A 115,343-nucleotide genomic window follows, 5' to 3' on the forward strand; every position below is an offset into this window, starting at 1 on the left:
CACTCACGACATTTGGTAATTTCATAATTTCACTGCTTAGTTCAAGCAAGTTTTTAATTTTATGACCAACAGTAATTAGTGTTACTTGAATTTCTTTAGTGGCTTGAGCTTGACGCACAACTATTGTTTTTAACCCATCAGTGTGGCGGTAAGGGTCTGCAATGGTAACATGCAAGCGCTCAGCTAATTCCTTAATTTGCCGTTCTGTTTTTTGCGTTGCCACGCTTTGAGTAGGCATAACTGGTAAGTCGTATAACTGGTGCGAGTTTGGCGCAAATAAACCCAATTTGGTTTTGCCGTGGTCGCGTTCAATTTGATATTGGGCCTTATTCCGGTAGTGCCAAGCATCAGGCGCTGGTATAGTCTTCTTAACCTTATACTTGCTAAAACCGCGGGGATGATATTTTTTTAGTGCTTCTAGCACGTTGTCACGTTTAAATTCGAGTTGCTTGTCGTAAGATAGGTGAGCCAATTCAAGTCCGCCGATTGCAGGATCAACCCTTTTAGGGTATGCTACTCGGTCGGGACTTTTTTCTTTAATTCGGACAAGCTCCGCTTCAATGTAGTGCGGGTATTCCTTGTTAATTTTGGCTACTACTACTTCTTCAGGTAAAGCACCAGGAATAAAAATAATTTTCTTACGGTAATAGCCAATTCCTTCACCGTTTATTCCTAAGCGTTTAATAGTAATGATAACGTCTTTTTCTTTAGTTTCTTTTTGGTTAAATTTTCGGTACATTCTTTTTCTTTCTACAATTAAAACGTTAAAATGATAACAATTTATTGTACTACCTAAGAAAAGTTTTTAGCAAGAATGAAAGAAATTTGCTAGCATGGACATAGACTAATAGAAAGGTGAACCAACATGCCAATAATTACTAAGGTTAGCAGCCAAAAACGTCCTGGACGCTATAACATTTTTTTGGATGGTAAATATGCATTTTCAGCCAGTGAGCAAACCGTTGCGGAATATGTGCTCTTAAAGGGGCAGGAACTAACTCCGGAAAAAATAGCAGAAGTTAAGCAATATGATGCAGATGCCAAGGCTACTAATTTAGCTTCACGGTATTTAAATTACGAGCCGCGAACGGTCTTTGAGGTTTTGCAATATTTACAGCAACATCAAATTGATGATGAACCTGCACAAAATGCAGTGGCTCAACTGACCGAAATGGGCTTTTTAGATGATCAAAAATATGTCGAATTAACCATCAGGCAAAATCTGCGCATAGGAACCGACGGCCCGCTGAGTTTAACGCAAAAACTGTTGAAAAAGGGAGTGGATCCCGAACTAATTCAGGTAGGGTTAGACGAAATTGCCGATGAAGAGTGGCAAGATGCAGGAATGCGAGTCTTAAAGTCAATGAAAAGCAAGGTGGGGAAGCTGGCTCAGCGCGAACTTGAGCGCAAAATGCGTACGAAACTTATGAGTCATGGTTTTTCTAGTGCATTGGCCGGGGAAATTATTGCCAGTCTTGATCTTGAACAAAATGATGAGGAACAATTAGAAGCGCTAAAAAAGCAAGGCGTGAAAGCTTATAAGCGCTTTCGTCGTTTACCAGAAAGTGAGCGTCAAGCAAAAATGCGGAATTATTTGTTTACACATGGCTTTTCTAGTAGTGAAATTGATGCCTTTTTAGCGGGAGAGATTATTCCGCTTGATGAATTAGCTGAATATTAGGAGTACTTATGCAAAAATTACAAGAAGAAATTACCTTTGTTGGCCGTCCTTTTTCTGATCAAATGATTGATGAGCAAAAGACATATAATAACTGCAACATCGAGCTTGAACAAGATCAGCAGTTTCAACAATTTTTAACGGATAATGAACTAACCAATCGTAGTAGCATGGTAGTTTTTGGACCAGAAAATTTCATGTACTGGTATGGCGTGCTCACATCAGAAGTAACTGAGCTGCCACAAGGATTAATGAAATTTACGCTCCCTAAGGCTCAGGTAGCGGTTGAGGAACGGGAACAGCAAAATCAATCCTTCTTTGCCCAGCCCTTAAACATGGTGATTCCGCAGTTTCTTCAAACTGTGCGCGAACAAGGAATTCAAACATATGAAAACCCTGGGGACAGTTTGACACCTTATTTTGTACAAAAGCTTGATTTAGAAACAAAAAAACTGACCCAGATGCTCTATTTGGAAGTCAGTCAGTAGATATTAATGCTGTTTAGGGTCGATTGACAGATTATCATATTCAACATAAGCGCCCAAGCAGGTTGATAATAGCATGATTAAAAAAACAATGCCCACGGATTTACCAACAATTTGGTCTAGGGTAAGAAAAGCACGCACGACGAAAGTGGCGGCAAAACAAAGAATAAAATCTAAGATAACGTTTGCCATTTGCAAAAGAGGGCGCCTTCTAATACTGAAGAAACGTAAAAGCTGCTTTAAAATACCATCATCAACTTCAACAGCTAATAGGTCAACTGGACGCTGGATTGTGGCTTTAATTGCAAACATAATTAAGGCGCCAACGAAAGCCCCAATAGAAGTTCTAAATAAGTCAGCTGAGTGCAGGACTAAAGCATTATAGCCAATTCCAATTATCGTGAGGCTGCACAAGTAGGGGATTAAAAGTAAAAAGGTAAAAACAAGTAAGACATGACTTTTTTTCATTAAATAAACCTCATTTCTTACGTGCTATTCTAACATATCATGTGAGTACATGATATAATGTTGATATTAAATTTGTTATTTAAAGAAAGAGAGAAATTAATATGGCTAGCGACCCTGACAAGGGGAATTTATTTAATTTGTTAAAAAATAAATTTTCCCCTGCAAGTGATGAAGAAACTAAAGAGCATTTAACAGCGGAAATTAAAAACTTACACGATAATCACAAAGTAAGCGATACAGAATTTTCAATGTTAAACAATGTTTTGGACTTCCAGGGACGAATGGTTCGTGAAGTCATGGTGCCACGAATCGATGCTTTTATGGTAGATTATGGTGACAGCTTGCAAGATAACCTCAAGGAAATCTTGCGCGAGCCTTATTCGCGGATTCCTGTCTATCAACAAGACAAGGATAAAATTATTGGCGTTATTCACATTAGAACTGTTTTACGCAAGGCCTGGGAAAAGGGCTTTGCCAATATTACTTACCAAGATGTAATGAATCCACCGCTCTTTGCGCCAGAAACAACAGACTTAAGTGAATTGTTAGTTGAAATGCAACAAACGCAGCAACAGTTGGCAATTTTAACAGATGAATATGGTGGTGTTGTTGGTATTGCCACAATTGAAGACTTAATTGAAGAGATTGTGGGCAATATTGATGATGAAGTTGATCATACGGAAGTTTTATCTGAAAAGATTGCACCTAATAAGTATGTAATTTATGGTAAAATGCCCCTTGATGACTTTAATGATCAATTTGGAACCGATCTAGAAATGGAAGACGTTGACACGATTGCTGGTTATATGATTACCAAGTTAGGAATTATCCCAGCTAAAGGTGAAAAACTGTCTGTCAAATTAGATAACGGAATGGTATTGACAACACGCAGAATGATGCGGTCAAGACTACTCACTGTCTTATTAACCATACCGGATAAAGGGCAAAAGGAAGAAGAGCAGAAAAATTAATGAGTGAACAACTAACGGATAAAGTTAATAAAAGAAGAACATTTGCTATCATTTCGCACCCTGATGCAGGGAAAACTACGATAACGGAGCAAATGCTTCTTTTTGGTGGTGTAATTCGCAGTGCTGGTACGGTTAAGGCACGTAAAACCGGTCATTATGCGACTAGTGACTGGATGGAAATTGAAAAGCAGCGTGGTATTTCGGTTACGAGTTCTGTTATGCAGTTCGAGTACGACGGTAAAAGAATTAATATTCTTGATACCCCAGGACACGAGGATTTTTCTGAAGACACGTACCGGACATTAATGGCGGTTGATTCTGCCGTAATGGTAATTGACTCTGCCAAGGGTATCGAACCGCAAACAAAGAAACTGTTCAAGGTCGTTAAACAGCGTGGCATTCCCATTTTTACATTTATGAATAAACTTGATCGTGATGGTCGGCCACCGCTAGATCTGATTGCTGAACTTGAAGACCTTCTTGGAATTGAAGGAGTGGCAATGAATTGGCCAATTGGTTCAGGTCAAACACTTCAAGGATTATATGACCTTGCAAACAATCAAGTTGAACTGTATCACAAAGATGGTCCAGATCGTTTTTTGCCTTTAGATCAAGATGGTAATCTTGCAGAAGATGAACCACTTAGTCAAAATCCGCAATTCCAGGATACGCTTGGAGAAGTTGAACTTATCAAAGAAGCAGGTAACACTTTTGACCTTGCTAAAATTATCAAAGGTGATCAAACCCCTGTCTTCTTTGGTTCAGCTTTAACCAATTTTGGGGTTGAAACTTTCCTTAAGAGCTTTGTAAAATTAGCTCCGGCTCCGCAAGAGCACGTTGTTAATGAAGATCAAACGCTTGCGCCAGATGACGAAGAATTTTCTGGTTTTGTTTTCAAAATTCAGGCTAATATGAATCCCAATCACCGGGATCGGATTGCTTTCATTAGAATTGGTAGCGGTGAATTTCAAAAGGGGCTTGATGTCACTTTAGCCAGAACGGGGAAGCCAATCCGGTTGAATAATGCAACTGAATTTATGTCAAGTGAACGTGTCCAAGTCTCTGATGCAGTGGCTGGTGATATCGTCGGCTTATACGATACTGGCAACTTTCAAATTGGAGATAGTATTTATGCTGGCAAGAATAAAATTGTCTATCCTCCTTTGCCAGAATTTACTCCCGAGCTTTTTGTGCGGGTAACTGCTAAGAACGTAATGAAACAAAAGTCATTCCACAAGGGAATGACACAATTGGTTCAAGAGGGGGCAATTCAGCTTTACCGTAATTATCAAACTGACGAGTACATTTTAGGTGCCGTTGGTCAATTGCAGTTTGAAGTATTCAAATTCAGAATGAAAAACGAATATAATTCCGAAGTGGAATTAAATAGTTTAGGCCACCGGGTTGCCCGTTGGATAGATCCAGACCAGCTAGATCCTGCCATGTCGAATAGCCGGAACTTATTGGTTAAAGATCGGTATGATCAACCACTATTCTTATTTGAAAATCAGTTTGCTGAACGCTTTTTCCAAGACAAGTATCCAGATGTAAAACTAACAGAAAAATTGTAAACAAAAAAGAGAGACATTCGTCTCTCTTTTTTACTTGTCAATATGAATTTCGATTAAGTGTTGACTTTTGTCGAAGGTTACCACGTACGAAGGATCTTGCTCTTTGATTAATCGCTTAATTACAAATTCTGCTTCTTCCTTACGTATACGACGATCGTGGTTCTCCAAGGCAATTCCGATCGCATCATTACTTTCGGTATAGATGACAGAAGTATTGCCTAATGAATAAACTTTGACATAATTAACATTAGTCGAATTCAATTGACTGTGAACTAGATCCTTATAACTATTGGTTACATCTATTAAATGCATGGATTTCACCCGTTTCTTCTAGTAGTTCTTAATTTAGTATAACGCTATTTTAAACAATTTTCTCTATTAAAAAATAATATTTATTGTAATTTATCCAAAACTACTAGCTTAAATTAAAGTAATTAATCTTCGTCTGTTGCGCTATGCACAGATTCGGCATTATCTTGTTCACTAATTGTGATTTGCTTATCTGAGACACTGGCCAAAAGATTTTTAGCAGCTGGGTGATCTAGCTTATAATCAGCGACTTTATCTTCGATTTCTTCTTGAATAATTCGCCGTAAAGGACGTGCACCCATAGCAGGATTGTATCCATCTTCAACTAATTTTTCTTTAGCATCATCGGTAACAGTAATTTGCATTCCTTGATTCTTAACCATACTGTTAACTTCATTTAGCATTAAGTTAACAATCTTGATTAAGTCTTCCTTAGATAATTCATTAAATTCAATGACATCATCTAGTCGGTTTAAAAATTCTGGTTTGAAGAATTGGCTCATTGAATTTCTAGCGGAGTCGGGATGTTCACTAGAATTTTCAGCAGCAAATCCGACACTGGTTTGTTTAATTCCTTGACCAGCATTAGACGTCATAATAATGATGGTATCTTTAAAGGAAACCGTCCGTCCTTGTGAATCAGTTAAACGGCCATCATCCAAAATTTGCAAGAATAAGTTCATCACTGAAGGATCGGCTTTTTCAATTTCGTCTAATAAAATTAAACTATAAGGATTGCGCCGAACTCGTTCTGTTAGTTGACCTGCTTCTTCATAACCAACATAGCCAGGTGCTGATCCAATTAATTTTGAAACTGAGTATGATTCCATATATTCCGACATATCAAAACGAATCATAGCGTCTTCTGAACCAAACATTTGCTTGGCGAGTTGCTTAGCAAGCTCAGTTTTACCTACACCCGTTGGACCAACAAAGAGAAATGAACCAATAGGGCGGCCGGACTTGTTAAAGCCAATCCGATTTCTGCGAATTGCGCGGGAAACCTTATCAACCGCCTTATCTTGACCAATTACATGTGCTTTTAGATTTGAAGCAAGATTTTGTAGTTGGCTTTCTTCTTGTTTTTGTAAGTCGCCAACAGGGATGCCTGTTTTTTCTTCGACAATTTTGTTCATGATCTTGCTAGTAATAATTGGTGACTTATCAGGATCGACTTTTTGATCTTTCATCTTATTGTATTTTTCGATTTGATCACGATAATAAGCAGCTTTTTCGTAGTCCTCATTTTTAAGAGAATCCTGCTTTAATTGCTGTGCAGCATCAATTCGTTCCTTCATTTTATCCTTATCAACATAAGGAATTGTCAAATTCATGCGAGAACCAGCTTCATCAAGTAAGTCGATAGCCTTGTCGGGCAAGAATCTATCTTGAATATAGCGCTCAGATAATTCAGCAGCAGCTTTGATTGCATCATCCGTGTAGTGAACATGGTGATAATCTTCGTAGCGCTTTTGAATTCCTTTTAAGATTTGAATAGTCTCCGCTACTGATGGTTCCTTAACATCAACGGGTTGGAACCGCCGAGCTAAAGCGGAATCTTTCTCAATTTCACGGTATTCTTTTAAGGTTGTTGCACCAACAAGCTGCAAGTCACCACGAGCCAGTGCGGGTTTAATAATATTTCCAGCGTCCATTCCACCTTCAGCATTACCAGCACCAACAATTTCATGAATCTCATCAATAAATAAAATGATGTCATCGTGATCTTGCAGTTCCTTGATAAGTTGCTGCATACGCTGTTCAAATTGGCCACGAATTCCGGTGCCTTGAACAAGTGAAACAACATTTAATGAAATGATTCGTTTATCTTGTAATTTGGCTGGCACTGAACCGTCCACAATTTGTTGGGCCAAGCCCTCTACGACAGCAGTCTTACCAACACCAGCCTCACCAATTAAGACCGGGTTATTTTTGGTTCTTCTGTTTAAAATTTCAATGACACGCGCAATTTCTTTATCGCGACCAATGACGGGATCAATTTTACCTTTTTTCGCTAATGCAGTTAAATCAGTACCGTATTGATCAAGTAGTGAGCGTCCATTTCCACCGTTATTTGGATTACCAGGATTACCTGGGTTCATTCCCGGATTGTTAGGATTGCCATTCATTCCGTTATTGCCGTTACTAAAGTTAAATAAATCGTTAAAATCGCCAAAGAAACCATTATTATCATTACTCATATTAATATTTCCTTGTTGTTGAAGTTCTTGATAGCATTGTTGACATAAATTAATTTCGCGGCTTTGCCCATTGACCTTTGCAAAAAGGTGAATTGAGGCAGGTCGCTTTTGACAGTTTTGACAAAGCATTATGTTATACCGCCTTTCTTTTCAATGATTAAATTATATAATTAGCACTCGCAATAATCAAGTGCTAAAACTTAAAACCTTTTCTGTCGACATAGTAAATATGCTAAAATAAGCCTTAGCAATTTTTTTGCTAAGGATGGAATATGTTTTATAGAAACGGTGGTAAAGTTGGATTATCAAGAAATTCTGGAGCAGTTAGCAAATGGTGAATTGGATCATTATGAAGTTAAACCTGAAGAAGCGTTTGATTTTCAAGCTGCTTTAAGATCTTTTGGTAAAAGACAGAATATAACTGGAAAAGCCTTGCGAGGAGGCAAAATAGTTTACACGCAATCAAAGTCTGAACTTTAATGATGTAAACTGTTACATTTATGTTGTCTAATTCACAAAAAAATGATAGTCTAATACAGGAATAGGTATTTACTACCGGTTTGATTTTTTCAATTCAAAGGAGATATTTATAATGGAAAAACGCGATTTTCATGTTATTGCAGAAACAGGTATTCATGCTCGTCCAGCAACTTTGTTAGTTCAAGCTGCTTCAAAGTTTGGTTCAGACATCAACCTTGAATACAATGGTAAGTCAGTTAACTTGAAGTCAATCATGGGTGTTATGTCACTTGGTGTTGGTAAGAATGCCGATGTTACTATTAGTGCTGATGGTGATGACGAAAAAGACGCAATTGCTGCTATTTCTGAAACAATGAAAAAAGAGGGTTTGGCTGAATAATGACCAAGACATTAAAAGGAATTGCTGCAAGTGATGGTATTGCTGTAGCACCAGCCTATCTCTTGGTTGAACCTGATCTTACTTATACAAAGACGACAATTAGCGACGTTGACAGTGAATTGGCTCGTTACAAAAAAGCAATTGAAGTTTCAACTGCAGAAGTTGAGCAAATTCGCGACAGCGCTAAAAAGAGCTTAGGTGAAGATGAAGCCCAAGTCTTTGAAGCACATTTGATGATTTTGAATGACCCTGAATTTACGGGTGCAATTGAAAATGAAATCAAGGAGCAAAAGATCAACAGCGAAGCTGCGTTAGATGAAACTGCTCAAAAATTTATTACAATTTTTGAAGGAATGACTGATAACGCATATATGCAACAACGTGCTGCAGATGTTCGTGATGTTTCTAAGCGAATTATGGCGCACTTGCTTAACAAGGAATTGCCTAATCCTGCTTCAATTGATCATGAAGTTATCGTTGTTGCACACGACTTAACTCCAAGTGATACTGCGCAATTAAACAAAAAGTTTGTCAAAGGTTTTGTAACCGATATTGGTGGTCGGACTGCTCACTCAGCAATCATGGCTCGTTCATTAGAATTACCTGCTGTTGTCGGGACTGATTCAATTACTAAGGACGTGACTAACGGTCAAAACTTAGTTGTTGATGGTTTGAACGGTGACGCTGTAATTGAACCAACTGATGAACAAGTAGCTGATTACAAGAAGAAGAGTGACGCTTTCTTAAAGCAAAAAGCTGAATGGGAAAAATTAAAGAATGAACCTTCAGTAACTGCTGACGGGAAGAAATTCACGATCGCTGCTAACATTGGTACTCCAAATGATATGGCTGGTGTAAATGCCAATGGTGCTGAAGCTGTTGGTTTATACAGAACAGAATTTTTGTACATGGATTCTAAAGATTTTCCAACTGAGGAAGATCAATTCGAAGCCTATAAAGAAGTTATCGAAGGGATGCATGGCAAGCAAGTCATTATCAGAACCATGGATATCGGTGGTGACAAGCACCTCGATTACTGGGACTTACCTGAAGAAATGAACCCATTCTTGGGCGTACGTGCAATTAGACTGTCATTGCAAAATGAGGAAATCTTCCGGACACAGTTACGTGCTTTATTGCGTGCATCAGCATTCGGTAAGCTCGGAATTATGTTCCCAATGATTGGTACTTTAGCTGAATTGCGTAAAGCTAAGTCAATTTTGGCTGAAGAAAAAGATAAATTAACTAAGAAGGGCGTAAAGGTTGGCGAAAATCTTGAAGTAGGAATGATGATCGAAGTTCCTGCTGCTGCAGTTTTAGCTGATCAATTTGCCAAGGAAGTTGATTTCTTCTCAATCGGTACTAATGATTTGATTCAATACACAATGGCTGCTGATCGTGGAAATGATAATGTTTCTTACCTGTATCAACCTGCCAATCCTTCAGTATTACGCTTAATTAAGCACACAATTGATGCTGCTCATGAAAATGGCATTTGGTGTGGCATGTGTGGTGAAGCCGCTGGCGACAACACAATGTTCCCAATCTTGCTTTCAATGGGACTTGATGAGTATTCAATGAGTGCTACTTCGATTCTGCGAATCAGAAGTTTAATGAAGAAACTTAACACTGAGGACATTAAGGAATTAGCTAATAAAGCTTGTTTTGTTTCAGAAACTGCTGAAGAAAACGAGAAATTAGTTGACGAATTAATGAAAAAAGTGAATAATTAACTATGAAGAATGAAAGGGACGCATTAATAAATATTAATGGGCCCTTTTCGTTTTCTTTACCTTTTCTTGAGGAAAAATTCACAGTTTATTCACTTTTACAAGGTAACATGGAATTATAGATAGTATTACAAATATTGCTTACAAAAAGGAAGTAATATGATATAATACGAGTATTGAAACAATGTGTTCAAAGGAGCGTGAATCACATGGTAAATTTATACATATCTCCAAGTTGTACCTCATGTCGTAAAGCCAAGGCTTGGCTAAGAAAGCATAATATTGATTTTAAGGAAAGAAATATATTTTCTGAACCTTTAACCAAAGAGGAACTTATTCAGATTTTACGGATGACTGAGAACGGTACAGAAGAAATTATTTCTACACGTTCCAGAGCATTTCAACAATTAAAAGTTAATTTAGATGACTTATCGATTGATCAGCTACTGGATTTAGTGGAAAAGAATCCAAGCCTTCTAAGACGACCAATTATTATGGATGACCGTCGTCTTCAAGTTGGATACAATGAAGATGAAATTAGACGGTTTTTGCCAAGAAAAGTACGGCGTCTTGAACTCGAAGAGATGCAAAAAATCGCTGACTTATAATAGGTTAAGCAGTGAAGAAAAAAGCGTTGGTTTTTTAAACTAACGCTTTTATTTTATTCGTAAAATACGCTACAATATAACAAAGGATCTGATGGAGGTGAAGAACTCATGCAAGTAGAACATATTAATGAAAATACTATCCGCGTGAGGATTAATAAAGCCGAGTTAGAAAAGCGCGGTTTAAAAGTTCTAGATTTGCTGGGCGATAAAGACAAGATCCAACAATTCTTTTATTCAATTTTGGATGAAATTGATACTGACCATTCGTTTAGTCAAGATGCTCCCGTTACTTTTCAGGTAATGCCGAATAATGGTGGCTTAGATTTATTAATTACTAAGACTACTGAAAAGGATCGTGACAAGCTATCTAAGCTGTTTGAAAACGACTTTGGTGATTTGAAAAAAAGCAAAATTACTGACTCACGGCGCTCATTTCTTGATTTAGAAGATGATGACGCAAATAGTGCTGACACAAACGATTCTAACAAGCCAAAAGTTAAAAAAGATTTTTGGAAGTTGCAGAAAAAACAAGCTTACAGTTTTAATGATTTTAATGAAGTAACGGAACTTGCAGATAGCTTATTAGCCAGTGATCTTTCTTCAAGCCTTTATTTTGAACGTGGGTTGTTTTATCTTGATTTAGCATTTACAGATGAAAATTACGTTGAAATTAAACCAGAAGATGCTTGGATTATTGCTAACGAATACGGTACAAAAGTAAAAGCGACTGATATGGCTCGGGTTAGAACAACGGGTAAGTGTTTAATTGAACGTGATGCCCTTGGACAGTTACGTCATTATTTTAGCCATTTGAAGCACTAATAATTTATTTGAATAAAAAGTAAAAGGCAAGTGAATCTTGCCTTTTTTTGCGTACTTAATAATGGGTGAAAATTATGTATGCAGCTTTTTGGAATAATAAATTAGTGACCGCAATTGATGAAGCAGAAAAAGTGAAAAATGCACTAGTTAAAAAGAAGAAAAATCATTATTTTTGTCCGCATTGCTCTCAAGAAGTGCAGTTAGTGGTAAAGGCTGGTACTGCTTATTTTAGGCATCAACCAGGAGAGGTTAATTTGGCTGGAGAAAAAGATGAGCATGCACGAAGTAAGAACCTACTAAAAATTGCTCTTATGCAGGCAAAATTCAGTGCGCAAACAGAGGTAACTTTGGCTTCTGGTCAACTAAGGGCAGACGTTTTAGCAAGTCCCAGGTTGGCATTTGAAGTCCAATGTGCGCCTTTAAGCGAAGCAGAATTTAATCATCGCCATCTCTTATACAGGCAAAATGGAATTAAAGATATTTGGCTAGTAGGCAAACGGCATTATTTAACGCGAGAAATAAAAAAGTCACAACTTATTTTCTTTCGTGAAAATAAGTTGTGGCATAATTATTATTTTGAAATTAACCCTTATCAAAAAATTTTACGGTTAAAGTTTAACGTCCAACGTGAGCCTTTAACTAACCTTATCCAGTATCAGTCAACGAATTTTGCTTTAAGTAAAAGTGGACTACGGCAATTGTGGCACTTTCAGCCACAATTAATCACTTATAACGTTAACCCGCGAGCACAAAAAAGCTACTTGCAAACACAAATAATGCAAAAAAGCACTAAAGGCTTGCGCATTGCTGCTCAACTTTACCAAAATCACCTGACAATTGATGATCTGCCTAATTGGGTTTATGAACGATTCAGACCAGTAAAGTCACCCGACAACATCACATTATTCTTACATCAAGCGTAAATGTCGTGTTGGATAATAGCTATTTTCTTCTTTTGGTTCGTCAGGAATTTGATTACAAGCACTATTTTTGAAAAGTGCAATTAACTTATCATGAGCTACAATTCCTTCAAGTAAAATTCCGTTATAATTACCACTTTCATTAAAAATAATTGTTGTTGGTATATTCTTAACGTTAAATTTGCGGGCAAGATCTTTGTCTTGCTGAATGGAATCGTCAACGTATTTACTTATTTTAGAACTATTAATGCGATTAAAATCTAACCCTAAATCTAATGCTACCTGTTCAGGTAAATCCTGTGAGTAAACATTAAAATCGCCACTAACAGCTTTTTGTAAGCTAACTAAATAGCAACGTGCTTTTCTATTACCATATTCGAATTTAATTGCATGGTAATTACGTAATGCTTGATAAGAAGCCATTGTGTATTCCGGAATATCATTTATAATTTGTCCGCTAGTTTTTCTTCTAATGATGTCTTCTTTAATGACTTTCGAATTCGTAACGGGAATAAAATGAAAGCAGGAATTTATGTTGAGTTCGTCAATTGCGTCCTTGATTAATACTTCCGTATCATAACAATATAAACCAATGGGATTGACAAAAAGAAATATCTCAAACATGATCAGGCTCCTCCATAACTTGATTAATCTTGATTATTTAATTAAATATAACTCTACCAAATATCTATCCTATAACCAAAAAATATACTTTCACTTACATTTTACCACGATGTTTGAAAGCGCGTGCAATTTTTGCTTGGTTTGTATTAGAAAAGTTTTGCACGATATGATACTTATCTTTTAATTTTGCTAGAACCGCTTTAATTAGCTCAGGATCAGGATTTTCAATTTCTAATTCATAATCCTGATAACCGTCAGGGTATTGGCTTTTGTCAAAAGTTAACTCGCAATCTTGCGGACCAACTGCCAAAATTCGCTTGGTCTTACTGTATGTTTGCAGGTGTAATTGACTAGCAGCAGCGAAATGACTTTGTAAAAAGTGACCGACATTTCCACTGAAAGAAATTTCTTGCCGCTGAGCACTTTGCTTTATAAGATTTTGGGCTTGTTCAAGTGGCAGTGAATCATTAATTTCTGTTGCCTCATGAAATTTTTGTTGGACTGGGTTTTGGTGCGGAACTTTGAGTGTCTGTTCCGCACTATTATCAAAGAGCCGGATCCGGCAGCTGATATTATTATCCTTTAGTAAGCCATTGTTTGTGTCAAAGTAATAATTTTCCTGGGTAAAGCAGGTTTTGATATTAAAATCACCACATAGTTGTTGGTAAACTTGTTCAGGCAAAATTATTTTAGCTTCGATTTCATTATTTTTTGACATCCGACTATCCTTTTCTTTTCATAAATATTGATCAAGGCTTGATTTTACGTTAAAACGTAATTTAGCTTTAACAAAAGATAGGCCCTCATCAAAAAGGTGCATTTTCATGTATCTATTATCAGATTTGAAAAAGTACAGGCGTGTTAAGCATCGTTTAGCTCAGCTTGCATTGTCAAAAACACGTAGTCTGTTTACTCTTATTATAATGCATCAATGCTTACCATTTTGTACCTTTTTTACTTTAATAGTCAAAAAATTGGTTTGAAAAATAATAAAAAGGGACGATTAGGACTAATTTTTTGACACAGATTAATAAATTTATCATAATTTTAGATTATCGTTTATGTCGCGTTGCCTTAGTAGCAAAAAAAACAAAGAATACTGCAATCAAGGCATTTTGGTAAAAGCAAATACTTAACTTTTACATAATTAGCTTGTCTGAATGAAATTGCTATCATTTGTTTTATGTTAAAATGAATGTGCTGTAGAGAAAGGAATTATTTCTATGAATATTGACTGGGATAATTTTTTGTGGCCTTATAACGAGGCTGTTCGTGAATTAAAAGTAAAGTTTCGGTCCTTGCGTCAGAGTTTTTTGACTAAGGGTGAACACTCGCCAATTGAATTTGTGGTTGGACGAGTAAAAACAGTAGATTCAATCAAAGAAAAAATGGAACGTCGTGTGATCAGTCCCGATGTAATTGAGACTGATATGCAGGACATTGCTGGCATTAGAATTGTTTGTCAATTTGTTGATGATATCTATAAAGTAGTTGATTTGATCCATGATCGAGATGACATGGAAGTCTTAGAAGAACGTGATTATGTTAAAAATGCTAAACCTTCAGGCTATCGCTCTTATCACATGGTTATTTCCTACACCGTTTATTTACCCGAAGGATCAAAAAAATTATTAGCAGAAATCCAAATTAGAACTTTAGCAATGAACTTTTGGGCAACCGTTGAACACACCCTAAATTATAAATACCAGGGTTCCTACCCAGAAGACATTTCTAAAAGATTAAAGTCAACTGCAGAAACGGCTTATAAACTTGACGAGGAAATGTCCTTGATTAAAGATGAAGTTCAGGAAGCCCAAAAGATTTTTACCAAAAATAAAGGTAAGGAAAAATAATGAGGATTACAATTGCTCATAATAATAATGCAGAAACGCTTAAGGTTGTGGCGCATTTAAAAAATGCCCTCGAAGTAAAGGAGGGCGTTGTTTTTGATGCTAAATATCCTGATGTTGTAATAACAGTCGGGGGTGATGGTACTCTAATCAATGCTTTCCATCGGTATGAAAATCAAATCAGTTCAATTCGATTTATTGGCATTCATACTGGTCATCTAGGTTTTTATACTGATTGGCAAGCTCAAGACGTTGATAAAATGGTCGATGCCCTTTTTTTGCGTGAACCGGAATCTGCCAAATATCCACTTCTTGAGGTTGAATTAGTCACGGAGGCTAATGAGAAAAAGCATTATTTAGCTCTTAATGAATCTGCGGTTAAGCGTATTTCACATACATTAGAAGCTAATGTTTATATTGATGGGCAGCTGTTTGAAAATTTTCGTGGGGATGGACTTTGCATTTCCACGCCAACTGGTTCCACGGCTTATAATAAATCGCTTGGTGGGGCGGTGATTCATCCTCGGCTCAAGGCTTTGCAGATGGCGGAAATCGCTTCAATCAATAATCGTGTTTTTCGAACGCTTTCTTCACCAATTGTAATTGCCCCCGACCAGTGGATCACAATTGTTCCTAATTCGGCCCATTTTGTAATGACAGTTGACGGAAGCAAGTTGGACCTGCATAATGCTAAGAAGATTAATTATCGTATTTCCAACAAAGAAATTCGCTTTGACCGCTTCGGTCATACTCATTTCTGGTCACGTGTTCAAAGTGCCTTTATAGGTGGTAAAGATGACTTTATTTAAATTGACTGTACAAACAAAGGCTCCCAAACAATTAGGAGCTTTTTTAATGAAAAACGGGTTTTCCAAAAAAGCGGTAACCGATGCTAAAAACAATGGTGGTTTAATTCTAGTTAATCATAAACGGCGCTATACCAATTTTGTACTTCATCCACAAGATGAAGTTATTTTTGTCCCCGGCAAAGAAAAGGTCAATCCTTGGCTGCAGCCATCCTATCAGCCCATTGATATTGTCCAAGAAACTAACGATTATTTAGCTATTAATAAGCCGGCCGGCGTGCTTTCAATTCCTTCACGTTATGATGATAATGCATTAGTAAACCGTGTGCTAGGTTACTTTGACCGGCAAAAAATCCAAGGAAGTAAGCCTCATGTGATTACCCGATTAGATCGCGATACATCGGGAATTGTATTAATGGGCAAGAATGCCATTGCTCATGCGCGTTTTAGCAAGCTCAGTAAAGATGATTTTGTTAAAAAATATCACGCACTTGTTCACGGTAATTTTAAAGCCGATGAAATGTGTGGCATTATTAGGCAACCAATCGGCAGTACTAAAGAAACGGTCAAGCGTTTTATCGACCCTAACGGTAAAAAAGCTGTCACGGCCTACCAGGTTCTTAAGCAAGCTCCTGGAATAAGTTTGGTTGAGTTACGGCTATATACCGGTCGAACACATCAGATTCGGCTTCACATGCAGTCTTTGGGTCATCCTTTATTTGGTGATCCGCTATACGGTATTAAGGATGAGTTTAATCGGCAAGCACTCAATTGCTTTTACGTCTCTTTTCCTGATCCCTTTAGGGCAAATAAACGTGTGCAAATCAGAGTTCCTGATCCGCCGGATATGCAGCAATTATGGCAAAAGAAGCAAAAAGCATAATAATTAAGGCATAATAAAAAGAGTTGCATCAGCAACTCTTTTTTAGTAGCTTGATTTAGTTATTCACTGAATAGAACCCTCGTCCCTTCAGGTACATAGATATCTTTTTGAATTGGGGTTAAGCACCCATCTTTGGCATTACGCTTATACAAAGTTGCGTTGTCGGAGTTTTGGTTAGTGGCAACAACAAACTGTTCACTTTCATCCCAGTTAAAGTCTCTCGGAAATTCGCCAAAAGTCGATACCCGTTGACGTAATTGGAGTGTATGATCATCCTTAACTGCAAAAACAGTAATTGAATCATGACCACGATTAGAAACATAAATAAATTTACCATCGTGGCTAATTTTAATTGCGGCAGCACCATTGTGATCGGTAAAGTCGTCAGGAATAGTTGAATAAGTGGCAATACTTGTAAATGTCCAATCACTCTCAGAAAATTTAACAACGTTAACTTTACTTGAAAGCTCACCGACAACGTAAAAGTAATTACCATCAGGGCTGAAAACGATATGTCTGGTTCCGAAGCCGGGCTCATTTTGGTACTTGGCTAAGTGTTCCAGATGATTGTCTTGGAGACGGTAAAAGTCGACGCAATCATTACCTAAATCACAGCTAACCAGGTTTTTCTTCGGTGTTTGGTCAAAAAAGTGGGGGTGTGGTCCGTCTGCTTGTTCTGGCTTTGGGCCAAGAGTGTCGGCAGTGTGGGTAACGGAATCAATTAAGCTCAATTTGCCTTCGTCAGTATATGAAAAAACAGCTAAGACAGCGGTGTGATAATTGGCTGTATAGAGCAATTTATCTTTGCGATTAATGCCAATATAAGCTGGTGATGATCCAGGTGTTAAGTTTGAATCCTTTTCTTGATATGCGCCGTTAACTAATTGGAAAGCGCTAATGCCGCCTTTATCACCCGCATTATTAATTGTAAAAATTAAATCGCCATCCTGAACAAAATAAGTAGGGCCGCCGACCTTGATAACTTCTCTAGCGTCTCCAAGCTCGACTTCTAATCCTTTTTTAGAATTGTACAGTGGCAATTCATAAATACCAGTAGCTTTCTTTTTAGTATAGCCACCAATTAATAGCTTCATTTATTAAGCCTCCATCTCAAATTTTGTTTTTATTATATAATAAGATTAGTATAGCATGACATTTATTTGTAAAAAATTTGAATGGTTCGATCACCTTAAAAAGTGGTAAAGTATGGTATCGGATTTAACGATAAAAAAGTTTTTAAAATAAGAGGTACGCTGAATGGACGAAAATAAAATTCGAGAGCTTTATGCTAAGAATGATGTTTCTGAAGTTTTTACTAATTTGCAGTCCTCATCAGACGGATTAAGTTCTGAAGAGGCAGCTCGTCGATTACAAAAATATGGTTCTAATGAGATTAAAAAATCGCAGGAAGAATCAGAATGGAAAGCATTTTTCAAGAATTTTATCAGTATGATGGCTATTCTGCTTTGGATTTCCGGTGCGATAGCAATGCTAAGCGGGACAGTCGAACTAGGAATCGCAATTTGGCTAGTTAACATCATTAACGGATTGTTTAGTTTTTGGCAGGAACGAGCAGCTAAAAGGGCAACGGATGCCTTAAATAATATGTTGCCGACCTATGTACAAGTTATCCGTGATGGTAAAAAAGTTCAGATTGATTCCAAGACATTGGTTCCTGGCGACGTTTTTATTTTACAGGCAGGAAATTCAATTCCGGCAGATGCGCGCTTAATCTCTGCCAGTTCGATGCAGGTTGATCAAAGTGCTTTAAATGGTGAATCAGTTCCGGAATCAAAAACAACGGAATATGCCCCTGGTGAGGGTAGTTACGCTGAAACTAACTTGGTTTATTCGGGTACGACTGTTGGAGCAGGTACCGCACGTGCGGTTGCATTTGCTACAGGAATGAATACTGAATTTGGTAAAATTGCGCAGCTGACCCAAAAGCAAAATAAAGTCGATAGTCCGTTAACGCAGGAGCTTAACCGTCTGACTAAGCAATTATCAATTATTGCTGTTTCAATCGGAATCGTCTTTTTATTAGCAGCAATTTTCTTTGTTAAATATCCTTTCGCAAAAGCCTTTATTTTTGCATTAGGGATGATTGTTGCCTTTATTCCAGAAGGACTTTTACCAACTGTTACCTTAAGCTTGGCCCAAGGAGTTAAGCGGATGGCGAAAAAACATGCGCTGGTTAAGGAACTTAATTCAGTCGAAACTTTGGGTGAAACAACCGTTATCTGTTCTGATAAAACGGGGACATTAACCCAAAATCAAATGACTATTCACTACATTTGGACGCCTAAAAATGAATATGAAGTTACCGGTAACGGTTATGAAAATAATGGACAAATTGAGTTAAACAAAAAGCAGTTATGGTATGAAGAAAATCCTGATTTGCATAAATTAGTTCAAATTGCTTCTCTTGATAATGATACTGCTGTTCAGCCAAGTAAAACTAAGGGTGGAAAGCCCAAAATTTTGGGAACGCCGACTGAAGCTTCTTTGATTATCATGGCTGAAAAGGCTGGCTTTGATCGACAAAAGGTATTAGTTAAATATCCACGTTTACGGGAACTGCCTTTTGATTCAGATAGAAAGCGCATGTCAACGATTCATCGTTGGAATGATACCCAAAATATTATCTTTACTAAGGGTTCATTTAGTGATGTCATCAAGCAATGTGATCAGATTCAAGTTGATGGTCAAGTTCGGGCCATGACTAAAGAAGATCAGGATTTAGCCAAAAAGCGTAATGCTGGATATGCAGCTAAGGGATTACGAAGCATGGCAATGGCTTACCGCATCATTGATCAAACAACTGATGTGAATAAATTGACAATTGAAACAGCAGAAAATCATTTGGTATTTGTTGGATTGACCACAATGAGTGACCCACCTCGACCAGAAATATATAATGCTGTTAAACGTTGTCACGAAGCCGGAATTAAAATCATTATGGTCACTGGTGATTCAAAACTTACTGCCAAAACGGTTGCTGTGCAAATTGGCCTTACTTCTGATGCCGCTCGGGTTATTTCGGGTGCCGAGCTAAATACAATGAGTGAAGACGAGCTTCGTGAAGCCCTGAAAGGTGAAGTAATCTTTGCTCGGGTAGCGCCTGAACAGAAGTATAAGGTTGTTAAAACATTACAGGAAAATGGTGAAATCGTTGCTTCTACAGGTGATGGTGTCAATGATGCGCCTGCCTTAAAGCAAGCCGACATTGGTATTGCCATGGGAATGACTGGGACCGATGTTGCAAAAGATGCAGCTAATATCATTTTGACAGATGATAACTTTGCTTCAATTGTAGCCGCAATTGAGGAAGGGCGTGCCGTTTATAGCAACATCAGGAAATTTTTGACATATATTTTAACGTCAAATGTGCCAGAAGCTTTTCCATCAATCCTCTTCTTGTTATCTGGTGGACTAATTCCGCTGCCGATGACAGTTATGCAGATTTTAACTGTTGACTTAGGAACGGATATGTTGCCTGCTTTAGGATTAGGTGGCGAGCCAGTTGATCCCGACGTAATGAAACAGCCACCAAGAAAGAGAAACGAGCATTTGCTTAATCGAAGCGTAATCGTTAAGGCCTTTTTATGGTATGGCCTAATTTCAAGCATCATTTCAGTTAGTGCCTACTTCTTTGTTAATATGCAAAATGGTTGGCCACAAGTTCCTCTAGTTGGTAGCGGCTCAGTCTACATGCGCGCTACCACGATGGTATTAGGAGCAATTATCTTCTCACAGATTGCTAACGTTTTAAATTGCCGGACAAATAAAGTTTCTATCTTTAAGAAGGGGCTGTTTACTAACCGCAGTATCTGGTATGGAATTATTTTTGAAATTCTTTTATTCCTAGTTCTAACGGTTACCCCAGGCTTGCAACAGCTATTTAATACCACAAGATTATTACCAGTTGACTGGCTATTCTTATTCTGTTTGCCAATACCGCTAGTTTTAATCGATGAAATTAAAAAATGGGCTCTATACCACCGAAAATAATTGGAAATAAAGAAAAACCGCTTATATATTAGTTAAGCGGTTTTTGTTATGCTAAAATTAAATCTTAAGGAGCGTAACAAAATGAAGTGGATATCAACAATTACAAAAGTAGGTCAACAAGCCATTGAGCCTGAAGGCAATATGGTGATTTTATTTGGTGAAAACGTCACTAAAGATTTAGTTGACGTTTCGATTATTCAAAAATTTGATACTAAAACTCCTGTTAGTGGCTTTATTTTAAAAAAAGGCGATACAATTACAATTGATGGGCAAACTTATGTTGCTGATTATGTTGGAGCAATGGTTGAAAGTGACATGAAGGCCTTAGGCCATATAACGTTATTTTTCAATCAATCAAAGCCTAAAAATCCATTAGCAAATGCTGTTTACCTCACGTTTAGTGCAAAACAGACTATGCCAGCATTTAATGTTAACGATGACATTATTTATGAACATATTTAATTAGGATGATTTAATGAATTCTCAAGGAAAGCATAAAAAGCAAACTGTTTTTCAAAAATGGTTTCTAAATAATCGTTTTAGTATCGTTTTAGTCAATATTTTATTATTCTTCCTAATTATTTGGGTGTTTAATAAAATTTCATTTGTTCTGAATCCAGCTAAAGTATTTGTTAGTGCTATTTTGCCACCATTAATCTTGGCACTGATTCAGTATTATATTATGAATCCTCTGGTTGATTTACTGGAGCGAAAATTTAAAGTTCCTCGTGTGGCTACAATTATTGGATTATTCTTGTTAGTTGCTGTTTTGCTTGTTTGGACCGTTAATACGTTATTGCCAATAGTACAGGCACAAATTGATTCATTAATTCGTCACTGGCCACATATTTGGAATGATGCAACAATTGCAGTGCAAAACATGCTAAGCGACCCGCATCTGCACAGTGTGAAAAATAATATTAATGATGCAATTACACGTGGCCAGGACATGATTTTTAAATCTGGACAAAATACGATTGATGCGACACTTGATAACATCTCGTCTGCTATTAGCATCGTCACGGTAATCTTTATGACGCTGTTAACCGCACCGTTTATTTTGTTCTTTATGTTAAAAGATGGCCATAATTTACGGCCATACCTGATGCAATTTGCTCCTAAGAGATGGCAAGATGTTTTTGGTCAGCTGCTTTATGACATCAATTTTGCTTTGTCATCTTATATCCGTGGTCAATTAACTGTTGCCTTTTGGGTAGGAATTATGTTCGGTATTGGTTATAGTATTATCGGACTACCGTATGGGATAGCTCTTGCCGTTTTAAGTGCCTTTTTGAACTTAATACCTTATTTTGGAACTTTTATTGCGTTTATTCCTGCAATTGTAATCGGAATTATGATTTCTGTTCCGATGGTCATTAAGGTTTTAGTGGTCTTTTTCGTCGAGCAAACAATTGAGTCCAGATTAATTAGTCCGTTAGTCATGGGCAATAAAATGGAAATGCATCCCGTAACAACAATTCTTTTACTGATTGGTTCCAGTTCAGTTTGGGGACTGTGGGGCGTAATTTTTGGTATTCCAATTTATGCTATTTTGAAGATAATTACCATTCGCGTGTATAATTACTATCGCAAGGTTTCAAAAGTCTTCGAGGAGGATGAGACCACTTCCTTAACTGAGAAGGATAGTAATAAAAATAATGAAGTGACAAAGAAGTAAAAAAAGTGTGGTCACAAAGCCACACTTTTTCAATTAAGGAGAAAAAATTGACTAATCACGTTGTTTTATATGAGCCTTTGATGCCAGCAAACACGGGCAATATCGCCCGTACTTGTGCAGGCACCAATACTGTTCTTGATTTAATTGAACCATTGGGTTTTCAAATTGATAATAAAAAAATGAAACGTGCTGGACTTGATTATTGGGATAAAGTTGATGTGCGTTTACACGATGACTTGAATGCTTTTTTAGCTAGTTTGGGTCCAAATGATGAAATGTATTTGATTTCTAAGTTCTCTGCTAAAAACTACGCTGAAGTAGATTACACTGATTCAAATAAGGATTATTACTTTGTTTTTGGCAAGGAAACTACCGGATTGCCCGAAACCTTTATGCGCGAATATTATGATCGCAACCTGCGAATTCCTATGTCGGACAACATTCGGTGTTATAATTTGGCAAATTCAGTTGCAATTGTTTTACTTGAAGCATTAAGACAGCAAGGATTTCCACAACTTGAGACAAGTCATCACTATGAAAATGACAAGTTAAAGGATAATTACAATCGCCCTGAAAGATATGAGCGTAACCTAAAAGGAGAATAACAATGGAATTTAATAAAGAAACACCTGTTTTGGTAAAGAACTTTCACTATGATTTAAACGAAGATGCTGAGACTAAGGATGAAGTTAACTTCGGCCTGAAAAAAGTTGAAAAGCAAAATGAAGATGGCACAACTGATGCCGGTGAAGACGGTAACTATTTTGATATTACGGTTGTGTTTGACGTTGCTCCAGCGCCTGGCGATTTTTCGGTTAGTGGCATGATTAGTCAAATAGTTCAGATTAAGGATTATTTTGGCGATGGCAGTGACCTTTCCAAAGCTGACTATAAAATCTTAAGTCGTCCGTTAGTTGAATATATTGAGACTTTGACTTATGAAGTTACGCAAATTACGCTGGATGAACCGGTTAATTTGAACTTCCAAGCCAATTTTTAATTCTTAATTTGGTGCCGTTATGCCTAAGAAGAAGAAAAAAACAACAAAAGCGCGAAAAAAGACGCAAAATGCGGGCATTACCTGGGCGGTAGTCGGTCTTGTTGAAATAATTATCGTTTTCTTAGCGGTAGCTAAATTTGGTATTTTAGGTAAACAGATAGCCAACATTTTCCGCTTGTTTTTTGGTGATTCTTATTTGCTGGCTGCTGGATTATGTGCAATTTTTGGCTTAGTGATGTTAATTTATAATAAGCCAATGCACTTCAAGTTTAAACGCAGCTGTGGCTTATTTTTAGCTATTTTGGGCATTTTATTGATTCAAAGCAGTATTTACTTCGAACGTGAACTAGTGAATAACGCTTTTATGAATGTTTTTTGGCATGAAATGTCAGCCGAATTCGGTCGTGCTGCAATCACCAAGTCCGTGGGCGGCGGGGTGATTGGAGCAATGTGTTATCAGCTTTTTTACCCATTGCTCGGCCATATTGGTTTACGCGTTTTTGCCGTTTTATTTATCCCAATTGGCATTTTGATGTTTTTTGACGTGAAGTTTGTTGATGTAATTAATAAATTTCAAAAGTTTAGCCAGCTTTTTATCAGCAAAAATAAGGAAGCGGGAACTAAACTAAAAGATAAATACAGTTCGCTTCGAGAAAAGCAAGCCGAAAAAAAGCAGGAACAGCTGGCAAAGGATTTTCACGATCCGCTTTCTTCTGAATCACCTGTGTTTCCCAATGTTGATGATTTTACCGTCAAAAATGATACTGAAACGCAGGCAGATAATCAGGAACCGGATGAAGATATTTCCCAAACTGATTTTGCACTTGATGAAGTTACACCGCCTGAACCAGAAGAATCCAAAGAACAAGTTCAAATTTCAAGCCATGATGATGAACAACCCTCATTTGCTAATAAGACAAATTTTGAACCAGATGATAATGCTTTACCAAAATCTCATTCATTTGACGACGAAGATGAAAAAATGAAACAAGAACTCGGTAGCGTCGATCATGGTGACCTTGAGCAGAGCGCTACTTCAAGGCCTAAGGTGGAATATAAAAAGCCACCAATAACTTTGCTTGATCCGGTAAAAAACACTGATCAAAGTGCTGATAAAGCTTCAATTAGAAAAAATACACAAAAATTACAAGCTACTTTTAAAAGCTTCGGTGTGAACGTTATTATTAAACGGGCAATTTTAGGGCCAACAATTACGCGCTACGAAGTTCAACCTGCTGTGGGCGTGAAAGTTAGCAGAATCGTCAATTTAGCGGATGATTTAGCGTTAGCTCTTGCTGCCAAGGACATCAGAATTGAAGCGCCAATTCCAGGTAAACCATTTATTGGAATTGAAGTTCCAAATAGGGCAACTTCAGTGGTGGCATTTAAGGATGTTATGCAAAATCAGGATGCTAAAGCAAAAGCTGACCCAATGGAAGTTCCCCTTGGTAAGGACGTAAGTGGGCAAATCATTTCGGCTAATTTGGCCAAAATGCCCCATCTCCTAATTGCCGGCTCGACGGGTTCCGGTAAGTCAGTTGCCATTAATACCATTTTGACAAGTATCTTAATGAAAGCCACGCCAGATCAAGTTAAACTGATTTTAATTGATCCGAAGATGGTTGAACTGTCAGTTTATAATGGTGTTCCTCATTTGCTTATTCCCGTTGTTACCGACCCTAAGCTAGCTGCTAATGCCTTAAGCAAGGCTGTTAAAGAAATGGAACGACGCTATAAGCTCTTTGCTGCTAGTGGTGCTCGTAATATGGGCGAATTTAACGAAAAAGTCCGTATTAATAACCAGGATAAGACTAAACCCGTAATGAAACCATTACCTTACATACTGGTCGTAGTCGATGAGCTGAGTGATCTGATGATGGTTGGTGGTCATGATGTCGAAGGTGCAATTGTGCGGCTAGGCCAAATGGCGCGTGCGGCTGGTATTCACATGATTTTGGCTACTCAACGGCCTAGTGTTGATGTTATCACCGGTTTAATCAAGGCGAATGTACCTTCAAGAATCTCCTTTGCGGTTTCAAGTGGTGTAGATTCAAGAACTATTTTGGATCAAACTGGAGCAGAGAAACTCTTGGGAAGAGGGGATATGCTTTATATGCCTGTAGGAGCATCAAAGCCTGAACGTATTCAGGGTGCCTATATTGCATCTCATGAAGTGGAAAAAGTCATCTCTTGGGTAAGCAACCAGCAAAAACCTGAGTATGATGAAGGAATGATTCCGCAAAAAAATGAGGAAACTGCTGAAAATAATTCCGATGAGCCAGAGGATGAGTTTTACGAGCAAGCAGTTGACCTGGTAAGACGGCAACAGACGGCCAGTGTTTCGATGTTGCAGCGCCGCTTCCGCATTGGTTATAATCGTGCAGCGAGAATTGTTGATGAAATGGAAGCAAAGGGAGTAGTTGGCCCTTCAGAAGGCTCTAAGCCACGACAGGTGTTATTACCACCGTTAAAGGAGGATGACAAAGGCTAAATTTTTAAGAAAGTTTAGCATGTCTAATTTTTGTTCAGTTTTCCGAAAAAATAATGGTAAAATTAAACCGAATATGGACACAAAGTTGAAAATGTAGCGTTGTTTTAGCAATTATTATATAATTGCAGTACTGTTTTTGCTTGCTGGTTCATAAATAAGTAGTAAAAGGGAATGTTGTGATGCGACGAGCGATTGTATTTGGTGCAACCGGCGGAATCGGTCAGGCGATTTGTACTGAACTAGCACAATCTGGCTGGTCTTTATATCTTCATTGTCACACTAAGTGGCAAGAGGCTTGTCAATTGAGCCAAAAGCTAATGCAGCAATATCCAGAGCAGGATTTTATTCCAATTAGACTAAGTTTTTTAGCTGAAAATAGCGACTTATCAAAGTTCGTTCAAGACTTGTTACCGCTTAATGCCGCTGTATTTGCTCAGGGTATTACGGATTATCATTTTGTAAATGGGCAAGAGATGAATCAAGTTGACGATATGATTAAAGTCAACTTAACAACACCGATTAAACTAGCTGGACTTCTAGAGCCGCTTTTAACTAAAAATGATTTTAGTCGGATTGTTTTTCTGGGTTCAGTCTACGGCAAACAGGCTAGTGCGCTTGAAGCTGTTTATAGTGCAACTAAAGCCGGACTTACGGCTTTTAGCCAAGGATATGCACGAGAGGTGGCTTCAGCTAATTTAACGGTCAATGTTGTTGCCCCCGGTGCGGTTGATACGGCAATGAATGCCATGATTTCGGCGGAAGACATGAGCAAAGTAAAAGAAGAAATTCCTGCTGGGCGCCTCGCTAGGGGAAGCGATGTTTCCTACTGGGTCAACGTTTTGCTTGACAAACGTTCTAGTTATTTAACAGGTCAGACAATTTATGTAAGTGGTGGATGGCTTATATAATGGTAAAAGTAATTAGTAGTATATGTTATACTCAAAGTGTAAATTAGAAATTAAAAGAGGTAACTATGGCAGATATCGGAGACAAATTACGCAGTGCCAGAGAGGCAAAGGGACTTTCAATTGAAGATATTGAAAAAGCAACCAAAATTCAAGGTAGATATCTGACGGCAATTGAACAGGATGAATTTGACAAACTCCCTGGTGATTTTTATGTGCGTGCTTTTATTAGGCAATATGCGCAAGTTGTTGGTTTAGATGGCAAACAACTGCTTAGTGAATATCATAATGAAATTCCGCAGGCGGAACCTGAGGAATACGTTGAGGATTCAATTGATAATAAGAGTGAGGAAGTCCGCAAAACAACTAGTAGCAAAAAGAAACTTTGGAAAGAATATCTTCCCCGAATTATCGTTGGGGTAGGTATTATTGTCGTTATTTTGGTTTGTTACGTTGTTTATGCGCATTTTTCAGCTGGCAATAATCAGAGCAATAATAATTCTGCTAATGACGTATCGGTTTCTTCCGATAATACAAACAAGCCAAAAAAGCAGAAGAAAATTAAGAAGAGCTCTGTCAAAATCAAGGAATTGGCCACGGCGCAATACCGTGTTACTGGCTTAAAGAAGAACCGTAATTTGGTTGTTCGTGCTGGTGAGCAGGCTACTAACGTTTCTATTTCAATCAATGGTATCCACCAATTTTCACAGGTTTTGAACCCTAATCAAAAGCATACTTTGAATTTACCAACTACTGCTCAAACAGTAACGGTTACTTTTGGTAATGGTTCTGGAACATCCATTTCTTTTGGTGGCAAAAAAGTACCGTATGATACGCAAACAACTGGCAATACTTTAACCTTCTATATTGGTAAACAACACCGTGTAAACCAATCTAATACGACTAATAATAGTAATTCGACTACTAATAATTCAACTACTGGTCATTCGGGGACAACTACCAACCAGCAACAGAATCAACATCAAAATAGTGGAACTACAAACAACCAGCATACTGGTCAGACTAATAGTCAAACTGGTGGCCAAGGTGGTCAAACCGGCCAACAGACTGGACAAGCAAATAATAATGAACAGAGCGGTGAAACCACTCACTCTGATAGCTCTTCAAGTAATGGTACTGATGGGAGATAAAGAGCTATTCAATTAGGAGGAAAAGTAAAGAATGAATTTACCCAATAAATTAACGGTTTTTAGAATTATTTTAATTCCGGTATTTATGTTAATTATAATTTTTGGCGGTGATGCCAGTACGCAAGTTGCTGGAACAACTGTCTACTGGAAATTAGTTATTGCTGCGATTGTTTTTGCGGTTGCTTCGGCTACCGACTGGTTTGATGGTCACATTGCCCGTTCACGCAATTTGGTAACTAACTTTGGTAAATTTGCCGACCCGTTAGCAGATAAGATGTTAACGATGACAGCATTTATTATGTTGATTTCCTTGAAATTGGCACCAGCTTGGGTTGTTGCCATTATTGTCTGCCGTGAACTAGCAGTAACCGGATTACGGTTAATCTTAGCTGAAAACAAGGGCCAAGTGATGGCAGCAGAAATGCCAGGAAAGATTAAGACCACGTGTCAAATGTTGTCAATCATCTTTTTATTGATCGGTGACTTCTACCATATTGGTACGATTTTACTTTACCTTGCGCTAATCTTTACCATCTATTCAGGATGGGATTACTTCCACAGTTCATGGGATGTATTTAAAGGGTCAATGTAAGTTTATGAGAATTAACTAAAAAACACCAACTTTGTTGGTGTTTTTTGTTTGCTCTGATATCGCCATTTGACGTTCTCATTTGCCAAGCTCAGTTTAACTTGTTAGGATTAAATTAGAAATAAAATTGAAAAAGGGGGAATTTTATGGTAAAGGAAATACCAATGGTTGAATTTAAAAATGTGACTAAGATTTATCCGAAGTCAAAACAACCAGCAGTTGAAAATATTAATTTCAAAATAGATAAGGGTGAATTTTGCTGTTTAATTGGTACCTCTGGCTCAGGAAAAACCACGTTAATGAGAATGATTAACCGGATGAATAGTATTACTAAGGGCGAGGTTTTAGTTAACGGTAAAAACGTGACAGAATTTAACCCGGTAAGTTTACGCCGGCGAATAGGTTATGTCATTCAAAATAATGGCTTAATGCCACACATGACAATTAGGGAAAATATTGTTTTAGTACCTAAATTATTAAAATGGCCTAAAGAAAAATTAGCTGAGGAAGCTAAACGATTAATCAAGATGGCAGAATTACCGGAATCATTTTTGGATCGCTATCCGGTTGAATTGTCAGGTGGACAGCAACAACGAATTGGTGTTGTTCGGGCATTGGCTGCAAATCAAAATTTAATTTTAATGGATGAACCTTTTGGTGCACTTGATCCGATTACTCGTGAAAGTTTGCAAACACTGGTACAAAATTTACAAGTGCAATTGGGCAAAACGATTGTTTTTGTAACGCATGACATGGACGAAGCTCTCAAATTGGCTACTAAAATTGTCGTTTTGCATGATGGACAACTTATTCAGGTAGGAACACCTGAAGAAATTTTGCACCATCCGGCAAATGACTTTGTTAAGAGCTTAATTGGTGAAGAGCGTCTGTCAGAAGCAAAATATGAAACGGTCAAAGTTAAGAATGTGATGACAGCTCCTGTCAAAATTAATTTAGGTGCATCGCTTACTGATGCGTTGACCATGATGAAAGAACACCGCGTTGATACCTTACTGGTAGTTGATGATGATAATCACTTAAAAGGCTATATTTCAATTACTGACTTGCAGCGTAAGTATCCTGAAGTAAGTACTGTAAGTGATATTATGTTGCCAGTTACTGCTACTGTGGAATCGGATGAATATTTGCGGGATAACTTTAGCCGCATTTTAAGTCGCAATGGGCAATATATTCCAGTGGTTGATTCTGCTAATAAATTAGTTGGAATCGTCACTCGCTCTAGTTTGGTAAACGTTGTTTATGAAAAAATTTGGGGCGACAAGAGTACGTTAAAGACGCAGACTGAAAAGAAGGCGAATTAAAATGTCAGCTTTTATGGCTCAGCACGGTTCTGAATTGTTAGTTAAAACCTGGCAGCAAATTTATATTTCTGCAATTTCGCTTGCACTGGGAATAATTGTCGCAGTTCCTTTAAGCGTCATTTTAATGAAATTTCCGCGAACAGCAAAAGTTGTAATTGCGCTTGCCAGCATGTTGCAAACAATTCCGGCACTAGCATTATTAGCAATGATGATACCCTTCTTTGGTGTGGGCCGAGTGCCAGCAATTGTGGCTTTATTTCTTTATAGTTTAATGCCAATTTTACGTAATACTTATGTCGGCTTGATGGATGTCAATGCGGATACGGTCGATTCAGCTCGTGGGCTTGGCATGACAGAAATGCAATTGATTTTAAAAGTAGATATTCCATTGGCAATGCCAGTGATCATGGCTGGAATCCGTTTATCAGCCATTTATGTGATTGCTTGGGCAACTTTGGCTTCATATATTGGTGCAGGAGGCCTAGGTGATTTTATCTTCAATGGCCTTAGCTTGTATCAGCCCGACCTAATTTTTGGTGGTACTATTCCGGTAATTATCCTAGCTCTGTTAACAGATTATTTACTAGGTAAATTGGAAAAAAAGATCACGCCAAAAGGCATATAGGGAGGCTAACATAATGAAAAATTGCTTTAAAAAATTAACATTATTGATTACTGCTTTTTTGGTTATGCTGGCTACCAGTGGCTGCGGTTTACCAGGATTATCTGACAGTCAAGGAAGTAACGAAAATATTAGAATAACTGCTTTAACAACGACTGAATCGCAAATTGTTGCTAATATTGTGGCGCAACTTATTGAACACGAAACGCCATATAAAACTTCGATTGTAAATAATTTGGGTTCGGCACCTATGCAGCACCAAGCGCTTTACCGCCATGATGCCGACATTCAGGCAGCAGCCTATGATGGTGGTGAACTAACTGCCAATTTGTTATTACCGGCAATCAAAGATTCAAAAAAGGCTAATAATACGGTTCGACGCGAAGTAAAGAAGCGGTGGGATCAAACGTATCTTCATACTTATGGCTTTGCCAATAATTATGCATTCATGGTTAGGGCAAAAGATCAGAAGAAATATCACCTGTACAATATTTCAGATCTAAAAAAGGTGCAAAATAAGTTTTCCTTCGGGGTTGCATCTGAATGGGTTAATGCTCCAGGAGTCGGCTATCCGGCTTTTCAGACAGCTTATGGTATCACTTTTGCCAAAGCCCATCCGATGAACATCGGGTTAGTTTATTCAGCTTTAAAAAACGGCAAAATGGACGTTATCTTAGGTTATTCAACCGATGGCCGAATCGATAGTTATAAGCTGCACCTGTTAAAAGATGATAAACACTTCTTTCCACCGTATAATTGCGGCATGTTGATTAATAACTATGTTTTGCGCGAACACCCGGAATTAAAACCACTTTTAGAGCGGTTAGTAGGTAACATTAGTGTTCATGATATTCGTAAAATGAATTATGACGTTGATGATAAGCTGCTTGAACCGTCCACGGTGGCGCACCAATTCTTAGTAAAGCATGATTACTTTAGAAAGGAGAAATAATGGCTAGATTATCTTTATGGCAGCAATTTATTTATTATTATCAACATAATGGCTTTTATGTGCTTGAACAGTTTAATCGAACTTTCCTAATTTCGATTTATGGCGTGTTATTTGCGGCCATTATTGGAATTCCGTTAGGTATTTTTATTTCACGTAATGCCCATTTAGGTGATTTTGTTGTTGAAATTGCTAACTTTATTCAAACTATTCCTTCGCTGGCATTACTGTCAATTGTGATGATCGGCTTGGGATTAGGCGTGATGACGGTCATTTTTACTGTTACGCTATATTCTTTGTTGCCGATTATTAAAAATACATATACTGGGATGCGCAGCGTTGATAAAAATGTAATTGATTCTGGTAAGGGCATGGGGATGACTAAATGGCAGGTATTGCGCATGGTTAGATTGCCTTTGTCAATGTCAGTTATTATTGCTGGCCTAAAAAATGCGTTAGTTATTGCCATCGGGATTACTTCGATTGGTTCCTTTGTTGGTGCAGGGGGATTAGGTGATATCATAATTCGTGGTACCAATGCTACTAATGGTAGTGCAATTATTTTAGCTGGTGCGTTGCCAACGGCACTAATGGCAATATTGGCAGATATCATTTTAAATTTCTTGCAAAAATGGTTACAACCGAAAGGATTAAAAAAATAAAACAGCTTTTTCGCGTATTTAGTAGTGAAGGAACAAATTTAAACATTTGTTCGCTTATTCCTTGCAAATATACACTAAATCAAAGTATAATTAGTACGTACTAAATTGAGGACTATACTAGAGGAGGAAAAATACTTGGCCAAAGATGAGAAACAGGCTGCATTAGAAAATGCACTGAAGAAAATTGAGAAAAATTTTGGTAAAGGTGCTGTTATGCGCATGGGCGATAAGGCAAATACTAAAATTTCGACCATTCCATCTGGTTCGCTTGCACTTGATGCAGCTCTTGGAGTTGGCGGCTATCCGCGCGGAAGAATTGTTGAAATTTATGGGCCTGAATCTTCAGGTAAAACTACCGTAGCTTTGCATGCTGTAGCAGAAGTGCAAAAGCGCGGGGGAACAGCTGCCTATATTGACGCAGAAAACGCAATGGATCCAGCCTATGCAGAAGCACTTGGAGTTGACGTTGACTCACTTATTTTGTCACAACCAAATACAGGTGAGGAAGGCTTGCAGATTGCTGACACGCTGATTACTAGTGGCGCGATTGACATTTTGATAGTTGACTCAGTTGCTGCTTTAGTGCCCCAAGCTGAAATTGATGGTGAAATGGGCGACAGCCACGTCGGACTTCAAGCACGGTTAATGAGTCAGGCTTTGCGTAAGCTTTCTGGGAATATCAATAAAACCAAAACAATTGCTATTTTTATTAACCAGATTCGTGAAAAAGTTGGGATTATGTTTGGTAATCCAGAAACCACACCTGGTGGACGTGCACTGAAGTTTTATTCGACAATTCGGCTAGAAATTAGACGAGCTGAAAAGATTAAGCAGACTGGTGGAGAGATAACCGGTAATCGTGTCAAGATTAAAGTTGTCAAGAATAAGGTTGCGCCGCCATTTAAGGTTGCTGAAGTTGATATGATGTATGGTAAAGGGATTTCACAAAGTGGTGAACTTCTCGATATGGCAGCTGATAAAGATATCATTGCCAAGGCCGGTTCGTGGTACTCGTATAATGAAGAGCGAATTGGTCAAGGACGTGAAAACGCCAAGAAATATCTTGAAGACCACCCAGATATTTATGATGAAGTCCAACAAAAGGTACGTCAGGCATATGGCATTGATGAAGAATCTGTTGCTGAACGCGAAGATCCTGAAAAAATCAAAGCTAAGAAAACAAAAGAGACTGAGAGTAAAGAAAAGGAAGCTTCTGATAAAAAAGAAGCAGATAGCAAAAGTAACTAAAGTCGAAGAGATTAACCTTGACCTGTAAAATAGGTCAAGGTTTTTTTCTACTTAATTGACATCACCACCACGGTTCATTATTATTAATACTGTGTGAATAATCTTAAAAAAATAAAAAAAGGCGATAGTAATCATGACAAATACAATTTTGATTCCCGTCGCAGTTGCTATTATTTCAATTTTATTGGGAACAGGTATTGGATATGCTATTCGCAAGAATGGCTGGGAAAAAAGAGCGCAAAATGCTCAAAACGATGCCGACCATATATTAACCGAGGCAAAAGCACAAGTAGATGCTGCAAAAGCTGAAGTCAACGCACAAAAGCAAGCAGCAGATGCTTTAAAGCAAAGTGCACAAAACACGAAAAAAGAAAAAATTCTTGAAGCTCAAGAAAAGATTCAAGAATATCGACAAAAAGTTGAGGATGAGTTAAACGTCAAGCGCGATGCGATTGCACGTGATAATAACCGTTTACAGCAAAGAGAAGATACTCTTAATCACAAGAATTCTTTGATGGTAGAAAGGGAGGATGAACTCAAGGAAAAGGAAAAGCAGCTAGCTAAAGAGCAAACTGATCTAGATCAAAAAGTTCAGGAAGCTGATGAACTAGTTGAAAAGAGCCAGCAAAAGCTCTATGAAATTGCTCATTTAGATAAGGAGCAGGGTAAGAAACTGGTGCTGAGTCAATTATCAGATGAATTAGTCAAAGAACGAGCAGAAATGATTAGAAACAGTAATGAAGAAGTTCAAGCTAAAGCTGATCATTATGCACACAAAGTTATTATTGACGCAATTCAAAGCAGTTCTGCCGATACTGTGGCAGAAACAACGGTGTCGGTTGTAGATTTGCCAAATGAAGAAATGAAAGGACGAATTATTGGTCGTGAGGGCCGTAATATTCGCTCCTTTGAGGCACTTACTGGAATCGATTTAATAATTGATGATACACCGAAAGTTGTTACTCTAAGCGGTTTTGATGCAATCAGACGAGAAATTGCCAAACGAGCAATGGAACGTTTGATCAAGGATGGCCGGATTCACCCAGCTCGAATTGAAGAGATGGTTGATAAGGCACGTAAAGAAGTTAATGATGATATTTATGAAGCTGGAGAGAGTGCTTTAATGGAATTAGGAATTCATAAAATGAATCCTGAGCTTGTTAAAATTCTTGGTCGGCTAAAATATCGGACTTCTTACGGTCAAAATGTTCTTGGCCATTCGATTGAAGTTGCAAAACTAGCCGGAACAATGGCGGCTGAACTAGGTTTAAATGAGAAATTAGCGGTTCGCGCGGGATTATTACACGATATTGGAAAAGCCATCGATCATGATATTGAAGGGTCACACGTTGAAATTGGTGTGGAATTGACGAGAAAGTATCATGAACCAGATGTTGTTGTTAACGCAATTGCAGCGCATCACGGGGATGTGCCGAAGTTATCGTTTATTGCTGAATTAGTTGTTGCAGCAGATACGATTTCATCGGCTCGCCCAGGTGCCAGGAGTGAAAGTTTAGAAAATTATATTAGAAGATTGACTGAACTGGAAAAGATTGCTAATAGATATGATGGGGTTAAGCAGGCATATGCCATTCAGGCTGGACGTGAAGTTCGGGTAATGGTTGAACCAGAAAAAATTTCTGATGATCGCATCACGGTATTGGCACGTGATATCCGAAATCAAGTTGAAAAAGAGCTTGATTATCCTGGTAATATTAAAATTACAGTTATTCGAGAAAAACGAGTAGTTGCAGTTGCAAAATAAATAAAGGGTTGAACTTTTATAGTTCAACCTTTTTTGTTTGTTCTAAAATAAAACTAAAAGCATAATTGTTGGCGCGTTTAAGCATAAAATTGCACCAAAAAGCATATTTTTAAAAAATGAAAGGGTATACAATACGAACTAGATAGGAGGACAATGATGGATCAAGCAGTCGCTAAAAATCTAAAAGGCTTTTTGCAAGAACTAGGATATCCGTTTGATTCTATTTCAGCTTTGCTAGATTCTGGAAATATGACGCGTTATTTTAATTCAAAGTGGCTAAAAAGTTCACATTCATTTGCCATATTAGATCAAAAAGCAACTGATGAGCAGCTGTTAGCTTGTAGTGATGTAAGTAATATTTACCAATTTGTTCCTCCTTATTTTGCCGCGCTATCTAGTAAAAACGGGTTGCAGGCAATCGAACGGCTTTCATCATACGAGCAATTAATTGGGCCAATTGAGATTGGTACTTTCAAAGAGGGGGAAAAGCTAAGAGTTCATATAAGCTATTTAGATGATTCGCGGAAAAATTCAAGGTTTAGTCTATTGGTGGATCAAATCTCATTGATTAGTTTGCTTAGGACTGGGACCGGTAAGTTAATTAAGCCATTATCAATTGGCAGTAAATTTAATTATGGTAAGAAAATAACTGAATACTTAGGACTTAGTTCCCAAAGCTGCCATGATAATTACTTGGTTTTTAGTAAAAGCAATCTGTTAAAACCATTTTTAACCCAAAATGATATTATGTGGAACTTTATGGAACCAGGATTAAAAAAATATATCAGTGACTTAAAGGTTGATCCACCATTCAAGGCAATAGTGCAGAATACCTTGTTTAAACTAATTGCTGGCGGGAATTTTCAATTAAAAGATGTTGCTAATGCGTTAGAAATATCACCGCGAACTGTTCAACGATGGTTAAAAAATGAGGGAACAAGTTATAAAGAGCAAGTTAATGAAGTCCAAAAAATTTTGGCACTTAATTTATTACAGGATGCGACACTAAATACAGCTGAAGTCAGTTTTTTAGTCGGTTTTAACAATGTGACTACTTTTTACAAAGCATTTAAAAGGTGGACAGGGAAAACTGTTTTGAAATACCGACACCAAATGATTATTAATAAAAATAGTATTAATGCCGCTAGCTAATTATGCAAAAAGAGGATAGAAAAATGTTTTTGCAAGATAATGATTCATGGAATGCAGTTTATGATGTGGTTGTAGTTGGTTTTGGTGGTGCTGGGGCAACAGCAGCACGGTTTGCAGCGGATAACGGGGCCAAGGTTCTTTTAGTCGATAGCGCACCTGAAGGACATGAAGGTGGTAATACCCGTTATTGTGGTCAAATTGTTCAGGCAGGTTATGATTATGATCAATTGAAAAAGTATTACCAACAATTAACTGCCCCGCTTGATTTAGATGAAAAAGTTTTAGATACCTTTATTAAAGGGATGGTGGATTTACCGGCTTATTTTGAAAAATATTTAGGCGGAAAAGCCTTTAGTGTTCGCAAAAATCCGGGAAATAAGAACGTAGCACTTTTAGCATATATGATTGCTGAATACCCCGAATTTGATGGTGCGGAGACAAATGATGATCTCTTAATTCATGACCGAATTTTTGATGCAGCATTGTGGAAGAAACTACGGCAAAATGTACTAGACCGCAGTGATCAGATTTCGGTTTTATATTCAACGCCAGCTAAACACTTAATTCAAAATGAAACTAAAACAATTATTGGTGTTCAAATTGAAAATAATGGTCATTTGTTCAATGTTAAGGCTAAAAATGGTGTGGCTCTGGCATTAGGCGGCTTTGAAAACAATGACCAGATGATTCAAGATTATTTGGGAGAAACGAAACTTTTGCCATACGGCACTCTATATAACAAGGGCGACGGAATTAAGATGGCCATAGAAGTTGGTGCTGATTTGTGGCACATGAATAATTATGAACCAGGCGGTGCCGTTAATATTGCAGCGCTAAAAGGCGAACGTGCTCATAATATCATGGGCTGGAAAGCTTTGTTTGAGGGTTCATTAATTACGGTTGGTGATGACGGTACCCGCTATATTCCTGAAGATGATCCAACCCGTCATGGTCATCGCTATAACCATGGTTTATGGCGAATTCCCCTTGCTCAAATTCATCCGCATTTAATTTTTGATCAAAAGAAATATGACGAATTTTTGGCTGAAGATTTAGATAATTTCCAGCGCGAAGTTTTAAATAAAGTAGTTAAGTCTGACACAATTGCTGATTTAGCAAACGAAATCGGCGTTAAAGAAGAAACCTTACAAAACACACTTGAAACATATAATTTTTTTGTTGACCAAGGTGTTGATTATCAATGTGGTAGAAAGCCAGAAACAATGACTAAACTTTCCCTATCTGGCCCATTTTATTCCTTGAAACAGCAGCACACGATGCTTAATACTCAAGGTGGACCAAGACGAAATGAAAAGGCGGAAGTACTTGATACAGACCAGCAGGTATTACCACATTTGTACGCTGCGGGTGAGCTAGGTCATATTGGCGCTAACCAATATAACGGCGGCGGAGATATTGCCGATTGCTTGATTTTTGGCAAGATTGCCGGTGAAAACGCTGCTAAACCAAAGGAAAACGATACTGTGACTGGGGCAAGCGCGCAAGTAAACGAGCAGGTCGATTCGACTTCGTTTCCAGTTCCTCTTGCAGCTGAAAAAGATTATCCAATCAGTAAAAACCAATATATTGGCAAATCAAGTAGCGGAATGGGTAATGAAATAGTTGTTCGGGTAACCGTTGATGAGCAACAAAAACCGGCTAAAATTGAGGTCCTCAAGGAAAGTGAGTCACCTGATTATGGCGGTCAAGCAATTAAGCAGCTTCAAAAACAAATGGTAAAAGATAAGACTGCAAACGTTGATGTTGTATCTGGTGCTACTTCAACAAGTCGGGCATTTAAGGAAGCCGTCAGTGCTGCTTTAAAGCAGGCTAAATAAAATTAAAAGAGGCAAAAAATGGCTAATTTAAAAGACGGAATTTATCATGGCAGCGGTTCTGGCAATCGTGGCGAAGTCAAGGTATCCGTAACTGTAAAAGATAACCAGATTAAGGCAGTTCATGTTGATGATCAAAATGAAACCGAAGGTATTAGCACAGACGCACTTAAAAAGGCTCCGGAATTGATAGTGGCTAAGCAGTCTTACAATATTGATGCCGTAACGGGTGCTACGATTAGCTTTCAGGCTGTTGAAAAAGCTGTCAAGGACGCTTTGCTTAAAGCGGGAGATCCTAGCGGGCTTGATCAGAAGATTGATTTGCGAACAGCTAAACAAGAAGATAATGAAGATTATCGCTATCTTGATCCAGACAAAATCCACTTTGAAAAAGAAACTGAGGTATTAATAATTGGTGCAGGCGCTGCTGGTCTTGCAGCCGCTATTTCTGCTCGGCAAAAGGGCAAAGCGGTTATTTGCCTTGAGTATGCATCAAGCTACATGTTGTCAGATATGACTTTATCTGGCGGTTATTATAATGCAGGTGGCGGTACAAGTTTGCAAAAGGCCCAAGGAATTAAGGATTCAAAGGAAAATTGGAATAATTACTTAAAGGCAGTTGGTCAAGGGTATGAAGATCCTGATATGCGTGAAGTAATTGTTGAACACGGTGCTGAAGATTATGAGTGGTTAGCTAACGATGTTGGAGTTAACTTTCAGGAAGTTCAGCAAATCGGTAATGAAGAAGCAATGAAAAAGTATGCTGTTCCGGCAGCCCGTTCACACTTGACTGTTGAAAAAAGTGGCTACGGTCTTTCCAAACCTTTATTCAAGCGTGCTCAAAAATTAGGTACTGAGTTTATTTTTAATATAACAGCAGAAAGTTTAATTACCAATCAAAATAACCAAGTTATTGGCGTGCATACCAATAAAGGCAATTACCGCGCTCAAAGCGTGATTGTTGCTACCGCTGGTTTTTCGCGTAATAAGGAAATGCTCAAAAGTTTTGCCCCGGATTTTGCAGTAGGGGAATCATATGGCTCAATTAGGCAAATGGGCGATGGAATTCGAATGGGTGCACAAATAGGTGCCAAGCTAAAAGCTATGTGGATGCCGATTGCTAATTCAATTGGAACGCAATCTGGTGATAATGTTTGTATTGGACCTTTATGTACTGCTTGGACCAAGCCTTATATTTGGGTTGGTACTGATGCTAAAAGACATTTTCGGGAAGACATGTATTTTGAATTTGCTTCTAAAAAAATTGCCAGTCTGGATCAAGGTTTTGTGTGGTTACTTTTTGATGAGGGAATGGCAAATGAAATGCCGACAGCCTTTTCTGCCCCGGCCGCTTCGCCACATTTGAAACGAGAAGTTGAAGATGGCTATTTTAAAAAGGCAGAAACCATTAAGGCTTTAGCTGAACAGATTGGGTTAGATTCGACCGTTTTGCAGGCAACGATTACTAAGTGGAATAATGATGTTCTTAAAGGGCAAGATACGGAATTCGGCCGTGAAAAAGACTTGACGGCTTTTAAACCACCGTATTATGCTGCTAAATTAGCTCCTTCAACTCCAGATATGGCAGGAGGCTTAAGCATCAATCGGAGAGCTGAAGTTTTGGATAATCAAGATAGGCCAATCGCTAATCTATACGCGGCCGGCAGTACTACTGGTGGTTGGCGGGGCATGACTTATCCTGGCTGCGGCATGGGCATTACCAACGCAATTGTTTTTGGTCGTATTGCTGGTGTTAGTGCGGCAAATAATGCAACTAAGAAAGTCGATGCCAGTTCTGGTGCCTCGCAGCACGACTAATAATAAAAGTGGATTCGTCAAGAATCCACTTTTAAGTTAATCATTAATATTTAGTCGGTAAGCTTTTAATCAGCTTTGGTGGGAGTGATTTGTACATTTTTGATCAAGTCTGTATAATTAAAGCAACTAATTTATGAAAGTAGCCGACTATGTATAAAATTATCGTTGAATTATTTTTCTTAGTGATCATTCAAGCAGCAATCACGCCATTTATTCGTAGACTTGCCTTTGTTTTAGGGGCTGTTGATGTTCCTAATAAGCGGCGGGTTAATAAAAAGCCCATGCCCACTCTTGGTGGACTAGGCATTTTTGTTACTTTTAATATCGGGGCGTTTATTTTGCTGCGTGAGCAATTCCCTACACATGAGGCTTTTAGTGTCCTTTTGGGCTCAAGTGTTATTGTGTTGACAGGGATAATTGATGATATTCTCGAACTTAAACCGCGCCAAAAAATGTTTGGTATTTTTATTGGCGCCCTGATTATTTATTTCTTGGCCGGAATTAAGATGAACGTTCTCAATCTCCCGTTTGTAAATAAGCAGATTGATTTAGGCTGGTGGAGTTTACCAATCACGATTTTTTGGATTTTGGCCTTAACTAACGCCGTCGATTTAATTGATGGTCTTGATGGCCTGGCTGATGGTGTATCAATGATTTCGCTTATTACGATGGGGATTGTCGGCTACTTTTTCCTGCATACCAACCAGCTGTATATTCCAATTGGCTGTTTCATGTTAGCTGCCTGTTTACTCGGTTTTTTGCCGTATAACTTTCATCCAGCCAAGATGTTCTTGGGTGATACTGGGGCACTGTATATTGGTTTTATGATTGCTGTTTTTTCACTTAAAGGGTTAAAAAACGTAACTTTTATCTCAATGCTAGTGCCAGTCACGATTTTAGGTGTACCAATTACTGATACTATTTATGCAATGATTAGGCGTAAACTTAATAATCAACCAGTTTCGCAGGCAGATAAGCACCACTTGCATCACCAACTGATGAAAATGGGGTTAACGCACCGGCAGGCCGTTTTAGCAATCTATGCGATTTCGTTAATTTTTTCATTTATTTCCCTGCTGTTTTTATTGTCACCCGTATGGGGAATGTGGCTACTGATAGCAGGATTAGCTTTAGCACTTGAACTATTCGTTGAGTCAATAGGTTTACTGGGAGAAAAATATAAACCTCTGCTAACGTTGATACAAAAAATTATCAGTTCCCGCAGTAAGAAAGATCCAACCGTTGAAGTATGGCATCTGGGGCAGGCTAAACCAGAACAATTAAAGAAGAAAAATAAAAAGGACTAATTTAGTCCTTTTTTTAGTGCTCATGATAATGATGGTCGGTAATTTCGATTTCGTTATACCGCTTTTCACCCTTAGTAAAAGTTACTTTGCCCGCAAGTAAGTTGCTTAACTTTTCTTCTAACTCAGCTTGCTCTTGTTCATTAATAAAAAGATGAATTACAACATCTACGCCATAAGTGATTTTTTCAACGTAAATTTGCTCGTTTGTCAAAAAATGATTTACTTCATCCAAGCGATTATAGGCTACATGAAAACTAAGTTCTTGCTGCAATACGCGCTTGACAACGCCGATTGCCTCAGCTCCCTTAGTAACACTGTTAGAGTATGCGCGGATTAATCCACCTGCACCCAGCTTGATGCCACCAAAATAGCGGGTAACTACTACCGTGACATTTTTGAGTTTCATGAGCTGCAATGCTTTTAATTCTGGGACGCCGGCTGTTCCCGATGGCTCACCATTATCACTGGCTTTCACATGATCGTCGTTTAGTCCGATAGTATATGCAAACGTGTTATGAGTTGCATCGTGGTATTTTTTGCTGACCGCCGCAATTACTTTTTCTGCGTCCTCAACTGTTTCAGTGCGGGCTAATGTTGCGATAAAGCGACTTTTCTTAATCACTATTTCATGCGAACCATTTTCTTTGATGGTTAAATAATTTTCTTCTTTGGTCAAAAAATTTTGCCTCCTTTTTGCGTACTTAATAGCGGAGGAGAAAAATAATGGAAAATTTATCAAATCTCGCTGGCCGCCAATGGATTAGCAGTCACAAGGATTTTAGCATAATTGCGGGATTAACCAAAACCAGTGCAATCAGTGCTGGTCATTGTAACCGTTGTGGAGCAAAAGTTTACGCCCATTTACCTAATAAAAAACGATATTGCCGTGAATGCATTGGAATTGGGCGAATAGTCGAGGGGGATTTTTTAATACGTTATCAAAATGAAGTGAGTTTTCCGACAAGAAAAAATGGTGGCTTAACCTGGGCCGGCAAATTAACTGGGGCACAAGCAAAAATTGCGCATAACTTAGTAACAAATTTTCGGTCAAAACAGGACACCTTAGTTCATGCAGTTACAGGGGCAGGAAAGACCGAAATGCTTTTTCCGGTAATTGCTGAATGTATTGCGCAGAAAAAGCGCTGCTGTATCGCAACGCCACGCATTGATGTTGTCAATGAGCTCTTTCCACGTTTTCAGGCGGCTTTTAGCGAAATTGAGATTGGCAAATATCATGGTCAAGAATTTAAGCAGCCTGGACTAGAGCAATTGACAATTTGTACTACGCATCAACTGCTTAAGTTTTATCATGCTTTTGCTTTATTAGTGATTGATGAGGCAGACTCCTTTCCCTACGTTGAAAATCCCCAGCTTCATTTTGCTGCTAAAAATGCTGTTAAGAACAACGGCATGCGTGTTTATTTGACGGCAACGCCAACTGCAGACTTGTTAAGTGAAGCAAAAGCCGGCAAGATTGACATTTTGCGTTTAAACAGGCGATTTCATGGTGGCCTTTTACCCGTCCCAAGAGAACAGTTATTTTTAAAGCCGTTTTTAGCACATGGCAAAATTCATCCCAAACTGTTAAAAGCAATTATTATTGCGCTTAAAAAGGGCCATCCTTTACTATTATTTGTTCCGCGAATTGACCAGATACCCGATTACATAGCCGCCCTGAAAAAAGTAAAAATAATTAATCAGGTAAAGATGGCGGGCGTCTGGGCCCAAGATAAGAATCGCTTGCGTAAAGTGCAGATGTTTCGAGACGGCGAATTACAACTGCTCGTGACGACAACGATTTTGGAAAGAGGCGTAACGTTTAAACATGTCTGGGTAATTATTGTTCAGGCTGACGATCAAATTTATACTGCGGCTAGTTTGGTTCAAATCGCGGGTCGAGTTGGTCGGGCGCAAGACGATACTACTGGGTTAGTTTTGTTTTGCTACCGCAAATATACCAAAAATATTCGGGAAGCTAAGAACCAAATTGAGGCGATGAATAAATGAGAAGATGTCTGCTTTGTGGGCAAAAGTTTGCCGCCCAGCTTTCTTTGCGTGAGCTTTTCCTATTATCCAAAAAGCCTGAGCAAGTTATTTGCTTTCATTGCCGGAGCAAGTTTGTGCAGCTAAAAAGTTCGCGTTGTCAAATTTGTTCCAAAGAATTAGATTCAGGTCAAATCTGCTCAGATTGCGAAGCTTGGAAGAGAAAATATACAGGAAACTTGCTTAGAAATTATGCCGTTTTTAAATATAATGATGCCTTTCACGAGTTGATGGTGAATTATAAACGTTATGGCGATTATATTTTAAGAAAGGTCTTACAAGAACTATGTTGGCAGGAATTGGGAAAGCACCGAGCAGATTTTTACGTACCAATTCCGACGGCACCAGAACATATACAACAGCGGCAATTTGATACAATCAGTGCAATTTTTGCCGATTTAGTTCCATTGACAACAGTTTTAGGTAAAAAAAGTGGAGTAAAGGCTCAGGGGGAAAAGACGCGTAAGGAGCGCTTATTGAGTAAACAGAGTTTTTTTGTACTAGAAAATACTAATATTAATTTTAATTTTAAAAAAGTTTTACTTTTAGATGATATTTACACAACTGGAAGGACGCTTTATCATGCTCGAAATGCTCTTTTAACGGCTTTCCCTCAAGCTAAAATAGCAAGCTTTTCGATTTGTAGGTAGAATAATGTTGTTCAGCGCTTTCAAGTTTTGTTATAATGTAAATAAGAAAAGACTGCAGGGTGCAGTTGAAAGGAGAATCTCATATGTTAAAGTATAATGTTCGTGGTGAAAATATTGAGGTAACTGATGCTTTAAGAAGTTACGTTGAAAAACGCCTGAAGAAATTAGAAAAGTATTTCGACTTGAATCAAGATATAATCGCCCATGTAAACCTGAAGGTTTATCGTGATCGGACTGCTAAAGTTGAAGTTACTATTCCACTTCCATACTTAGTATTGAGAGCAGAAGAAACAACTGATGATATGTACCGCAGTATCGACTTTGTTTCTGAAAAATTAGAAAGACAAATAAGAAAATATAAGACTCGGGTTAACCGCAAGAGTCGTGAAAAAGGAATTAGTGATTTCTTTGTTGAAAGTTCTGAAGAAGAGACTAAAGATAAAGAAACAAGTGAATTCACGATTGTTCGTAACAAGCAAATTGGTTTGAAACCAATGAGTCCTGAAGAAGCTATTTTACAAATGAACATGCTAGAGCATGATTTCTTCGTATTTCAGGATGCTGAAACAAATGGTACTAGTGTTGTCTATCGCAGAAATGATGGTCGTTACGGCTTAATTGAAACAAAATAAATAACTGCTATTTAAGTGAGGACCTCACATTTAGTGTGAGGTCTTTGTTTTGTTTATTTTTAATTTAGGGTCAATCATGGTAAAATTATCATGTGTTTTTATACTTAAGTACATATAAGGATCGATTAAATGGTAAACATTTTAAAGAAACTATACAATAACGATAAAAGAGAACTAAAAAAATTCGAAAAGATTGCTAATAAGGTAGAAAGTCATGCTGACGAATATGCCAAACTTTCTGACGAAGACTTGCAGGCAAAGACACCTGAATTTCGTGAACGCCTTGAAAAGGGTGAATCATTAGATTCATTAATACCTGAAGCTTTTGCCGTTGCACGTGAAGGGGCAAAACGGGTATTGGGTCTGTATCCATTCCACGTTCAAATTCTGGGTGGGATTGCCTTGCATTATGGTAATATCGCTGAAATGATGACCGGTGAAGGTAAGACTTTAACCGCGACAATGCCCGTTTATTTAAACGCGTTAACTGGTAAGGGTGTTCACGTTGTAACTGTCAACGAATACTTGTCTAGCCGTGATGAAGAAGAAATGGGTCAGTTATATCGCTGGCTTGGTTTAACTACTGGTTTAAACCTTAATGCTATGTCACCTGATGAAAAACGTGAAGCTTATGAATGTGATATTACTTACTCAACTAACTCAGAATTAGGCTTCGACTATTTGCGTGACAACATGGTCGTTTATAAAGAGCAAATGGTTCAGCGTGAACTTAATTACGCTATTATTGATGAGGTCGATTCGATTTTAATTGATGAGGCCAGAACGCCTTTGATTATTTCTGGTGAAGCTGAACAAGCAAATGGCGATTACATTAGAGCTGACAGATTTGTAAAGACACTCCAAGAAGACAAGAGTGATGATGATGTCGAAGACGAAGAAGATCATGGCGATTACAAGATTGATTGGCCGACGAAAACTATTTCTTTGACCAGAACGGGAATTCAAAAAGCTTGTGATCACTTTGGCTTAAGAAACCTTTATGATGTGGAAAACCAAAAATTGGTTCACCATATTGACCAGGCTTTGCGGGCTAACTACATCATGCTTAAGGACATTGATTATGTTGTCCAAGATGGTGAAGTATTGATCGTTGATTCATTTACTGGACGGGTAATGAAGGGACGTCGCTATTCTGATGGACTTCACCAAGCAATTGAAGCTAAAGAAAATGTGAAAATTCAGGAAGAATCAAAGACACAGGCGACGATTACTTACCAGAACCTCTTTAGAATGTATAAAAAGCTTGCCGGAATGACCGGTACCGCTAAGACTGAAGAAGAAGAATTTCGTGAAATCTACAATATGCAGGTAATTACGATTCCAACTAACCGTCCTGTAATCAGAAAGGACCGTTCGGATATTTTATATCCAACTTTATCTTCAAAATTTGCAGCAGTTGTAGATGAAATTAGAGAACGTCATGCAAAAGGCCAACCTGTTTTAGTTGGTACTGTTGCCGTCGAAAGTTCAGAACGTCTAAGTAATCTTTTGGATAAAGAAGGCATTCCACATGCAGTTCTTAATGCCAAAAACCATGCTAAGGAAGCTCAAATTATTATGAATGCCGGACAACGTGGTGCGGTCACAATCGCAACTAACATGGCTGGTCGTGGTACTGATATTAAATTGGGGCCTGGAGTAAAAGAACTGGGTGGACTTGCAGTAATTGGTACTGAAAGACATGAATCGCGAAGAATTGATAATCAGCTGCGTGGCCGGTCCGGTCGACAAGGTGATCCGGGTGAAACCAGATTTTACCTGTCACTTGAAGATGATTTGATGAAACGCTTTGGTGGCGAGCGCGTAAAAGATTTCTTGGACCGCTTATCGGATAATGATGATGATAAAGTGATCGAGAGTCGTTTAATTACTCGTCAGGTTGAGTCTGCTCAAAAACGTGTTGAAGGTAACAACTATGATACGCGTAAGCAAACTTTACAATATGATGATGTTATGCGTATTCAGCGTGAAATTATTTACGGTGAACGGATGCAAGTTATCGAAGAGGAAAACTCGCTTAAAGATGTCCTGATTCCAATGATTCGTCGTACAATTAATAGTCAAGTGGACATGTTTACTCAAGGTGACCGTAGTAAGTGGCGCTTAGATTCATTGCGTGACTTTATTAGCTCAAGTATTCTTTCTGAAGAGCAAACAGAAGAAATTGACTTCAAGACAATTACTGTTCCTGAATTAAAAGAAAAATTATACAATGAAGTTGAAACTAACTATCAGGAAAAGGCCGACGTTTTAGCAGACCAAGCGCAAATGTTGGAATTTGAAAAGGTAGTTATCCTTCGGGTGGTTGATGAACACTGGACTGATCATATTGATGCGATGGATCAATTACGGCAATCGATTAGTTTACGTGGATATGGTCAACTTAATCCTTTGGTTGAATATCAAGATTCTGGCTACAATATGTTTGAAGAAATGGTCTCGAATATTGAGTTTGATGTGACTCGGTTATTCATGAAAGCTGAAATCAGACAAAATCTTAGTCGTTAACAGGTAAGGTTGAAGAGAAAGCAGCTGCTTTCTCTTTTTTTACTTTTGCTTAATTGAGAGATTTAGGAGAGATTTAAAATAAATGGAAATTAGTGAAATTCAAAATCAATTAGATGAATTAAAAAAGCGGTTAGACCACTTTAGGGGGTCTCTTTGACTTAGATTCGATTGACGAAACAATTGCTGTCAATGAAAGCAAGATGCAGGAACCTTCATTTTGGGATAATCAGGACAAGGCGCAGCAGTTAATCAGCGCAACTAACTTATTAAAAGAAAAGCGTGATTCATTTTTAAGCTTGCAGGAAAACTACCAAAATGAAATTACTGCCTTGGAATTATTGCGTGAAGAACCTGATTCTGAATTGCAAAAAGAAGTTGAAACTGACTTGGAATCCCTACAAGAAGATTTTCATAATTATGAAATGGATCTTCTTTTGGCAGGACAATATGATGGTCATAATGCACTGCTTGAAATTCACCCAGGAGCTGGTGGGACAGAAGCAATGGACTGGGGCCAAATGTTATTACGAATGTATCAACGATATGCGGATAGCAGAGGATTTAAATTTGAAATTAATAACTATGAGCCTGGTGAAGAAGCCGGTCTTAAAAGTGTTAGTGTCAGAGTCAGTGGTAAGAATGCCTATGGCTTGCTTAAATCTGAAAACGGGGTTCATCGGCTAGTTCGTATTTCGCCGTTTGATTCTGCTAAGAGAAGACATACGTCTTTTGCATCTGTTGAAGTTATTCCGGAAATTGACGATAGCATTAAAATTGATATTAATCCTAAAGACTTACGGATAGATGTTTATCGGTCTAGCGGTGCAGGTGGTCAGCACATCAATAAAACGTCAAGTGCGGTTCGAATAACACACCTGCCGACCGGATTTGTAACGACTTCGCAGGCACAGCGCTCACAAATTCAAAACCGTGAGACGGCAATGAATGAACTTCGCGCAAAGTTGTTTCATTTAGAAGAAGAGAAAAAACGGCAACATAAGCAAGAACTTAAGGGTGACCAAAAGGAGATTGGCTGGGGCTCACAAATTAGATCCTATGTTTTTCATCCTTATAATTTGGTTAAAGATTTACGAACAGGCTATGAAACTTCGGATACAAGTGGTGTAATGGATGGGAAATTGCAACCATTTGTTTATGCATACTTGCAATGGTTGCTTAGTCAAGATAACCCAGAGTAGGTGAAAAAATGAGTTTTTGGGGAATTGTTGGTATTGTCTTAGTGGCAGTGATAATTCTATGCGTGATTTTTGCTTTCTTTCATCTTTTATTTATCCTTTTGCCTGCAATTATAGTTATTGCGGGAATACTTTGGCTGATTAATCATTTTACGAAAAAAGATGATGACCAGCCTCACGGTCCCGACTTTGATAACTGGAATGATTGGTCTGGCAATTCTCAGCAACCAAATGGCCGGCCTAAAAGAAAAAAGGTCCGCAATGCGCATACTAAAGATGTCGATAAATAAGCTAAGAGGAGTGCAAAATGGCTAATGCAGTTAAGTTAAAGAATTTAATTCGCGATAATAAAATTGCGTATGTTGTTAAAGGAAGTCAATATATTGATGACCGTGCAATTATGGTTTCTGACATTTATCGGCCAGGACTGGAACTGACAGGATATTTTGATTTTTATCCTAAAGAAAGAATCCAACTTTTGGGACGAACTGAAATTTCATATGCTGCAAGGCTTGATCATGAAAGTTTAGTTAATGTCTTTAAGAGGCTATGTACTCCCGAGACGCCGTGTTTCTTTATTTCACGTTCTCTTCCAATTCCGAAAGAATTAATTGAAGCAGCTGATAATGCGGGAATTCCTATTTTATCTTCAACAGAATCAACCACTTATGTTTCAAGCGTGTTAACTGAATATTTGCGTGAGCGGTTGGCAGTTAGAGACACAATTCATGGTGTCTTGGTTGAAGTAAAGGGGTTAGGCGTTTTGCTCACTGGCGATTCAGGCGTTGGAAAGTCTGAAACGGCTTTAGGTTTAATTCACCGCGGGCATCGCCTAATTGCGGATGACCGAGTAGATGTTTACCAAAAAGATGTGGAAACTGTCGTTGGTGAAGCACCCCAAATTTTAAAGCATTTAATGGAAATTCGGGGGATCGGAATTATTGATGTCATGGATTTATTCGGTGTTGGCGCAGTTAAAAATCGTGAAACTATCCAGTTAGTCATCAAGCTCGTTAATTGGGACAATAAGGTCAATTATGATCGTCTTGGCTTTGAGGAAAGCAAACGCGAGATCTGTAATGTTGAGGTACCGCAAATTACGATTCCAGTTAAAGTTGGTCGGAATATGGAAGACATAATTGAAATTGCTACTATGAACTTTCGTGCTAAACGGATTGGCTACAATGCAACAACAACTTTTGACAATAATTTAACTGCTTTAATTGCTCAGAATTCAAAAGATAATTCAACCAAAAAAGCAAAGGATGCGGATAAATGATCGGAACAATCAGCCCGATAGCCTTTAACTTGGGCGGTTTAAGTGTAAAATGGTACGGCGTAATCATGGCAGCAGCGATAATTTTAGCTGTTTCGATGGCCATGATAGAAGGAAAAAAACGGCAGATTGAAAGTGACGATTTCTTAGACCTGCTTTTATGGGCCGTTCCACTTGGCTATGTTGGGGCCCGTTTGTATTACGTAATTTTTGAATGGGGTTATTATGCTAAACACCCTGATCAAATTATTGCGATTTGGAATGGTGGTATTGCAATCTATGGCGGCTTGCTGGCGGGCTTGTTAGTTTTACTGGTTTTTTGCTATAAAAGAATGTTGCCGCCTTTCTTAATGCTTGATGTTATTACTCCTGGCGTGATGGCAGCCCAAATTTTAGGTCGCTGGGGCAACTTTTTTAATCAGGAGGCCCATGGTGGTCCAACAACCTTGCATTTCTTGCAAAGTTTGCACTTACCTAGCTTTATTATTGAACAAATGAAAATTGGCGGAGTTTATTATCAGCCTACCTTTTTATACGAATCGTTTTTCAATTTAATTGGGTTAATCTTGATTTTAGCTTTACGACACAGAAAGCATTTGTTCAAGCAGGGTGAAGTTTTTATGCTTTACCTAAGTTGGTACTCAGTTGTGCGCTTTTTTGTAGAGGGGTTAAGGACAGACAGCCTTTACCTGACGGCAGGAATTAGAGTTTCACAATTGCTTAGCTTGATTTTGCTAATCGTGATTGTTGCACTTTTTATTTATCGGCGCAAAGTTGTTAAGCCAAAGTGGTATCTTGATGGTAGTGGATTGAAATTTCCGTATTCAAGAGATTAATAAAAATATATTTAAAAGAAAGTCTGGAAGAAAAATGACAAAAATTGCAGTTTTAGGTGCTGGTTCATGGGGCACGGTTTTAGGTTCAATGTTAGCTGACAAGGGTAATGATGTAATTCTTTATGGCAACAACGAAGCTGTTAATCAAGAAATTAATGAGCATCATACTAACGAGCACTACATGAAAGACTGGCAGGTTAATGAAACCGTTACTGCTACAGAAGATTTGAATAAAGCCTTAGAAAATGCGGAAGTGGTTCTCTTCGTTTTGCCAACGCAAGCGGTTCGAATCGTGGCTAAACAGGCAGGTCAGATTTTAGCTAAAAGTGGACGTAAGCCACTTATTGTTACTGCTACTAAAGGAATTGAACCAGGCTCTAAAAAATTGATTTCGGAAATTCTAACTGAAGAAATATATCCTGAAGATGAAGACCTTATCGTTGCTATTTCAGGTCCAAGCCATGCCGAAAGCGTAGCTCAAAAAGACTTAACGGCAATTTCATGTGCTTCAACAAGTAAGAAAAATGCTGAAAAAGTCCAAGAAATGTTGTCAAATGATTATTTCCGTTTGTACACTAATAGCGATTTGATTGGTGTTGAAGTTGCTGGGGCCGTTAAGAACGTTATCGCAATCGCTGCTGGAATTTTAGTTGGTAAAAAATACGGTGACGATGCTAAAGCAGCTTTAATGACTAGAGGCTTGGCAGAAATTACCCGTTTGGGAGTTAATTATTTTGGTGCTGATCCGATGACGTTTAGTGGGTTATCCGGAATCGGCGACTTAATTGTTACTTGTACATCTGTTAATTCACGTAATTGGCGCTGCGGTAAACAACTGGGTGAGGGCAAGTCACTTGATTATGTCTTGCGAAATATGGGACAAGTAGTTGAAGGTGCAACGACCGTTAAGGCAGTTCATGAACTTTGTGAAGAAAAACAGATTGATATGCCAATTAGTGAAGCTATTTACCGTGTTTTATATGAAAATTCCAACGTTGATGACGAAATTAAGCAAATGATGGGCAGAAGTCCAAAACAGGAAATTAGACTTTAGTCCATTTCCATTGTAAGATTTACTTACGAAAAATAAGTTTTTTAAGGTGGAAATATGACAAAGAAATATGATGTAATTGTTATTGGAGCAGGTCCTGGCGGATTAACGGCAGCGTTATACGCTTCACGGGCTAATTTATCGGTTTTAATTTTAGATCGCGGCCTTTATGGTGGTCAGATGAATAATACTGATGCGATTGATAATTATCCTGGTTTTAGCGAGGTTAAGGGGCCTGAATTAGGCGAAAAAATGTATAATTCGACGATGAAATTTGGCGCCGAATTTGAATATGGTGATGTTCAATCTGTTACTCTTGAAGGCAATGAAAAGATTGTTAAGACAGATACGGCTGAATATTCAACGCAGGCTTTAATTATTGCTACCGGTGCTGATCATCGTCACTTAAACGTTCCCGGGGAAGAGGAATATTCTGGTAAAGGCGTTTCCTATTGTGCCGTTTGTGATGCCGCCTTTTTCAAAAATGAGGACATTGCAGTTATTGGTGGTGGTGATTCCGCGATTGAAGAGGGAATTTACCTTGCCCAGAGCGCAAAATCTGTTACAGTTATTCATCGTAGAGATCAATTGCGCGCACAACCGACTTTGCAAAAACGCGCTTTTGCCAATGATAAAATTCATTTCATTTGGAATGGCATTACGGAATCGATCGATGGTGATGGCAACCGCGTAACTGGTGTAACTTATCGTGATAAGGTTTCAGGCGAAGAAAAGAAACTAGCAACTCACGGCGTTTTCATTTACGTTGGCGTTATTCCGCAAACAGCACCATTTAAGGATTTGGGCGTGACTGATGAAAATGGTTGGATTCCAACAGATGAACATATGAGAACCAAGGTTGCCGGCATTTTTGCATTAGGTGACGTTAGAGCAAAAGACTTACGCCAAATCGCTAATGCTGTTGGTGATGGTAGTATTGCTGGTCAAGAAGCATACAACTATTTACAGAGTTTAAATGATTAATGTTAAAAAGAAGAATTCAGTTAGTTGGATTCTTTTTTATTTTATGCAGAAAGCATAATTGATAAATGCTAGAATATAGATTATGAAACCGAATTATTAAATCAGATAACTTAAAAAAGAGGTCTATATTTTAAATGAATGCTGAGAAAATTTTTCAAAGCTGGCAAGAGGCTACTAATATGCCTGACTACTTAAAAGAACAATTGGCAGAATTAGGCCAAGATTCAAAGTGGATTGATGATGCTTTTGGTCAAGATATTAATTTTGGAACGGCAGGGATGCGTGGCCGCCTTGAACCGGGAACTAACCGGATTAACATTTTTACCGTTGCGCGGGTAACGGAAGGTCTTGCTCGCTTAATCGATGAAAATGGCGTACAGGCCCAAAAAAGAGGCGTGGTAATTTCATTTGATTCCCGCTATCACTCGCGAGAATTTGCAGAGCACGCTGCCCGTATTTTAGGAACTCATGGGATTCATGTTTATCTTTTTGATGATTTACGCCCCACGCCCGAGCTGTCTTACGCTGTCCGGCACCTCAACACGTTTGCCGGGATCAATATAACCGCTTCGCACAACGCCAAGCAATATAACGGTTATAAGGTTTACGGTGAAGATGGTGCTCAAATGGGTCCAGAAGACGCTGATCGGGTTTTCCATTATGCTCAAAGTGTCAAAGATCTTTTTCAAATTAAAGCACAGCAAGTGGAAGTATTGCGCGCAAAGGGCTTGATAGAACTAATTGGGGAAAATATTGATGAAGATTATTTGGCTGAATTAAAGACAGTCAACGTTAACCGCAAGTTAATTAAAGATAATGCGCAAAAATTAACTATTATCTATACCCCTTTACATGGGACCGGTAAGATGCTTTATGAACGAGCATTTCGGCAAAATGGTTTTACGAATGTTTTTCCAGTTGAAAGCCAATCAATTATTGACCCGGAATTTCCAACTACCAAAAAGCCTAATCCCGAATACCGAGATGTTTTTGATCCCGGAATTAAGTTAGCAAATGAAAAAAATGCCGATTTAATTATTGCAACTGATCCTGATGCTGATCGAATGGGAGCATGTGTTAGAACCAAAAACGGTGATTTCCAAGTTTTGACGGGAAATCAAATTGCAACATTAATGATCTATTACCTTTTAGTAAATATGAAAGATAATAATCAATTAGCGTCAGACTATGAACTAGTTACTTCAATTGTTTCAAGTAGTATGCCGGGCAAAATCGCGCAAGATTTTGGCATCCGAACTAAGGAAGTTTTAACCGGATTTAAATTTATTGGCGAAGAAATAGACCGCATGAAACGTGAACATGATGGTAGATTCTTAATGGGCTTTGAAGAAAGCTACGGCTATTTATTTAAGCCATTTGCTCGTGATAAGGATGCCATGCAGGGTGCAATAATGTTTGCTGAAGTTGCATCTTATTATGCTTCACGTAAGATGACAGTTTTGGATGGCTTAACTGAAATCTGGCAAAAATACGGAACTTCTTTTGAAATCACTCGTGCAATTGAAATGCCAGGAATTGGTGGTCAAAAGAAAATGGCGCAATTAATGACCAAATTAAGGCAAGAGCGTCTGACAGAAATAGCTGGAGTTAAGGTAGAAAAAATTCAGGACTTTTTAGAACAAAAGGAATTTAGTGCTGGACAGGTAAAAGAATTAGCGGATCTGCCAAAATCAAATGTTCTTAAATATTATTTGTCAGATCAAACTTGGCTGGCTTTACGTCCCTCAGGAACAGAGCCGGTTATTAAAGCATATGTGGGTGTAAACAAGCCAACTATTGCTTTAGCAGAAGAAGCGGCAGAAAATTATCAAGCAGCATTAGCACAGCTATTGAAATAAGACAAAAGACGTGCGAAAGTACGTTCGATGTAGTAAAATAGAATACGCAAAATAAAAGTTGGGCTATTTTGTCCAACTTTTTTACGAGGAGCTTTTCTATGATTAAACGACAAGATAACCGTAAATTTGAACTTGTCTCCAAATTTAAGCCGGCTGGTGATCAAGAGCAGGCGATTGATAAACTGACAAGTGGTTTTAAAAAGGGATATAAAGAACAAATTCTTGAAGGTGCTACTGGTACCGGTAAGACGTTTACAATGGCGAATATAATTGCCAATTTAAATAAACCTACTTTGGTTATTTCACATAATAAGACTTTAGTGGGACAGTTGTATGGCGAATTTAAGGAATTCTTTCCTCATAATGCCGTCGACTATTTTGTTTCATACTACGATTATTATCAACCAGAGGCTTACGTTCCGCAATCTGATACTTATATTGAAAAGGATTCATCAATTAATGATGAAATTGACCAATTGCGCCACCAAGCAACTAGTGATTTGATGGAACGAAACGATGTTATTGTAGTTGCCTCAGTTTCATGCATCTACGGGTTGGGTGATCCTAAAGAGTATTCGGCCAGTGTGATTACGGTGCATGAGGGTGATGACTATGGCAGAAATACTTTGCTGCGTAATTTAGTTAACATTCAATATGATCGTAATGATATTGACTTTCAGCGTGGTCGCTTTCGTGTGCGTGGGGATGTAGTTGAAGTCTTTCCGGCCGGTAATTCTAATCATGCTTACCGAATTGAATTTTTTGGTGATGAAATTGATCGAATTGTCGAAATTGATTCTTTAACTGGTGAAATAATTGGTGAACGCGAAAGTATCTCCTTATTTCCGGCCACGCACTTTATGACTAACGAAGAACAGATGCGTCGGGCTCTCAAAGCAATCTCTAAAGAAATGAAACTCCAAGTAAAAGATTTTGAAGGTAAAGGCAAGCTTTTAGAGGCTGAACGAATTAAGCAGCGGACTACCTTTGATATGGAAATGATGGGAGAAGTTGGTTACACAAGCGGTATTGAAAACTATTCTCGTCATATGGAAGGGCGTAAAGAAGGCGAACCGCCTTATACTCTGCTTGACTTCTTTCCTGATGATTTTCTAATTTTAATTGACGAGTCTCATGCCACTATGCCTGAAATTCGGGCAATGTATAACGGTGACCGTAACCGGAAAAAGACTTTGATTGATTATGGTTTTCGTTTACCATCAGCTTTAGATAACCGGCCCTTAAAAATTGATGAATTTGAAAAGCACGTTAATCAGATCCTCTATGTTTCCGCTACTCCCGGTGATTATGAGCTAGAACGTACTGATCACAAGGTCGAACAAATTATCCGGCCAACGGGCTTGCTTGATCCTAAAATTGAAGTTAAACCGGTTGAAGGCCAAATTGATGATCTTGTAGGTGAAATTAACAAACGAATTGACCGTAATGAACGGGTTTTTGTAACCACTCTAACTAAAAAAATGGCAGAAGATTTGACAGACTACTTAAAGGATCTAGGTATTAAAGTTCAATACCTGCACTCGGATGTTAAAACGCTAGAGCGGATGCAAATATTGCGTGATTTACGGTTAGGTAAATATGATGTATTAATCGGGATAAACTTGCTTCGTGAAGGAATTGATGTGCCAGAGGTATCTTTGGTAGCAATTCTTGATGCGGACAAGGAAGGCTTTCTTCGGGCATACCGGCCATTGGTTCAGACTATGGGACGTGCATCACGAAATTCAGATGGTGAAGTAATAATGTATGCTGATACTATCACTGATTCCATGCGAGAAGCCATTGATGCTACGCAAAGAAGACGTAAGCTGCAAATTAAGTTCAACCAAGATCACGGCATAACACCTAAGACCATCGTTAAACCAATTCGTGATGTTATCTCTGCAACTAAGGTGGCTGACGAAGTTAGCGATAGTGACAGCTTTGCTGACTTGAATTTTGATGAACTAACAGCTAAGCAAAAGAAGACTATGATTAAGGATCTGCGTAAGCAGATGCAAGAAGCTGCGAAGAAGCTCGACTTCGAGGGAGCAGCAACTTTAAGGGATGCAATTATGGAACTTGAAAGTTCCACTAGGAAACCAGTTACTAAAAAGGGAAATAAAATAAATGGCAAATGATAAGATTGTAATTCGCGGAGCGCGCGAGCACAATTTAAAAGATATAAATCTATCAATTCCAAAGGATAAAATGGTTGTAATTACTGGCTTGTCGGGTTCAGGTAAGAGTTCACTTGCTTTTGACACCCTCTACGCTGAAGGTCGGCGCCGTTATGTTCAATCATTATCCAGTTATGCTCGCCAATTTTTAGGGCAAATGGATAAACCAGATGTTGATTCAATTGATGGCTTGAATCCAGCTATTTCAATTGATCAGAAAACGACATCGCATAATCCACGTTCTACGGTTGGAACCGTAACTGAAATTAACGATTACCTGCGTCTGTTATGGGCACGTGTTGGTCAACCAATTTGTCCAAATGACGGGACAGTAATTGAACGGCAATCAGTTGAGCAGATGGTTAATCGCATCATGGCTTTGCCAGAACGGACACGAATTCAGCTTTTGGCACCGGTAATCAGATCTAAGCGCGGAGCACATAAAGAAGTGTTTAAACGTGTACAACGAGCTGGTTATGTCCGTGTAATTATTGACGGTGAAATGCATGAAATTGGTGAAGACTTTGACTTGGATAAGAACAAGCGTCACTCAATTGATATTGTGGTTGACCGGTTAATTGTAAAAGAGGGCATTCGCTCACGCCTTTTTGATTCAGTTGAGGCTACTTTGCGCCTATCTGAAGGCTATATGAACGTTGACATAATCGGAGGAGATACGCTTAACTTTTCTGAATATTATGCTTGTCCGAAATGTGGCTTTACGGTCGGCGAAATGGAACCGCGGTTATTCTCATTCAATGCACCATTTGGTGCCTGCCCAGACTGTGATGGGTTAGGTGTTAAGCGGTCAGTTGATGAAGACCTAGTTGTTCCTGATAAAAGTAAAACGCTAGCTGAGGGAGCAATTATACCGTGGAAAAACTCCAAATATTATGGGGGCATGCTTGAACAAGCTTGTCAAGGCTTAAAGATTCCAATGGATAAGCCATATAATAAACTCACTAAAAAGCAAAAAGAAATGCTGATGCATGGTTCTAAAAAAGAAGTTGCTTTTCATTTATCAGGTGAATTTGGCGTTAAAGATACAAAAGCACCTTTTGAAGGCGTAATGGAAAACGTTGAACGTCGTTATGTCAACCCGATGTCTAAGTTTATGCGTGACATTATGGGAAAATACATGACGGAAATGACTTGTGGAACTTGTCACGGAAAAAGGTTGAACCAGAAGGCCTTAGCCGTAAAAGTAATGGGTAAAGATATCGCTGAGGCGTCGGAACTTTCGATCAATAAAGCACTAGACTTTTTTAACAATATTGAGCTTAATGAGCAAAAAAGCATTATTGCTAAACCAATCCTAAAAGAGGTTCGCGATCGGTTATCCTTTTTGAACAGTGTTGGCCTTGATTACCTGACTTTATCAAGATCAGCTAATACTTTATCTGGTGGTGAAGCCCAAAGAATTCGTTTGGCAACGCAGATTGGATCGAACTTATCAGGTGTTATGTACGTGCTTGATGAACCGTCAATTGGTCTGCATCAGCGCGATAATGATCGTCTCATTGCTGCTCTAAAGAGAATGCGTGACCTTGGTAATTCGTTAATTGTTGTCGAACATGATGATGAGACAATGAGGCAAGCTGATTACTTAATTGATATGGGACCAGGAGCAGGGTCATATGGCGGTGAAGTAATGGCTGCAGGTACACCTGAAGAAGTTGAAAAGAATCCTAAATCGCTCACTGGCCAATACTTAGCTGGTAAAAAGTTTGTGCCGGTTCCCCTTAAAAGACGTAAGGGCAATGGTAAGAAGATTACCATTACTGGTGCAGCAGAAAATAATCTGAAAAATCTTAAGGTAGACTTTCCGCTAGGTAAGTTGATTGTAGTTACAGGTGTTTCAGGTTCTGGAAAATCAACTTTAGTCAATATGATTCTTAAACGTGCTCTAGCACAAAAATTAAATCGTAATCAAACTAAGCCGGGAAAATATCGCAGCATTGCTGGTTACAAAAATATTGAAAAAATAATTGATATTGATCAAAGTCCAATTGGACGTACACCTCGTAGTAACCCAGCTACTTATACTAGTGTGTTTGATGATATTAGAGCTTTATTTGCGCAAACAAATGAATCTAAGCTTCGTGGTTATACAAAAGCGAGATTTTCTTTCAACGTTAAGGGTGGTCGCTGTGAGGCATGTCGTGGCGATGGTATTATTAAGATCGAAATGAACTTTTTACCAGATGTTTATGTACCTTGTGAAGTTTGCCACGGCAACCGCTATAACTCCGAAACTTTGGAGGTAACTTACCGGAAAAAGAATATTGCACAAGTTCTCGATATGACAATTAGTGAAGCATGCGACTTTTTCAAAAATATTCCTAAAATTGCGCGGAAATTGCAGACAATAGTTGATGTTGGTTTAGGCTATGTCAAATTAGGGCAATCGGCTACGACTTTATCTGGTGGTGAAGCCCAAAGAATGAAATTAGCTGCTGAACTACAAAAGATTTCTACAGGTAAGAATTTCTATATTTTGGATGAACCAACAACGGGATTACATACAGATGACATTAAGCGTCTTCTTGATGTCATGCAGCGTTTAGTTGATCAAGGTAACACAGTCTTAATTATTGAACATAATCTTGATGTAATTAAGAATGCTGATTGGTTAATTGATCTGGGCCCAGAAGGTGGCGAAGGCGGTGGCAATATAGTTGCTACAGGTACGCCAGAACAACTGGCAAAAGTTAAGGAAAGCTTTACCGGTCAATATCTTGCTCCCGTGCTTAAACGCGATACGGCATTAACTAAGCAGACCGTTAAAAAAGATAATAAATAGTATTTATTCTTATTCAAAAAGTGTAAAATAACGGTCAGGGAGGAAGAAAGATGGATAATTTTTCAAATTACAGGGAAAACCGTGGCTTTAACTGGGCCGCACTAATCTCTGGTATTTTAATGATCATAGCAGGGCTATTTTTAATCCGTCATCCAGGCAAGGCATTACATGCATTTGTATTGTTGTTTGCAATTGTATCGATTGTACAAGGATTTGTTTGGTTGGCATTTTATAGCCGTTTTCGCTATTTTGTTTCATTTAGCTGGCTCTCAATTGTTTCTGGGGTATTGGATATCATTATCGGTGTTCTATTCCTCTATTCATACGATGCTGCTGGACTGACAATTGCATATTTATTTGCATTTTGGTTCCTATTCGATTCAATTTCTGGAATTATTTTTTCGTGGCATTTACGAGATATTTCGGGTTTTTACTTTTGGATTAATATTATTTTGAATATTTTCGGATTATTAATCGCAATTAGTTTAATGTTTAACCCAGCATTGTCAGCTTTAACGTTAATCTGGCTAGTTTCATTATGGCTATTGATTTTCGGAATAGGTGAAGTAATTGCGGCATTTGCCCGTAGATAAAAAAGACAAAGAAAAAGTTCCTAGCGGACTTTTTTTTTGCCCAGAAAAGTTATGAAACACCCGGTATGTTATAATTATATCAATAGGGGGATAGCATATGTCTGTCAATAAAAAGCAATTATTAATCGTTACAGGTATGAGTGGTGCTGGTAAAACGGTGGCCTCGCATGCACTTGAAGATATGGGCTATTTCGTTGTAGATAATTTGCCACCAACGCTTCTTTCCAGTTTTTGGGATTTAATCGTTAATTCAGATGACTTTAAAAAGGTGGCAGTTGTCGTTGATCTTAGAATTAAAAATTTTTACAAGGATTTGTTAAACGAAGTAAACTCACTTGAAGATAATAGTAGCGTTCAAACGAGGATTGTTTTTTTAGATGCCTCAGATGATACCCTTGTTGCCCGCTATAAAGAAACAAGAAGAGTTCCACCACTTGCTCGAAGTGGTAGACTTCTCGATGCAATTATTGAGGAGCGTCGAATATTAACGGGAATAAAAAATCGGGCCAACGATATTATTGACACTTCTAATTTGAAGCCCAAAGAGCTTGAGCAGAAACTTTTTGATGAGTTTAGTGGTAAGGCAAAACAACCATTTTCGATTGAAGTCCTGTCCTTTGGTTTCAAGTATGGTATGCCAATCGATGCGGATATCGTTATGGATGTTCGTTTTTTGCCCAATCCGTTTTATATTCCTGAATTGCGACCGTTTACTGGATTAGATAAGCGTGTTGCCAAATATGTAATGGAAAAAAACGAAACAAAAGTCTTTTACAAGAAGTTATTAGATTTACTGGAAACAGCTGTGCCCGGATATATTAAAGAAGGCAAGGGTAAATTAACAATTGCGATTGGTTGTACTGGTGGACAGCATCGGAGTGTCGCAATTGCCCAGCAGCTTGCTCATGATTTATCCCAAAATTATTCAGTTGATATTACGCACCGCGAAATTAGTCGCTACACTAGAAAAAGGTGAAAAAATGACCTATGAAGATTCTAAAATAATTAGAGTTACTAAAAGCAGAAGACCACAAATCGTTGTTATTGGTGGCGGTACTGGCTTACCAGTAGTTTTAAACGCCTTAAAGGATCAAAATGCGCAGATTACTGCCATCGTTACCGTATCGGATGATGGTGGCTCGTCTGGTTCGATTAGAAACTTTATTAACGTTGTTCCACCTGGTGATATTAGAAATGTCTTAGTTTCATTAAGTGATATTCCTCAGGAAGAAAAAGATATTTTTCAATATCGGTTTGATTCATCAGATTCATTTTTCTCCGGGCACGCGATTGGTAATTTAATTATCGCAGCGTTAAATGAAATGCATGGTAATATTTTTGATGCCGTGCAATCTTTATCACGTATGATGCGAGTTGATGGTCATGTTTTTCCAGCTTCAAATGAACCCTTGACACTAAATGCTGAATTTATTGATGGCACAGTTCAAGCAGGGGAAAAGGAGATAACTAATAAAGATAAACGGATTAAGCGTGTTTGGGTAACTGATACAAATTCTACTTCTGAGCCAGAAGCCGTTTCGCCCGTTTTAGAGGCCATAATGCAGGCTGATGCCGTAGTTCTGGGACCGGGAAGTTTGTTTACTTCAATTTTGCCGAACCTAATGATTCCGAATTTAGGTGAGGCTGTAAAGAAAACGCAAGCTGAAGTTATTTATATTTGTAATATTATGACTCAGCTTGGTGAAACAGATCATTTCTCTGATTGTGACCATGTATCTGTAATTAATAATCATCTTGGCGGTCATTATATTAATACAACATTGGTTAATGGGGCCAAGATTGATATGTCAAAATTTGACCCGGATGATTACGATGCTTATATTGAGCCGGTTAAAAATGATTATGCTGGCTTAAGGCAGCAAGGGTGCCGCGTCATTACCGATGATTTTATTGATCAACGAAGTGGCCTTGTTTTTCACGATGGGCAAAAAGTGGCTAAAGAAATTATTAATCGGGCGTTTGCGGCAATGTCCCGCAGAAAGAGAATGGATTAGTTAATGGCAAGCTATGCGAGCAAGGTAAAAAAGGAGTTAACGTCGCTACCAATTCATCCTGAGCATGCAAAAGCTGAGTTAGCGGCATTTTTACGAATGAACGGCGTGTTAAACTTTCATGATCACATGTTTAGCCTTGATATTACGACCGAAAATCCCGCAATTGCGCGTCGCATTTTTTCTTTAATTAAAACTGCATATAAGGTCGAACCATTATTAATAGTTTCACGAAAAATGAAGCTTAAGAAAAATAATCAATACTTGGTTCGACTGCAAAATCACGTTAAAGAAATTCTGACAAATTTGGAAATTTTAACTCCCGAGGCAGGATTAATTACCCGTATTCCCAAAAGAATTATTAATTCGCGTGAAGGTGCTATGTCTTATTTGCGAGGTGCATTTTTGGCCAGTGGCAGCGTTAATAACCCTGAAACAAGTCGTTACCACCTTGAAATCTATTCTGCTTATGAGGATCATAATAATGATCTGCTTAAGCTGATGAATCATTATTTTAAGCTTAATGCGAAAACAACTAAGCGGCGGCGGGGTTATATCGTCTACTTAAAAGAAGCTGAAAAAATTGGTGATTTTTTACATATAACTGGTGCAATTAATGCCATGCTTTCTTTTGAGGATCTCAGAATAATGCGTGATATGCGGAATTCAGTTAACCGATTGGTTAATTGTGATACGGCTAATTTGAAAAAAACGGCAACGGCTGCCGCTAAACAAGTTGAAGACATTGAGCTGATTGATAATAAAATTGGCTTAGAAAACATTCCCGAAAAATTACAGGGAATAGCCCGTCTGCGATTACAGAACCCGGAACTTTCCTTAAAAGAAGTAGCCGAAAAAGTACCAGATGGACCGATTTCGAAGTCGGGCGCTAATCATCGGTTTGCCAAACTGCATGAGATGGCTGAAACATTAAATGAATAACAAAAAGAGCTTTGAAAATTATTCAAAGCTCTTTTAATTTGGCTGTATTTAACTATTTCTTTTGATTAACCATAATTTCGTCAATCAAACCATAATCTTTTGCTTCTTCAGCAGTCAAGTAGTTGTCACGTTCAGTATCCTTTTGGATCTTTTCTAGTGGCTGACCAGTTGTCTCGTGTAAAATCTTATTGATCTTTTCACGACTCTTTAAGATCTCATTGGCTGCAATTTGAATATCAGTTTGTTGACCTTGTGCGCCACCCAAAGGTTGGTGAATCAAGACGGTTGAGTTTGGCAAAGCAAAACGCTTACCCTTAGCTCCACTGGTTAAAAGAATTGATGCCATTGATGCAGCCATTCCAATTGCAATGGTTGAAACATCTGATTTGATAAAGTTCATGGTGTCCATGATTGCCAAACCAGAAGTAATTACTCCACCTGGTGAATTAATGTATAGTGAAATGTCCTTTGTGTTGTCTTGGGCATCAAGGAATAATAATTGGGCAATAATTGAATTGGCCATATCATCATTAATCTCACCACTAAGCATAATAATTCTATCTTTTAACAAGCGTGAATATATGTCATAAGCACGCTCACCACGGGCAGTTTGTTCAATAACTGTAGGTACAAGCATATTTCTACCTCCTGAATTAAAATTCATATCTATTAGCACTCTAATAAGTACAGTGCTAATTAAATCACTTACATCAAAACCTGTCAATGAAAGTGTATTAATTTTGTATTCTAAGTTACAACATTCTTATTATATAATACGAAGAGTAAACTAAATTTTTGGAGGAATAATTTTGAAGCTTATTAAAAAAATAGCAACAATGACGACAGCATTGATAGTCTGCTTACCAGCAACGACTGGATTGTGTGCAACTCCAGTTGTAGCTGATTCCAGTACTACGCAGCAAACACCGGCACAAAACAATTCTAATAAGAATTCTGTCTCTGATACAGTTGACAATAATGAAAATAATGGTGAAAGTGCTGACGATGACGACGGCAACGGTAATAGTAATACAGATGCAAAAACACCGACTAATCCGAAGAACCCTAATGATGGGGATAATGGCGATCAAGACAAAGAAAATAAAAAGAAGCCAAAGCAGATTATTACTGGTTATGCCATGATGACTAAAGTTGCCGGTAATAAGAATTATAAAGTTTGGCAAGACGTTAAAAATGGTAAGGTTGTCAAAAAAGTCGCTGACGGCATCAATTTTCAATACAATCACATTCAATCTGACCAATTGATTGAAACAAAGAAATACCGCTACTGGCGAATTTATGTTGACGGTCGTAAGGTCGGCTATGTCAATGAAAATTATTTTGCAAGAAATGAAATTGCTGTCCCTAAAACAGTCACTTTAGTTCGTAATGATGGCTATGAATTTCCTACAAGAGATGCTATTTCCTATGCAACTAACTATATGGGAACAGTAATTGACAATGATAATGTCAAGGTGTCGCGTGATACTATACCATGTGCTACTCCAAAAACTTATAAAGTAAAATATACATATGGTAAGGCTACTGCTACTGTTAAAGTTACGGTTAGAAAGAGTACTAAAGAGGGAATTGCCGACCCAGACGTAACTAACAGTTTACCAGCTCAACCAGGTACTAATGATCACCAAGCATGGAAAACACACTATGGTTCTTCAGTAAATTATGTTAGTCCAACTGAATATTCACCGGAAACTGAAAAACACACTTTGACAAGTGGTAATTTAACGCTGAAGACTAAATTCTATCAACCAGTTTTACTCAGTGTCAAAGATCCTAGTGATGATAATATTAACCGTGTAGGTCATATCCCAGAAGGCGTTACTGTGTCAAAGGGATGGGCATACACTAGTTTATTAAGCCATACATATTTAAGATCAGGACACATTGTGGGTTATGATTTAAATAAACTAACTAGTCCTTATAACGCCCAATACTTACTCGATATGTCACAAAAGGATTTTAACAATTATGTAAAACACGTTAAAGTTAGTCCTTATATTCCAATTGGACATGGTCAAGCCATGGGTTCAAGTGACAAATATATCTATGTTTTGAACAATGACAATACTTTGAAAGAGAGCAGCGATTCTGAAGAATTATTACAAATTCGGAAGAGTGATATGCAAATTAATAAGATTTGGACCATTAAGACTTGGGTTGGTGACCAAGACAATCCACGTTACTTCCATAACGGTGTTGTGATGAATGATTATGAAATGTATACTGTTTATCACGATGTTAAGAATAATCGCTATGAATATTGGCAATTAACTCGTACTGGTGACAACTGGTATCCAAAATTAGTTGGAAAAACAGATGGTAATTTTGTTAATAACAACTCTCCTGTTCAAGGATTTACCTACGATCCTGAACATAAGAACTTCTATCTTGCCTTTAATGATTTAATCTTTAAGATCGGTCGTGACGGCACATTAAAAGATCATTATTCATTTGATACAGGTCGCGAGATTGAAGGAATTTCGGTCAATAACGGGCAATTATATGTTAATTTAGCTCAAAGAGCTGAATTGTTAGTAAGTATGAAAATCGATTGATTTGAATAAAGTAAAAAGCAAGAACAGTTAGTTCTTGCTTTTATTATTCTTTTTTTGACAATCTGGGCAAATATCAAACATCTCCAAGTGACCTGCAGATGTAATAAAACCTGTTTGTTTTTTGATTAATTATCTTATTCTTAATGTATAGATTATATAGTTTTTAGCAAAAAACTAAATACTGCATATTATTTTTTGTTAAAAAGTACTAATATAATACTGTGTATTTATTTTAATGTATTATATTAAGAAAGGAAAAGACAAATGAGCGATTATAAAGATAATGAATTTTATACTTTATTAAAAAATGCAAAGAATGTGGATGGAACTGGTATTACTACTACTCAAAGATGGTCACCAAGTATAAGAAAAAATGATTTCACATTTTCAAGAGAAATGGTTTCTAAATTAAGTAGTCAAAGAAATGATGAAATAAAGTCAAATTTTTTTTATAATTTTCAGTATCTTGAATTTTTAAAACTACAAGTATTAGAATTGGTACTAACGCCAGTGTTGAAAGCGATGATAAAAAAGTCATATATAATTACTGGTGTTTCCATAATAGAACTCTGCTTTACTGTATATTTAGAAAATCTAGGGCATGACCCTAAAGAATCTTTTTACTCTAAAATTAAGGAAGTAAAAGATGACAATGGAAAAAATTTTTTTAACTTAAGTGATAATGATTTTACTGACATTGATGAATTAAGAAATTCACGTAATAAAATTCATCTTGAAGATAAAAAAAATACCATTGATGCTATAACTCGTCATGATATGAATAAAGACTACAATTATTTTGATATCAGTGATAGTCATCAAATAGAAATGGTTAAGGCCATTTTACTTAAACTTTTTGGTACTGAGAAATCAAAGTTTACAAACAAACCAGAATTATTTAGATCTTTGCTGTCATTGGACTAGGCTTTTACATATTCTTGAAAAAATAGCTTTTTAAATAGAAAAACAGACAAAGTAGATATAAATTGATGTAAACCCTAAAATTAGGACACTTTATTAGCTGCTAAATGAGGACCAACTTCCGATATTCAATCGGAGCTAGTCCTTTTAGTTTAGTTTTAATTCTTTTCTACTCAATGTAGTTTCTGATTGCGTCCTTCCAGTTCATTGAGATTTTTAAATTGCTTTTCAAAACCATAAAACTTTTCTCGCTTGAGTACGAAGAAGACTTCCATTTACTCATCATTAAAAGAATTGCCCTTGATGAGGAGTTAATGCCATGATTTTTGAGTCACACCTTTTTTAACATATCCATGGTCTGATTAAGATTAGGACTGCAAGAAATACCCATCAATGATCGGTGATAAGTAGGTCTTTTGCCTATTGAGCTTAAACTCAGTTATAGCTGAATACCATTTGTGATTGGGATAAAACACACTAAAGTTACGTTTGATCAAAGTCAACAAGTAATCAATATTAGACCTGTCAACCTGATAACGCTGACTTAATTCAGCAAAACCAATTTGATAATCATGCCAAAGATGATAGATTTCAATTTTTATCTTGCTTAGATAATTTAGCCATAAAAATAACCCCAAAATTTGTCCTAAATTTGGGAGGTAACTTCAAATATCTACTTTGTTTATTTTTACATCTTAGTGGTTAATGTGTCTGATCTTTTGGTTATCTCGTTTATTATTCTTTTTTTGACAATCTGGGCAAATACCAAAAATCTCCAGGTGACTTGCAGATGTAATAAAACCTGTTTGTTTTTCTGCCTCAGCGCGCATTCGATTTTCAACCGTTTCAAAATCTGGATAATAAACATCTGCAATCTTGCCACATTGTTTACAAATGATATGAAAATGGGGCTCGACAAAGTAGTCATAATGAAGAGAATCATCACTATTCTTAATTTCAATCACTATTCCTGCATCGACTAGTTTATTCAAAGTATTATAAACAGTAGCACGGTAAGTAGGTTCGTTACCACTGATTGCCTGAAAAATAGTACTAGCGGTGGGATGATTATGGTGCGACATTAAGTATTGTAAAATTTTTAAACGAGGCTTGGTAACCTTTAAATTATGTTGGCGCAATAAATTTTCTGCATCTGTTAAATGTTCCGACATGAAGATCATCTCCTCAGACTTTTTACACCTAGTTTAGCATTAAATTATAGAAAAAAGCTGATTCTACATAATCAGTTTAATTATTTTTTAGTTGACTGATCAAAATATTTGAGCTAATTCTAGCTCGTTATCAATGTGATTAGCAAATAAACAGTTTTTTGCGCTAATTTGATTTAATAACTATTGCTTTAGTCATATAAAAGTGCAAAACTATACTTATAGTTTTATATAGAAAGGTGAAAAGTAGATGAAGAAAAAGTTGAAGCATAATTTACTAATTGCCAGCGCTACAGTTGCAATTAGCTTATTTTTTGTGGGGAGTAATTCAAATATTCAGGCAAAAAACTACCATCAAGCTGTAACTAAGATCGCAGGAGATGGTAATTTTGCTGTTTATCATCGTGTATCCAAGAATGGTCCAGCAGGTAAGTTTACCTCGACTAAATATTTTAAGCATGGCCAAATTCAGTCAAAGCAATCGTTAGCGACAAAAAAGGGGACATTTTGGAAAATTATCGTTGATGGTCATCCTGTAGGCTGGGTGAACCAAAACTTTTTTGCAAGAAATGAAATTTCTGTGGCCAAAAAAGTTAGTTTAGTCCAAAATAGTGATTTTTCATTTAAGACCCGGGATGCAATTAATTATGTGACTGATAGTGCTGGTACTGCCGTAAATACTGGTAAAGTAAGTGTATCAAAAGCAAGCGTTAGTTCCGCAACTCCTGGTAAGACTACTATTGAATATCAATATGGTAAGGCTAAGGCTAGTGTAGATGTAACCGTGCGTGATGATAAAAATGAAGGTATCAGTCGAGCAGCTTTAACACCTAAGAACGGTCCAAAAGAAGTAGCAACATGGAAGGGTAGTTCAAAGTCATCTTCTAGAAACTGGAATGCTGCGCATCACTATACTTCAGAAACTAGGGCAAATACTTTTCATGCAAATGGTTTAACCTTAAAAACCAAGTTGTTCCAACCACGATTTGTCAGCCTGGGATATCATGAAGCTGGTGATCAAATGGGCCAAGTAGGTGTAATACCTGAAGGTATTTCTGTTAACGGCCCTGACTTCACTGTTGCTCTATTTAAATCCAGTCATGATCAAAATGGTCATTTAGTGACTTACAATTTAAATCATGTTAACAAGTTTACTGCTCAAAACTTAGCAAATCTAAAATGGTCTACTTTTAAACGTTATGCCGCAAATATTAAAGTTAGCCCATACATCAAATTAGGCCACGGACAGGCTATTGGCTCTTCAGCTGATTATATTTATGTCATTGCTAATAATAATACTGCAAGTAATTCTAGTGCGTCAGAAGAGATCTTACAAATTCGTAAATCGGATATGAAGATTAATCAGATTTGGAGTTTTAGAATTTGGAGTGGAGCTTTCCCACGTTATATTCATAATGCTACGTTTGACGGTGACAACACAATGTACTGCTTATTCCATAATGGCGGCAACGGCTATTATGAATACTGGAAAGTAACCAGAAATGGTGATACTTGGACCCCAGAAGAAGTAGGAGCCACCAAGGGTAATTTTGTAAGTAATCATTCACCAGTTCAAGGTTTTACTTATGATTCGAACCGTAAGCAATTCTATATTGGGTTTAATGATTATATTTTCAGAGTTGACCAAAATGGTACGTATAAGAAAACTTATCATTTTAACGTTAAACGTGAGATTGAAGGATTATCAGCAGCTGGTAATAAACTTTACGTAGAATTTGCTCAACGTGGGGAATTAACTGCTGGTCAAATTAAATAAAAGCAAATCTATCTAAGGTAGATTAATTAAGAACACACAATTCCTACTAACGAGAATTGTGTGTTTTATTTGTTAAAATGGTTGTTACTTAATCTTATTAAGACGGTATATTTACCGCGATATAAAAAAAGCCACCTATTATAAGGTGGCTTTTAACTTGTTTAACTGATAGATTATGCTTTTGCATCTTGGTGATGCTTAATTGATGGCAAAATCATACCAAGTAATAATAATACAATTGGTGTTGCGATGTTTAAGCCTAAAGTAAATGGATCAGGTGAATACATTCCCATTAAGCAACATGCGATTGTAACAATCAGTCCCCAAACGCCAAGAGTGTATGCTAAGGCTTGGTGCTTAGTCATTTCATAATTTTGACCGTTGTGGAATTTTTCTGCTTGCTTACGCAAAGCAATGTAAGCAATGAAGACCCATAAGTAACGCATTGGCATTACGATCGAGTTTAACTTAACTAATTGTGCCATGATTGCTTGAGCATTAGGCATGATTGCTTGTAAGACAATTAAACCACCTGAAAGGCAGACAACCATCCAAATACCGTTGATGTAAGCGCCGTGTTTGTTCACTTTCAACAGTTTCTTAGGAATGTAATCTTTTGCTTCTTTACTACCCAAGAGAATTCGTAACGGAGCATCGATACTAATAACTAATGCTGAAAATTGTCCAATAACATTGCACCAAGCGTAAATGTACATGAACAATCCACCAACACCGTAGTATTCGCCTAGCTTATTGAAAGCCATGTAAGGTCCATTTGAAATGTATTCATTTAAGTTGTTATTGACAACTTTAGGATCAAACATTAAGGCTAAAGCAATAGTTCCTAAGATAGCAGAAATCATTACCATTGCGGCTAAACCTAACATTGATTTAGGGAAGTTACGTGCGGGATCTTTCAGCTTATTAACATAAGGTGAGATCTTTTCTGCGCCTCCAACCGCAAATACTAAAATTGATAAAGAAGTAAAGTACTTAACATTAAAGTCAGGCACAAAATTCTTCCAATTCCAGCTAATGCTGTTAAAACCAGCATGTGGGTTAATCATTGGTGCCGCAAACATCATGATAATGAACAAAATAGACATGATGAACATTGAAGAACCAGCAATGGTTGACAATGTTTTAATAACTGGTAAGCCGCGACTTGCAACCCAGCAGAAGAAGAGGAAGACAGCTAAAGTGGCAAGTTGAGTAACAGTAGTTGGTAAACTATCGTACCAATTCGTATTACCAAAAATGCCCCAGGCCATTCCTCTTAATCCACCAGTACCTTTACTGGAAATATATACAACGTGGACAGCCCAAAAAGTCCAGCCAGCATAATATGCCCACTTTGCTCCAAGAGTAGCGTTAATCCATGAGGAAACTCCACCCTCTGAGTCTTTAAAGACAGAGCCTAATTCCCCGACCATCAGTGAGTATGGTATGAAGAACAGTAGGAAAATAATAATCCAGCTAAGAATAACTTTTGTACCGTCAAAATAAATGAACCCGTTAACAACGTTACCGAAACTCCAAACTATGGAGAAGGCCATCGTTGCCAGTGTGGTCCACATCATTTTTTTAGAATTTTCTTGTGATTTATCCATTAATCTTATTCTCCCTAAAGAAAAATATAATAACCTTAATATTGTAACCCACAGTGTCTTAAAAAGCTATCCTTTTAAAAAAAGATAACTTAGGCAACCTTTTAGTAATTTGCTTTAGCTCGTTAAAAGTGTGAGACTAGTATTAATATATTTTTTTCGGAAAGGTAGAGTAATTGATGAACCAAAAGTTGAAAAGTAGGCTGCTAATTATGACCTTGACTGTCATGATTAGCTTATTTTGTGGGGGTAATTTATCAGAGGTAAGTGCCAAAAGTTATCATAAAGCTGTTACTAAAATTGCAGGAAAGGGCAAATACCCAGTTTATCATCACATATCTAAAAAAGGTCCATCGGCTAAATTCACCACCACTAAGTATTTTAAGCATGCCCAAATTCAATCTAAAAAATCAGTTACTACCAAAAAGGGAAAGTACTGGAACATTATTGTTGATGGACGCCCGGTCGGCTGGGTTAATCAGAAATATTTTGCCAGAAATAAAATTTCTGTTGCCAAAAAGGTAAGTCTAGTGCAGAATCCCTATTTTTCTTTTAATCCTGAAGATGCGATTAATTATGTGACTAATAGTGCTGGAACAGCAATTGATACCAAAAAAGTTTATCTTTCAACTCCGACCATTTATTCTGATAAACCCGGAACTACCACAGTGACTTATCGCTATGGCAAGGCCAAAGCACAAGTTGACGTAACGGTCCGCTCTGATAAAAATGAAGGAATTACTAAGGCAAATAAACCGTTAATGCCTGGTCCAAAAGAAGTTAAGACCTGGAAAGGGAGTTCAATTTCCACGTCGAGAAATTGGAACGCCGCTCATAATTTTACCTTTGAGACTCGACCTAATACCTTCAAATCAAAGGGCCTGACCCTTAAGACTAAGATGTTTCAACCTCGCTTTGTTAGTCTAGATTACAATAAAGCGGCTGATCGGATGGGACAAGTTGGTATTATTCCAGAAGGGATAACTGTCCGAGGTTCCAACTTCACTGTTGCCGTTTTTAATTCCAGTAATGACCAATATGGCCACTTGGTTTCGTATAATTTGAAGCATATTGGCAAATATGCAGCCCAGAATTTGCCTGGCCTCAAATGGTCTACTTTTAAAAAATATGCTGCGCATATCAAGGTGAGTCCTTACATAAAATTAGGTCATGGACAAGCAATTGGTTCATCATCTAAATATATCTATGTGATAGCTAATAATAAATCGAAAAATTCTAACGAGTCTGAAGAAATTTTTCAAATTCGTAAATCAGATATGAAAGTTAGGCAAATTTGGAGTTTCCGAATTTGGAATGGTAAAGCACCACGCTATATTCATAATGCTACTTTTCCTAACGATCATACCATGTACTGTTCGTTTCATAATGGTCGCAACAATTGCTATGAATACTGGAAAGTGACCCGCAATGGTGACACATGGACTTCAGAAGAAGTAGGAGCCACTAAGGGTAATTTTGTAAGCAATCATTCGCCTGTTCAAGGTTTTACCTATGATAAACGACACGATCAATTTTATCTTGGTTTTAATGACTTGATTTTTAAACTTGCTAGAGATGGAACGTATTTAAAAACTCACCGATTGCATGTTAAAAGAGAAATTGAAGGGTTATCAGTTTCTGGTAATAAACTTTACGTTGAATTTGCTCAGCGAGGAGAATTAACGGCCGGAAAAACTAAATAATTAGATTAAAAGTAGCTTGTAAAAAAGCTGCTTTTTTATTTTAAAGTCATTCTCATAATTAAAATAAGATGATATTATTGTACTAAATTATTATTAATAAATATAGAAAAGTATAAAACTAAATTTTGTGCGAAGAGAGAGCAAATAATGACTAATTTAATTGAAACACATCAACTGGTGAAGAAGTTTAAAGATCAGCAAGTGCTTAATGATATTAATTTGCATGTTCCGGAAAGCAAAGTTTATTGCCTTCTTGGTCCTAATGGAGCTGGAAAAACTACCTTAATGAAAATTTTAACTGGAATGATTCCCGCTACAAGTGGTCATGTCGAATTTGCGGGGCACGAATGGACAAGGGCTGACTTGGCAAACATTGGCTGTTTAATTGAAAATGCTCCTTTATATGGTAATTTGACCGCCCAAGAAAACTTACAAGTAATTTGTCGTTTACGAGGATCTGCAGAAAGTGAAATTCCCAATATCCTGCAAACCATTGGACTCGCTAACACCGGAAAAAAGTTAGCTAAGAATTTTTCTTTAGGAATGAAAGAGCGTCTAGGAATTGGTCTGGCTCTAGTTGGTAACCCTAAGCTTTTAATTTTAGACGAGCCAACTAATGGTCTTGATCCACTTGGAATTCAACAATTGCGCGAATTGATTGCTGAATTCAAACATAGGAAAATGACAATTATTATCTCCAGTCACATGTTATCTGAAGTAGAACATTTAGCTGATAATATTGGCATTATTGGTGGTGGCAAGCTTCTCCTGGAGCAAGAATATGATCATGAAACTGATTTGGAAAAGCTCTTCAATTCAACTTTGGCAAAGGCTGGTGCTTTGAATGTTTGATGTTCTAGTAAACGAAATCCTTAAAGACAAGCGAACACTAATTAGATCAATCACACTTGTCTTTCCACTTTTGATTATTATTTTCACTATGCTATTTTTCAATTCAACGGGTTATGTGATTGAAAGTACGATTAACCAGTGGAGTTTTTTATATTTTAACTTATATTTAGCCTTGATCATCGGTCTAGTTGATCGTCATGAAAAAGCTAGTACTGAATATAAAACGATTTTAAGTTCCCCAAATAATTTGTTTACGTTTGAATTAGGTAGGATATTGCACGGGGTACTGCTTTCATTGATGGTCAGCCTGGTTTTAGCACTAGTTCTTTTTTTAGCTAGCTTTATATTTTCAACTAGAGTTGGTATTGTGTCTTGCTTAATTGCAGTTGGCGGACTTTTCTTGACCACACTCTGGCAAATTCCTCTATATACGTGGTTAAGTAGAATATCAAATCTCTATGTGACAATTGGACTAGCTTTTCTTGGGTCAATAATTAGTATTTCTTGTTTAGGAACATTTACTTGGGGAAAAATCTTGCCTTATAGCTGGTCGGACTTGTTTCCAGTTGCTTTGATAAGATTGCATGTCAATGGAATAGCACTAAAAGCAAGCGAAGTTACCCCTGATGCTACTTGGACTATTCTTGTTTCAATTGTTTTATTTATTCTGCTTAGCTTTTTGGCAGCTTACTCCTTCAGAAAGCAGGTGACTAAGAATGCCTAAATCAATTTTTAAAGCTGAAAATATTAAATTGCATCGTAGCATGTTGCTCTATTTACATTTAGCCGCCTTAATTATTTTTCCACTTCTAATAGGTATTTATTATGGCAGCCGGAAAAATTTAACTACTTCCGCTAACATGGTTGATATGTTTAATACAATTTTGGCCCTTATTTCGCCGTTGGCGATTAGTATTGTAGTTTCTGTGGTTTTTGATCGTGAAGAAAAAGCCGGGAATTTTCAAAATTGGTTAACTCAGCCCATGAGTAAGGGCAAAACAATTATGGGACAGCTAATTTACTATTGGTTGCTGTATGTAATTGAAGTGATCGGCACAAACTTAATTTATTACTTGGTTTTAACTGCTGTCTATCACGTGACCGGAATTTCTTTTCTTAAGCTATTTTCGCTCAGCATTGTCTTTGCAGTATTAGGATTTTTGCAGTATGAATTTGCAGAACTAGTTTCTTTGAAGTGGAACATCGGTGGCAGCTTGATCTTGGGCTTTTTTGGTTCAGTGATTTCAATGCTAGGCGTTACTTCTTTATTTGATTTAGTTTGGCCATTTATTCCCTGGGCTTGGCAAAGTCGCTTAACCGTTTTTTGGCGGCTTAATATTCCGGCTGATTACGTCAAAATGGCGACATTATCTTATCTGGTACCGGTGATCTTAACCGCTATCTTAAGCTGGCTGATTTTCCGCTATTTTAATCATTGGCAAGGCACCAAAAAATAATGGTACATAAACAGGAAAAAACACTAATTTATAAGATTTCTGAGCCAAAGTAAATCTTTGTTAATTTGTAGATGATAAGAAACATTAAAAAAGCTTATAGTAGTTAAATTTTTGGGTAAATTTTCAATTTGTTAACCTATTTTCAGTATATTTCCGTTATTATTAGATTTAGTCACAAAAAATTCAAAAAGGAGATATTTATGACTAAAAGAGATTGCATCGAAACTTTGGCATTTTCAAAAGAAGAAATGCAATACATAACTGATTTAGGTTTAAAGATTAAGGCGGCAATTGCTAATGGTTATTATCCGCCTTTACTTAAAGGAAAAAGTTTGGGGATGATTTTTGACCAGTCATCTACCAGAACTCGTTGTTCGGCTGAAGCGGCAATGACTGAATTAGGCGGACATGCGCTATATTTAGCACCAGGTCAAATACAGCTTGGTGAGAATGGACACGAAAACTTAGAAGACACGAGTCGTGTTTTAGGAGATTTGCTTGATATTATTGGTGTGCGCATCAGTAGTCAGGAGGCAATAAAAAGCATTGCTTTGAGTTCAAGAGCACCCGTAGTTAGCTTTATGAGTGACGATGATCATCCAACTCAAGCTCTTGGTGATCTCATGACTATTGAAGAGAATATGCCGGCTGGCAAGAACATTGAAGATGTTAAGCTGGTGTTTGTTGGTGATACAACACAAATTACTCTATCTGCTTTGTCATTGTGTGCTCAAATGGGAATGAACTTTGCACAGTATGCACCAAAAGAAAGGCAGATTTCGACTGCTATTTTAAACCAGGCAAAAGAAATTGCTGTCAAAAGTGGAGCTACAATTGAATTATCAGATCAAGATGACATACTGCATGGTGCAGACTTTGTTTATACTGATGTTTGGTATGGCTCGTATGAAGACGAATTGACCAAGGAAGAATATCTGAAAATCTTCTATCCTAAATATCAAGTTAACGAAAAATTGTTGGCAAAAACTCATAATACTAATGTTAAATTTATGCATTGTTTGCCAGCTAACCGTGAAGAGGAAGTCTCAACTGCTGTTCTTGAAGGTAAGCATTCGATTGCTTGGGAACAATCTGCAAATAAAAAAGCGATAATGCGGGCAATCTTTACTTATTTATTGAATTCTCAAAAACAAGAGCCATCTGCTTCAGTAAAAACTAATTTTCAAAATGAGCTTGATGCAATGCTGGCTAAAAGTCCTGTCAAATAAGCAGCAGACCTAATTTGATAATACTGAAAAATAAAAAGTCAGGTTAACTAGTAACCTGACTTTTTTATTGCTTTTATTTAATGGGCCCCCTGAGAGTCGAACTCAGATTTTAAGAACCGGAATCTTACGTGCGATCCATTACACTAAGGGCCCGAACAAATACATCAAGTAGTATACCAAAAAAATTGCCAAAGTTAAAACTTTTTTGCTAAAAAATAGCTTTTTAAGGAGGATGACGCAATTTACGGTCACAAATATAAAAGATTCAAGGTGATGAGATAGGTGAATAACAAAGTATTAAAACAATTCTTATAAAGCTTTTTAGTTAAAAACCAGTATGTTATCAGTAGTAATCGGGCAGACTCGAAAGTAATGAGACAGTAACCTCAAAAATTAAGTATTTAAGTCGACAATTGTGGGCATTAATTGCTTTTATTTTCCTTGAATTATTCAAAAAGGGTTGTTATACTATAGATGTCGATTGAGAAATGGGAGATCTTAATATCGTAAGTCTACGTTTCTCTTATATTTTTAGACAATCTGGGACGAAAAATGACAAATATCGGGTCATGTTTGTCCCGGGAGAAGGAGAGAAGTCGATGTACGCGGAAATTCCTGTGCTAGAAGCTCTCGTTCCTGACATCTTAAAAGTTTTTCGGCAAAGGTATCTTGTCCTTGAGCAAATTTCTCTTCATGCACCTGTTGGACGCAGAAGTGTTGCTCGGTCATTGGGACTTTCTGAAAGAAATGTGCGAACCGAAACAGAGTATCTTCGTGAGCTTGGTTTAATTGAGATCAAGAGTTTTGGCATGTTTATGACAGAAAAGGGCAAAAAGATGTTGCAAGAAGCAGCACCACTGATTGATCGCTTGTTTAATGCTCGTGAGACTGAAGTCGATTTAGCACGTAAACTTGGGATTGAACGAACGATTATTGTTCCTGGTGATAGTGATTTGCAAGAGCTAGTCTTTGAAAAGATGGGAGAAGAACTAAATTCTGCTCTGGATCTTTTATTGCCGCTCGGGCATTCAATTATTACTGTACTAGGTGGAGCTGCACTTGCAAAGTCAGCTAGAAATTTGTCTAAAAGTTTAGGTAAAAATCGGCAATTGGAATTTGTACCAGGTCGGGGAGCCTTAGGCGAAAATGTTGCTATTCAAAGTAATACAATCGTCCAGGAAATGGCCGCTGAGACTGGTGGTAACTATAAAACTTTATATTTACCTGAACAGGTTTCAACAGAAGCTTATAAGTCTCTGATTCGTGAATCAACTGTTGCTGATGTGCTTGAAGATATTTCTAAGACTGATGTCGTAATTCACGGAATAGGGCTAGCTCATGATATGGCACGTAGACGAGGATATGATTCAATTCGTTTATCCGAGTTGCGTGAAAAAAAGGTCGTCACCGAATGTTTTGGGTGTTTCTTCGATGGCGATGGAAAGATTGTTGACCGCGTGCACCAGGTTGGCTTGCAGTTCGAGAATCTAAATAAAATACCTCACATATTTGCCTTTGCTTGTGGCAGCCGGAAGGCAAAAGCAATCGAAGCTTATATGCCTAATGCTCCTCATCAAACCTGGTTAATTACTGATGAGGGAGCCTCAAATAAGATTTTAAAGGAGAAATAATTCTCATTTAAAATAAATAGATGTTTATAGTTCTTAAGGAGGACTTTAGAATATGACAGTTAAAATTGGTATTAACGGCTTTGGCCGTATCGGTCGTTTAGCATTCCGTCGGATCATGGATTTGGGCGAAAAGTCAAAGGATATCGAAGTTGTTGCTATTAACGACTTGACTACCCCAGCACTTTTGGCACACTTGTTGAAGTATGACTCAACTCATGGTACTTTTGACCACGAAGTTTCAGCTACTGACGACTCAATTGTTGTTGATGGTAAGAAATACCGCGTATACGCAGAACCACAAGCTCAAAACATTCCTTGGGTTAAGAACGATGGCGTTGACTTTGTTCTTGAATGTACTGGTTTCTACACTAGTAAGGCTAAGTCACAAGCTCACCTTGACGCTGGTGCAAAGAGAGTCTTAATTTCAGCACCTGCTGGTAATGACTTGAAGACTATTGTTTACTCAGTAAACGATGACACTTTGGACGCAAGCGACAAGATCGTTTCTGCTGGTTCATGTACTACTAACTCATTGGCACCAATGGTTGATGCTTTACAAAAAGAATTTGGCATCAAGGTAGCTACTATGACTACTATCCACGCTTACACTTCAACTCAAATGCTTTTGGATGGACCTGTTCGTGGTGGTAACATGCGTGCTGCTCGTGCTGCTGCAGTTAACATTATTCCTCACTCAACTGGTGCTGCTAAGGCTATTGGTCTTGTTGTTCCAGAATTGAACGGTAAAGTTAACGGTCACGCACAACGTGTTCCAGTTACTGATGGTTCATTGACTGAATTAGTTTCAATCCTTGACAAGAAGGTTACTGCTGATGAAGTTAACTCAGCATTGAAGAAGTACGAAAGCCCATCATTTGCATACAACGATGACGAAATCGTTTCAAGCGATGTTGTTGGTATGACTGCTGGTTCAATCTTTGACCCAACTCAAACTATGGTAACCACTGCTGGTGACAATCAATTAGTTAAGACTGTTGCTTGGTACGACAATGAATACTCATTCACTTGCCAAATGGTTCGTACTTTGTTGAAATTTGCTACTCTTTAATCGCTAAATTTGATTACTGTTAAGTAGTAAAGAGAAGGCGGAGGGAAATTCTTCCTTCCGCCTTTTTTTCAAGAGAAAATAATTAAGTTATCGGAGGATAAAGATGGCTAAATTAATCGTTTCAGACCTTGATGTTAAAGATAAAAAGGTTTTAGTTCGTGTTGACTTTAATGTCCCAATTAAAGATGGTGTAATTGGTGATGACAACCGGATCGTTGCTGCACTTCCTACTATTAAGTACATTATTGAAAATGGTGGTAAAGCCATTTTGCTTAGTCACTTAGGTCGGGTAAAATCAGACGCAGATAAAAAAGAATTGACTTTAAAGCCTGTTGCTGATCGCTTAAGCGAATTGTTGAACAAGCCTGTAACTTTTGTTGCCGAAAATGAAGGCAAAGAAGTTGAAGACACTATTAACAACATGCAAGACGGCGATGTTGTTGTCCTTGAAAACACTCGTTTCCAAGATATTGACAATGATTTTGGTAAGCGTGAGAGTAAGAATGATCCTAAATTAGGTGAATACTGGGCTTCACTTGGCGATATGTATGTCAATGATGCTTTTGGTACTGCTCACAGAAGTCACGCTTCTAATGTTGGTATTGCTGAAGCAATGAAGAAGGATGGTAAGCCTGCAGCAGCTGGTTTCTTGATGGAAAAGGAAATCAAATTCTTAGGAGATGCCGTTGCTAATCCAGTTCACCCATTTGTTACCATTTTGGGTGGTGCTAAGGTTTCAGACAAAATTGACGTTATTACCAACTTGATTCCTAAATCAGATCACATCTTAATCGGTGGTGGTATGGCTTATACTTTCCTTGCTGCACAAGGTCACGAAATTGGTAAGTCATTATTTGAACCTGACAAGGTTGACTTAGCTAAGAAGCTCCTTAAGGAAGCAGATGGCAAGATTGTTTTACCAGTTGATAACCTAGCTGCAACCGAATTCTCAAATGATGCTGCACGCAAGGTTGTTGGTGATGATATTCCTGAAAACATGATGGGGCTTGATATTGGTCCTAAGACTGTTGAAAAATTCAAGGATATCTTAAAAGATGCTAAGACTGTTGTATGGAACGGCCCAATGGGTGCTTTTGAAATGTCCAACTTTGCTGAAGGTACGTTAGAAGTAGGTAAGGCTTTAGCTGATCTTACTGATGCTACTACTATCATTGGTGGTGGTGACTCAACTGCTGCTGCTAAGCAATTAGGTATCGCTCCTAAGATTACCCACATCTCAACTGGTGGTGGTGCTTCTCTTCAATACCTTGAAGGTAAGGAATTACCAGGTATTGCCTGCATCTCAGATAAATAAGCTATAGGAAAGGACGTCGATTAAATGCGTACACCAATTATCGCTGGTAACTGGAAATTAAACATGAACCCAGAGCAAACAGCAGAATTTGTTGCTGCTATTAAGGATAAGTTGCCAGAATCAAGCAAAGTAGAATCATTAATTTGTGCTCCAGCTGTTGACTTAGATGCTTTGAAAAAAGCTGCGGCTGGTTCAGAATTACGTGTTGGTGCTGAAAATGCCTACTTTGAAGATGAAGGTGCCTTCACTGGTGAAACTTCACCTAAAGTTCTTAATGAAATGGGAATTAACTACTGCATTATTGGTCACTCAGAGCGTCGTGGTTACTTCCATGAAACTGATGAAGACATTAATAAAAAAGCTAAGGCTTTATTTGCTAACAATGTTACCCCAATCGTTTGCTGTGGTGAATCACTCGAAACTCGTGAAGCTAACAAGCAAGAAGAATGGGTAGTTGGTCAAATTAAGGCAGACTTAGAAGGTCTTTCTGCTGACCAAGTTGCCAACTTAGTAATTGCTTATGAGCCAATTTGGGCTATCGGTACTGGTAAAACTGCTAGTTCAGACCAAGCTGAAGAAATGTGCAAGACTATCCGTGATACGGTTAAAGACTTGTACAATGAAGAAACAGCTGAAAATGTTCGTATTCAATACGGTGGTTCGGTAAATCCAGGCAACGTTAAGGAATTAATGGCTAAACCAAACATCGATGGTGGTTTAGTTGGTGGTGCATCACTTAAGCCTGACTCATACTTAGCTTTAGTAAACTACCAAGACTAATTTTAACTGTATTAAAGAAAAAGCTTCTGCCATGAGCAGAAGCTTTTTTTGTATGTAAGAAAGGAGTAATTCGTTCAGTCAATCGTTTTTAAAATAGTTCAGAGTTTCATTGCCTTAACTATCTTTATGGGATTATAATGATAATCAACATAATAAAAAATAAGGAGGCTTTTAATAATGAAGTTGCGTAAAATAATTACCGTGCTGCTAGCGACAGTAACATTGACTACTGTCAGTGGATTGCTAACTAGTCAACCGGAAATGGTGCAAGCCAAGCAAACAAAAATTAAGATTAAGAAAACAAAAAATGGCTTTACAGCTAATTTTAATTTTCCTCAATCATGGCGTGGTAAGTGGTATAGCTATACTAATCAGAAATTGAAAAGTATGGAAATTCATTCCAAGGGCTTAAATACGCCGTGGACTGGTGAATATGTGAAACTTGTTACACCAACAAAGGTTAAAGGAACTAATAAGTATATCTGGCAAATGGGTCATAAATGGAACCAAAAACATTATCCGGTTATCAAAAAAGTTTCGCGCGTCTCTACTAAAACACTTAATAAGCAAAAATGGATTATCATGAGTCCAATTGACGAAAAATCTTTAAAGATGGGCTACGCTTTTGCCTTAGAAACTAGGCAATTAGATGGAACTAACCAGGAAATTATGTTTGAGGCAAACCCAATAACTGGTCAAATTTATGAACAATTCTTTAGGTCTCCAGAATTAGCCCAAAAATATAGTGAGTATCGTTTTAATGACTTAAACTATCTTTCTTATGATGTAAACTAGAATAAACAAAGTAGAACTATGATTAAAAAAGCAAATTTAGCCTTAAAATTGCTTTTTTTGTTAACATAGTATTAGTGGATTATTTAGTTTTACATGAAGGAGAGTTAAATTGAAAAAATTAAAATATTTATATGCTCTAATGGGAGTGTTTGCTATCGGTCTTTTTGCCTACAAGGCTTTTAATAATGAAATTTTACCTCCTACACAAATAGTACAAGCGCAACATGTTAAAGGAGATTTAGGCAAATTTACTGTTCCCAAGAGAATGCGGGGAACTTGGTATGGTAAATATTTTGATATAGGTGGAATTAAGTCAAAAACGCTTAATAAATTGAAAGTGTCAGCTCATAAAATTGGTGGAACAGTTTTACATAAACAAACTGCTAATTTTAATGGGACCAAGATTCCTAAAAAAGCGCAAAATTGGGCAAGAGTATATTACCCAGTCACTTATAAAAAAGATCACGGTATTAAGTATGTTGGCATGTATCCTTGGGTTAGCCCAGCATCTTCTGGAACACATCTCGGTTTATACCATTATAAGGGTCATAAAGTTTTAATTGAGCGAACAACGTCTTCTTCCAGAATAACTAATGTTTACTGGAAATCTAAGCGTTTAGCCAAAAGATTTGGTGGGCATAAGCCAAAAGAACTTAAGCGATACGCAGAGTATTAAACGTCGATTAGTTAGCAACTTTTTATTTTATAATAGTAGTCTTATTTAGCTCCAGGTTGATATTTGGGAATAAATCCTTTGACTCATATTCAAAACTGACCATTTTGATGAACATATAGATAAATAAAACTAATTTGCTTAAAGGTACACTTTTAGCAATTAACTGGTATAATAATAAATTATCTTAGGTTCTCAGGAGGCCGACAATATGAAAAGTAAAAAGATTATTACACTGCTTGCAGCCGCAACTGTTACTCTGACTGCTGCTACTGGTGTAGTCGCAACTCAAGCAGAGCAAACCCAAGCAGCTAGTGTTAAGAAAAGTAAATATGGCTTTAAAAAGTCATTTACTTTCCCCACATCTTGGCGCGGCAAATGGTACAGCACCAATAATTTGACTCCAAGTCCAATGAACATTCAAAAGACTTCTTTTGATACACCATGGACAAACGAACATGTGAAAGCTGTCAAAGTTGGTAAGGTTAAGGGTACTAACAAATATCCTTGGCAAATGACCAAAGCTTGGAAATTAAAGAATGCTGGTGTATTTGCAAAATATACTCGAGTAACTACTAAGAAAATGAACGGCGAAAAGTGGATTGTTTTGAGTCCAGTCGATCAAAAGTCTACTAAAAAGGGTTATGCATTTACTGTAAAAACTGAGTTAATTGATGGCAAAAAAGAACCTGTATTGTTCCAATCACATCCGCAAGAAGGAAAGGTTACTAACCAATTCTTTACTTCTGAAGAATTAGCTAAGAAGTATGCGACATATGAGTTTAAGGACATGACTTACAGCAAAGTAAATCCTCGTCAATAATATTGTGACTGCAACTACTATCATGTAGTTGCAGTTTTTTGTTTAATTTTGGAGAAAACAGTGAAATTACTTTTATCAGGCGATAGTATCATAGCGCGAAAAGAAGGTTTAACTGAACCGCATATTAACTATAATTTGAAAAAGCTGCTTTCAAATCTTCAGGTTATTAATACCGCTGTTGCGGGAATTAACTCAGTAAAATTTTATGACATGATTTCCGAGTTGGTTTTAAAAAGAGAGCATTGCGATAAAGTAGCAATCTTATTGGGTACAAATGATTTAGCTGCCAATAAACAGGTACCAATTGATCAATTTAAGCAAAAGATGGCATCAATCGCTTCTAGCCTTATTCAAGTTTACTCACCAAAAGATATTATTTTTATTTCGCCGCCAGCCATTGATGAACTAAAGCAGAAATACCGCACAAATTATTTAGTGGCACTTTACACTGCAGCGATTGAAGAAGTTACTGAAGATTACCATCTGCAATTTATTAATTTGTACCAAGCAATGATTTCTAGTAAAGAAATTAAAATACTTTGTCGTGGTTTACTCGATGATGGCTTACATTTTGGCAATGCAGGCTATACCTTACTAGCTAATTTGCTTTTCGAACAACTAACTAAATAATAAAAAGCACCCCCACCGAGGATGCTTTAATTAAATTTCACATTATATTTTTGGCCGATTGGCGGAAACGTTGGAAGCCGCAAGGGAGTGGTATGCCATTGGGTAAACAAAGTGGCACATAACAAAATGAAGGGAACGTCTTCTGGTCGTAGAATATTGCAGGTAAGAACTACGCCAATTTTTTGGATATCCGTTTTTACAGTCGCTACTTTCTTGATTCCTGATAAAAACTTATAACTCCCGTTTTTAATACTTCCGCTAACGAGGTAATTTAGCCGAGTGACATAAAACAGGTTTGTAACTTTGCTATTGAGACGTTTAACCTTTACTAAAGAATGGTTAACAACGTCGATGGTATAAGAAGAAATAATCCCATTTCCGTCAGTATAAAGACGTCCAATTTCTGTCCCATGAGTATTTTTTAGATAAAGGGTATGATTGGGATTATCAAGATTGCCCTGAATAATATACTGAATTTTACCTTGCTCATTGGCTACGGGAATTTGACCATACTCCTGTTTTTGATTTAGTTCCAATAAATAGCGCATTCCAGCACCTCTATTCTTTAGCGTTATTGCTAATAAACTTCTTTAAAATATAAGCTACTCCATTTTCATTATTAGTTTTAGTTTTAACTTGTGCAATTTTTTTGATTGCGTAGACGGCATTTCCCATTGCCACACCGGTACCTGCATCCCTAATCATGCTTTCGTCATTAAGGTTATCGCCAATTGCCGCAATTTCATTTTGCTTGATTCCCTTTTTTTGCGCATAGTCCAATAATGCTGGTCCTTTTTGGGCCTTGATATCGTTGATTTCGATGTTTGCAGAAGAGCTGGAAGTAACAGCAACATTGCCAAGTGCCGTGATTTCTTTTTTGACGTCAACAAACGCTTCTGGTCCATGACCGTCAAAAGCAATAATTTTCATCACTTCAAAATGGGGATCATTTAAAAGTGTGGTAAAACTATTAACATGCTTCATACTAAACATTGCATTACTGCCAGCGGAGGTTGCCACAGCCTTTTTAAACGTCAGTCCCGGATTAAGGGCAATTAGGGATCGAGCTAGGTTAACAACTCGCTGACTTATATCTAGCGAATAAATCAGGTCTTCGGTTACTAATTCATGGTAAATATGATGTTTTTGCAAGATGTTGACAACCTGCTCTGCTTTATCATTTGGTAATGCGTGTTTAACTTGCAACTGATTATTGGCATCATAAACCAAAGCACCATTGATGTTGATGAATCCTGTTTTAAGACCATAATTTTCGATTACTTTACGTGACTGTTCTGGTGAACGACCTGTTGCAACTAAGAATTCAATGCCATTTTTTTGAGCTTCCCGAATTGCCTTAATATTTTCATTAGATACTATTAAATCACTGTTAAACAAGGTACCGTCCAGATCGCATGCTACTAATTTAATCAAGATAAAATAAGCTCCTCCTCCCGAAAATCGGTATTTTTTACTTCTCTATCATATTAACATAATAAGGGGAGAAAACTTTTCACATTTTTAAATAAAATCTAATTAAATAGAAGATAAAGAACCGTTTAAATGTCGAAGATTCTACACAAACATTATTAATTTCATGATACCATAAGGGCTAGTGAAAGAGAGGCTATTGCTAGAATGAAAAAATTTATTGGTAATGACTGGGACGAAGTATTGGCTCCTATATTTGACAGTAACGAATATCATGAATTACATGAATTCTTAAAAACAGAGTACAAAACTAAGCGGATATTCCCAGATATGTATCATATTTTTACTGCTTTTAAGTTAACCCCTTTTGCTAAAACAAAAGTAGTCATTTTAGGTCAGGATCCCTATCACAATCCTGGTCAGGCAACAGGAATGAGCTTTGCTGTAATGCCTGGAGTAAAGTTGCCACCGTCATTACAAAATATTTATAAAGAACTATATGATGATGTCGGCTGTGTGCCGGTTCAACATGGTTATTTGAAAAAATGGGCTGATCAAGGAGTGCTCCTTTTGAACGCAGTTTTAACAGTTCCTTATGGTCATGCTAATGGTCATCAAGGTAAAGGCTGGGAAAATGTAACGGATGCTGCCATCAAGGCTTTGAGCGATCGGGGAGAAGTAGTTTTCATTCTTTGGGGACGATATGCTCAAAATAAAATTGCATTAATTGACCTTGACCGTAATTTTGTGATTAAATCAGCTCACCCCAGTCCATTTTCGGCAGATCGTGGCTTTTTTGGCTCACGGCCATTTTCTCGTTGTAACGAGGCCCTGAAGAAGTTTGGGAAAACCCCAATTGACTGGCAATTACCGCAACAAGTAACACAATCAGATTTAGTATAGGTGAGATAATAAATGAGTATTTTTGAACTATTAAAAAGTAAAGTAAAGAACGCGGGAAAAAAGTACCGCATTGTTTTTGCAGAAGGAAATGATGAAAGAGTATTAGCCGCTGCTGCCGCACTGCAGCAAGATGATGTTTTAGAGCCAATTTTATTAGGCGACACAGCTGAAATTGAAAATGTTGCTAACCAAAATAAGATCTCATTGGCCCAAATACAAGTGGTTAACCCCGAAAAATTTCATGCGCTAGATGAAATGATTGCAGCTTTCATTTCGGCTCGGGGTAAAGAAATAACTAAGGAAGAAGTCCGTGAAGCGTTAAAAGATCCTAATTACTTTGGTACAATGCTAGTTAAAATGGGCAAGGCTGATGGTATGGTATCTGGGGCTGCTCATTCAACCGCGGAAACCGTTCGTCCCGCTCTGCAATTAATCCATACTGCAGCCGGGATGAGTCGTGTTTCTGGTAGTTTCATTATGGAACGTGGGGAAGAAAAATATCTTTTTGCTGATTGCGCAATTAATATCGCACCAGATGCTAAAACGCTGGCAGAAATAGCCTATCAATCAGTTCAAACAGCTAAATTAGCAGATATTGAACCACGTGTAGCCTTTTTGAGTTTTTCAACTAAGGGTTCTGCCAAAGGTGAGATGGTTACCAAAGTAGCTGAAGCTGCTTCACTATTCCAAAAACAGCACCCAGATATTCCTGCTGATGGCGAGTTGCAATTTGATGCTGCATTTGTACCCGCAGTGGCAGCTAAAAAAGCTCCAGACTCTGAGCTAAAGGGGAGAGCTAATATTTTTATTTTCCCAGAACTACAGTCTGGTAATATAGCATATAAAATTACGCAGCGTTTGGGAAATTTTACGGCTATTGGGCCCATTCTGCAAGGAATTGCACAGCCGGTTAATGATTTATCACGGGGTGCAAGCAGTGATGATATTTATCATATGGCTGTTTTAACCGCTGCTCAAGCACTATTAAAGGATAAATAGTAATGAAAATAAATGTAAATTCTTCCACGGAAATGAAACAACTTGGTGCTGCGATTGCAAGTACCGCTAAAGCACATGATTTACTGCTGCTAAATGGTGATTTAGGAGCTGGCAAAACCACTTTGACGCAAGGTATTGGCGAGGCTTTGGGGGTCAAGCGCCCTGTCAAAAGTCCTACTTTTACCATCGTTCGTGAATATGAAGAAGCTAAGTTGCCAATTTATCATATGGACTTTTATCGTTTAGAAAATGATGATTTATCATCAATTGATTTAAGCAGCTATTTACAGCAGCCGGGACTAGTGGTAATCGAGTGGCCTGAAGTTGTTAAAGCCGATCTGCCTGATCAATATTTACAAATTGTAATTCGCCGGGTTGATGATAGTTGGGATTCGACTAAAAGAACGGTTGAATTCCGCCCACAGGGAAAGCGAAATGAAGATTGGGTAGCCGAAATTGCGAATAAAATAAAAAACAGGACTTAACCATTTTAGTCCTGTTTTTAGTATGATTATATTAAACTTGATAAACCAAATTTTTAATTGCTTCATCCCCAAACTGCTCATTTTGCGCAATTAAAATACCAGCACATGCTTCGCTGTCACTAAGTGCATTGTGGTGATGCCATAATTCGACATCTAAAGCATCAGAAACAGTATCTAATTTATGGTTAGGCAGATCTGGTTCAAACAGTTTGCTGGTCTGCAACGTGTCAATGACAAAGTAATGCGGTTCCTGAATATCGTAACGACCTAAACTTTGACGCATAACATTAGTATCAAAGCGGGCGTTATGCGCACAAACGAGCATACCAGGTTGATAAAGCCGCTTAATGTGGGGCCAAACTTCAGCCATAGTAGGGGCATCTTTAACGTCATCGGCTGTAATATCATGTACTTCAATATTACGGGCATCAAATGGCATTTGGGGATTAATAACAGTATAAAAACGGTCAACAATTTTATTATTCCGCACCATCACCAATGCTAATGAACAAGCACTTTCTGGGTGACGGTTAGCGGTCTCAAAGTCCATTGCGATAAAATTCATTTTTTCTCCTTTAAAACTTAATTTTAGTATAACATAGGATGAAGCAACTAAATGAATGCGGTAAAATAGTAAAAAGATAGGATAAAGGGAGCTATAACTTTGAAGTTATTTGATTTAGTAAAAGATGGAATAGAAATAAAGAAACAGGTTCCGCTTAGCAAGTATACATTTACTAAAACTGGTGGGCCAGCAGAATATTTAGCTTTTCCGCAAAATCAAGCCGAACTAGAAAAATTAGTGGAAACCGCTAATTCTAACCAAATTCCTTTAACCGTGATCGGTAATGCTTCCAACTTAATTATTCGTGATGGTGGAATTGCGGGTTTGGTAATTATTTTAACCAAAATGAATAAGATTACCATTAGCGGTAGCTGTGTTGAGGCGCAAGCGGGTGCCCGGATTATTGATACGGCATTTTTTGCTGCTAAGCACGGACTCAGTGGCTTGGAATTTGCTGCGGGTATTCCTGGAAGTGTTGGTGGAGCAGTTTTTATGAATGCGGGCGCATATGGCGGCGAGACAGCTGAGGTTATTCAAACAGTTAAGGTTTTAACGTCAACTGGTGAATTTAAGGAATATTCGAATAAGGAGATGCAATTTTCATATCGTCATTCTCTTGTTCAAGAAAATAATGATGTGGTAGTTAGTGCAACTTTTAGCTTGCATCCCGGTCAAAAAAATATCATTTTGGCGGAAATGAATTACTTAAATGCGTTGCGCCAATATAAGCAGCCACTTGAATATCCTTCATGTGGCAGTGTTTTTAAGCGTCCCGCAGGCCATTATGTTGGGCCAATGATTATTCAAGCTGGTTTGCAGGGAAAACAGGTTGGCGGTGCTCAAAACTCGACTAAGCATGCCGGCTTTATTGTTAATAAAGGTGGTGCTACTGCAACAGATTACCTTGACTTGATTGCGTTAATCCAAGCCAAAATTAAAGAACAGTTTAGGCTGGATTTGCAGACGGAAGTTCGCATAATTGGTAAACCAATTGATTAAAAAATATTTTAGATATTAGAAAGGAGTATTTATGCATTTTAATGTTTCCAATATTTTTACTTGGAACAACTTATCAACCATTCTTGATGTTTTAATCATCTGGTTTTTAGTCTACCACCTCGTTATTTTAATTAGGGGTACTAAGGCCGTTCAACTGGCAAAGGGAATTGTCTTAATCTTCATTGTCCGGATCATTGCCGGTGTTCTTCAGCTGCATACCACTACTTGGTTAATTGATCAGATTGTATCTTGGTCGGTAGTGGGAATTATCGTGATTTTTCAGCCTGAGATTAGGCGTGGTCTTGAGCATTTAGGACGGCTGCCAATTTTTGGAGGTCGCGAGGAGAGTGAACGTGACGAATCGATTAGGTTTATCAATGAGCTAGATAAAGCGATTCAGTACATGTCCAAAAGAAGAATTGGTGCCCTGATTACAATTCAGCAGGAAACAGGTCTTGATGATTATATTGAGACAGGAATTAAATTAGATGCGCGGGTAACTGGCGAGTTGCTAATAAACATTTTTATTCCTAATACTCCTTTACACGATGGTGCTGTTATTATTAACCAAGACCATGAAATTGCGGTTGCCGCTGCTTACTTGCCGCTGTCCGATAACAGTATGATTCCCAAGCGACTCGGAACAAGGCACCGCGCCGCTGTGGGTATTTCGGAAGTTACGGATGCGATTACGATCGTTGTCTCTGAGGAAACAGGTGGGGTAACTATTACTCGAAATGGTCGTTTTCTTCTTGATATGACCCGTGACGAATATATGAAATATTTAACTGCCGAACTAGTACCTAAGAAAAATGAGAATGCTAAATGGTACCAAAAGATTATGCGTAAAATTTGGAAGTGGGGTGCAGACCGATGAAAGAATTTTGGCGTAAATCGTGGTTTATTCGTCTTGTTTCCTTACTAATAGCGATTTTATTAGTTATTTACGTTAATGATACTCAAGGCGGTTTCTTAACTCAGGGCCAAACTAGTCGTACTAGGCAAACAGCTAATAAAACACAGACAATTAGTGTGCCCCTACAAGTCTCAGTGGACACGGATAAATACTACGTAGTGGGTTATCCTGAAAAAGTCAATATTACGTTGGAAGGTTCAACCGCGCTCGTGACTTCGACAATTAATACGCAAAACTTTCGCGCTTATATTGATTTAACCAGTCAAAGCATTGGTACTCACGATGTTAAAGTTCATGTTAATGGTATCAGTCGGCAAATTTCTTATTCGATTAATCCCAAGACGGTTCATGTTAATATTCAAAGGCGAAAATCGACTACTATGCCTATACAAATAGAGTATAATAAGAGTGCTGTAGCTCATGGTTACACGTTAGGTCATTCTAGCGTATATCCTCAGCAAGTTGAAGTTACTGGTGCGCGAAGCGAAGTTGAGCAGATTGACCAAATTATTGCTAAAGTCGTCTTACCAAATGAAATTACTCACACTTATGAGCGGCAAGTAAGTTTGGTAGCGCAAGATCGAAAAGGTAGGCAGCTTAATGTCGTGATTGAGCCAGCTACTGCCAAGGTAACTATTCCAATCTCTGTTGCTAAGAAAAATGTCAAAGTTAAGTTGCAGCCAAAGCATGAACGAAATAACAAAATTTATTCACTAACTGCTAAAAATGACTATGTTACTATTTATGGTGCGGAAAAGGACTTAGCAAAGATTAAAAGTCTACAAGTACCAATTGATCTTAGTAATGTTGCTGCTTCAACGACAAAAACAGTTTCATTGGCCATACCGCATGGGGTAGTTAAGGCCAATCCTGCTCAAATTAGTATTGATATTAAAGTAGAAAATTCCGATGCTAAGGGCAGTAAAAATTAAATTGAAGATAAATAAAGAGAGGTAATTTTTAATGTTAAAATATTTTGGCACCGATGGTGTTAGAGGTGTAGCAAACCAAGACTTGTCCCCTGAATTAGCTTTTAAATTAGGACGCGATGGTGGTTATATATTAACTAAAAATAAAGCTAAAGATGAGCAAGCCAAAGTTTTAGTTTCACGGGATACCAGAATATCTGGGCAAATGCTTGAATATGCGCTGATTTCGGGTTTGTTATCGGTTGGAATTGAAGTGCTTGAAGTCGGTGTGATTACCACTCCCGGACTATCTTACTTAGTGCGTGCGCAGGGAGCCGATGCCGGTGTGCAAATTTCCGCATCCCATAATCCAGTTGAAGACAACGGAATTAAGTTCTTTGGTAGTGATGGCCTGAAGTTGTCTGATGAAATGGAAGGCGAAATTGAAAAATTAATTGATGCTAAAGAAGACAAACTCCCTCGACCATCAGCCGAAGGCCTAGGCTCGTTAACCGATTTTCATGAGGGTAGCGCTAAGTACCTTCAGTTCATTGAAAACACCATCCCAGAGGATCTTGATGGCATTAAAGTGGTCATCGATGGCGCAAATGGTGCTGCCAGCAATTTGATTTCACGCCTGTTTGCAGATTGCGGTGTTGACTTTACCACAATTGCCACACATCCCAACGGCTTAAATATCAACGATCATGTTGGCGCAACGCATACTGAGAAGTTGCAAGAAGAAGTTGTTAAGCAAGGAGCACAACTTGGTTTAGCCTTTGACGGGGATGCTGATCGCTGCATTGCTGTTGATGAAAATGGTAATGAAGTCGATGGTGACCACATTATGTACGTTCTTGGCACCTGCATGCAAGATGGTGGCCGCCTGAAAAAGGATACTATCGTAACCACGGTCATGAGTAACTTAGGTTTCACTAAAGCCCTTGAGCGCAGAGGAATTAAGAATGTGCGGACACAAGTTGGTGATCGTTACGTTTCAGAAGAAATGCGTGCTAACGGCTATAATCTCGGTGGTGAGCAGTCTGGTCATGTCATTATGAGTGATTATCATAATACCGGGGATGGCATGCTAACTGGACTACACTTGATGTTAGTTATGAAGAAAACAGGTAAGAGTCTTAGTGAATTATTGGCTGATTTTAAAGATTACCCTCAATGTTTAGTCAATGTACCCGTTAAGAATAAGCAGGATTGGAAGAAACACCAACCAATTCTTGATGTCATTAAAGAAGTAGAAAAAGACATGAATGGTGATGGTCGTGTCTTAGTACGTCCATCTGGTACGCAATCACTACTGCGGGTAATGGCCGAAGGACCTACCCAAGAAGAAACTGATGCCTATGTTAAACGGATTACAGATGTTGTTGAGCAAGAGATGGGTGCTTAACGATAAAATAAAATAAATTATCAAAGCAGGAAATTTTTTCCTGCTTTTTTGTGTTCTATCAAGGTTATCCTTAGTATGTATATACCAATTATAATTTTTTAGCTTGACCAATTATCAAACTAGTAATATTATTCCTTACATAAAGCTAAATTTACTACTAGCCCAAATAAGCATTTTTGGGCTATACCAAAGGAGAAAAATATGTGCGGAATTGTTGGAATTGTTGGAAAATCTGCTAGAGAAATTGTTTTAAATGGTTTATCTAAGCTAGAATATCGTGGTTATGATTCAGCGGGGATTTACCTAAATGACCAAAAAGGCAATGAGTACATTACCAAAACTGTTGGCCGTATTCAAAATCTAAAAGATCAAATGACGTCTGATGAACAAGGATTAGTTGGTATCGGTCATACTCGCTGGGCAACCCATGGTAAGCCAACAGAAAATAATGCTCATCCGCAATATGATGAAACTGACCGTTTTTACCTAGTGCACAACGGTGTGATTGAAAATTATCAAGAAATAAAAAGCAACTATTTATCAGATGTAAATTTTGTTTCCGATACTGATACGGAAGTTATTGTTCAATTGATTAGTAAAATTGCGCGAACAGAAAATGTGGATGCTTTCACTGCCTTGAAAAAAGCTTTAGCTAAAGTGAAGGGTTCATATGCTCTTTTACTAGTTGACAATACTAAGCCGGATCATATTTATGTCGCAAAAAATAAGTCACCATTAATGCTAGGAATTGGTGCTGGTTTTAATATTATCGCTTCCGATGCGCTATCAGTATTAGATCAAACTAAAACATTTGCTGACTTACAAGATGGACAAGTTGGTGACATTACTAATGATAGTTATGTGATTGAGAGTCTTGCAGGTGAGCCTGCTGTTGTGCAACCATATACTTTAAAAATTGATCCAAATGCGACTTCTAAGGGAACCTATGAATTTTATATGTTAAAGGAAATTTGTGAGCAGCCCGGAGTTTTACGTCACCTTGAACAATTTTATTTAGATCAAAATGGCGAACCTCAAATTAAAGCAAAAATTATTGATATGCTAGCAGCTGCTGATCGGTTATATATTTTTGCTGCAGGGACCAGCTATCATGCGGGTCTGGTTGGTAAAGTGCTTTTTGAAAAGTTTGCAGGTGTACCCACCGAAGTTGGTTTTGCTTCTGAAGCCGGCTACCATTTTCCAATGATGTCAAAGCATCCCCTGTTTATTTTTCTATCACAATCGGGTGAAACTGCTGATTCTAGGGTGGTTTTACAAGAGGCAATTAAGCGCAATATTCCAAGTTTAACTTTAACCAATGTTCCCAATTCAACTCTTGCTCGTGAAGCAACTGCCTCACTTTCCTTAGAAGCAGGGCCGGAGATTGCGGTTGCATCTACCAAAGCATACACCGCTCAAATTGCGTTAGAAGCTATTTTAGCTAAAGCATTAGGAGAAAAAATTGGCAATGAAAATGCGCGTGCTTTTGATTTAAAAACCGCTTTTGCCTTAGCTGCTGAAGGAGCAGAGCAGGTGATTTCAAGTAAGGAAAAAATTGAGCAATTAGCTCAAAAGTTTTTGCTTCCCTCACGTAATGCTTTTTATATTGGCCGTGGGATTGATTATCCGCTTGCTCTTGAAGCAGCGCTCAAGCTAAAGGAAGTATCATACATTCAAACCGAAGGCTTTGCGGCCGCCGAGTTGAAACACGGAACAATTTCACTAATTGAAAAAGGAACACCTGTAATTGCCCTGATTAATGACCCGCTAACTGCCGATTTAATGCGAGGTAATATTCAAGAAGTAATTGCTCGGGGAGCGAGCGTAATCACGATTGCAAGCAAAAAGTTAGCGGTTGATGATGACGATATTGTTCTCCCAGAGATAAATTATTATTTAACCCCACTGGTAAGTGTTGTGGTCGCACAGCTATTTGCCTATTATGCTTCCAAAGATAAGGGCCTTGATGTTGATAAACCACGGAATTTAGCTAAAAGTGTAACGGTTGAATAAACCTTTGAAAGTCCTTATGCCAATCTGAATAAAAGCGAATATTGAAAAAAGTCGTAAGTAATTACGACTTTTTGTATAATAAAGGGGATAATATCCAGATTGTGGGAGGAAAAAACTTTGTCAATTAAATTAATTGCGGTCGATTTAGATGGTACTTTACTTTCTAGCAATAATAGTATTTTGCCAGAAACACAGAAAACGTTGAAACAAGCCATAGACTCAGGCATTCAAGTAGTTCTTGCTACCGGCCGCCCATTATCAGGCGTGATGCAATTCAACCAGGAATTAGGACTAGCCGGGGATAAGCAATATAATATTGTCTTTAACGGTGCAGTTATTCAAAACTTAGCTGGTAAAGTATTGATGAACCAGGAAATGAATTATCATGATTTTACTAATATGCGACGTTTACAGCGCCTTGCTCATGTTAACTTGCATTTTGAAACACCAGAATGTTTTTGGACATGTGACCGAGAATTGGGCGTCAATTTATCGGTCAATGCTGCAATGACAAAAAATATTATTAAAGTACGTAAAGCAGAAGAAATTCCACAAGATTTTACCTTTAATAAAGTGGGCTTTAGCGAGACAGATGATGTCGAAGAAGTAGAGAAGCTTTGGAATAATATTCCGGAGTGGGCTTTTGCCAAATATGATGTTGTGCGTAGTTTTTCTTCTAATATTGAGATTAATATTAAAGATGCTTCAAAAGGTAACGCACTAATTAACCTTGCAGACCGGTTAAAAATTGCTCCTAGTCAGGTCATGGTATTTGGTGACCAAGGAAATGATATTTCAATGTTTTTGAATCCGAGTTTTAAAAAAGTGGCAATGGGAAATGCGATTGAAATGATCAAAGATAATGCAGATTATATAACTGAGGATAATGATCATGACGGAATTGCGAAAGCATTAAAAAAGTTTGTTTTGTAGTAGAATAAAACTAGGTTGACTATTATGGTAAAGAAAAACAAAGAACATAATATTTCTGAAGCCGAGTGGGAAGTCATGAGAATAGTGTGGACTCTCGGCGAAATTCATACTGGTGAAGTAATCGAGCAGCTTCAGACTAAGAAAAATTGGTCTGAATCGACTATTAAAACTTTAATGGGACGCTTGGTTAAAAAAGGTCTATTGCAGACGCGAAAAGATGGTCGCCGATATGTCTATTCTGCCACAGTTACACAAATTCAGATGATGATTCAAGTCACTAAAGAAATGATGAATCATATGTGTGATATGCATAAAGGACAAGTCTTGATTGAAATATTAAAAGACATGCCTTTGTCTGAAAGTGATATTGCTACAATTGAAACAGAACTTGCACAGAAAAAACTGCATGCACCAGCCAAAATTGCTTGCAACTGCTTAGCTTGGGGTCAACACGATTGCTAGAACATTAGTTAATCTACCTAAGGAGGTAAGTCTAATGAGAAGGTTTGCTAGTATAATTCTGCGGTTAGTATTTATAGTATTTATTGGTGCTGCGGGCTTTTTGTTATTTGAAAGTCCGGCAACGATCAATGTTCAAAACGTTCCGAAAGTTGCGCGTTCTGTAATAAAGAAGAACGTCGATAAAAGTGGTGATACCAATTTAAAGGGAACACTGAAGTTAGCTAAAGACTTTGGAGTTGAAAATAAGGTGCTTGAGCAATTGCCTTCAAAGTATCACCGGGATTTATCCTATGTTGACTTGTATAATCTTAGCGTTAGCTATCAGGAAAACGGAGAGCTAACTGCCAAAAATTTAAAGCTACCTGAGAAAAACGAGGTTCAAAAAGCTGTTAATTATCTGATACTCCAGCGTGTTAATAAGGGATTATCGGATAATTCTAAACAGGTCAATAACTCAATCAACATTTTTCACTACTTCTTATTTGGAGCTATTTTGATTTTAGCTCTTGCAGCATTGTTAGTATTATTTGGTCAATCTTGGGCCTCAATTGCTTTGTTAATTGCTGCAGTTGGCTCTTTTGGTGCCTTGCAATATTACCTAAATCAATTAGTCCAATATTTACAAAGCGAATTAGATCCAGGAATTTCTCTAATTACTTCCTCAATGTTATGGTTAGGTTTAGCAATTAGTGTTGTCGTTGCTATTATCTGGCCACTAGGTTTAAAGTTGACCAAGAAAAAGGATTAGAAATTTATAGTATTTTGGTGTTAACCCCATAATTAGCATAACTAATTATGGGGTATTTTGCTGGTCAGCAAAATTATCTAAACAGATTAAAGCTGAGACATGACGGTCTTCCAAAAATGACCAGGGGTTTTATGGATTAGTTTGCCCTGATATGATTAATTATACTAATCAATCAATAATTTATTAGTTATTATACTACTCAAGTAAAATTGCCTAGTAATTAAGCAATAAGGAATTGTAGTAGTACAATTTTATGGAATAATAAGCAAAATAATAGTAAAAAACGGTAAATTTACGATAATTAAGGAGTTGGTTTTAAATAAATAAAATTTTATAGAATATAAAAGTTAGCTTTCAACCAAAATAAATTACATAGTTATAATTTCTTCGTTAACTTAGTTAAAGTAAGTCCTTATAAAATCTTTTATACAGCAACATTTACGATTTATATTATAAATAACATAAATTGCATTTAATAACATGATTCAATTGTGATAAAATATAAAATATAGTATGAATGATTGAAATAATGAGGGATTAATAAATGTATTATTTTTTAAATAACAGATTAGACTCTAATAGTTCTGGCATTGAACATGCTGAAGTTAAAAGGCTAAAATTATTTAAGCAAAAGGGTGTAAAAGCTAAACTTGCAATGCGTGATTATAATCGTTTTGCTCATCGAAATTTACCGCTATATGGTTTAAATGATGACGATTATGTCAATATGTACGATTTTTTTGCTGGAACGGTTAATTATCCGCAACAAAAGATGACAATTGATGAGCTACCAATTCCCGAATCTGATCAGATTAAAAAGGTTGATAATGGCTATGAAGTATATGATGGTAATCGCAAAACAATGTTAATTACTTTGTTTAGTGATAATAATCTTGATACTATTACTTATTTTAATGCCGATGATCATAAGACAAAAATGGATTTTTATGACACTAGAGGTTTTAAAAGCTTTACGCAAATTTTTAATACTTCAAACGATAACCTTATTTATGAATCATTTTATCGACCTGATAATACAGTTTATTATGAAGTTTCATATGAGCAAAAACCAAAGTGGCTTGCAGCAACTAATATTCAACTGACGGATAAAAAAGGTGTGCAGTATTCGCTGATGAATATAGGACAAGCTTTTACTATTATGCTTGACGAGCTAAATGAACAAGATGGCGGCCAATCTACTTTTATCTCAGATCGTAGTAATATCACCAATTTACCTATGATAAACATGAAAACACCGGCACGTAAAATTGAGCATTTTCATAGTATTCATTATGGTGATTACAGAGACCCCAACTCATTTTTATCATATGGCTCAATTGCCAATACGGAGCAGTTAAGTAAAACTGACTTAATTATCACGCCCGGACAGCGCCAGGCAGATGACATGAAAAAACGGTTGCGGACTCAAGTACCGATTGTTGCGATTCCTGTCGGTATTGTATCCAATGAGCAGCTTGCCAAGCCGCATATTCCTATGAGTCAGAGAATTCCCGGTAAAATTGTTATTTTAGCAAGGTTATTTGTTGAAAAACGCATAGGTGATTCTATTAACGCATTTGCGCAAGTTTATCAGAAAAATAAAAACTTAACATTAGATATTTACGGTTACCCTGATGGCTCAGATAATTGTAAAGAAGAAAAGAAATTGAAAAAGCTAGTTAAGGATCTTGGCTTAGAAAATTGTATCCATTTTATGGGTTACGCAAATCAAGTTGATGATATCTATGACCATGCTCAGCTTATGTTGCTTTCTTCACTTTATGAAGGTGCGTCTCTAGTTACGATGGAAGCTCAATCGCATGGCGTTCCGGTAATTTCTTATGACATTAATTATGGTCCATCTGATTTAATTAATAATAATGTTAGTGGTGTTCTCGTACCAAACGGAAATGTTGATGTTTTTGCAGATGAAATTGCAAAATACTTCTCAGATTCTAATTTACGTGAACGAATGAGTGAGGCTGCTTATGAAAACGCTAAACGCTTTTCAGGCGATGAAGTTTGGAAATACTGGAAAAAATATGTAATTGATACGGATAAGGCCTAAAAAGAATTACTTTTTAATTATTATTTGCATATCTTTAACCATCTTTTAAAGATGGTTTTTTTATTTTTTAAATTATTATTAATTGCATTTCAAAATTATTTACGTTACTATGGTTAATCAGTTAGCTTGCTAACTAAAATTTTGGGAGGAATTATATGCAAAGAAAATTAGATGCAAAATTAATTTGTTCAATTTTTGCGGCAGGACTGATGTCTTTTTCAGGAGTCCTGATAGAAACGGCGGGGAATGTTACTTTTCCTGTCTTAATGAACGAATTTCACGTTAATATGGCGATGGTTCAATGGATGACAACGGGTTACTTACTTGTAGCTTCGATTATCATGCCATTATCTGCCTATTTGAAACGGAATTTCAGTTCACGTACGCTGTTTATTACTGCTTCGGCAGTCTTTATTGCAGGATTGCTTATTGATGTTGTGGCTAGAAACTTTTCCTTCTTAGTAATTGGACGAATTGTTCAAGGGGCTGGAGCCGGAATTGCGATTCCATTGATGTTTAACATTATTTTGGAAAGGACACCGTTAGATAAAATCGGTTTATTGATGGGGATCGGAACAATGATCACTGCTGTAGCACCGGCTTTAGGACCAACTTTTGGTGGCTTAGTTGTAAACACAATGGGTTGGCGTTTTATTTACATTTTCATCATTCCAGTAATGATTATTTCTTTGGTTATGGGACTAGCTTCTATCACTAAGGAAAGTAAGAAAATTAAACATTCTAAGTTAGATGTTGCGGGCTTTTTAAGTATTACCATAACTTTCATTGGCTTGATTTTAGCCTTCAGTAATTTGGCAACAGTTTTACAAAAACCATTAACGTTCGCTGTTCCACTAATTATTGGCATTATCGGATTGATCATTTTTATTAGGCATTCGCTAAAAGTGGCAAATCCGCTAATTAATATTCGGGTGTTTAAGAAAATTAAGTTTACTCAGGGTCTGGGCGCTTATTTTATTTTTCAAATTAACACGTTAGGTTTATCTTTTATTTTGCCTAACTATGTTCAAATTGTTAATCGTTCGACAGCGATGATTGCTGGGTTGCTACTCTTAACTGGTGGTATTATTGGAGCAATCGCATCGCCTGTTGGTGGCCGGTTACTTGATAATTATGGTCCACGTAAGCCAATTATGACTGGTGCGATGTTTGAATTAATTGGGGGATTGCTTTTCTGTCTTTTTGCAGCCAACTTTACTTCAATTGAAATTATCATCTTTTATACCATTACAATGCTTGGTACGGGCTTAATCATGGGTAACACGATGACTGCATCACTTAATGTTTTAAGTGAAAAAGAAAATACCGACGGTAACGGTTTATTCAACATGGCACAACAGTTTGCTGGGGCAGTGGGAACTGCAATTGTTTCCGCAATCATGCAATTTGTTCAACAGATGAGTGGCAAGAATACTGCGGCCGGTAAATTAGTTGATGCCTCACAAGTTGGTTTAATCTTTTTGCTTGTTTTAGTGGTAGTTGGTGTATACTTGCTGTATAAAGCTACTAAACCTGTTAAAGCAAAGGAATAAAAATGGAAAGACTCGGATTAGCCTTACAACGTGTCCAGAATACTTTTAACCGTAATGTTGATCATTTTGCAAGAAGCTTAGGACTAACGGGAACACAGATGTTGATTATCGAATATTTAACTTCCTTTTCCACTAAGCAACCAATCTATCAAAAAGATATTGAGCACGAATTTAATATTAGAAAATCAACTGCTACTAATATCTTGCATTTGATGGAACAAAAGAACTTGATTAGCAAAGAGGTTGATAGTCAAGACACTCGCTATAAGGAAATCCGGTTAACAGAAAAAGCAGTTAAACTAGAAAAAGAAATAACAAATTACTTTATCTCCTCAGAACAAGAAACTGAAAAGATTTTGGGGTCAGATACTAAAAAGAAATTACTGGCAAATTTGGCCAAACTAGATTCTGCTTTATCAGATAATAAAAAGCACTAACTGAATCCATTATGGATAAGCAGCTAGTGCTTTTTTAGTTGATAATTACCAACCTATTATCTTTCGTAATTTGGCGCCTTTTTCGTGATTTGAACATCGTGCGGGTGTGATTCACGTAAACCAGCATTGGTAATCCTCACAAACTGAGCATTTTCACGTAAATCAGCAATTGTTGCAGCACCAACATAACCCATTCCGGATCGTAATCCGCCAATAATTTGAAAAACAATATCAGAAACATCGCCCTTGTAAGGTACTCGTGCTTCAACGCCTTCGGGAACTAGCTTATTTGCTTCGTTAACACCACCCTGGAAATAACGATCCGAAGAACCATGTGCTTGTGCCATTGCGCCAACTGAACCCATGCCACGGTATGTTTTGAATTTTTGTCCTTCACTCTCAAAAATTTCACCCGGAGCTTCTGTTGTACCAGAAAGCATGCTACCTAGCATAACCGCGTTGCCACCAGCCCCAAGAGCTTTAACAATATCGCCTGAATATTGCATACCGCCATCGGCAATAATTGGTTTATGGTACTCCTGAGCAGCAGTAGCTGCATCATAAATAGCGGTAATTTGTGGGACGCCAACACCGGCAACAACCCGAGTAGTACAAATTGAACCTGGACCAATTCCAACTTTGACGACATCAACGCCAGCATCAAAAAGTGCCCTAGCTGCGTCACCGGTGGCAATGTTGCCAGCAATTAAAGTGACATTAGGAAAATGGGTGCGAATTTCTTTAATTTTGCGCAAAACGCCTGCAGAATGGCCGTGTGCCGTATCGATTACAATTGCATCAGCACCTTTTTCTAGCAGGGCTTCAGCACGTTCAAAGGTATCACTGGTTACACCTATTGCTGCTGCAACTAGAAGCCGATTCTGGTCATCAACGGCTGCTTTGGCAATGTTGCTTGGAACAACGACATTTTTAACGTTAGCAACTTCACCCGCTTGGGCACTAATTGACATATTTTTATGAATAACACCAAGGCCACCTTGTAAAGCAATTGCAATTGCCATTGCGCCTTCTGTAACTGTATCCATTCCGGCACTTATTAGCGGAATCTTTAATTTGAGGTTAGGGGCTAATTCGGTTTGCAAATCTACCTCATTTGGAAGTACGTGACTTTCTGCTGGAATTAATAAAACATCATCAAATGTCAGTCCTTCTTTAATAAATTTCGTTGTCCAATTTGACATAGTCGCACTCCTTATCTTTATGCATAATGAATTTAAATTGTCTCCACTTTACTAATGATTTTAGTAACGGTCAAGCCAAAATTAAACTTATCATTAGTTAAGTTTCAAACATGAAGCAGTTATAATTATGGATAAAAAGCGAATAAATTAAACATTAATTTTTTTATTGTAAACTTTTTTAAAAATGCTATTATTAAATAAAGTACTAATTTAAAAGATATAGAGTCCTTAGTATTTGCTCTTGGCTTGTTATAATGTTCGTGTTATCTTCGAGCCGAGGGTTAAAAAACTACAACTAACCAATCAATCTCATTAGTAAATGATTGTGCCAAAAAGTTAATTGTGGTCATTGGAAATAATAAAGGAGAACACAAACAATGGAAAAACTGACTCGTGAATTTGTCGCTGGTTTGCCTAAAGCAGAATTGCATGTTCATATCGAAGGAACTCTTGAACCTGAATTAGAATTTGCTTGTGCGAAGAGAAATCATATTGACATTGGTGCAAAATCCCCGGCCGATGTTGACCACAGTTATGGTTATGGTCTTACAGAATTTTTAAAAGCCTATTACAATGGGATGAAGGTTTTGCGGACAAAGCAAGATTTTTATGATGTTACGTGGGCATTTTTGCAAAAAATGGCGCAAAATAATGTTAAGCATTTAGAATTATTTTTTGATCCTCAGGCACATACCAGCAGAGGAATAGCCTTTGAAACAGTAATAGAAGGGATACACGAAGCAATTGTAGATGGTCGCGCGTTAGGCGTAGACACCCAGCTAATAATGTGCTTTCTCCGTGAATTTTCTAAAGAATCCGCTCGTCAAACATTAGAAGCGGCAAGGCCTTATCATGAGAAGGGCTGGATAATCGGCGTTGGTCTTGATTCAGCTGAACATCACAATCCACCGTTGAAATTCATGTTAATTTTTGCAGAAGCCAAAAAGCAGGGTTACTATTTAACAATGCATTGTGATCCAAAGCAAGTTGACTCTGTGGAACACATTAAGCAAGCGCTGGAAATTATTGAAGTTGATCGGCTTGACCACGGGATGAATATTATTGAAAATCCAGATTTAATGGCTTATCTTGTTGAAGAAAAAATTGGTATAACCGCCTGCCCAATTGCATATTATTACACACGTCAGGATATGGAAGAAAAGGCAATCACTACGCTTTTTAAAGAGGGTGCACTAATTAGCCTGAATTCTGATGATCCTTCCTATAAAGGCGGTAATTACATTAACGATGTTTACTATCAATTTGCGCAAAAAGTTGGTTGGGGCAGAGAAGAACTGATTCAGATTGCGAAAAATTCTTTTACCACCTCGTGGATTAGTGATAATGCCAAAAAGGCTTATTTGCAGCAAATCGATGATTACGTAGCAAAAAACTAGTTAAAAAGTACTATTTCGGGTAAAGAAGTAGTACTTTTTTATTTTCCACGACACAAATTAAATTTTCTATTAAATAATATTGAGCATTATGTTAGATTAATGGTAAACTGTGATCACCGCTTAGGGGCAATAAGCTGGTTTTTGCGGTTAAGATAAATTGAAAAGTTAAGATTTTTAACAGGGCATTTTTACAGGTAAATTAATTAGTAAAATTGCTTTTTTGTGCTTTTCAAAGGTATTTGAGTTTAAGAAAGAGCATTTTTAATGGACAAGCAAGTGATTGAAGCACATAACCTCACGAAACAATATTCATTTACAAAAAGGGGCGATGGTCTAAAAGCAGCTATTAAAAATATTATCCGACCAACTAAAAAAACAGTTAAGGCTGTTAATCAACTTAACTTTTCGGTTACAGAAGGTGAGACAGTTGGTTTTATTGGTCAAAATGGCGCGGGAAGATAGTCAAAATCACCTTTTAGTTGACTAAAAAAGCAGGTTAAAAAGTCAATTCAAAATACTTGCATGATAAAAAAGATGCTAATAAAATCTTTTTTGCGGTTTTATTTTTATGACGTCTAGGATGGGATAGAAAATGAAAAACTAAGGTATTGTACGCTGTTAAGTAAAGCATTAATTGCTACAATCCTGATAAGTTGATAATAACGATTTTGCTTGAAGATAAAAACTCGCCTAGTAAAATAATTTTTTTACACGCGGGTCGAAATTTTCCAGTTTGGAGGACTGGCTAAAATCGAGTAGACAAAATAAAAAAATCGCAAAGCCTATTGGTTTCAGTGCCAATGGGCATTTTTTATTTCTTCAAACCTTTTATGTTTACATTTGTAAATTTTGGCTTTATAATTATTGTAGTTTACAAATGTAGACATTAAAAATGAAAGTAAAACTCAATAGGAGAAATAATTATGGCTAAAATAATCGTATTAATTGTAGGTCTTTTCTTAATACTATTCATCACATGGTGGTTTTTTGGCAAGCAAAATGTTAAGGCTGAGACGGCAGAGCTTGGCACCGATAAGCAAAGTATTAATATTGAGGTAAAGGGCGGTTACTCGCCAGAAAAAATAGTTCTAAAAAAGGGCGTGCCAGCCACGTTAAACTTTAAGCGACTTGATTCATCAAGCTGCCTTGATCACGTCATTTTTTCTGATTTCGGTATTAATCAAGAATTACCTAAGGGAAAAGTTGAACAAGTTAAAATTGATACGAGCAAACCAGGCGAATACGAATGGGAATGTAGTATGAACATGTTTCATGGCAAAGTGATTGTTAAATAAAAAGATAAGGAAACTACTAAGATGAAAATTACAACACGCTTCTGGATCTCATTAATTTTTTCCTTACCGATGCTGTTAGAAATGATTTTGCATCCATTTACCGGGTGGATGCTACCGGGCGGTTCATGGACAATGCTGGTATTTACGACAATAATCATGTTGATTTCAGCAGGTCCTTTTGTGAGTAGTGCATGGGCTGCCTTTAAAAAACACCATTCTAATATGGATACTTTGGTAGCGCTGGGGACATTAACCACTTATCTTTATAGTATTTATGCTATGTTTACTCACCGGCCAGTTTTCTTTGAAACAGCTGCTTTTGTAATTACTTTCGTTCTTTTAGGCCAAGTACTTGAAGAAAAAATGCGCAGTAATGCTTCTAGTGCTATGAGCAAATTAGTTAAATTGGGAGCAAAAAATGCCTTAGTAAAGCGTGACGATCATTTCGTGAAGGTTCCAATTGATCAGGTTAAACAAGGAGACTTAATTCAAGTTCAACCAGGACAAAAAATTCCGGTAGATGGCAAAATAGTTTCCGGTAACTCGGCTGTTGATGAATCTATGGTAACTGGTGAAAGTTTACCTGCCCACAAAAAAGTGGGCGATAAAGTAATCGGAGCAACAATTAATCAAAATGGGTCATTTGTTTTTACCGCGGAGAAGGTCGGTAGTGACACTATGTTAGCCCAAATTATAGCGATAGTTAAGCAAGCCCAAAATAGTCATGCCCCAATTCAAAAACTGACTGATAAGGTAGCTAATATCTTTGTTCCCACAGTTTTGATAATTGCTATCGCGACCTTTCTTGTCTGGTATGTTCTAATCGGCAAGGATGTGGCTACAGCCCTTAATTTTGCCGTTGCAGTAATGGTAATCGCTTGTCCTTGCGCTCTGGGTTTAGCCACGCCAACAGCCTTAATGGTTGGTACAGGCCGTGGAGCGAAGATGGGCATTTTAATTAAAAATGGTGAAATTCTCGAAGCTGCCAATAATCTTGATACTGTTGTTTTTGACAAAACTGGCACAATAACTAGGGGCAAACCGGTGGTAACCGATATTGTCGGCAATAAAGAAGAAGTTTTGCAGATAGCTGCAAGTTTAGAAAAAATGTCAGAGCATCCCTTGGCACCCGCTATTTTAGCTGCTGCCAAAGCTGGCAAAATTTCTACTAGTCCAGTAACTAATTTTATGGCAATTGAAGGTAGTGGAATTAGTGGTCAAATTAACGGTCGAGCAGCCTTTGTCGGAAAGCCTGCTTCTAAAGACGTGACAGTCGCTTCACCGCTGAAAGCCAAGATTACCACTTTACAAGAAGAAGCTAAAACGGTTGTTCTAGTGGCTATTGAAAAACAGGCAATTGGTTTAATTGCGATTCAAGATGTACCAAAAGAAAATGCGGCGCGAGCAATTAGCGGTTTAGTTAAATTGGGTCTAGAGCCGGTGATGTTAACCGGCGATAATAAACCTGTTGCTCAGGCAATTGCCCAGCAAGTCGGTATTAACAAGGTCATTGCAGAAGTTTTACCAATCGATAAGGCAGCCGCAATAAAAAAATTGCAGCAACATCACAAAGTCGCATTTGTTGGTGATGGTATTAATGATGCACCAGCTTTAACACAGGCTAATGTTGGAATCGCCATGGGTTCTGGAACTGATGTGGCGATTGAAGCAGGTGGAATTGTTTTGATAAAAAATGATTTGGAAGATGTTGTTCGTGCATTAAAGTTGAGTAAGAAAACTTTTAGCCGCATCAAGCTCAATTTATTCTGGGCTTTTATCTACAATGTCCTTGGAATTCCAGTTGCTGCCGGGCTGTTTGCTGGTGCTGGCTTAACTCTTAGCCCTGAATTTGCCGGTATGGCAATGGCCTTCAGTTCATTATCAGTAGTAATCAGCTCTGTTTTATTAGGGAAAAGCAAAATTTAAGCAAAACAAAAAGGCAGTCATTATTGACTGTCTTTTTATGTCGGTAAAACTGTGTGAGCTTAAAAGCGGTGTTTTCCTTTGGTTAAAACGGGCCTAATTTGAATGACGTAAGCAATCAAACCAGCCAACAGCCAAATTAGAGTAATTATGATGCTGGCTATTAGGTTTGCAGAACCTGTTTTGATAAAAGTGACTGGACTGGCGAATGGAAAAATTAGTGCGATTGACTTTAACCACGTCGGATAGGCAGTAATCACAACCAAAATACCGGCTACCAGTTGAATAATTGCGCTAAAAAAATTGGCCAAAAAGTAGGGATCATTCATTTGCCATGATATTGCCCAAGCTGTGAAACCAAAAATAATCCCGGTTAGACAAAGTAATGGCAGCAAGATGACAACACGTAAAATGAGATAAAGGGGAGCACCAAAACAAAGCGCTAAAACCAAATTGATAATTGCTAAAATGGTCCCGATAATTGCCGAAGTGATGCATTTACTCATCCAATATCGAAAACTGAATGGCTTTTTAGCAATCATCTCAAAGTCGATACGCAAGCTGGCATCTTCAACTAATAGATCGTTCATTGTTTGCATTGTTAAAGTGGTAGTATCAATTGCAATTGATGCAGCAACAATCGACCAATTAAAACTGTTGGCATATTGCATATCAATTAATACCAATAATGCCATATTGATTAATGGATTGAGTACAAAATAAATTATTTTTGTACGCCAATTGTTTAAGAAAGGCAAAGCCGAAAATTGTGTGGCAATCATATGATCTTCAACGCTCCTTTCTTGCGCACTAAATAATTAATCTTTTTAACTGTAAAAGCAATTAAAAATAACCAGAAGATTAGGCTAAAAATGTAGGCTGCCCAATTAAATACGATGTTTCTTGTTAGTGCGGAGATTGGTGCTGTAATCGGAATAAACCACTGTGCGATATTCGTTAAAGGTTTTAAAACAGCTTCATTGCCAAATAATCCGGCTACTAACAAAATCGGAGTGCCGATTAAAGTTTCATAAAGCATTGAATTAGGCGAAAGGGTTAAAAAGGCAGCAATCAAAATGCCCATGATAGTGCAACCCAGCCATAATAAAAGAATTAGCAAAATAAAATTGCCAGTTATTGGTCCCGTTGCTACTCCTAAGATTTTAGCCAGTACAAAGGCAAGGGGAAATGAGAAGAGCCCATAACTAGAAGCAGGGAGCAAAAGCGTGATTAGAGAAAGACGTTCATCATACTTGCTATTTAGCAAATAAGGTAAAGTTCCCTTATATTTTTCAAAACTAATGCAGCCGGCAACAGTCGTACAGGAAGTCCAGGTACCAAAGATTCCGCTTTGACGCCATAAAAGGGGATTGTTTAAATCGTAACTTGCGTATGCGATGGTATATTGTATTAAAAAAATTGAACAGGTTGACGTAATTACTAGCCAAACGAAATATTGATCAGATAAATAATCACGCAAGTGAAAGAGAAATAGTCGAATGAAACGCATTTTATTTTCTCCTCAGCTTGGGTGCTAAAGCCATGTAGGCATCTTCTAAATTGTCTAAGGACTTTTGCGTAGTCGAGTTTGCTAAATTAACCACTCCACTAACTGTTCCAGTGTAGAAAATTTTTCCAGCACCTAAAATAATGACTTTGTCGGCTAATTTTTCAACTTCTGTCATTGTATGACTTGTCAGCAAAATACTAATTCCGGTGTCCGCCAAGTTTTTGATCGTTTGCTGGATAGTATGTGCTATTTCAACATCAAGTCCACTAGTTGGTTCATCAAGTAATAATAAACTCGGGCTACCCAGGAGTGCGCGGGCAATATGCAGGCGCTGAACCATTCCCTTAGAGAATTCACCGATTTTTTTATTAGCAACGTTACTTAACTCGACAGTAGCTAACACACGGTTAACTTCATCATTTTGCTTGCGAAAAGGAACCTTAGCCAAATCAGCAAAAAACTTCAAGTTCTGTTTGGCAGTTGCATTACGGTAAAAACCCATTTCGCCACCAAAGGAAACACCGATACTTGGCCTTTTACTGGTAGTTGTGATATCTTGGCCCTTCAGGATAACTTTGCCAGATGTTGGAATTAAGTAACCACCAATGATTGAAACAGTGGTAGTTTTTCCAGCACCATTGGGCCCTAACAGTGATAGAATCTCACCTTGATTAATTGCAAAAGAAATATCATCTAAGGCCTTAAATTTTTGATTATGGTCTTGATAAGTCTCTTTTAAATGTTTAACGATTAAAATTTTATTCAAATTTATTCTCCAAAATTAATTGTAAATTCTTTATCGCTAAAAAAGGAAGGAGCGATAATCTAAATTTTTTACAGGTTAATTTGAAGATCTGTGATGTTTAACATTAAATCTATTATTCGGATTATATCATACTTTTATCATTTTTACTTTTTAATTAATAAAAAATGGACGTTAAAAGATTAATTAGGTCGCTTGCGTATTTACAAACAGTTAAAGAAGTTGAGCAAAAACGACGGGTTAATTATGATTCAAAGTGGGTGAATATTTTTATGCTAGAAATAATCAATATTTGCTGCAATTGGAAAGGCTAGTTAAAAGTTGCAAATTCGTGAGTTTGGGGCAGAAACAACGGGTTCAGCAGTCGCTGAAATTAAGCAGCGGGCAAAAGCTGTCTTGAAAGTTACTCAAAAAAATACCCGCTTCCAGTAAAATCGTGGAGTCGGGTATTAAATTATTTAATTTGTTAGATAATATTTAGTTTAATCAACTGATTTTAATGCTTCCAGCATATCCAAATTTTTCAATTTGCTATTCACGATGAAGCCAAGAATAATTGTAATAATTCCGATTACTCCTAGTGGCCACATAAAGCTTGAGGCAGATAGAGCAGGATTAAACATCACGTTATCGGGCGGTACTACGTAAAGAATATATTGGTAAAGCAAGTCGCCGCCAAGGTAACCAACTAGAATACCAATAATAGTTAATAAAATTGTTTCGCGGTAAATGTACATCGTTACTTCGTTGTCATAAAAGCCCAATACCTTTACCGTTGACAGTTCACGAATTCGTTCAGCGATATTAATATTAGTTAAATTATAAAGGATCACGATGGCAAGAAGACCCGCAACAATAATAAGGACTACCATAATCATGTTTAGCGACTGCACAACGACGTCTAATTCCTGACTCACCGCCGTATTTTGGACTACGCCAGCAACACCATTTAACTTCATAAATTCGGCCGCCACTTTTCTGGTATTTTTACGGGATGTATTTTTCAAGTTAACTAGGTAAGCAGTCGTTTTGTAATTGCGGTTAAAGACTTTTTGGTACTGCTTTTGATTCATGAAAACAAAATGTCCCATGTACATTTCCGTAATGCCAGCAATCTTCATTGACCGGCGTTGATTGTTTTCATCAGTTAAAGTGATATGGTCACCTTTTTGAACGTGCAACAGACTTGCTAAGCGCTCCGAAATTACAACACCATTATTTGTTAATGGAATTGTTTGTCGATTGCGCCGGTTATTTAAGTGAACATATTGATTAAGTACATCACTGTGTTTGGGCACGATCAGAGTAATATCTTGTGTATCACCAGCCTTACCGGCCGTTTTGGACATTGACTCATAATAAACTGGAGTAGCCGATTTAATATTTGGCTCTTTAAGCTTAGTTGTTAATTTCTGTTGTTGGGTATCTGATAGTGGCTTCTTTTCGGCTACAATCATGTTGTAATGGATTAAATCAGAAAATTGGCGATTGTTCATATTGCTAATTGAATTCTTGACCGCGAATCCAGCAAATAGGAGTGTACCAGCACCGCAGACGCCAAAAATAGTCATTAACATTCGCTTCTTGTATCTGAAAATATTACGTGCAGTTACCTTGTGAGTGAAACTGAGATGATTCCAGATAAAGGGAATCTTTTCCAGTAGAATTTTAGAGCCTGCTGCTGGGGGTTTAGGCAAAAGCAAGGAGGCAGGCTTTTCACGAAATTCGTTTTTAGCGGTCAAATAAGCCGGTAAAACTGAACTTATCCAAGATAAAATCAAGGCAACCAAACTAATTTGCCAGTGAAAATGTTCTTCAATCGGTGGAAGAGTCAGCGACTTATAATAAGCGTGATACACAATCTGCGGCATTAGCGTGTGTCCCAGGTAAATGCCAATAATTGTTCCAATTGTCCCTGACAAGAAGCCATAGAAAACAAACTTATTAATAATGACATAATCATCGTAACCGAGGGCCTTTAAAGTTCCGGAATTAATTCTTTCTTCGTCAATAAACCGGTTCATTGTGGTGAAGGTAACAAGAGCCGCAACAAAATAAAGGAAAATCGGGAACACCTTAGCTAAGTCTTCGACGACACGAGCAACAGTGGTATAAACTAAGTTGCCTTCTCCTCCGGGAACTTCTCGGCGGTTATAAACGCTATAGCTTGGAAGTGCTAATTTTTCAATTTGCTTTTTAGCTTTTGCCAGTTTTTGTTGGCCAGAAGTTATTTCAATTGTAGCTTGTGCAGCTTTTTTGGCTAGTGCCTGTTTTTGCCTTTGTAGTACTTGGGCCTGGGCAGTTAATTTAGCTTGTGCCCCCTTAAGCTGCATTTGGTCCTGTGGTGTGGTAGCTTGTGCAGCTTTTCTTGCTAATAGCTCTTTTTGCGCAGTTAGTTGTTTTTCAGCAGTAATTAATTGCTGCCGCGCCGTATAGATTTTTGCTTTAGCTTGCGCTAATTTCTTTTCTTCTGGTCGTAATTTCTTGAATGCCGCTGCAGTAATCCGATCCTTGCGGTTTTGGGCACCATTTTTAAGTACTTTTTGCAGCTCTTTTTTATGAACACTGATTTTATTATTATAAGTTTTTCCAAAAGAATCGAGTCCACGTAAATCATGGTATCTTAAATTAGCTACGGTAAAAACGGTGTGATCAAATGCTTGCGGCATTACTACGGCATAGCCTTTTAGCTCACCAGTTCCGCTATTGCTTTGACCTAGATTAACGTTTGACAGAATTTGACTAGAACGGACGAAACCGACAACTTTAAAACTTTGGCGCTTTAAGAGGGTTGTGCCAAGAATATTTTTCTTTTCAGTAAAACTAACTTTTTGCCCCAGATGGTAGCGCTTGTCGTAATGCGCAGCTAAAGCCACCTCATTTTGCTTATTAGGCAGTCGACCTTGACGCACTTCATATTTACCAACACTTTTGGGTTTGGAAAAAACGCGAAAACTTTCTTGCGTATTTTTTAAAACCGTATCGGTCATGTAACCAAATTCAGCTGTTTCTAAACCCTTGGCTTTTTTGATCTTGGCGGTGTCATCATGATCAAAGCCATAATTGCAGATAACAGTCAGATCGGCAGTATTGAGCTGCTTAGCGTAATGATTACCGGTATCGCGCATGTCGGGTCCAGTGACAATTAAGCCGACCAAAGCAAAAGCACCAATCATCATTAGGCCCATGATTGACAGAAATTGCCCTTTGGTATGTTTAATTGACTCCCAAAAATCTTTCCAAATTATTTTTGTCATTGTTAGCCTTCTTTACCATTTAACGTTAGCAATGTCTTCGGGATGAGCGTTTTGATCAATCTTAGTAACTTGACCGTCATGAAAATGAATTACCCGATCAGCAATCGGTGCTAAGGCACTATTGTGGGTAACTATGACAACTGTGGCACCTTTTTTGCGACTCATATTGGCGATAATTTGCAGCACACTTTTACCAGTCTGGTAATCGAGAGCACCAGTTGGTTCATCGCAAAGTAAAATCTTGGGATTTTTGGCCACGGCACGTGCAATCGCTACTCTTTGTTGTTCACCACCCGACAATTCAGCTGGAAAGTTGTTAATCCTGTTTTTAAGTCCGACATCTTCAAGTGTTTTAACAGGATCAAGAGCATCATTGACGATTTCAGATGCTAGTTCCACATTTTCTTTAGCTGTCAGGTTTTGGATTAAGTTATAAAACTGAAAGACAAAGCCAATATCATTACGGCGATAAGTGGTTAATTCACGTTTATTGTAATTAGCGATATTTTTGCCATCAATTATGACATCACCAGAGGTATTGGTATCCATTCCGCCAAGAATATTTAAAATGGTAGATTTTCCAGCACCTGAAGCACCTAGGATAATTGCTAATTCGCCTTTTTCCACTGTAAAACTAACATTATTGTTAGCTAAAATTTCCGTATCACCTGTTTGGTAACGTTTGAAATTGTTTTTAACTTCGATGTAGCTCATGAAGAATTATTCCTCTTACTTTAATAAATATTTCTTAGTTCATTTTAGTACTGTTTTCCATCTAAGTAGTTTTCAAGCACTTGCAAAACTCCCATTTCGTTATTAGAAGGGGCTTCATATTTAGCAATTTGTTTCAACCGTTCATCGCCGTTTTTCATTGCGTAACTGTAGCCAGCAAGTTCAATCATTTCTTTGTCATTCATGCCGTCACCAAAAGCAATAAGCTCTTCCGGTTTAACATTGAAATAACGCAAAAAGTACTTGATTCCTTGCCCCTTATTGACACCAGCTGGCATCACATCGATATTATCAAAACCACTTGTTGTGCAATGAATTCGTTCGGGATTACTGGCATTAAATTTACGCTCAAGTTCACTAGCGAGTTCAGAGGAACAGCTTAGCGTTAATTTAGTAAGGCTATCACTTGTTGGAATATCGACTAAGTTATTGACTTCCACTGAATCAGGGTAAAAGAAGTGCATTAAGCTTTTGAATTTAGCCGGCGCTTTTTTATTCATGTATGCCCGATCCAAACCGCTAGCCGCTATTTTTACTTCTGGATAATTGTCCTGGATAAAGTTGATTAACTTAATGCCAGTTTTATATGTAAAAACATGGCGGGCAATAATTTGATTATCTTGGGTTAAAATTGAGCCGTTGTCAGCAACGATATCGATCCGATCAAGAAATTCAAAAAAGTCTTGGCGCAAACGGGATAGCGGCCGACCGCTTGAAACGATAAAGTGAACGTGTTGGGCACGCAATCTGGTCAGTACTTTTTCAAATCGCTGATGATCGAATTGCTTGTCATCATTTTCAAAAGTACCGTCCATATCAACTGCAACTGCTTTAAAAGGGATAGATGTCATTTTACTCTCCTCATTACTAATTTATTAAGTATATTATATAGTAGAAAAGGCCATTACCTCGTTAAAAAATTAGCTTTTACACGAAAAAAGATTCATTGCAGACACAATGAATCTTTTCTATTTTAATTATTAATTTTAACAGGCTTTCTTCTGCCAACAAGCCAACAAAATAGAATAGCGACAATCGTCTCAATGATGATCAAGACGATATTCATTCCTAATTTGATTTGACCTAAGCTGACGCTAGCACCACCGAACAGGCTATTTTTCTCACCAAGATAAAGATCAAAAATAATCGAACCAATGATTAAAATGAACATTATCAGCCACTGATTGCGGCTAAAGGCAATGCCGTATTCTTCTTCTCTGCGTCTGATACTTGGCAAAATTACTCCAAGACCAATTAAAACAACAATGGCAATAATATTAATGATTAATTCGTACCACCAATAGCCACTGAATTGTTTAACGTCTTGCGGTGCAATACCGAGAATTGTTGCAACTGCGGTTACAATTAGCAGGAATAGTCCAGCTAAGTAACCAACCTTGTCATTTTTTAAGAAGACATAATCAGACGGGAACTTCTTGGAATTTTTCCGAATCTGCATAAATGAGAAGAAAATCCAGCAGGTGACACCCGGTGAAATAATGCCATTGAGGTTTAGTAACCAGTTGAAAATATCATTCATATCTGGCAAAAAGATACCTAGCAACATGATGAAGGCTGATAGAGCAACCGTTAATACGTAGCCATTGATAGGCAAGCCGTTTTTATCTTTTTTCTGTAAAAAGCGGGGCATATATTTGTCACCAGTATCAGAAATAAGCATTCTGGTCATGGCATCAAGTAAGACGGCTAATAAAGCTGCGTTATAAAATACGGAAGTCCACGCCCAGATGTAGAGTAAGGTCTTGCCCATTCCATATTGATGTCCAACCATATCAAAGACATAGTAGGCACCATTCATTTTTAAGTCATTTGGAATATGATAGCTGTTAAAGTAAATACCAAGAGCAAATGATCCAAAAACGGTTAAGAAGATGGTCATAAGAGCTAGAGCAACCATAGCTTTAGGAAAATCTGATTTTGGTTTCTTCATTTTGGTAACGTATGGTGCAACTAACTCACAACCGTTTAAGGCGTAAATCAGCATGGCAATAGTTGTCCAATAATGCATATCAAATTTTGGAATTAAGGTTTTCCAAGTAAATGGTTGAGTGGCCATGTGGCCGCCGGATTTTGCTAGCCCTAAGAATGCCAAAAAGACAAACATTAAGGTCATGATTAACATTAATCCACCACCAATCGTGGACAATACTTCCATTGAACGGGAGAAGTAATGCTCGATAATAATGAAAATAATGAACATGGCAAAAGTCATGAGAGCAAACTTAGTATTAGAAATCTGATTTTGAAACTTCTCTGAGCCAGTTATTGCCCACCCGATGTCAACAATAATTTCATTAGCTGAATCGACCGCATAAGGAATCGAAGCTGCCCAGTATGTCCAAGCAGTAAAGTAACCTAAGAATTCGCCATTAGTGCCCCGGACCCAAGAAGAAAGTCCGCCACCTTCATGGTTAAAGACCGAACCAAGTTGGCCAACCATTAATGAGTATGGAATAACATAGAATAGACACATGATAATCCAGGAAGTGACAACAGGCATTCCCTGGTTTTGGAAATTATACATGATATCAT

The 115,343-nt window shown here is 37.6% G+C and carries 105 protein-coding genes and 1 pseudogene (2 of these 106 cut by a window edge); 83 read left to right on the forward strand and 23 right to left on the reverse strand.

The window, feature by feature from the left end:
- Window positions 1–739: the 5' portion of a 23S rRNA (uracil(1939)-C(5))-methyltransferase RlmD gene (gene rlmD, locus GYM71_RS03500; RefSeq protein WP_220220935.1), read on the reverse strand. It extends 638 nt beyond the left edge of the window; only the first 739 of its 1,377 coding nucleotides appear in the window; it begins with the start codon at window positions 737–739; its stop codon lies beyond the left edge, outside the window.
- Between the two features lie 126 nt (window positions 740–865).
- Here rlmD and recX point away from each other — a divergent pair, with 126 nt between their 5' ends.
- Together recX and GYM71_RS03510 are read left to right on the forward strand one after the other, a co-directional pair.
- Window positions 866–1,681, forward strand: coding sequence for a recombination regulator RecX (gene recX / locus GYM71_RS03505; protein ID WP_220220936.1), 816 nt, complete (start codon window positions 866–868; stop codon window positions 1,679–1,681).
- Between the two features lie 8 nt (window positions 1,682–1,689).
- On the forward strand, window positions 1,690–2,166 hold the full coding sequence (locus GYM71_RS03510) for a hypothetical protein (RefSeq protein WP_220220937.1): 477 nt from the start codon (window positions 1,690–1,692) through the stop codon (window positions 2,164–2,166).
- A 3-nt stretch (window positions 2,167–2,169) separates the two neighbouring features.
- On the opposite strand, the gene GYM71_RS03515 is transcribed toward GYM71_RS03510, so the two are convergent.
- Entirely contained in the window at window positions 2,170–2,631 is a 462-nt protein-coding gene (locus GYM71_RS03515; protein ID WP_103752071.1) for a hypothetical protein, read from the reverse strand.
- A 101-nt stretch (window positions 2,632–2,732) separates the two neighbouring features.
- Here GYM71_RS03515 and GYM71_RS03520 point away from each other — a divergent pair, with 101 nt between their 5' ends.
- Window positions 2,733–3,602 (forward strand): hemolysin family protein, encoded by an 870-nt coding sequence (locus tag GYM71_RS03520; protein ID WP_220220938.1) that lies wholly within the window; start codon window positions 2,733–2,735, stop codon window positions 3,600–3,602.
- Window positions 3,602–5,173 (forward strand): peptide chain release factor 3, encoded by a 1,572-nt coding sequence (locus GYM71_RS03525; RefSeq protein ID WP_103752073.1) that lies wholly within the window; start codon window positions 3,602–3,604, stop codon window positions 5,171–5,173. The genes GYM71_RS03520 and GYM71_RS03525 overlap by 1 nt, the downstream gene beginning before the upstream one ends.
- Before the next feature lie 30 nt (window positions 5,174–5,203).
- Here the strand turns inward: GYM71_RS03525 and GYM71_RS03530 are convergent, their stop codons facing one another.
- Entirely contained in the window at window positions 5,204–5,485 is a 282-nt protein-coding gene (locus GYM71_RS03530) for a DUF1827 family protein (protein ID WP_103752074.1), read from the reverse strand.
- Between the two features lie 122 nt (window positions 5,486–5,607).
- Window positions 5,608–7,812 (reverse strand): ATP-dependent Clp protease ATP-binding subunit, encoded by a 2,205-nt coding sequence (locus tag GYM71_RS03535; protein WP_220220939.1) that lies wholly within the window; start codon window positions 7,810–7,812, stop codon window positions 5,608–5,610.
- 168 nt (window positions 7,813–7,980) lie between these two features.
- Here GYM71_RS03535 and GYM71_RS03540 point away from each other — a divergent pair, with 168 nt between their 5' ends.
- From GYM71_RS03540 to GYM71_RS03565, 6 genes are all read left to right on the forward strand, one after another.
- Window positions 7,981–8,163, forward strand: a complete 183-nt coding sequence (locus GYM71_RS03540; protein ID WP_220220940.1) for a hypothetical protein — start codon at window positions 7,981–7,983, stop codon at window positions 8,161–8,163.
- Between the two features lie 112 nt (window positions 8,164–8,275).
- Window positions 8,276–8,542 (forward strand): phosphocarrier protein HPr, encoded by a 267-nt coding sequence (locus tag GYM71_RS03545; protein ID WP_220220941.1) that lies wholly within the window; start codon window positions 8,276–8,278, stop codon window positions 8,540–8,542.
- Entirely contained in the window at window positions 8,542–10,275 is a 1,734-nt protein-coding gene (ptsP, locus tag GYM71_RS03550; RefSeq protein ID WP_220220942.1) for a phosphoenolpyruvate--protein phosphotransferase, read from the forward strand. Before GYM71_RS03545 ends, ptsP begins: the two co-directional genes overlap by 1 nt.
- Before the next feature lie 206 nt (window positions 10,276–10,481).
- Entirely contained in the window at window positions 10,482–10,880 is a 399-nt protein-coding gene (spxA, locus tag GYM71_RS03555; protein ID WP_220220943.1) for a transcriptional regulator SpxA, read from the forward strand.
- A gap of 108 nt (window positions 10,881–10,988) precedes the next feature.
- Window positions 10,989–11,702, forward strand: a complete 714-nt coding sequence (locus GYM71_RS03560; protein WP_220220944.1) for an adaptor protein MecA — start codon at window positions 10,989–10,991, stop codon at window positions 11,700–11,702.
- A 74-nt stretch (window positions 11,703–11,776) separates the two neighbouring features.
- Window positions 11,777–12,625, forward strand: coding sequence for a competence protein CoiA family protein (locus GYM71_RS03565; protein ID WP_220220945.1), 849 nt, complete (start codon window positions 11,777–11,779; stop codon window positions 12,623–12,625).
- Here GYM71_RS03565 and GYM71_RS03570 read toward each other — a convergent pair.
- Both GYM71_RS03570 and GYM71_RS03575 read right to left on the reverse strand, forming a co-directional pair.
- Window positions 12,611–13,246: a DsbA family protein gene (locus GYM71_RS03570; RefSeq protein ID WP_220220946.1), complete on the reverse strand. Its 636-nt coding sequence runs from the start codon at window positions 13,244–13,246 to the stop codon at window positions 12,611–12,613. The genes GYM71_RS03565 and GYM71_RS03570 overlap by 15 nt on opposite strands.
- 94 nt (window positions 13,247–13,340) lie before the next feature.
- The gene (locus tag GYM71_RS03575) at window positions 13,341–13,964 is read right to left on the reverse strand and encodes a CYTH domain-containing protein (protein WP_220220947.1); all 624 of its coding nucleotides are present in this window, start codon (window positions 13,962–13,964) and stop codon (window positions 13,341–13,343) included.
- Between the two features lie 505 nt (window positions 13,965–14,469).
- On the opposite strand from GYM71_RS03575, the gene yjbM reads away from it, so the two are divergent.
- Genes yjbM through GYM71_RS03590 form a run of 3 tightly spaced genes read left to right on the forward strand, consistent with a single transcriptional unit; the run spans window position 14,470 to window position 16,785 of the window.
- Window positions 14,470–15,099 (forward strand): GTP diphosphokinase, encoded by a 630-nt coding sequence (gene yjbM / locus GYM71_RS03580; protein WP_103752084.1) that lies wholly within the window; start codon window positions 14,470–14,472, stop codon window positions 15,097–15,099.
- Window positions 15,099–15,905 carry an NAD kinase gene (locus GYM71_RS03585; RefSeq protein WP_220220948.1) on the forward strand — a complete coding sequence of 269 codons (807 nt, stop codon included), beginning with the start codon at window positions 15,099–15,101 and terminating at the stop codon, window positions 15,903–15,905. The genes yjbM and GYM71_RS03585 overlap by 1 nt, the downstream gene beginning before the upstream one ends.
- Window positions 15,892–16,785, forward strand: a complete 894-nt coding sequence (locus GYM71_RS03590) for an RluA family pseudouridine synthase (RefSeq protein WP_220220949.1) — start codon at window positions 15,892–15,894, stop codon at window positions 16,783–16,785. Before GYM71_RS03585 ends, GYM71_RS03590 begins: the two co-directional genes overlap by 14 nt.
- A gap of 59 nt (window positions 16,786–16,844) precedes the next feature.
- On the opposite strand, the gene GYM71_RS03595 is transcribed toward GYM71_RS03590, so the two are convergent.
- A complete protein-coding gene (locus GYM71_RS03595) occupies window positions 16,845–17,879 on the reverse strand; it encodes a lactonase family protein (RefSeq protein WP_220220950.1) in 1,035 nt (344 codons plus the stop codon).
- A 163-nt stretch (window positions 17,880–18,042) separates the two neighbouring features.
- Between GYM71_RS03595 and GYM71_RS03600 the strand changes: the two genes are divergently transcribed.
- The 19 genes from GYM71_RS03600 to GYM71_RS03690 all read left to right on the forward strand — a co-directional run bounded on the left by GYM71_RS03600 (window position 18,043) and on the right by GYM71_RS03690 (window position 41,290).
- Window positions 18,043–20,796 (forward strand): cation-translocating P-type ATPase, encoded by a 2,754-nt coding sequence (locus tag GYM71_RS03600; protein ID WP_220220951.1) that lies wholly within the window; start codon window positions 18,043–18,045, stop codon window positions 20,794–20,796.
- Between the two features lie 81 nt (window positions 20,797–20,877).
- Window positions 20,878–21,258 (forward strand): PTS glucitol/sorbitol transporter subunit IIA, encoded by a 381-nt coding sequence (locus tag GYM71_RS03605; protein ID WP_220220952.1) that lies wholly within the window; start codon window positions 20,878–20,880, stop codon window positions 21,256–21,258.
- A 13-nt stretch (window positions 21,259–21,271) separates the two neighbouring features.
- Window positions 21,272–22,474 carry an AI-2E family transporter gene (locus tag GYM71_RS03610; RefSeq protein WP_220220953.1) on the forward strand — a complete coding sequence of 401 codons (1,203 nt, stop codon included), beginning with the start codon at window positions 21,272–21,274 and terminating at the stop codon, window positions 22,472–22,474.
- A 47-nt stretch (window positions 22,475–22,521) separates the two neighbouring features.
- A complete protein-coding gene (locus GYM71_RS03615; RefSeq protein WP_220220954.1) occupies window positions 22,522–23,079 on the forward strand; it encodes a tRNA (cytidine(34)-2'-O)-methyltransferase in 558 nt (185 codons plus the stop codon).
- 2 nt (window positions 23,080–23,081) lie between these two features.
- Entirely contained in the window at window positions 23,082–23,474 is a 393-nt protein-coding gene (locus GYM71_RS03620; RefSeq protein WP_220220955.1) for a DUF1149 family protein, read from the forward strand.
- A 19-nt stretch (window positions 23,475–23,493) separates the two neighbouring features.
- Entirely contained in the window at window positions 23,494–25,965 is a 2,472-nt protein-coding gene (locus tag GYM71_RS03625) for an FtsK/SpoIIIE family DNA translocase (RefSeq protein WP_220220956.1), read from the forward strand.
- A 179-nt stretch (window positions 25,966–26,144) separates the two neighbouring features.
- Window positions 26,145–26,873, forward strand: a complete 729-nt coding sequence (gene ymfI / locus GYM71_RS03630) for an elongation factor P 5-aminopentanone reductase (RefSeq protein WP_220220957.1) — start codon at window positions 26,145–26,147, stop codon at window positions 26,871–26,873.
- A 65-nt stretch (window positions 26,874–26,938) separates the two neighbouring features.
- On the forward strand, window positions 26,939–28,021 hold the full coding sequence (locus GYM71_RS03635; RefSeq protein WP_220220958.1) for a helix-turn-helix domain-containing protein: 1,083 nt from the start codon (window positions 26,939–26,941) through the stop codon (window positions 28,019–28,021).
- A 31-nt stretch (window positions 28,022–28,052) separates the two neighbouring features.
- The gene (gene pgsA / locus GYM71_RS03640; RefSeq protein ID WP_103752096.1) at window positions 28,053–28,613 is read left to right on the forward strand and encodes a CDP-diacylglycerol--glycerol-3-phosphate 3-phosphatidyltransferase; all 561 of its coding nucleotides are present in this window, start codon (window positions 28,053–28,055) and stop codon (window positions 28,611–28,613) included.
- A 143-nt stretch (window positions 28,614–28,756) separates the two neighbouring features.
- Complete coding sequence (locus tag GYM71_RS03645) at window positions 28,757–29,932, forward strand: ABC transporter ATP-binding protein (RefSeq protein ID WP_103752097.1); 1,176 nt, start codon at window positions 28,757–28,759, stop codon at window positions 29,930–29,932.
- Between the two features lies 1 nt (window position 29,933).
- On the forward strand, window positions 29,934–30,557 hold the full coding sequence (locus tag GYM71_RS03650; RefSeq protein ID WP_103752098.1) for an ABC transporter permease: 624 nt from the start codon (window positions 29,934–29,936) through the stop codon (window positions 30,555–30,557).
- 13 nt (window positions 30,558–30,570) lie between these two features.
- On the forward strand, window positions 30,571–31,506 hold the full coding sequence (locus GYM71_RS03655; protein WP_103752099.1) for an osmoprotectant ABC transporter substrate-binding protein: 936 nt from the start codon (window positions 30,571–30,573) through the stop codon (window positions 31,504–31,506).
- Complete coding sequence (locus tag GYM71_RS03660) at window positions 31,506–32,165, forward strand: ABC transporter permease (RefSeq protein WP_103752100.1); 660 nt, start codon at window positions 31,506–31,508, stop codon at window positions 32,163–32,165. Before GYM71_RS03655 ends, GYM71_RS03660 begins: the two co-directional genes overlap by 1 nt.
- Before the next feature lie 135 nt (window positions 32,166–32,300).
- Window positions 32,301–33,413: a recombinase RecA gene (gene recA, locus GYM71_RS03665; protein WP_103752101.1), complete on the forward strand. Its 1,113-nt coding sequence runs from the start codon at window positions 32,301–32,303 to the stop codon at window positions 33,411–33,413.
- Between the two features lie 133 nt (window positions 33,414–33,546).
- Window positions 33,547–35,178 carry a ribonuclease Y gene (gene rny / locus GYM71_RS03670; RefSeq protein WP_103752102.1) on the forward strand — a complete coding sequence of 544 codons (1,632 nt, stop codon included), beginning with the start codon at window positions 33,547–33,549 and terminating at the stop codon, window positions 35,176–35,178.
- A 156-nt stretch (window positions 35,179–35,334) separates the two neighbouring features.
- Window positions 35,335–36,330, forward strand: a complete 996-nt coding sequence (locus GYM71_RS03675) for a helix-turn-helix transcriptional regulator (protein ID WP_220220959.1) — start codon at window positions 35,335–35,337, stop codon at window positions 36,328–36,330.
- Window positions 36,331–36,353: 23 nt separating this feature from the next.
- Window positions 36,354–38,168, forward strand: a complete 1,815-nt coding sequence (locus GYM71_RS03680) for an FAD-dependent oxidoreductase (RefSeq protein ID WP_220220960.1) — start codon at window positions 36,354–36,356, stop codon at window positions 38,166–38,168.
- A gap of 18 nt (window positions 38,169–38,186) precedes the next feature.
- Window positions 38,187–39,983 (forward strand): FAD-dependent oxidoreductase, encoded by a 1,797-nt coding sequence (locus GYM71_RS03685; RefSeq protein WP_220220961.1) that lies wholly within the window; start codon window positions 38,187–38,189, stop codon window positions 39,981–39,983.
- A 149-nt stretch (window positions 39,984–40,132) separates the two neighbouring features.
- Window positions 40,133–41,290, forward strand: coding sequence for a glycosyltransferase family 4 protein (locus tag GYM71_RS03690; protein WP_103752106.1), 1,158 nt, complete (start codon window positions 40,133–40,135; stop codon window positions 41,288–41,290).
- 13 nt (window positions 41,291–41,303) lie between these two features.
- On the opposite strand, the gene GYM71_RS03695 is transcribed toward GYM71_RS03690, so the two are convergent.
- Window positions 41,304–41,966, reverse strand: coding sequence for a YigZ family protein (locus GYM71_RS03695; protein WP_220220962.1), 663 nt, complete (start codon window positions 41,964–41,966; stop codon window positions 41,304–41,306).
- 47 nt (window positions 41,967–42,013) lie between these two features.
- Between GYM71_RS03695 and GYM71_RS03700 the strand changes: the two genes are divergently transcribed.
- The 17 genes from GYM71_RS03700 (at window position 42,014) to whiA (ending at window position 62,876) form a co-directional block, all read left to right on the forward strand.
- Window positions 42,014–43,297: a helicase-related protein gene (locus GYM71_RS03700; RefSeq protein WP_220220963.1), complete on the forward strand. Its 1,284-nt coding sequence runs from the start codon at window positions 42,014–42,016 to the stop codon at window positions 43,295–43,297.
- On the forward strand, window positions 43,294–43,983 hold the full coding sequence (locus GYM71_RS03705) for a ComF family protein (protein ID WP_103752109.1): 690 nt from the start codon (window positions 43,294–43,296) through the stop codon (window positions 43,981–43,983). Before GYM71_RS03700 ends, GYM71_RS03705 begins: the two co-directional genes overlap by 4 nt.
- 83 nt (window positions 43,984–44,066) lie before the next feature.
- Window positions 44,067–44,615: a ribosome hibernation-promoting factor, HPF/YfiA family gene (gene hpf / locus GYM71_RS03710; protein ID WP_103752110.1), complete on the forward strand. Its 549-nt coding sequence runs from the start codon at window positions 44,067–44,069 to the stop codon at window positions 44,613–44,615.
- Between the two features lie 129 nt (window positions 44,616–44,744).
- Window positions 44,745–47,144: a preprotein translocase subunit SecA gene (secA, locus tag GYM71_RS03715; protein WP_220220964.1), complete on the forward strand. Its 2,400-nt coding sequence runs from the start codon at window positions 44,745–44,747 to the stop codon at window positions 47,142–47,144.
- Between the two features lie 82 nt (window positions 47,145–47,226).
- Window positions 47,227–48,343 (forward strand): peptide chain release factor 2 gene (gene prfB, locus GYM71_RS03720; RefSeq protein ID WP_220220965.1). Its coding sequence is split into 2 segments (ribosomal slippage): window positions 47,227–47,298 and window positions 47,300–48,343, totalling 1,116 coding nucleotides; the frame shifts between segments, so codons are not numbered across the junction.
- 8 nt (window positions 48,344–48,351) lie between these two features.
- Window positions 48,352–48,630 carry a hypothetical protein gene (locus GYM71_RS03725; protein ID WP_103752113.1) on the forward strand — a complete coding sequence of 93 codons (279 nt, stop codon included), beginning with the start codon at window positions 48,352–48,354 and terminating at the stop codon, window positions 48,628–48,630.
- 17 nt (window positions 48,631–48,647) lie between these two features.
- On the forward strand, window positions 48,648–49,619 hold the full coding sequence (gene hprK, locus GYM71_RS03730; protein ID WP_103752114.1) for an HPr(Ser) kinase/phosphatase: 972 nt from the start codon (window positions 48,648–48,650) through the stop codon (window positions 49,617–49,619).
- Window positions 49,616–50,452, forward strand: coding sequence for a prolipoprotein diacylglyceryl transferase (lgt, locus tag GYM71_RS03735; protein ID WP_220220966.1), 837 nt, complete (start codon window positions 49,616–49,618; stop codon window positions 50,450–50,452). The genes hprK and lgt overlap by 4 nt, the downstream gene beginning before the upstream one ends.
- A 34-nt stretch (window positions 50,453–50,486) precedes the next feature.
- Window positions 50,487–51,506: an NAD(P)H-dependent glycerol-3-phosphate dehydrogenase gene (locus GYM71_RS03740; protein WP_220220967.1), complete on the forward strand. Its 1,020-nt coding sequence runs from the start codon at window positions 50,487–50,489 to the stop codon at window positions 51,504–51,506.
- Between the two features lie 54 nt (window positions 51,507–51,560).
- Window positions 51,561–52,487 (forward strand): thioredoxin-disulfide reductase, encoded by a 927-nt coding sequence (gene trxB / locus GYM71_RS03745; protein WP_220220968.1) that lies wholly within the window; start codon window positions 51,561–51,563, stop codon window positions 52,485–52,487.
- Between the two features lie 134 nt (window positions 52,488–52,621).
- Entirely contained in the window at window positions 52,622–54,346 is a 1,725-nt protein-coding gene (locus GYM71_RS03750; protein WP_220220969.1) for a phospho-sugar mutase, read from the forward strand.
- A gap of 98 nt (window positions 54,347–54,444) precedes the next feature.
- Entirely contained in the window at window positions 54,445–56,487 is a 2,043-nt protein-coding gene (gene uvrB, locus GYM71_RS03755; protein WP_103752119.1) for an excinuclease ABC subunit UvrB, read from the forward strand.
- On the forward strand, window positions 56,477–59,329 hold the full coding sequence (gene uvrA / locus GYM71_RS03760; protein ID WP_220220970.1) for an excinuclease ABC subunit UvrA: 2,853 nt from the start codon (window positions 56,477–56,479) through the stop codon (window positions 59,327–59,329). Before uvrB ends, uvrA begins: the two co-directional genes overlap by 11 nt.
- A 50-nt stretch (window positions 59,330–59,379) precedes the next feature.
- The gene (locus GYM71_RS03765) at window positions 59,380–59,922 is read left to right on the forward strand and encodes an HdeD family acid-resistance protein (protein WP_220220971.1); all 543 of its coding nucleotides are present in this window, start codon (window positions 59,380–59,382) and stop codon (window positions 59,920–59,922) included.
- 97 nt (window positions 59,923–60,019) lie between these two features.
- A complete protein-coding gene (gene rapZ / locus GYM71_RS03770) occupies window positions 60,020–60,898 on the forward strand; it encodes an RNase adapter RapZ (protein WP_220220972.1) in 879 nt (292 codons plus the stop codon).
- Between the two features lie 4 nt (window positions 60,899–60,902).
- Window positions 60,903–61,937: a gluconeogenesis factor YvcK family protein gene (locus tag GYM71_RS03775; RefSeq protein ID WP_220220973.1), complete on the forward strand. Its 1,035-nt coding sequence runs from the start codon at window positions 60,903–60,905 to the stop codon at window positions 61,935–61,937.
- Window positions 61,938–61,940: 3 nt separating this feature from the next.
- Window positions 61,941–62,876 carry a DNA-binding protein WhiA gene (whiA, locus tag GYM71_RS03780; RefSeq protein WP_103752124.1) on the forward strand — a complete coding sequence of 312 codons (936 nt, stop codon included), beginning with the start codon at window positions 61,941–61,943 and terminating at the stop codon, window positions 62,874–62,876.
- Window positions 62,877–62,928: 52 nt separating this feature from the next.
- Here whiA and clpP read toward each other — a convergent pair whose 3' ends face one another.
- The gene (gene clpP, locus GYM71_RS03785) at window positions 62,929–63,513 is read right to left on the reverse strand and encodes an ATP-dependent Clp endopeptidase proteolytic subunit ClpP (protein WP_103752125.1); all 585 of its coding nucleotides are present in this window, start codon (window positions 63,511–63,513) and stop codon (window positions 62,929–62,931) included.
- A 172-nt stretch (window positions 63,514–63,685) separates the two neighbouring features.
- Here clpP and GYM71_RS03790 point away from each other — a divergent pair, with 172 nt between their 5' ends.
- A complete protein-coding gene (locus tag GYM71_RS03790; RefSeq protein WP_228706331.1) occupies window positions 63,686–65,452 on the forward strand; it encodes a GW dipeptide domain-containing protein in 1,767 nt (588 codons plus the stop codon).
- Window positions 65,453–65,716: 264 nt separating this feature from the next.
- Complete coding sequence (locus tag GYM71_RS03795) at window positions 65,717–66,376, forward strand: hypothetical protein (RefSeq protein WP_220220974.1); 660 nt, start codon at window positions 65,717–65,719, stop codon at window positions 66,374–66,376.
- Between the two features lie 169 nt (window positions 66,377–66,545).
- On the opposite strand, the pseudogene GYM71_RS10485 reads toward GYM71_RS03795, so the two are convergent.
- Together GYM71_RS10485 and GYM71_RS03800 are read right to left on the reverse strand one after the other, a co-directional pair.
- Window positions 66,546–66,648: pseudogene (locus GYM71_RS10485) on the reverse strand (IS3 family transposase); the annotation flags it as partial.
- Window positions 66,649–67,068: 420 nt separating this feature from the next.
- On the reverse strand, window positions 67,069–67,545 hold the full coding sequence (locus GYM71_RS03800) for a Fur family transcriptional regulator (RefSeq protein ID WP_220220975.1): 477 nt from the start codon (window positions 67,543–67,545) through the stop codon (window positions 67,069–67,071).
- Window positions 67,546–67,792: 247 nt separating this feature from the next.
- On the opposite strand from GYM71_RS03800, the gene GYM71_RS03805 reads away from it, so the two are divergent.
- Window positions 67,793–69,319, forward strand: a complete 1,527-nt coding sequence (locus tag GYM71_RS03805; protein ID WP_220220976.1) for an LBA0864 family S-layer associated protein — start codon at window positions 67,793–67,795, stop codon at window positions 69,317–69,319.
- A 173-nt stretch (window positions 69,320–69,492) separates the two neighbouring features.
- Here GYM71_RS03805 and GYM71_RS03810 read toward each other — a convergent pair whose 3' ends face one another.
- A complete protein-coding gene (locus GYM71_RS03810; RefSeq protein ID WP_220220977.1) occupies window positions 69,493–70,929 on the reverse strand; it encodes an APC family permease in 1,437 nt (478 codons plus the stop codon).
- A 176-nt stretch (window positions 70,930–71,105) separates the two neighbouring features.
- Here GYM71_RS03810 and GYM71_RS03815 point away from each other — a divergent pair, with 176 nt between their 5' ends.
- The 13 genes from GYM71_RS03815 (at window position 71,106) to GYM71_RS03875 (ending at window position 83,883) form a co-directional block, all read left to right on the forward strand.
- The gene (locus tag GYM71_RS03815; protein WP_220220978.1) at window positions 71,106–72,629 is read left to right on the forward strand and encodes an LBA0864 family S-layer associated protein; all 1,524 of its coding nucleotides are present in this window, start codon (window positions 71,106–71,108) and stop codon (window positions 72,627–72,629) included.
- A gap of 147 nt (window positions 72,630–72,776) precedes the next feature.
- Entirely contained in the window at window positions 72,777–73,481 is a 705-nt protein-coding gene (locus GYM71_RS03820; protein WP_103752129.1) for a lantibiotic protection ABC transporter ATP-binding subunit, read from the forward strand.
- Window positions 73,474–74,205 (forward strand): lantibiotic immunity ABC transporter MutE/EpiE family permease subunit, encoded by a 732-nt coding sequence (locus GYM71_RS03825; RefSeq protein WP_220220979.1) that lies wholly within the window; start codon window positions 73,474–73,476, stop codon window positions 74,203–74,205. The genes GYM71_RS03820 and GYM71_RS03825 overlap by 8 nt, the downstream gene beginning before the upstream one ends.
- A complete protein-coding gene (locus tag GYM71_RS03830; protein ID WP_220220980.1) occupies window positions 74,198–74,938 on the forward strand; it encodes a lantibiotic immunity ABC transporter MutG family permease subunit in 741 nt (246 codons plus the stop codon). The genes GYM71_RS03825 and GYM71_RS03830 overlap by 8 nt, the downstream gene beginning before the upstream one ends.
- 200 nt (window positions 74,939–75,138) lie before the next feature.
- Complete coding sequence (gene argF / locus GYM71_RS03835; RefSeq protein WP_220220981.1) at window positions 75,139–76,167, forward strand: ornithine carbamoyltransferase; 1,029 nt, start codon at window positions 75,139–75,141, stop codon at window positions 76,165–76,167.
- Window positions 76,168–76,766: 599 nt separating this feature from the next.
- A complete protein-coding gene (locus GYM71_RS03840; protein ID WP_220221174.1) occupies window positions 76,767–77,798 on the forward strand; it encodes a sugar-binding transcriptional regulator in 1,032 nt (343 codons plus the stop codon).
- 52 nt (window positions 77,799–77,850) lie between these two features.
- Window positions 77,851–78,867, forward strand: a complete 1,017-nt coding sequence (gene gap / locus GYM71_RS03845) for a type I glyceraldehyde-3-phosphate dehydrogenase (RefSeq protein WP_103752134.1) — start codon at window positions 77,851–77,853, stop codon at window positions 78,865–78,867.
- Between the two features lie 103 nt (window positions 78,868–78,970).
- The gene (locus GYM71_RS03850) at window positions 78,971–80,182 is read left to right on the forward strand and encodes a phosphoglycerate kinase (protein ID WP_103752135.1); all 1,212 of its coding nucleotides are present in this window, start codon (window positions 78,971–78,973) and stop codon (window positions 80,180–80,182) included.
- Between the two features lie 24 nt (window positions 80,183–80,206).
- Entirely contained in the window at window positions 80,207–80,962 is a 756-nt protein-coding gene (gene tpiA / locus GYM71_RS03855) for a triose-phosphate isomerase (RefSeq protein WP_103752136.1), read from the forward strand.
- Window positions 80,963–81,139: 177 nt separating this feature from the next.
- A complete protein-coding gene (locus tag GYM71_RS03860) occupies window positions 81,140–81,757 on the forward strand; it encodes a hypothetical protein (protein WP_220220982.1) in 618 nt (205 codons plus the stop codon).
- 109 nt (window positions 81,758–81,866) lie between these two features.
- On the forward strand, window positions 81,867–82,433 hold the full coding sequence (locus tag GYM71_RS03865; protein ID WP_103752138.1) for a hypothetical protein: 567 nt from the start codon (window positions 81,867–81,869) through the stop codon (window positions 82,431–82,433).
- Window positions 82,434–82,641: 208 nt separating this feature from the next.
- On the forward strand, window positions 82,642–83,253 hold the full coding sequence (locus tag GYM71_RS03870) for a hypothetical protein (protein ID WP_220220983.1): 612 nt from the start codon (window positions 82,642–82,644) through the stop codon (window positions 83,251–83,253).
- 60 nt (window positions 83,254–83,313) lie between these two features.
- A complete protein-coding gene (locus tag GYM71_RS03875) occupies window positions 83,314–83,883 on the forward strand; it encodes a GDSL-type esterase/lipase family protein (protein WP_220220984.1) in 570 nt (189 codons plus the stop codon).
- Between the two features lie 26 nt (window positions 83,884–83,909).
- Here the strand turns inward: GYM71_RS03875 and GYM71_RS03880 are convergent, their stop codons facing one another.
- Both GYM71_RS03880 and GYM71_RS03885 read right to left on the reverse strand, forming a co-directional pair.
- Complete coding sequence (locus GYM71_RS03880) at window positions 83,910–84,431, reverse strand: LURP-one-related/scramblase family protein (protein ID WP_220220985.1); 522 nt, start codon at window positions 84,429–84,431, stop codon at window positions 83,910–83,912.
- 10 nt (window positions 84,432–84,441) lie between these two features.
- A complete protein-coding gene (locus tag GYM71_RS03885) occupies window positions 84,442–85,317 on the reverse strand; it encodes a Cof-type HAD-IIB family hydrolase (RefSeq protein ID WP_220220986.1) in 876 nt (291 codons plus the stop codon).
- A gap of 204 nt (window positions 85,318–85,521) precedes the next feature.
- Here GYM71_RS03885 and GYM71_RS03890 point away from each other — a divergent pair, with 204 nt between their 5' ends.
- The 3 genes from GYM71_RS03890 to tsaE are packed head-to-tail and all read left to right on the forward strand — an operon-like array spanning window position 85,522 to window position 87,701.
- A complete protein-coding gene (locus GYM71_RS03890; protein WP_220220987.1) occupies window positions 85,522–86,217 on the forward strand; it encodes a uracil-DNA glycosylase in 696 nt (231 codons plus the stop codon).
- A 12-nt stretch (window positions 86,218–86,229) separates the two neighbouring features.
- On the forward strand, window positions 86,230–87,216 hold the full coding sequence (gene pta, locus GYM71_RS03895) for a phosphate acetyltransferase (RefSeq protein WP_220220988.1): 987 nt from the start codon (window positions 86,230–86,232) through the stop codon (window positions 87,214–87,216).
- Window positions 87,217–87,218: 2 nt separating this feature from the next.
- Window positions 87,219–87,701 (forward strand): tRNA (adenosine(37)-N6)-threonylcarbamoyltransferase complex ATPase subunit type 1 TsaE, encoded by a 483-nt coding sequence (tsaE, locus tag GYM71_RS03900; protein ID WP_220220989.1) that lies wholly within the window; start codon window positions 87,219–87,221, stop codon window positions 87,699–87,701.
- Between the two features lie 31 nt (window positions 87,702–87,732).
- On the opposite strand, the gene GYM71_RS03905 is transcribed toward tsaE, so the two are convergent.
- On the reverse strand, window positions 87,733–88,266 hold the full coding sequence (locus GYM71_RS03905) for a 3'-5' exonuclease (protein ID WP_103752146.1): 534 nt from the start codon (window positions 88,264–88,266) through the stop codon (window positions 87,733–87,735).
- A gap of 99 nt (window positions 88,267–88,365) precedes the next feature.
- Here GYM71_RS03905 and murB point away from each other — a divergent pair, with 99 nt between their 5' ends.
- The 11 genes from murB (at window position 88,366) to GYM71_RS03960 (ending at window position 100,711) form a co-directional block, all read left to right on the forward strand.
- On the forward strand, window positions 88,366–89,265 hold the full coding sequence (murB, locus tag GYM71_RS03910; protein ID WP_220220990.1) for a UDP-N-acetylmuramate dehydrogenase: 900 nt from the start codon (window positions 88,366–88,368) through the stop codon (window positions 89,263–89,265).
- A 31-nt stretch (window positions 89,266–89,296) separates the two neighbouring features.
- On the forward strand, window positions 89,297–90,142 hold the full coding sequence (cdaA, locus tag GYM71_RS03915; protein ID WP_103752148.1) for a diadenylate cyclase CdaA: 846 nt from the start codon (window positions 89,297–89,299) through the stop codon (window positions 90,140–90,142).
- On the forward strand, window positions 90,139–91,113 hold the full coding sequence (locus GYM71_RS03920; protein ID WP_103752149.1) for a CdaR family protein: 975 nt from the start codon (window positions 90,139–90,141) through the stop codon (window positions 91,111–91,113). Before cdaA ends, GYM71_RS03920 begins: the two co-directional genes overlap by 4 nt.
- 31 nt (window positions 91,114–91,144) lie before the next feature.
- Window positions 91,145–92,497: a phosphoglucosamine mutase gene (gene glmM, locus GYM71_RS03925; protein WP_220220991.1), complete on the forward strand. Its 1,353-nt coding sequence runs from the start codon at window positions 91,145–91,147 to the stop codon at window positions 92,495–92,497.
- A 201-nt stretch (window positions 92,498–92,698) separates the two neighbouring features.
- A complete protein-coding gene (gene glmS, locus GYM71_RS03930; protein ID WP_220220992.1) occupies window positions 92,699–94,510 on the forward strand; it encodes a glutamine--fructose-6-phosphate transaminase (isomerizing) in 1,812 nt (603 codons plus the stop codon).
- Window positions 94,511–94,627: 117 nt separating this feature from the next.
- A complete protein-coding gene (locus tag GYM71_RS03935) occupies window positions 94,628–95,443 on the forward strand; it encodes a Cof-type HAD-IIB family hydrolase (protein WP_220220993.1) in 816 nt (271 codons plus the stop codon).
- 24 nt (window positions 95,444–95,467) lie between these two features.
- Complete coding sequence (locus GYM71_RS03940) at window positions 95,468–95,905, forward strand: CopY/TcrY family copper transport repressor (RefSeq protein WP_220220994.1); 438 nt, start codon at window positions 95,468–95,470, stop codon at window positions 95,903–95,905.
- Between the two features lie 34 nt (window positions 95,906–95,939).
- Window positions 95,940–96,653, forward strand: coding sequence for a hypothetical protein (locus GYM71_RS03945; protein ID WP_220220995.1), 714 nt, complete (start codon window positions 95,940–95,942; stop codon window positions 96,651–96,653).
- 544 nt (window positions 96,654–97,197) lie between these two features.
- Window positions 97,198–98,721: a glycosyltransferase gene (locus GYM71_RS03950; protein ID WP_220220996.1), complete on the forward strand. Its 1,524-nt coding sequence runs from the start codon at window positions 97,198–97,200 to the stop codon at window positions 98,719–98,721.
- A gap of 155 nt (window positions 98,722–98,876) precedes the next feature.
- The gene (locus tag GYM71_RS03955; protein WP_220220997.1) at window positions 98,877–100,274 is read left to right on the forward strand and encodes a DHA2 family efflux MFS transporter permease subunit; all 1,398 of its coding nucleotides are present in this window, start codon (window positions 98,877–98,879) and stop codon (window positions 100,272–100,274) included.
- Between the two features lie 2 nt (window positions 100,275–100,276).
- Complete coding sequence (locus GYM71_RS03960) at window positions 100,277–100,711, forward strand: MarR family winged helix-turn-helix transcriptional regulator (RefSeq protein WP_103752156.1); 435 nt, start codon at window positions 100,277–100,279, stop codon at window positions 100,709–100,711.
- A 56-nt stretch (window positions 100,712–100,767) separates the two neighbouring features.
- Here the strand turns inward: GYM71_RS03960 and guaB are convergent, their stop codons facing one another.
- A complete protein-coding gene (gene guaB, locus GYM71_RS03965; protein WP_220220998.1) occupies window positions 100,768–101,913 on the reverse strand; it encodes an IMP dehydrogenase in 1,146 nt (381 codons plus the stop codon).
- A 377-nt stretch (window positions 101,914–102,290) separates the two neighbouring features.
- On the opposite strand from guaB, the gene add reads away from it, so the two are divergent.
- The 4 genes from add to GYM71_RS03985 all read left to right on the forward strand — a co-directional run bounded on the left by add (window position 102,291) and on the right by GYM71_RS03985 (window position 106,531).
- Window positions 102,291–103,310 (forward strand): adenosine deaminase, encoded by a 1,020-nt coding sequence (gene add / locus GYM71_RS03970; RefSeq protein ID WP_220220999.1) that lies wholly within the window; start codon window positions 102,291–102,293, stop codon window positions 103,308–103,310.
- 264 nt (window positions 103,311–103,574) lie between these two features.
- Window positions 103,575–103,772 carry a hypothetical protein gene (locus tag GYM71_RS03975; protein WP_220221000.1) on the forward strand — a complete coding sequence of 66 codons (198 nt, stop codon included), beginning with the start codon at window positions 103,575–103,577 and terminating at the stop codon, window positions 103,770–103,772.
- A 461-nt stretch (window positions 103,773–104,233) separates the two neighbouring features.
- A complete protein-coding gene (locus GYM71_RS03980) occupies window positions 104,234–104,605 on the forward strand; it encodes a cupredoxin domain-containing protein (protein WP_220221001.1) in 372 nt (123 codons plus the stop codon).
- A gap of 21 nt (window positions 104,606–104,626) precedes the next feature.
- Window positions 104,627–106,531, forward strand: a complete 1,905-nt coding sequence (locus GYM71_RS03985) for a copper-translocating P-type ATPase (RefSeq protein WP_220221002.1) — start codon at window positions 104,627–104,629, stop codon at window positions 106,529–106,531.
- A gap of 59 nt (window positions 106,532–106,590) precedes the next feature.
- On the opposite strand, the gene GYM71_RS03990 is transcribed toward GYM71_RS03985, so the two are convergent.
- The 7 genes from GYM71_RS03990 to GYM71_RS04020 form a co-directional block, all read right to left on the reverse strand.
- On the reverse strand, window positions 106,591–107,310 hold the full coding sequence (locus GYM71_RS03990; protein ID WP_244986845.1) for an ABC transporter permease: 720 nt from the start codon (window positions 107,308–107,310) through the stop codon (window positions 106,591–106,593).
- Window positions 107,307–108,038, reverse strand: a complete 732-nt coding sequence (locus GYM71_RS03995) for a multidrug ABC transporter permease (protein WP_220221003.1) — start codon at window positions 108,036–108,038, stop codon at window positions 107,307–107,309. The genes GYM71_RS03990 and GYM71_RS03995 overlap by 4 nt, the downstream gene beginning before the upstream one ends.
- A 1-nt stretch (window position 108,039) precedes the next feature.
- The gene (locus GYM71_RS04000) at window positions 108,040–108,804 is read right to left on the reverse strand and encodes an ABC transporter ATP-binding protein (RefSeq protein WP_220221004.1); all 765 of its coding nucleotides are present in this window, start codon (window positions 108,802–108,804) and stop codon (window positions 108,040–108,042) included.
- Window positions 108,805–109,283: 479 nt separating this feature from the next.
- Window positions 109,284–112,058: an ABC transporter permease gene (locus tag GYM71_RS04005; protein ID WP_220221005.1), complete on the reverse strand. Its 2,775-nt coding sequence runs from the start codon at window positions 112,056–112,058 to the stop codon at window positions 109,284–109,286.
- A gap of 12 nt (window positions 112,059–112,070) precedes the next feature.
- Complete coding sequence (locus tag GYM71_RS04010; protein ID WP_103752167.1) at window positions 112,071–112,772, reverse strand: ABC transporter ATP-binding protein; 702 nt, start codon at window positions 112,770–112,772, stop codon at window positions 112,071–112,073.
- A gap of 44 nt (window positions 112,773–112,816) precedes the next feature.
- Window positions 112,817–113,641 (reverse strand): Cof-type HAD-IIB family hydrolase, encoded by an 825-nt coding sequence (locus GYM71_RS04015; RefSeq protein ID WP_220221006.1) that lies wholly within the window; start codon window positions 113,639–113,641, stop codon window positions 112,817–112,819.
- A gap of 122 nt (window positions 113,642–113,763) precedes the next feature.
- Window positions 113,764–115,343, reverse strand: partial view of an APC family permease gene (locus GYM71_RS04020; protein ID WP_220221007.1) — the 3' portion only. 82 nt of this gene lie beyond the right edge of the window; only the last 1,580 of its 1,662 coding nucleotides appear in the window; its start codon lies off the right edge, out of view; the stop codon is at window positions 113,764–113,766.

The organism is Lactobacillus panisapium, from assembly GCF_019469265.1.
GTDB classification, from domain to species: Bacteria; Bacillota; Bacilli; order Lactobacillales; family Lactobacillaceae; genus Lactobacillus; species Lactobacillus panisapium.

Excerpts from the sequence above, each read along its gene's own strand:
- recX (WP_220220936.1), top strand. The coding sequence starts at position 866 with ATGCCAATAATTACTAAGGTTAGCAGCCAAAAACGTCCTGGACGCTAT.
- GYM71_RS03510 (WP_220220937.1), top strand. The coding sequence starts at position 1,690 with ATGCAAAAATTACAAGAAGAAATTACCTTTGTTGGCCGTCCTTTTTCT.
- GYM71_RS03515 (WP_103752071.1), bottom strand. The coding sequence starts at position 2,631 with ATGAAAAAAAGTCATGTCTTACTTGTTTTTACCTTTTTACTTTTAATC.
- GYM71_RS03520 (WP_220220938.1), top strand. The coding sequence starts at position 2,733 with ATGGCTAGCGACCCTGACAAGGGGAATTTATTTAATTTGTTAAAAAAT.
- GYM71_RS03525 (WP_103752073.1), top strand. The coding sequence starts at position 3,602 with ATGAGTGAACAACTAACGGATAAAGTTAATAAAAGAAGAACATTTGCT.
- GYM71_RS03530 (WP_103752074.1), bottom strand. The coding sequence starts at position 5,485 with ATGCATTTAATAGATGTAACCAATAGTTATAAGGATCTAGTTCACAGT.
- GYM71_RS03535 (WP_220220939.1), bottom strand. The coding sequence starts at position 7,812 with ATGCTTTGTCAAAACTGTCAAAAGCGACCTGCCTCAATTCACCTTTTT.
- GYM71_RS03545 (WP_220220941.1), top strand. The coding sequence starts at position 8,276 with ATGGAAAAACGCGATTTTCATGTTATTGCAGAAACAGGTATTCATGCT.
- ptsP (WP_220220942.1), top strand. The coding sequence starts at position 8,542 with ATGACCAAGACATTAAAAGGAATTGCTGCAAGTGATGGTATTGCTGTA.
- spxA (WP_220220943.1), top strand. The coding sequence starts at position 10,482 with ATGGTAAATTTATACATATCTCCAAGTTGTACCTCATGTCGTAAAGCC.
- GYM71_RS03560 (WP_220220944.1), top strand. The coding sequence starts at position 10,989 with ATGCAAGTAGAACATATTAATGAAAATACTATCCGCGTGAGGATTAAT.
- GYM71_RS03565 (WP_220220945.1), top strand. The coding sequence starts at position 11,777 with ATGTATGCAGCTTTTTGGAATAATAAATTAGTGACCGCAATTGATGAA.
- GYM71_RS03570 (WP_220220946.1), bottom strand. The coding sequence starts at position 13,246 with ATGTTTGAGATATTTCTTTTTGTCAATCCCATTGGTTTATATTGTTAT.
- GYM71_RS03575 (WP_220220947.1), bottom strand. The coding sequence starts at position 13,964 with ATGTCAAAAAATAATGAAATCGAAGCTAAAATAATTTTGCCTGAACAA.
- yjbM (WP_103752084.1), top strand. The coding sequence starts at position 14,470 with ATGAATATTGACTGGGATAATTTTTTGTGGCCTTATAACGAGGCTGTT.
- GYM71_RS03585 (WP_220220948.1), top strand. The coding sequence starts at position 15,099 with ATGAGGATTACAATTGCTCATAATAATAATGCAGAAACGCTTAAGGTT.
- GYM71_RS03590 (WP_220220949.1), top strand. The coding sequence starts at position 15,892 with ATGACTTTATTTAAATTGACTGTACAAACAAAGGCTCCCAAACAATTA.
- GYM71_RS03595 (WP_220220950.1), bottom strand. The coding sequence starts at position 17,879 with ATGAAGCTATTAATTGGTGGCTATACTAAAAAGAAAGCTACTGGTATT.
- GYM71_RS03600 (WP_220220951.1), top strand. The coding sequence starts at position 18,043 with ATGGACGAAAATAAAATTCGAGAGCTTTATGCTAAGAATGATGTTTCT.
- GYM71_RS03605 (WP_220220952.1), top strand. The coding sequence starts at position 20,878 with ATGAAGTGGATATCAACAATTACAAAAGTAGGTCAACAAGCCATTGAG.
- GYM71_RS03610 (WP_220220953.1), top strand. The coding sequence starts at position 21,272 with ATGAATTCTCAAGGAAAGCATAAAAAGCAAACTGTTTTTCAAAAATGG.
- GYM71_RS03620 (WP_220220955.1), top strand. The coding sequence starts at position 23,082 with ATGGAATTTAATAAAGAAACACCTGTTTTGGTAAAGAACTTTCACTAT.
- GYM71_RS03625 (WP_220220956.1), top strand. The coding sequence starts at position 23,494 with ATGCCTAAGAAGAAGAAAAAAACAACAAAAGCGCGAAAAAAGACGCAA.
- ymfI (WP_220220957.1), top strand. The coding sequence starts at position 26,145 with ATGCGACGAGCGATTGTATTTGGTGCAACCGGCGGAATCGGTCAGGCG.
- GYM71_RS03635 (WP_220220958.1), top strand. The coding sequence starts at position 26,939 with ATGGCAGATATCGGAGACAAATTACGCAGTGCCAGAGAGGCAAAGGGA.
- pgsA (WP_103752096.1), top strand. The coding sequence starts at position 28,053 with ATGAATTTACCCAATAAATTAACGGTTTTTAGAATTATTTTAATTCCG.
- GYM71_RS03645 (WP_103752097.1), top strand. The coding sequence starts at position 28,757 with ATGGTAAAGGAAATACCAATGGTTGAATTTAAAAATGTGACTAAGATT.
- GYM71_RS03650 (WP_103752098.1), top strand. The coding sequence starts at position 29,934 with ATGTCAGCTTTTATGGCTCAGCACGGTTCTGAATTGTTAGTTAAAACC.
- GYM71_RS03655 (WP_103752099.1), top strand. The coding sequence starts at position 30,571 with ATGAAAAATTGCTTTAAAAAATTAACATTATTGATTACTGCTTTTTTG.
- GYM71_RS03660 (WP_103752100.1), top strand. The coding sequence starts at position 31,506 with ATGGCTAGATTATCTTTATGGCAGCAATTTATTTATTATTATCAACAT.
- rny (WP_103752102.1), top strand. The coding sequence starts at position 33,547 with ATGACAAATACAATTTTGATTCCCGTCGCAGTTGCTATTATTTCAATT.
- GYM71_RS03675 (WP_220220959.1), top strand. The coding sequence starts at position 35,335 with ATGGATCAAGCAGTCGCTAAAAATCTAAAAGGCTTTTTGCAAGAACTA.
- GYM71_RS03680 (WP_220220960.1), top strand. The coding sequence starts at position 36,354 with ATGTTTTTGCAAGATAATGATTCATGGAATGCAGTTTATGATGTGGTT.
- GYM71_RS03685 (WP_220220961.1), top strand. The coding sequence starts at position 38,187 with ATGGCTAATTTAAAAGACGGAATTTATCATGGCAGCGGTTCTGGCAAT.
- GYM71_RS03690 (WP_103752106.1), top strand. The coding sequence starts at position 40,133 with ATGTATAAAATTATCGTTGAATTATTTTTCTTAGTGATCATTCAAGCA.
- GYM71_RS03700 (WP_220220963.1), top strand. The coding sequence starts at position 42,014 with ATGGAAAATTTATCAAATCTCGCTGGCCGCCAATGGATTAGCAGTCAC.
- GYM71_RS03705 (WP_103752109.1), top strand. The coding sequence starts at position 43,294 with ATGAGAAGATGTCTGCTTTGTGGGCAAAAGTTTGCCGCCCAGCTTTCT.
- hpf (WP_103752110.1), top strand. The coding sequence starts at position 44,067 with ATGTTAAAGTATAATGTTCGTGGTGAAAATATTGAGGTAACTGATGCT.
- secA (WP_220220964.1), top strand. The coding sequence starts at position 44,745 with ATGGTAAACATTTTAAAGAAACTATACAATAACGATAAAAGAGAACTA.
- GYM71_RS03725 (WP_103752113.1), top strand. The coding sequence starts at position 48,352 with ATGAGTTTTTGGGGAATTGTTGGTATTGTCTTAGTGGCAGTGATAATT.
- hprK (WP_103752114.1), top strand. The coding sequence starts at position 48,648 with ATGGCTAATGCAGTTAAGTTAAAGAATTTAATTCGCGATAATAAAATT.
- lgt (WP_220220966.1), top strand. The coding sequence starts at position 49,616 with ATGATCGGAACAATCAGCCCGATAGCCTTTAACTTGGGCGGTTTAAGT.
- GYM71_RS03740 (WP_220220967.1), top strand. The coding sequence starts at position 50,487 with ATGACAAAAATTGCAGTTTTAGGTGCTGGTTCATGGGGCACGGTTTTA.
- trxB (WP_220220968.1), top strand. The coding sequence starts at position 51,561 with ATGACAAAGAAATATGATGTAATTGTTATTGGAGCAGGTCCTGGCGGA.
- GYM71_RS03750 (WP_220220969.1), top strand. The coding sequence starts at position 52,622 with ATGAATGCTGAGAAAATTTTTCAAAGCTGGCAAGAGGCTACTAATATG.
- uvrB (WP_103752119.1), top strand. The coding sequence starts at position 54,445 with ATGATTAAACGACAAGATAACCGTAAATTTGAACTTGTCTCCAAATTT.
- uvrA (WP_220220970.1), top strand. The coding sequence starts at position 56,477 with ATGGCAAATGATAAGATTGTAATTCGCGGAGCGCGCGAGCACAATTTA.
- GYM71_RS03765 (WP_220220971.1), top strand. The coding sequence starts at position 59,380 with ATGGATAATTTTTCAAATTACAGGGAAAACCGTGGCTTTAACTGGGCC.
- rapZ (WP_220220972.1), top strand. The coding sequence starts at position 60,020 with ATGTCTGTCAATAAAAAGCAATTATTAATCGTTACAGGTATGAGTGGT.
- GYM71_RS03775 (WP_220220973.1), top strand. The coding sequence starts at position 60,903 with ATGACCTATGAAGATTCTAAAATAATTAGAGTTACTAAAAGCAGAAGA.
- whiA (WP_103752124.1), top strand. The coding sequence starts at position 61,941 with ATGGCAAGCTATGCGAGCAAGGTAAAAAAGGAGTTAACGTCGCTACCA.
- clpP (WP_103752125.1), bottom strand. The coding sequence starts at position 63,513 with ATGCTTGTACCTACAGTTATTGAACAAACTGCCCGTGGTGAGCGTGCT.
- GYM71_RS03795 (WP_220220974.1), top strand. The coding sequence starts at position 65,717 with ATGAGCGATTATAAAGATAATGAATTTTATACTTTATTAAAAAATGCA.
- GYM71_RS03800 (WP_220220975.1), bottom strand. The coding sequence starts at position 67,545 with ATGTCGGAACATTTAACAGATGCAGAAAATTTATTGCGCCAACATAAT.
- GYM71_RS03805 (WP_220220976.1), top strand. The coding sequence starts at position 67,793 with ATGAAGAAAAAGTTGAAGCATAATTTACTAATTGCCAGCGCTACAGTT.
- GYM71_RS03810 (WP_220220977.1), bottom strand. The coding sequence starts at position 70,929 with ATGGATAAATCACAAGAAAATTCTAAAAAAATGATGTGGACCACACTG.
- GYM71_RS03815 (WP_220220978.1), top strand. The coding sequence starts at position 71,106 with ATGAACCAAAAGTTGAAAAGTAGGCTGCTAATTATGACCTTGACTGTC.
- GYM71_RS03820 (WP_103752129.1), top strand. The coding sequence starts at position 72,777 with ATGACTAATTTAATTGAAACACATCAACTGGTGAAGAAGTTTAAAGAT.
- GYM71_RS03825 (WP_220220979.1), top strand. The coding sequence starts at position 73,474 with ATGTTTGATGTTCTAGTAAACGAAATCCTTAAAGACAAGCGAACACTA.
- GYM71_RS03830 (WP_220220980.1), top strand. The coding sequence starts at position 74,198 with ATGCCTAAATCAATTTTTAAAGCTGAAAATATTAAATTGCATCGTAGC.
- argF (WP_220220981.1), top strand. The coding sequence starts at position 75,139 with ATGACTAAAAGAGATTGCATCGAAACTTTGGCATTTTCAAAAGAAGAA.
- GYM71_RS03840 (WP_220221174.1), top strand. The coding sequence starts at position 76,767 with ATGTACGCGGAAATTCCTGTGCTAGAAGCTCTCGTTCCTGACATCTTA.
- gap (WP_103752134.1), top strand. The coding sequence starts at position 77,851 with ATGACAGTTAAAATTGGTATTAACGGCTTTGGCCGTATCGGTCGTTTA.
- GYM71_RS03850 (WP_103752135.1), top strand. The coding sequence starts at position 78,971 with ATGGCTAAATTAATCGTTTCAGACCTTGATGTTAAAGATAAAAAGGTT.
- tpiA (WP_103752136.1), top strand. The coding sequence starts at position 80,207 with ATGCGTACACCAATTATCGCTGGTAACTGGAAATTAAACATGAACCCA.
- GYM71_RS03860 (WP_220220982.1), top strand. The coding sequence starts at position 81,140 with ATGAAGTTGCGTAAAATAATTACCGTGCTGCTAGCGACAGTAACATTG.
- GYM71_RS03870 (WP_220220983.1), top strand. The coding sequence starts at position 82,642 with ATGAAAAGTAAAAAGATTATTACACTGCTTGCAGCCGCAACTGTTACT.
- GYM71_RS03880 (WP_220220985.1), bottom strand. The coding sequence starts at position 84,431 with ATGCGCTATTTATTGGAACTAAATCAAAAACAGGAGTATGGTCAAATT.
- GYM71_RS03890 (WP_220220987.1), top strand. The coding sequence starts at position 85,522 with ATGAAAAAATTTATTGGTAATGACTGGGACGAAGTATTGGCTCCTATA.
- pta (WP_220220988.1), top strand. The coding sequence starts at position 86,230 with ATGAGTATTTTTGAACTATTAAAAAGTAAAGTAAAGAACGCGGGAAAA.
- tsaE (WP_220220989.1), top strand. The coding sequence starts at position 87,219 with ATGAAAATAAATGTAAATTCTTCCACGGAAATGAAACAACTTGGTGCT.
- GYM71_RS03905 (WP_103752146.1), bottom strand. The coding sequence starts at position 88,266 with ATGAATTTTATCGCAATGGACTTTGAGACCGCTAACCGTCACCCAGAA.
- cdaA (WP_103752148.1), top strand. The coding sequence starts at position 89,297 with ATGCATTTTAATGTTTCCAATATTTTTACTTGGAACAACTTATCAACC.
- GYM71_RS03920 (WP_103752149.1), top strand. The coding sequence starts at position 90,139 with ATGAAAGAATTTTGGCGTAAATCGTGGTTTATTCGTCTTGTTTCCTTA.
- glmM (WP_220220991.1), top strand. The coding sequence starts at position 91,145 with ATGTTAAAATATTTTGGCACCGATGGTGTTAGAGGTGTAGCAAACCAA.
- glmS (WP_220220992.1), top strand. The coding sequence starts at position 92,699 with ATGTGCGGAATTGTTGGAATTGTTGGAAAATCTGCTAGAGAAATTGTT.
- GYM71_RS03940 (WP_220220994.1), top strand. The coding sequence starts at position 95,468 with ATGGTAAAGAAAAACAAAGAACATAATATTTCTGAAGCCGAGTGGGAA.
- GYM71_RS03945 (WP_220220995.1), top strand. The coding sequence starts at position 95,940 with ATGAGAAGGTTTGCTAGTATAATTCTGCGGTTAGTATTTATAGTATTT.
- GYM71_RS03950 (WP_220220996.1), top strand. The coding sequence starts at position 97,198 with ATGTATTATTTTTTAAATAACAGATTAGACTCTAATAGTTCTGGCATT.
- GYM71_RS03955 (WP_220220997.1), top strand. The coding sequence starts at position 98,877 with ATGCAAAGAAAATTAGATGCAAAATTAATTTGTTCAATTTTTGCGGCA.
- GYM71_RS03960 (WP_103752156.1), top strand. The coding sequence starts at position 100,277 with ATGGAAAGACTCGGATTAGCCTTACAACGTGTCCAGAATACTTTTAAC.
- guaB (WP_220220998.1), bottom strand. The coding sequence starts at position 101,913 with ATGTCAAATTGGACAACGAAATTTATTAAAGAAGGACTGACATTTGAT.
- add (WP_220220999.1), top strand. The coding sequence starts at position 102,291 with ATGGAAAAACTGACTCGTGAATTTGTCGCTGGTTTGCCTAAAGCAGAA.
- GYM71_RS03975 (WP_220221000.1), top strand. The coding sequence starts at position 103,575 with ATGGACAAGCAAGTGATTGAAGCACATAACCTCACGAAACAATATTCA.
- GYM71_RS03980 (WP_220221001.1), top strand. The coding sequence starts at position 104,234 with ATGGCTAAAATAATCGTATTAATTGTAGGTCTTTTCTTAATACTATTC.
- GYM71_RS03985 (WP_220221002.1), top strand. The coding sequence starts at position 104,627 with ATGAAAATTACAACACGCTTCTGGATCTCATTAATTTTTTCCTTACCG.
- GYM71_RS03990 (WP_244986845.1), bottom strand. The coding sequence starts at position 107,310 with ATGATTGCCACACAATTTTCGGCTTTGCCTTTCTTAAACAATTGGCGT.
- GYM71_RS03995 (WP_220221003.1), bottom strand. The coding sequence starts at position 108,038 with ATGCGTTTCATTCGACTATTTCTCTTTCACTTGCGTGATTATTTATCT.
- GYM71_RS04005 (WP_220221005.1), bottom strand. The coding sequence starts at position 112,058 with ATGACAAAAATAATTTGGAAAGATTTTTGGGAGTCAATTAAACATACC.
- GYM71_RS04010 (WP_103752167.1), bottom strand. The coding sequence starts at position 112,772 with ATGAGCTACATCGAAGTTAAAAACAATTTCAAACGTTACCAAACAGGT.
- GYM71_RS04015 (WP_220221006.1), bottom strand. The coding sequence starts at position 113,641 with ATGACATCTATCCCTTTTAAAGCAGTTGCAGTTGATATGGACGGTACT.